This window comes from Dyella nitratireducens (assembly GCF_014642835.1).
GTDB classification, from domain to species: Bacteria; Pseudomonadota; Gammaproteobacteria; order Xanthomonadales; family Rhodanobacteraceae; genus Dyella_B; species Dyella_B nitratireducens.
Genome location: NZ_BMJA01000005.1, coordinates 1 through 112,942, shown reverse-complemented (window position 1 = coordinate 112,942; position 112,942 = coordinate 1). Strand labels below are relative to the sequence as shown.

105 protein-coding genes, 1 pseudogene and 1 riboswitch (1 of these 107 cut by a window edge) are annotated in these 112,942 nt (G+C 61.1%); of the genes and pseudogenes, 50 read left to right on the top strand and 56 right to left on the bottom strand.

Annotated elements, in window-relative coordinates:
- Positions 1–2,011: the 3' portion of an alpha-L-rhamnosidase-related protein gene (locus tag IEX75_RS20870; RefSeq protein ID WP_188797389.1), read on the top strand. The gene continues 170 nt to the left of window position 1, outside the view; the window shows 2,011 of its 2,181 coding nt (coding positions 171–2,181); the start codon falls outside the window, past its left edge; the stop codon is at positions 2,009–2,011.
- Entirely contained in the window at positions 2,008–3,498 is a 1,491-nt protein-coding gene (locus IEX75_RS20865) for an MFS transporter (protein WP_188797387.1), read from the top strand. Before IEX75_RS20870 ends, IEX75_RS20865 begins: the two co-directional genes overlap by 4 nt.
- Positions 3,499–3,669: 171 nt before the next feature.
- On the opposite strand, the gene IEX75_RS20860 is transcribed toward IEX75_RS20865, so the two are convergent.
- The 5 genes from IEX75_RS20860 to polA form a co-directional block, all read right to left on the bottom strand.
- Entirely contained in the window at positions 3,670–4,953 is a 1,284-nt protein-coding gene (locus IEX75_RS20860; RefSeq protein ID WP_188797385.1) for an RNA polymerase sigma factor, read from the bottom strand.
- Positions 4,954–5,005: 52 nt separating this feature from the next.
- Entirely contained in the window at positions 5,006–5,419 is a 414-nt protein-coding gene (locus IEX75_RS20855; RefSeq protein ID WP_188797382.1) for a YciI family protein, read from the bottom strand.
- 12 nt (positions 5,420–5,431) lie between these two features.
- The gene (locus IEX75_RS20850; protein WP_188797380.1) at positions 5,432–5,845 is read right to left on the bottom strand and encodes a VOC family protein; all 414 of its coding nucleotides are present in this window, start codon (positions 5,843–5,845) and stop codon (positions 5,432–5,434) included.
- Positions 5,846–5,963: 118 nt separating this feature from the next.
- The gene (locus tag IEX75_RS20845) at positions 5,964–6,998 is read right to left on the bottom strand and encodes a LacI family DNA-binding transcriptional regulator (protein WP_188797776.1); all 1,035 of its coding nucleotides are present in this window, start codon (positions 6,996–6,998) and stop codon (positions 5,964–5,966) included.
- Positions 6,999–7,430: 432 nt separating this feature from the next.
- Positions 7,431–10,160 (bottom strand): DNA polymerase I, encoded by a 2,730-nt coding sequence (gene polA, locus IEX75_RS20840; RefSeq protein ID WP_188797378.1) that lies wholly within the window; start codon positions 10,158–10,160, stop codon positions 7,431–7,433.
- Between the two features lie 139 nt (positions 10,161–10,299).
- Here polA and IEX75_RS20835 point away from each other — a divergent pair, with 139 nt between their 5' ends.
- Together IEX75_RS20835 and IEX75_RS20830 are read left to right on the top strand one after the other, a co-directional pair.
- Positions 10,300–10,836, top strand: coding sequence for a DUF2782 domain-containing protein (locus tag IEX75_RS20835; protein WP_188797376.1), 537 nt, complete (start codon positions 10,300–10,302; stop codon positions 10,834–10,836).
- A 10-nt stretch (positions 10,837–10,846) separates the two neighbouring features.
- Complete coding sequence (locus IEX75_RS20830; RefSeq protein WP_188797374.1) at positions 10,847–11,278, top strand: EamA family transporter; 432 nt, start codon at positions 10,847–10,849, stop codon at positions 11,276–11,278.
- 92 nt (positions 11,279–11,370) lie between these two features.
- Here IEX75_RS20830 and IEX75_RS20825 read toward each other — a convergent pair whose 3' ends face one another.
- Complete coding sequence (locus tag IEX75_RS20825) at positions 11,371–12,081, bottom strand: glutathione S-transferase (protein WP_188797371.1); 711 nt, start codon at positions 12,079–12,081, stop codon at positions 11,371–11,373.
- 47 nt (positions 12,082–12,128) lie between these two features.
- Positions 12,129–13,025 carry a LysR family transcriptional regulator gene (locus IEX75_RS20820; protein ID WP_188797368.1) on the bottom strand — a complete coding sequence of 299 codons (897 nt, stop codon included), beginning with the start codon at positions 13,023–13,025 and terminating at the stop codon, positions 12,129–12,131.
- 95 nt (positions 13,026–13,120) lie between these two features.
- On the opposite strand from IEX75_RS20820, the gene IEX75_RS20815 reads away from it, so the two are divergent.
- Complete coding sequence (locus IEX75_RS20815; protein ID WP_188797366.1) at positions 13,121–14,128, top strand: bile acid:sodium symporter family protein; 1,008 nt, start codon at positions 13,121–13,123, stop codon at positions 14,126–14,128.
- A gap of 74 nt (positions 14,129–14,202) precedes the next feature.
- On the opposite strand, the gene purH is transcribed toward IEX75_RS20815, so the two are convergent.
- The 11 genes from purH to IEX75_RS20760 all read right to left on the bottom strand — a co-directional run bounded on the left by purH (position 14,203) and on the right by IEX75_RS20760 (position 25,400).
- Positions 14,203–15,807 (bottom strand): bifunctional phosphoribosylaminoimidazolecarboxamide formyltransferase/IMP cyclohydrolase, encoded by a 1,605-nt coding sequence (purH, locus tag IEX75_RS20810; RefSeq protein WP_188797364.1) that lies wholly within the window; start codon positions 15,805–15,807, stop codon positions 14,203–14,205.
- A gap of 111 nt (positions 15,808–15,918) precedes the next feature.
- On the bottom strand, positions 15,919–16,206 hold the full coding sequence (locus tag IEX75_RS20805; protein ID WP_188797362.1) for a helix-turn-helix domain-containing protein: 288 nt from the start codon (positions 16,204–16,206) through the stop codon (positions 15,919–15,921).
- 218 nt (positions 16,207–16,424) lie between these two features.
- Positions 16,425–17,213: a zinc-ribbon and DUF3426 domain-containing protein gene (locus IEX75_RS20800; RefSeq protein WP_188797360.1), complete on the bottom strand. Its 789-nt coding sequence runs from the start codon at positions 17,211–17,213 to the stop codon at positions 16,425–16,427.
- 48 nt (positions 17,214–17,261) lie between these two features.
- On the bottom strand, positions 17,262–18,161 hold the full coding sequence (gene prmA, locus IEX75_RS20795) for a 50S ribosomal protein L11 methyltransferase (RefSeq protein ID WP_188797357.1): 900 nt from the start codon (positions 18,159–18,161) through the stop codon (positions 17,262–17,264).
- Between the two features lie 140 nt (positions 18,162–18,301).
- On the bottom strand, positions 18,302–19,687 hold the full coding sequence (accC, locus tag IEX75_RS20790) for an acetyl-CoA carboxylase biotin carboxylase subunit (protein ID WP_188797355.1): 1,386 nt from the start codon (positions 19,685–19,687) through the stop codon (positions 18,302–18,304).
- Positions 19,688–19,701: 14 nt separating this feature from the next.
- Complete coding sequence (accB, locus tag IEX75_RS20785) at positions 19,702–20,166, bottom strand: acetyl-CoA carboxylase biotin carboxyl carrier protein (RefSeq protein ID WP_188797353.1); 465 nt, start codon at positions 20,164–20,166, stop codon at positions 19,702–19,704.
- Positions 20,167–20,249: 83 nt separating this feature from the next.
- Positions 20,250–20,702 carry a type II 3-dehydroquinate dehydratase gene (gene aroQ, locus IEX75_RS20780; protein ID WP_188797352.1) on the bottom strand — a complete coding sequence of 151 codons (453 nt, stop codon included), beginning with the start codon at positions 20,700–20,702 and terminating at the stop codon, positions 20,250–20,252.
- A gap of 136 nt (positions 20,703–20,838) precedes the next feature.
- A complete protein-coding gene (locus IEX75_RS20775; RefSeq protein ID WP_188797351.1) occupies positions 20,839–21,384 on the bottom strand; it encodes a TlpA disulfide reductase family protein in 546 nt (181 codons plus the stop codon).
- Positions 21,385–21,448: 64 nt separating this feature from the next.
- Positions 21,449–23,620 carry a protein-disulfide reductase DsbD family protein gene (locus IEX75_RS20770; RefSeq protein WP_188797350.1) on the bottom strand — a complete coding sequence of 724 codons (2,172 nt, stop codon included), beginning with the start codon at positions 23,618–23,620 and terminating at the stop codon, positions 21,449–21,451.
- A 74-nt stretch (positions 23,621–23,694) separates the two neighbouring features.
- The gene (locus IEX75_RS20765; RefSeq protein ID WP_188797349.1) at positions 23,695–24,600 is read right to left on the bottom strand and encodes a DMT family transporter; all 906 of its coding nucleotides are present in this window, start codon (positions 24,598–24,600) and stop codon (positions 23,695–23,697) included.
- Positions 24,601–24,701: 101 nt separating this feature from the next.
- Complete coding sequence (locus IEX75_RS20760; protein ID WP_188797348.1) at positions 24,702–25,400, bottom strand: glutathione S-transferase N-terminal domain-containing protein; 699 nt, start codon at positions 25,398–25,400, stop codon at positions 24,702–24,704.
- Between the two features lie 116 nt (positions 25,401–25,516).
- Between IEX75_RS20760 and pdxR (IEX75_RS20755) the strand changes: the two genes are divergently transcribed.
- The 3 genes from pdxR (IEX75_RS20755) to IEX75_RS20745 all read left to right on the top strand — a co-directional run bounded on the left by pdxR (IEX75_RS20755) (position 25,517) and on the right by IEX75_RS20745 (position 28,668).
- Complete coding sequence (gene pdxR, locus IEX75_RS20755; protein ID WP_188797347.1) at positions 25,517–26,968, top strand: MocR-like pyridoxine biosynthesis transcription factor PdxR; 1,452 nt, start codon at positions 25,517–25,519, stop codon at positions 26,966–26,968.
- 219 nt (positions 26,969–27,187) lie between these two features.
- Positions 27,188–28,219 carry a TlpA family protein disulfide reductase gene (locus IEX75_RS20750; RefSeq protein WP_229721002.1) on the top strand — a complete coding sequence of 344 codons (1,032 nt, stop codon included), beginning with the start codon at positions 27,188–27,190 and terminating at the stop codon, positions 28,217–28,219.
- A gap of 17 nt (positions 28,220–28,236) precedes the next feature.
- On the top strand, positions 28,237–28,668 hold the full coding sequence (locus tag IEX75_RS20745; protein ID WP_188797343.1) for a cupin domain-containing protein: 432 nt from the start codon (positions 28,237–28,239) through the stop codon (positions 28,666–28,668).
- Here IEX75_RS20745 and cutA read toward each other — a convergent pair.
- Positions 28,632–28,961, bottom strand: coding sequence for a divalent-cation tolerance protein CutA (cutA, locus tag IEX75_RS20740; RefSeq protein ID WP_188797341.1), 330 nt, complete (start codon positions 28,959–28,961; stop codon positions 28,632–28,634). The genes IEX75_RS20745 and cutA overlap by 37 nt on opposite strands.
- Positions 28,962–28,968: 7 nt before the next feature.
- A complete protein-coding gene (locus IEX75_RS20735) occupies positions 28,969–29,709 on the bottom strand; it encodes a class II aldolase/adducin family protein (RefSeq protein ID WP_188797339.1) in 741 nt (246 codons plus the stop codon).
- A gap of 186 nt (positions 29,710–29,895) precedes the next feature.
- Between IEX75_RS20735 and groES the strand changes: the two genes are divergently transcribed.
- The 10 genes from groES to IEX75_RS20690 all read left to right on the top strand — a co-directional run bounded on the left by groES (position 29,896) and on the right by IEX75_RS20690 (position 35,677).
- On the top strand, positions 29,896–30,189 hold the full coding sequence (groES, locus tag IEX75_RS20730) for a co-chaperone GroES (protein WP_188797337.1): 294 nt from the start codon (positions 29,896–29,898) through the stop codon (positions 30,187–30,189).
- A gap of 55 nt (positions 30,190–30,244) precedes the next feature.
- Positions 30,245–31,885 (top strand): chaperonin GroEL, encoded by a 1,641-nt coding sequence (gene groL / locus IEX75_RS20725; protein WP_188797335.1) that lies wholly within the window; start codon positions 30,245–30,247, stop codon positions 31,883–31,885.
- Between the two features lie 197 nt (positions 31,886–32,082).
- Positions 32,083–32,220 (top strand): hypothetical protein, encoded by a 138-nt coding sequence (locus IEX75_RS20720; protein ID WP_229721001.1) that lies wholly within the window; start codon positions 32,083–32,085, stop codon positions 32,218–32,220.
- Between the two features lies 1 nt (position 32,221).
- The gene (locus IEX75_RS20715; protein ID WP_188797333.1) at positions 32,222–32,467 is read left to right on the top strand and encodes a hypothetical protein; all 246 of its coding nucleotides are present in this window, start codon (positions 32,222–32,224) and stop codon (positions 32,465–32,467) included.
- On the top strand, positions 32,464–32,982 hold the full coding sequence (locus IEX75_RS20710) for an ATPase (protein WP_229721000.1): 519 nt from the start codon (positions 32,464–32,466) through the stop codon (positions 32,980–32,982). The genes IEX75_RS20715 and IEX75_RS20710 overlap by 4 nt, the downstream gene beginning before the upstream one ends.
- Entirely contained in the window at positions 32,979–33,170 is a 192-nt protein-coding gene (locus IEX75_RS20705; RefSeq protein ID WP_188797328.1) for a hypothetical protein, read from the top strand. The genes IEX75_RS20710 and IEX75_RS20705 overlap by 4 nt, the downstream gene beginning before the upstream one ends.
- A 135-nt stretch (positions 33,171–33,305) precedes the next feature.
- Positions 33,306–33,425 carry an N-6 DNA methylase gene (locus IEX75_RS24360; RefSeq protein ID WP_268236500.1) on the top strand — a complete coding sequence of 40 codons (120 nt, stop codon included), beginning with the start codon at positions 33,306–33,308 and terminating at the stop codon, positions 33,423–33,425.
- Positions 33,391–33,717: an N-6 DNA methylase gene (locus tag IEX75_RS20700; protein WP_268236499.1), complete on the top strand. Its 327-nt coding sequence runs from the start codon at positions 33,391–33,393 to the stop codon at positions 33,715–33,717. Before IEX75_RS24360 ends, IEX75_RS20700 begins: the two co-directional genes overlap by 35 nt.
- Before the next feature lie 221 nt (positions 33,718–33,938).
- Positions 33,939–34,712, top strand: coding sequence for a hypothetical protein (locus tag IEX75_RS20695; protein ID WP_188797326.1), 774 nt, complete (start codon positions 33,939–33,941; stop codon positions 34,710–34,712).
- Between the two features lie 221 nt (positions 34,713–34,933).
- The gene (locus IEX75_RS20690) at positions 34,934–35,677 is read left to right on the top strand and encodes an MHYT domain-containing protein (RefSeq protein WP_188797324.1); all 744 of its coding nucleotides are present in this window, start codon (positions 34,934–34,936) and stop codon (positions 35,675–35,677) included.
- Between the two features lie 46 nt (positions 35,678–35,723).
- Here the strand turns inward: IEX75_RS20690 and IEX75_RS20685 are convergent, their stop codons facing one another.
- The 4 genes from IEX75_RS20685 to cysG form a co-directional block, all read right to left on the bottom strand.
- Positions 35,724–36,419: a M23 family metallopeptidase gene (locus IEX75_RS20685; RefSeq protein ID WP_229720999.1), complete on the bottom strand. Its 696-nt coding sequence runs from the start codon at positions 36,417–36,419 to the stop codon at positions 35,724–35,726.
- A 210-nt stretch (positions 36,420–36,629) separates the two neighbouring features.
- Entirely contained in the window at positions 36,630–38,534 is a 1,905-nt protein-coding gene (locus IEX75_RS20680) for an LTA synthase family protein (RefSeq protein ID WP_188797320.1), read from the bottom strand.
- A gap of 202 nt (positions 38,535–38,736) precedes the next feature.
- Positions 38,737–39,381, bottom strand: coding sequence for a peroxiredoxin (locus IEX75_RS20675; protein WP_188797319.1), 645 nt, complete (start codon positions 39,379–39,381; stop codon positions 38,737–38,739).
- A 21-nt stretch (positions 39,382–39,402) separates the two neighbouring features.
- Positions 39,403–40,851 (bottom strand): siroheme synthase CysG, encoded by a 1,449-nt coding sequence (cysG, locus tag IEX75_RS20670; RefSeq protein ID WP_229720998.1) that lies wholly within the window; start codon positions 40,849–40,851, stop codon positions 39,403–39,405.
- 290 nt (positions 40,852–41,141) lie between these two features.
- On the opposite strand from cysG, the gene IEX75_RS20665 reads away from it, so the two are divergent.
- Positions 41,142–42,149: a LysR substrate-binding domain-containing protein gene (locus IEX75_RS20665; protein ID WP_188797314.1), complete on the top strand. Its 1,008-nt coding sequence runs from the start codon at positions 41,142–41,144 to the stop codon at positions 42,147–42,149.
- Between the two features lie 251 nt (positions 42,150–42,400).
- On the top strand, positions 42,401–42,916 hold the full coding sequence (locus IEX75_RS20660) for a DUF4019 domain-containing protein (RefSeq protein ID WP_188797312.1): 516 nt from the start codon (positions 42,401–42,403) through the stop codon (positions 42,914–42,916).
- 64 nt (positions 42,917–42,980) lie between these two features.
- On the opposite strand, the gene IEX75_RS20655 is transcribed toward IEX75_RS20660, so the two are convergent.
- From IEX75_RS20655 to IEX75_RS20640, 4 genes are read right to left on the bottom strand one after another with little or no spacing between them, the layout of a single operon-like run.
- Positions 42,981–44,726, bottom strand: coding sequence for a bifunctional sulfate adenylyltransferase/adenylylsulfate kinase (locus tag IEX75_RS20655; RefSeq protein ID WP_188797310.1), 1,746 nt, complete (start codon positions 44,724–44,726; stop codon positions 42,981–42,983).
- A gap of 51 nt (positions 44,727–44,777) precedes the next feature.
- Positions 44,778–45,500, bottom strand: a complete 723-nt coding sequence (locus tag IEX75_RS20650; protein WP_188797308.1) for a phosphoadenylyl-sulfate reductase — start codon at positions 45,498–45,500, stop codon at positions 44,778–44,780.
- Positions 45,497–47,194, bottom strand: coding sequence for an assimilatory sulfite reductase (NADPH) hemoprotein subunit (gene cysI / locus IEX75_RS20645; RefSeq protein WP_188797306.1), 1,698 nt, complete (start codon positions 47,192–47,194; stop codon positions 45,497–45,499). The genes IEX75_RS20650 and cysI overlap by 4 nt, the downstream gene beginning before the upstream one ends.
- An 8-nt stretch (positions 47,195–47,202) precedes the next feature.
- Positions 47,203–48,999 (bottom strand): assimilatory sulfite reductase (NADPH) flavoprotein subunit, encoded by a 1,797-nt coding sequence (locus IEX75_RS20640; protein ID WP_188797304.1) that lies wholly within the window; start codon positions 48,997–48,999, stop codon positions 47,203–47,205.
- Positions 49,000–49,253: 254 nt separating this feature from the next.
- On the opposite strand from IEX75_RS20640, the gene IEX75_RS20635 reads away from it, so the two are divergent.
- The 6 genes from IEX75_RS20635 (at position 49,254) to glnE (ending at position 57,464) form a co-directional block, all read left to right on the top strand.
- On the top strand, positions 49,254–50,459 hold the full coding sequence (locus tag IEX75_RS20635) for an OprO/OprP family phosphate-selective porin (RefSeq protein ID WP_188797302.1): 1,206 nt from the start codon (positions 49,254–49,256) through the stop codon (positions 50,457–50,459).
- 195 nt (positions 50,460–50,654) lie between these two features.
- A complete protein-coding gene (locus IEX75_RS20630) occupies positions 50,655–51,656 on the top strand; it encodes a sulfate ABC transporter substrate-binding protein (RefSeq protein ID WP_188797301.1) in 1,002 nt (333 codons plus the stop codon).
- Between the two features lie 5 nt (positions 51,657–51,661).
- The gene (gene cysT, locus IEX75_RS20625; protein WP_188797298.1) at positions 51,662–52,486 is read left to right on the top strand and encodes a sulfate ABC transporter permease subunit CysT; all 825 of its coding nucleotides are present in this window, start codon (positions 51,662–51,664) and stop codon (positions 52,484–52,486) included.
- Entirely contained in the window at positions 52,486–53,343 is an 858-nt protein-coding gene (cysW, locus tag IEX75_RS20620) for a sulfate ABC transporter permease subunit CysW (protein WP_229721018.1), read from the top strand. The genes cysT and cysW overlap by 1 nt, the downstream gene beginning before the upstream one ends.
- Positions 53,344–53,357: 14 nt before the next feature.
- Positions 53,358–54,503 carry a sulfate/molybdate ABC transporter ATP-binding protein gene (locus IEX75_RS20615; RefSeq protein ID WP_188797294.1) on the top strand — a complete coding sequence of 382 codons (1,146 nt, stop codon included), beginning with the start codon at positions 53,358–53,360 and terminating at the stop codon, positions 54,501–54,503.
- Between the two features lie 108 nt (positions 54,504–54,611).
- Positions 54,612–57,464, top strand: a complete 2,853-nt coding sequence (gene glnE, locus IEX75_RS20610; RefSeq protein WP_188797293.1) for a bifunctional [glutamate--ammonia ligase]-adenylyl-L-tyrosine phosphorylase/[glutamate--ammonia-ligase] adenylyltransferase — start codon at positions 54,612–54,614, stop codon at positions 57,462–57,464.
- Positions 57,465–57,546: 82 nt separating this feature from the next.
- On the opposite strand, the gene IEX75_RS20605 is transcribed toward glnE, so the two are convergent.
- On the bottom strand, positions 57,547–58,560 hold the full coding sequence (locus IEX75_RS20605; protein WP_229720997.1) for a mitochondrial fission ELM1 family protein: 1,014 nt from the start codon (positions 58,558–58,560) through the stop codon (positions 57,547–57,549).
- 81 nt (positions 58,561–58,641) lie between these two features.
- Between IEX75_RS20605 and IEX75_RS20600 the strand changes: the two genes are divergently transcribed.
- From IEX75_RS20600 to IEX75_RS20585, 4 genes are all read left to right on the top strand, one after another.
- Positions 58,642–59,235: a malonic semialdehyde reductase gene (locus tag IEX75_RS20600; RefSeq protein WP_188797292.1), complete on the top strand. Its 594-nt coding sequence runs from the start codon at positions 58,642–58,644 to the stop codon at positions 59,233–59,235.
- Between the two features lie 111 nt (positions 59,236–59,346).
- Positions 59,347–59,934, top strand: a complete 588-nt coding sequence (locus tag IEX75_RS20595; RefSeq protein WP_188797291.1) for a YceI family protein — start codon at positions 59,347–59,349, stop codon at positions 59,932–59,934.
- Positions 59,935–60,034: 100 nt separating this feature from the next.
- Positions 60,035–60,244 (top strand): zinc-finger domain-containing protein, encoded by a 210-nt coding sequence (locus IEX75_RS20590; protein ID WP_188797290.1) that lies wholly within the window; start codon positions 60,035–60,037, stop codon positions 60,242–60,244.
- Positions 60,245–60,332: 88 nt separating this feature from the next.
- A complete protein-coding gene (locus IEX75_RS20585) occupies positions 60,333–61,457 on the top strand; it encodes a glycosyltransferase (protein WP_188797289.1) in 1,125 nt (374 codons plus the stop codon).
- Between the two features lie 53 nt (positions 61,458–61,510).
- Here the strand turns inward: IEX75_RS20585 and IEX75_RS20580 are convergent, their stop codons facing one another.
- The gene (locus IEX75_RS20580; RefSeq protein ID WP_188797288.1) at positions 61,511–62,650 is read right to left on the bottom strand and encodes a polysaccharide deacetylase family protein; all 1,140 of its coding nucleotides are present in this window, start codon (positions 62,648–62,650) and stop codon (positions 61,511–61,513) included.
- A gap of 50 nt (positions 62,651–62,700) precedes the next feature.
- The gene (locus IEX75_RS20575; protein ID WP_188797287.1) at positions 62,701–63,888 is read right to left on the bottom strand and encodes a tetratricopeptide repeat protein; all 1,188 of its coding nucleotides are present in this window, start codon (positions 63,886–63,888) and stop codon (positions 62,701–62,703) included.
- 237 nt (positions 63,889–64,125) lie between these two features.
- Here IEX75_RS20575 and IEX75_RS20570 point away from each other — a divergent pair, with 237 nt between their 5' ends.
- Both IEX75_RS20570 and IEX75_RS20565 read left to right on the top strand, forming a co-directional pair.
- Complete coding sequence (locus IEX75_RS20570; protein ID WP_188797285.1) at positions 64,126–65,397, top strand: O-antigen ligase family protein; 1,272 nt, start codon at positions 64,126–64,128, stop codon at positions 65,395–65,397.
- Positions 65,387–66,145, top strand: coding sequence for a glycosyltransferase family 2 protein (locus tag IEX75_RS20565; protein ID WP_188797283.1), 759 nt, complete (start codon positions 65,387–65,389; stop codon positions 66,143–66,145). Before IEX75_RS20570 ends, IEX75_RS20565 begins: the two co-directional genes overlap by 11 nt.
- A gap of 57 nt (positions 66,146–66,202) precedes the next feature.
- On the opposite strand, the gene IEX75_RS20560 is transcribed toward IEX75_RS20565, so the two are convergent.
- The 3 genes from IEX75_RS20560 to lpxL form a co-directional block, all read right to left on the bottom strand.
- The gene (locus IEX75_RS20560; protein WP_188797281.1) at positions 66,203–67,279 is read right to left on the bottom strand and encodes a glycosyltransferase family 4 protein; all 1,077 of its coding nucleotides are present in this window, start codon (positions 67,277–67,279) and stop codon (positions 66,203–66,205) included.
- On the bottom strand, positions 67,276–68,037 hold the full coding sequence (locus IEX75_RS20555; protein WP_229720996.1) for a polysaccharide deacetylase family protein: 762 nt from the start codon (positions 68,035–68,037) through the stop codon (positions 67,276–67,278). Before IEX75_RS20555 ends, IEX75_RS20560 begins: the two co-directional genes overlap by 4 nt.
- Before the next feature lie 161 nt (positions 68,038–68,198).
- The gene (gene lpxL, locus IEX75_RS20550) at positions 68,199–69,134 is read right to left on the bottom strand and encodes an LpxL/LpxP family Kdo(2)-lipid IV(A) lauroyl/palmitoleoyl acyltransferase (protein ID WP_188797279.1); all 936 of its coding nucleotides are present in this window, start codon (positions 69,132–69,134) and stop codon (positions 68,199–68,201) included.
- 94 nt (positions 69,135–69,228) lie between these two features.
- Between lpxL and waaA the strand changes: the two genes are divergently transcribed.
- Entirely contained in the window at positions 69,229–70,494 is a 1,266-nt protein-coding gene (waaA, locus tag IEX75_RS20545; RefSeq protein WP_188797277.1) for a lipid IV(A) 3-deoxy-D-manno-octulosonic acid transferase, read from the top strand.
- A 78-nt stretch (positions 70,495–70,572) separates the two neighbouring features.
- On the opposite strand, the gene IEX75_RS20540 is transcribed toward waaA, so the two are convergent.
- From IEX75_RS20540 to IEX75_RS20530, 3 genes are all read right to left on the bottom strand, one after another.
- On the bottom strand, positions 70,573–71,919 hold the full coding sequence (locus IEX75_RS20540) for a TolC family outer membrane protein (RefSeq protein WP_188797275.1): 1,347 nt from the start codon (positions 71,917–71,919) through the stop codon (positions 70,573–70,575).
- 30 nt (positions 71,920–71,949) lie between these two features.
- Entirely contained in the window at positions 71,950–72,609 is a 660-nt protein-coding gene (locus IEX75_RS20535; protein ID WP_188797273.1) for a protein-L-isoaspartate O-methyltransferase family protein, read from the bottom strand.
- 162 nt (positions 72,610–72,771) lie between these two features.
- Positions 72,772–73,080, bottom strand: coding sequence for a hypothetical protein (locus tag IEX75_RS20530; protein ID WP_188797271.1), 309 nt, complete (start codon positions 73,078–73,080; stop codon positions 72,772–72,774).
- 106 nt (positions 73,081–73,186) lie between these two features.
- Between IEX75_RS20530 and IEX75_RS20525 the strand changes: the two genes are divergently transcribed.
- A complete protein-coding gene (locus tag IEX75_RS20525) occupies positions 73,187–73,843 on the top strand; it encodes a TetR/AcrR family transcriptional regulator (RefSeq protein ID WP_188797270.1) in 657 nt (218 codons plus the stop codon).
- Positions 73,844–73,898: 55 nt separating this feature from the next.
- Positions 73,899–73,994: riboswitch (TPP riboswitch) on the top strand.
- Between the two features lie 88 nt (positions 73,995–74,082).
- Positions 74,083–75,960 carry a phosphomethylpyrimidine synthase ThiC gene (thiC, locus tag IEX75_RS20520; RefSeq protein ID WP_188797268.1) on the top strand — a complete coding sequence of 626 codons (1,878 nt, stop codon included), beginning with the start codon at positions 74,083–74,085 and terminating at the stop codon, positions 75,958–75,960.
- A 59-nt stretch (positions 75,961–76,019) separates the two neighbouring features.
- On the opposite strand, the gene IEX75_RS20515 is transcribed toward thiC, so the two are convergent.
- On the bottom strand, positions 76,020–76,838 hold the full coding sequence (locus tag IEX75_RS20515; RefSeq protein ID WP_188797266.1) for a helix-turn-helix domain-containing protein: 819 nt from the start codon (positions 76,836–76,838) through the stop codon (positions 76,020–76,022).
- 75 nt (positions 76,839–76,913) lie between these two features.
- Here IEX75_RS20515 and IEX75_RS20510 point away from each other — a divergent pair, with 75 nt between their 5' ends.
- Together IEX75_RS20510 and IEX75_RS20505 are read left to right on the top strand one after the other, a co-directional pair.
- Positions 76,914–77,303, top strand: coding sequence for a DUF3224 domain-containing protein (locus tag IEX75_RS20510; protein ID WP_188797264.1), 390 nt, complete (start codon positions 76,914–76,916; stop codon positions 77,301–77,303).
- Positions 77,304–77,321: 18 nt separating this feature from the next.
- Positions 77,322–77,474: pseudogene (locus tag IEX75_RS20505) on the top strand (bacterioferritin); the annotation flags it as partial.
- 49 nt (positions 77,475–77,523) lie between these two features.
- Here IEX75_RS20505 and IEX75_RS20500 read toward each other — a convergent pair.
- The 3 genes from IEX75_RS20500 to IEX75_RS20490 are packed head-to-tail and all read right to left on the bottom strand — an operon-like array spanning position 77,524 to position 80,852.
- The gene (locus IEX75_RS20500) at positions 77,524–78,540 is read right to left on the bottom strand and encodes a zinc-binding alcohol dehydrogenase family protein (RefSeq protein WP_188797771.1); all 1,017 of its coding nucleotides are present in this window, start codon (positions 78,538–78,540) and stop codon (positions 77,524–77,526) included.
- A 23-nt stretch (positions 78,541–78,563) separates the two neighbouring features.
- Positions 78,564–79,604: an aldo/keto reductase gene (locus IEX75_RS20495; protein WP_188797262.1), complete on the bottom strand. Its 1,041-nt coding sequence runs from the start codon at positions 79,602–79,604 to the stop codon at positions 78,564–78,566.
- Positions 79,605–79,640: 36 nt separating this feature from the next.
- Entirely contained in the window at positions 79,641–80,852 is a 1,212-nt protein-coding gene (locus tag IEX75_RS20490) for an MFS transporter (protein ID WP_188797260.1), read from the bottom strand.
- 102 nt (positions 80,853–80,954) lie between these two features.
- Here IEX75_RS20490 and IEX75_RS20485 point away from each other — a divergent pair, with 102 nt between their 5' ends.
- Positions 80,955–81,878, top strand: a complete 924-nt coding sequence (locus IEX75_RS20485) for a LysR family transcriptional regulator (protein WP_188797258.1) — start codon at positions 80,955–80,957, stop codon at positions 81,876–81,878.
- Between the two features lie 312 nt (positions 81,879–82,190).
- Here IEX75_RS20485 and IEX75_RS20480 read toward each other — a convergent pair whose 3' ends face one another.
- Complete coding sequence (locus tag IEX75_RS20480) at positions 82,191–82,415, bottom strand: hypothetical protein (protein WP_188797255.1); 225 nt, start codon at positions 82,413–82,415, stop codon at positions 82,191–82,193.
- On the opposite strand from IEX75_RS20480, the gene IEX75_RS20475 reads away from it, so the two are divergent.
- Complete coding sequence (locus tag IEX75_RS20475; RefSeq protein WP_188797252.1) at positions 82,414–84,756, top strand: YadA family autotransporter adhesin; 2,343 nt, start codon at positions 82,414–82,416, stop codon at positions 84,754–84,756. The genes IEX75_RS20480 and IEX75_RS20475 overlap by 2 nt on opposite strands.
- Before the next feature lie 55 nt (positions 84,757–84,811).
- On the opposite strand, the gene ppa is transcribed toward IEX75_RS20475, so the two are convergent.
- Together ppa and pdxR (IEX75_RS20465) are read right to left on the bottom strand one after the other, a co-directional pair.
- The gene (gene ppa, locus IEX75_RS20470) at positions 84,812–85,345 is read right to left on the bottom strand and encodes an inorganic diphosphatase (RefSeq protein WP_188797250.1); all 534 of its coding nucleotides are present in this window, start codon (positions 85,343–85,345) and stop codon (positions 84,812–84,814) included.
- A 193-nt stretch (positions 85,346–85,538) separates the two neighbouring features.
- Positions 85,539–86,972, bottom strand: coding sequence for a MocR-like pyridoxine biosynthesis transcription factor PdxR (pdxR, locus tag IEX75_RS20465; protein ID WP_188797248.1), 1,434 nt, complete (start codon positions 86,970–86,972; stop codon positions 85,539–85,541).
- A 247-nt stretch (positions 86,973–87,219) separates the two neighbouring features.
- On the opposite strand from pdxR (IEX75_RS20465), the gene IEX75_RS20460 reads away from it, so the two are divergent.
- On the top strand, positions 87,220–87,708 hold the full coding sequence (locus IEX75_RS20460) for a hypothetical protein (protein ID WP_188797246.1): 489 nt from the start codon (positions 87,220–87,222) through the stop codon (positions 87,706–87,708).
- 74 nt (positions 87,709–87,782) lie between these two features.
- Here IEX75_RS20460 and IEX75_RS20455 read toward each other — a convergent pair whose 3' ends face one another.
- The 3 genes from IEX75_RS20455 to pdxR (IEX75_RS20445) form a co-directional block, all read right to left on the bottom strand.
- Complete coding sequence (locus IEX75_RS20455; RefSeq protein WP_188797244.1) at positions 87,783–88,640, bottom strand: 2OG-Fe(II) oxygenase; 858 nt, start codon at positions 88,638–88,640, stop codon at positions 87,783–87,785.
- A gap of 51 nt (positions 88,641–88,691) precedes the next feature.
- A complete protein-coding gene (locus IEX75_RS20450) occupies positions 88,692–90,818 on the bottom strand; it encodes a prolyl oligopeptidase family serine peptidase (protein ID WP_188797242.1) in 2,127 nt (708 codons plus the stop codon).
- Positions 90,819–90,907: 89 nt separating this feature from the next.
- The gene (pdxR, locus tag IEX75_RS20445; protein WP_229720995.1) at positions 90,908–92,395 is read right to left on the bottom strand and encodes a MocR-like pyridoxine biosynthesis transcription factor PdxR; all 1,488 of its coding nucleotides are present in this window, start codon (positions 92,393–92,395) and stop codon (positions 90,908–90,910) included.
- A gap of 187 nt (positions 92,396–92,582) precedes the next feature.
- Here pdxR (IEX75_RS20445) and IEX75_RS20440 point away from each other — a divergent pair, with 187 nt between their 5' ends.
- Positions 92,583–93,746: a hypothetical protein gene (locus tag IEX75_RS20440; RefSeq protein ID WP_188797238.1), complete on the top strand. Its 1,164-nt coding sequence runs from the start codon at positions 92,583–92,585 to the stop codon at positions 93,744–93,746.
- Between the two features lie 62 nt (positions 93,747–93,808).
- Here IEX75_RS20440 and IEX75_RS20435 read toward each other — a convergent pair whose 3' ends face one another.
- The 3 genes from IEX75_RS20435 to IEX75_RS20425 form a co-directional block, all read right to left on the bottom strand.
- Complete coding sequence (locus IEX75_RS20435; protein WP_188797236.1) at positions 93,809–95,833, bottom strand: sodium-translocating pyrophosphatase; 2,025 nt, start codon at positions 95,831–95,833, stop codon at positions 93,809–93,811.
- Positions 95,834–96,014: 181 nt separating this feature from the next.
- The gene (locus IEX75_RS20430) at positions 96,015–97,649 is read right to left on the bottom strand and encodes a family 20 glycosylhydrolase (RefSeq protein ID WP_188797234.1); all 1,635 of its coding nucleotides are present in this window, start codon (positions 97,647–97,649) and stop codon (positions 96,015–96,017) included.
- Positions 97,650–97,780: 131 nt separating this feature from the next.
- On the bottom strand, positions 97,781–99,058 hold the full coding sequence (locus IEX75_RS20425) for a 6-phosphofructokinase (RefSeq protein WP_188797232.1): 1,278 nt from the start codon (positions 99,056–99,058) through the stop codon (positions 97,781–97,783).
- A gap of 351 nt (positions 99,059–99,409) precedes the next feature.
- Between IEX75_RS20425 and IEX75_RS20420 the strand changes: the two genes are divergently transcribed.
- Both IEX75_RS20420 and mpl read left to right on the top strand, forming a co-directional pair.
- Positions 99,410–99,994 (top strand): adenylate kinase, encoded by a 585-nt coding sequence (locus IEX75_RS20420; RefSeq protein ID WP_188797230.1) that lies wholly within the window; start codon positions 99,410–99,412, stop codon positions 99,992–99,994.
- A gap of 141 nt (positions 99,995–100,135) precedes the next feature.
- Entirely contained in the window at positions 100,136–101,491 is a 1,356-nt protein-coding gene (gene mpl / locus IEX75_RS20415) for a UDP-N-acetylmuramate:L-alanyl-gamma-D-glutamyl-meso-diaminopimelate ligase (RefSeq protein ID WP_188797228.1), read from the top strand.
- 20 nt (positions 101,492–101,511) lie between these two features.
- Here the strand turns inward: mpl and IEX75_RS20410 are convergent, their stop codons facing one another.
- Both IEX75_RS20410 and IEX75_RS20405 read right to left on the bottom strand, forming a co-directional pair.
- Complete coding sequence (locus tag IEX75_RS20410; RefSeq protein WP_188797226.1) at positions 101,512–102,927, bottom strand: hypothetical protein; 1,416 nt, start codon at positions 102,925–102,927, stop codon at positions 101,512–101,514.
- Positions 102,924–103,859, bottom strand: coding sequence for an ABC transporter ATP-binding protein (locus IEX75_RS20405; RefSeq protein WP_188797224.1), 936 nt, complete (start codon positions 103,857–103,859; stop codon positions 102,924–102,926). Before IEX75_RS20405 ends, IEX75_RS20410 begins: the two co-directional genes overlap by 4 nt.
- Before the next feature lie 98 nt (positions 103,860–103,957).
- Here IEX75_RS20405 and IEX75_RS20400 point away from each other — a divergent pair, with 98 nt between their 5' ends.
- The 3 genes from IEX75_RS20400 (at position 103,958) to IEX75_RS20390 (ending at position 106,965) form a co-directional block, all read left to right on the top strand.
- Positions 103,958–104,539, top strand: coding sequence for an LON peptidase substrate-binding domain-containing protein (locus IEX75_RS20400; protein WP_229720994.1), 582 nt, complete (start codon positions 103,958–103,960; stop codon positions 104,537–104,539).
- 12 nt (positions 104,540–104,551) lie between these two features.
- Positions 104,552–105,370, top strand: coding sequence for an SDR family oxidoreductase (locus IEX75_RS20395; RefSeq protein ID WP_188797219.1), 819 nt, complete (start codon positions 104,552–104,554; stop codon positions 105,368–105,370).
- A gap of 251 nt (positions 105,371–105,621) precedes the next feature.
- On the top strand, positions 105,622–106,965 hold the full coding sequence (locus IEX75_RS20390; RefSeq protein WP_188797217.1) for a sigma-54 dependent transcriptional regulator: 1,344 nt from the start codon (positions 105,622–105,624) through the stop codon (positions 106,963–106,965).
- Between the two features lie 47 nt (positions 106,966–107,012).
- Here IEX75_RS20390 and IEX75_RS20385 read toward each other — a convergent pair whose 3' ends face one another.
- Both IEX75_RS20385 and IEX75_RS20380 read right to left on the bottom strand, forming a co-directional pair.
- The gene (locus IEX75_RS20385) at positions 107,013–107,258 is read right to left on the bottom strand and encodes a hypothetical protein (protein WP_188797215.1); all 246 of its coding nucleotides are present in this window, start codon (positions 107,256–107,258) and stop codon (positions 107,013–107,015) included.
- A gap of 12 nt (positions 107,259–107,270) precedes the next feature.
- The gene (locus IEX75_RS20380) at positions 107,271–107,651 is read right to left on the bottom strand and encodes a hypothetical protein (RefSeq protein WP_188797213.1); all 381 of its coding nucleotides are present in this window, start codon (positions 107,649–107,651) and stop codon (positions 107,271–107,273) included.
- Between the two features lie 339 nt (positions 107,652–107,990).
- Here IEX75_RS20380 and IEX75_RS20375 point away from each other — a divergent pair, with 339 nt between their 5' ends.
- Together IEX75_RS20375 and IEX75_RS20370 are read left to right on the top strand one after the other, a co-directional pair.
- Positions 107,991–109,229 carry an acetylornithine transaminase gene (locus tag IEX75_RS20375; protein ID WP_188797211.1) on the top strand — a complete coding sequence of 413 codons (1,239 nt, stop codon included), beginning with the start codon at positions 107,991–107,993 and terminating at the stop codon, positions 109,227–109,229.
- Between the two features lie 33 nt (positions 109,230–109,262).
- Positions 109,263–109,682 carry a VOC family protein gene (locus tag IEX75_RS20370; protein WP_188797209.1) on the top strand — a complete coding sequence of 140 codons (420 nt, stop codon included), beginning with the start codon at positions 109,263–109,265 and terminating at the stop codon, positions 109,680–109,682.
- A gap of 58 nt (positions 109,683–109,740) precedes the next feature.
- Here IEX75_RS20370 and IEX75_RS20365 read toward each other — a convergent pair whose 3' ends face one another.
- Together IEX75_RS20365 and hemL are read right to left on the bottom strand one after the other, a co-directional pair.
- A complete protein-coding gene (locus IEX75_RS20365; RefSeq protein WP_188797207.1) occupies positions 109,741–110,601 on the bottom strand; it encodes an ion transporter in 861 nt (286 codons plus the stop codon).
- Between the two features lie 5 nt (positions 110,602–110,606).
- The gene (hemL, locus tag IEX75_RS20360; RefSeq protein ID WP_188797205.1) at positions 110,607–111,890 is read right to left on the bottom strand and encodes a glutamate-1-semialdehyde 2,1-aminomutase; all 1,284 of its coding nucleotides are present in this window, start codon (positions 111,888–111,890) and stop codon (positions 110,607–110,609) included.
- 210 nt (positions 111,891–112,100) lie between these two features.
- Here hemL and IEX75_RS20355 point away from each other — a divergent pair, with 210 nt between their 5' ends.
- Together IEX75_RS20355 and IEX75_RS20350 are read left to right on the top strand one after the other, a co-directional pair.
- On the top strand, positions 112,101–112,295 hold the full coding sequence (locus IEX75_RS20355) for a rubredoxin (RefSeq protein WP_188797203.1): 195 nt from the start codon (positions 112,101–112,103) through the stop codon (positions 112,293–112,295).
- A 103-nt stretch (positions 112,296–112,398) separates the two neighbouring features.
- Positions 112,399–112,566 (top strand): hypothetical protein, encoded by a 168-nt coding sequence (locus IEX75_RS20350; protein WP_188797201.1) that lies wholly within the window; start codon positions 112,399–112,401, stop codon positions 112,564–112,566.
- The last annotated feature ends 376 nt before the right edge of the window (positions 112,567–112,942 follow it).

Sequence of the window (112,942 nt, the reverse complement as noted above, 5' to 3'; positions counted from 1 at the left end):
GGTGGAGACGGCCAGCCCGATGTTCGATGGCTTGTTCGCCATGGCACAGGAGGAACTCACGCAGGATTCGGTGACGGCCATCCGTGACGGTGCGTTCGACCATGGTCAGCCGATTCCGTGCACCTGTTTCGAGACCGGCGCGAAATGGCCGTATGTGTGGACGCGCGATCTTTCCTATTCCATCGACCTGGGGTTGTGGCAATTCGATCCGCAGCGTTCGCGCAACGGCTTGAGCTTCAAGCTGTCGGACGTGCGCGATCCGTCTTTGCCGCAAGGTTTGTACGTGATGCAGGACACGGGTTCCGGCGGCAGCTGGCCGATCAGCACGGATCGCGTGGTGTGGTTTCTGGGCGCACAGCATCTGCTCGACGACAAGGTGTTTGCCGATAACGTGTATCGCGCGTTGAACGACACGCTGGCGCAGGATCGGCAGTACGTGTTTGATCCGCGCTTGGGTTTGTATCGCGGCGAAACGTCGTTCCTCGACTGGCGCGAGCAGACGTATCCGGCATGGACGGCAAGCAATGTCGTGTTCATCGGGCAATCGTTTGCGCTGTCTACCAACGTGCTGCATTACCAGGCGCTGCAGCTGGCGGCTCGCCTGGCGAAAGAACATGGCGAAAGCGCTAATGCCAAACGCTATGAGGAGCAGGCTGCGTCGCTCAAGAAGGCCATCAACGCGCGTTTCTGGCGGGCCGATCGTGGCATGTACATGAGCTACATCGATGGCGATGGTACGCCTTATGACACCTACGATTTGCTCGGCACGGCACTGGCCATTACCAGTGGCGTTGCCGAAGGCGAAAGCGCGCGCATCGCACTGGCCAACTATCCCACATGGCCGGCCGGGAGCCCGGTGATCTGGCCGGAGCGCAGCGATCAGCCGATCTATCACAACCGCGCCATCTGGCCGTTCGTCAGTGCGTATGCGTTGCGCGCTGCGCGCGAGGTGAACGACCCGGCGCGTATTGCCCATGAATTGCGATCCATCATGCGCGGTGCGGCCATGGCGGGTTCCAATATGGAGAACTACGAATTGCTTACGCAGGCCACTCACGTCGAGGACGGCAAACTGAGCGGGCCGGTGGTGGATTCGCCGCGGCAGCTATGGTCTGTGGCGGCGTATCTGGACATGGTCAACGAAGGCGTGTTCGGTCTTACCCAGCGTGGCAGCATCGAACCCAAATTGCCGGTTTCGCTGGTGCCGATGTTGTTCGGCGATCGCGACAGCATCACCTTGCACACCCCCGAGCGGAGCATCACGTTGCGTATCCCGCGCAAGTTGCAAGGTAACCTGCTGGTGACTGACAGCATCAGGCAGCACGGTACGGAAACGGTGGTGACGATGAAGGCCATTGACCAGCCTTCGCTCCCCATGCACACCGATGCGCCGTTGTACGCGCCCGCGCCGCCCGACGCGCCCACCATTGAGAAAGATGACAGGGGCTGGCGTGTGGAGGCGGATGGCAAAGTGGTGTTGTATGCGGATGGTCAGCGTGTCGGCACGATCGATGGCAACACCTATGTTGCGGAGGGGGTCAAGCCACCGTGTGTAAGCGTGACGCGCGTTAGTGAACACGGCATGGAATCGTTGCACAGCAAAACGGTTTGCGGCGGTGATCCGATATCGATGGGCGACAGCTGGCCACGTTCGTGGACGGCATCTGCCACAGGTCGCTACCGCGTCTGGCTACGTTACGAAAACAACCATGGTTCGATCGAAACCGGCGTGACGGCGGCGGTAAAAATGCTGGCGATCACGTGTGGCAACGAGGCGCCGCAAAGTTTGCCGATCGTGATGCCGCATAGTGTCGGTGAGCAGTCGTCCAGCTACGGCGTGATCTCGGCGAAAGCCGGTGACGTGTGCCGCTTTGAGCTGGAACAAGGCTTCAATATGAGCGACCTCAGCCATTTCGCGCACTACACCGGCGGCAAGGGTGGCATCGAAGGACCGCTCAACGATGCGCGCATCGGCGATCTCATCATCACCCCGGCGACAGGTACGCCATGAACCGCAAACCGAACCTGTCGTTCTGGCAGATCTGGAACATGTGTTTCGGTTTTCTGGGCATCCAGTTCGCCTTTGCACTGCAGAATGCCAACGTCAGCCGTATCTTCCAGACGCTGGGTGCGGGTGTGGGCGATATTCCGATGCTTTGGATCGCCGCGCCGTTTACGGGGCTGATTGTGCAGCCGTTGATCGGCTATGCCTCCGATCGCACCTGGGGGCGGCTTGGGCGTCGTCGTCCGTATTTTCTGGCCGGTGCAGTACTGACCACGGTGGCTTTGCTGTGGATGCCCAATGCGGGATTGCTGTGGATCGCCGCGACGCTGCTGTGGATGATGGATGCGTCGATCAACGTATCGATGGAACCGTTCCGCGCGTTTGTCGGTGATCAATTGCCGACTGGGCAACGGCCGCTCGGCTACGCGATGCAAAGTTTTTTCATCGGCTTGGGCGCGGTGGTGGCGTCGCTGCTGCCCTATCTGTTGGCGCATCTGGGCGTGAGCAATATCGCGGCCCCCGGCGGCGTTCCGAATACGGTGCGCGACGCGTTCTATATCGGTGGCGTGGTATTGCTGGGTTCGGTGCTGTGGACGGTGCTGTCCAGCAAGGAATACCCACCTGATCAGTTGCATGTATTCGATGACGCGGTGAAGTCGGAGCCGGCGCATGTGGAGCGCTCCGGCGCGCGCAAGCATGGCCTGGTCTGGCTGATTGCCGGGCTGCTGGGTGGATGGTTCGTGCACGCATACAACCTGGAGCGTGAGTTGTATCTGTTGGCTGGCGGCCTGGCTGCGTTCGGGCTTTCGCAGTTGTGGCTGAGCGTGGCGCGCGGCGATGGCATGTTCACGCAGGTGATGACGGACGTGCACACGATGCCGCCCGACATGCGCCGCTTGGCGTTGGTGCAGTTTTTCTCCTGGTTCGCGATGTTCGCCATGTGGATCTACACCACGGCCGGCGTCGCGCAGGTGCATTTCGGCAGCAGCGATCCGCAATCGGAGGCCTATAACAACGGTGCCAACTGGGTGGGCGTGCTGTTCGCGGCCTACAACGGTTTTGCTGCCGTGGCGGCGCTGGTGATTCCACTGATGGTGCGCCGCTGGGGTTTGCGCATCAGCCATCTGGTGAACCTGTGGCTGGGTGGTGTGGGGCTGGTGTCGTTCCTGTTGATCCGCGATCCGCATTGGTTGTTGCTGCCGATGGTGGGCGTCGGGTTCGCGTGGGCGTCGATTCTTTCCTTGCCGTATGCGTTGCTGTCAGACAATCTGCCGGCGGAGAAGATGGGCGTGTACATGGGCATCTTCAATTTCTTCGTTGTGATTCCGCAGTTGCTGGCGGCGAGCGTGCTGGGTGTGCTGCTGCGCGTGTTCTTTCATGGGCAGCCGATTTACGCGCTGGTGCTGGGTGGTGCGAGCTTGCTGGTGGCGGGGGTTAGCGTGCTGCGGGTAAGGGAGCCGGTGCTGGCGGGATCCCTCTCTCAATCCCCATAGCTACTATGCTTATTATGATGCATGGTTTTGCGTTGCCGTCATTCCGGCGAAAGCCGGAATCCAGTACCAATACGTCGTGCGCAGCACTCAACATTATTAATGTTGTGTCCTTCGGACGCCTATTTAGACTGAATTCCGGCTTTCGCCGGAATGACGGCAACGCAAGATTGATCAGTGACTCGCGCGGTTGGCTTCGTCACAAGCAGCTGCCCGTTGCTGCAAGAAATGTCGCTCACGCGTATTACGCGCCAAGGACGCTGCGCGCTCGAACTCCTCACGCGCTTCCGCGTGACGTTCGAGTCGACTCAGGAGATCGCCGCGCACACTGGGCAGCAAGTGGTAATTGCGCAGCAACGGTTCGTTTGCCAGCGTATCGACCAACGCAAGCCCTGCCGCGGGGCCCGAGGCCATCGCCACGGCCACGGCACGATTGAGTTCCACCACCGGCGACGGCAACACCTGTGCCAGTTCGGCATAAAGCGTGGCAATACGCGTCCAATCTGTCGTTTCGATCGTACGCGCACGCGCATGGCAGGCAGCAATGGCTGCTTGCAAGGCATACGGGCCATGTGCACCGCCCAGCTTTTCTGCGCGGTCCAGTTCAGCGAGGCCGCGGCGGATCAGCAGCGGATCCCAACGGCTGCGATCCTGATCCGCCAACAGAATCGGCTCACCGGTCGGCGTGGTGCGTGCATGCAGGCGCGACGCCTGGATTTCCATCAGTGCCAGCAGACCGAATACTTCCGGTTCCTGGGGCGCGAGGCCGGCCAGCACGCGTCCAAGCCGCATGGCTTCGTTGCATAGCTCCGGGCGGATCCAGTCATCGCCGGAGGTTGCGGCATAACCTTCGTTGAAGATGAGATAGATCACTTCGAGCACGGAGGCGAGCCGTTCGTTGCGTTCTTCGCCGCGCGGTACTTCGAAGGGAATTTGTTTTTCCGACAGCGTGCGCTTGGCGCGCACGATGCGCTGTGAAATGGTGGGTTCGGGGACGAGGAAGGCGCGGGCGATTTCGTCCGTGGCCAGACCGCCGAGCAGGCGCAGCGTGAGTGCGGCGCGCGCTTCGGCGGAAAGCACCGGGTGGCAGGCGGTGAAGATCAGCCTGAGCAGGTCGTCGCCGATGTCATCGTCGAGCATGGTTTCCAGCTCCGACTTGCCATCCTCAGCCTCGCCTTCTGCTTCATAGGCGAGGGCCTCGTGCTTGCGTTCGATCAGCTTTTTGCGCCGCAGTTGATCGATGGCGCGGTGCTTGGCGGCGGTCATCAGCCATGCGCCAGGATTGTCCGGCACGCCGCTTTCCGGCCAGCGCTCGAGTGCGGTCACCAGTGCGTCCTGCGCCAGTTCCTCGGCCAGCCCCACATCGCGCACCATGCGCGCCAAGCCGGCGATGAGGCGCGCTGACTCGATGCGCCATACTGCTTCGATGGTGCGATGGATGTGGGTGGCCGTCGTCATGGCCACCGATCACAGCACTTGCTTCGGCGCGGCGCAAGTTCATATCGGCACATCAAGTCGCCGACTGGCGCGGATCGTCGAAACCGTCGGCAGCCTTGCGGACGTCGGGCGGGAAATCGGCCATCTCGAATACTTGGCGGATTTCGATGGTGTCGCCGGGGCCAAGCGGACAGCGCGAGGCCCAGGCGATCGCCTCGTCGCGAGAGCCCACGTCGATCATCCAGTAGCCGCCCACCACTTCCTTGGCTTCCGCGAACGGGCCGTCGACGATCTTCGGCTTGCCGTTGACGGCGCTTACACGTACGCCAGCCGACGGCGGATGCAAGCCATCCAGGGCAAGCAGCACGCCGGCTTCCTGCAGCGACTTGTTGAAGCGCATCATTTTCTCAACGGCTTCCGCGCTTGGCTTTGCATCGGGCGCGGCATCGCATTGGCCTGCCGGCAGCATCAGCATCATGAATCGCATGGTGTTACTCCTTTATTCCTGCGGCGGGATGATAACCATCCAGCTGATGCCGAAGCGGTCGACCACCATGCCGAAGTAGGGCGAGAAGAAGGTCTGACTCAGTGGCATGTGCACTTGGCCGCCGTCAGCCAGTGCCGCAAAGGCGCGCTCGGCTTCGGCGTTGCTGTTCACGGTGAGCGACAGCGAGAAACCCTGGAACTTCGTTTCCTTGTTCACGCAATCGTCGGAGGCCATCAGCACGGTATCGCCGATGGTGACGTTGCTGTACATGATGTGCTCGCCATTGGCGTTTGCACCGGGGCCATCGCTCGGCGGCGCTTCCTTGTAGCGCATCTTGGCGTTGACCTTGGCGCCAAGGTGTTTCTCGTAATAGTGGATGGCTTCTTCGCAGCGGCCGTTGAAGAACAGGTAGGGCTGGACGTACATGGGTGCTTCCTCCATGGCTTGAGTGGGTTTCTCGATAAGGAGACGAAGCAGGGGGAGCGAAATCGACACGACGCCGTCGCTCCGCTCTTAGCCGAGGGTGACGAGGATGCGGGGGTCTTTAGTGCGTGCCGTACTGGCTGGAGCGCCGCACCACCAGTTTCACTGGCAGCAACTGCGTTTCAACGGGCTCGCGGCGGATCAGGCACAGCAGGTTGTCGACCAATGTCTCGCCGGCCAGCTTGGTGTCCTGCAGTACCGTGGTCAGCGGCGGGTTGAGGAAGCGGGCCATCGGGATGTCGTCGAAGCCGGCGACGGCTACTTGTTCGGGCACTTTGATGCCGTGGCTGGCCAGCGCGCGCATGGCGCCGATGGCGATGAGGTCGCTGGCGGCAAAAATGGCGTCGAACGGCAGCTTGCGTTCCAGCAGTGTTACCAGCGCTTCGTAGCCGGCCCGCTCGGTGCTCTCGATGGCGTCCACTTGCAAGGCGCTGTCGGCGTCGATGCCGGCCTGCTGCAGGGCCGTGACGTAGCCGCGGTAGCGATCGAAGAATTCCGGATAGTGGCTGGACGCGTCACCCAGGAAGGCAATGCGCCGGCACCCCTGTTCCAGCAGATGGGTTGCCACGGCTTGGCCGCCTTGCCGATTATCGCAGCCGATGGAGATGTCCGGCTGGTCCGGCAACACGGCGCCCCAGCGCACGGAACGGGTGCCTTGGGCGGCCAGCTTCTGCATTTTGTCGCGGTAGGCCAGGTAGTCGCCGTAACCCAGCAGGATGATGCCGTCTGCCTTCTTGGTGTCGGCGTAATCGGCATGCCAGTCGTCGGACAACTGCTGGAACGAGATCAGCAGGTCGTAGCCGCGCAGCGCGCAGGCGCGCGTGATCGAGCCCAGCATCGAAAGAAAGAACGGGTTGATGTGCGAGTCGTCAGCGGTGGGGTCTTCGAACAGCAGCAGGGCCAAGGTGCCCGAGTGCTGTGAACGCAGGTTCGACGCGTTCTTGTCCACCTTGTAGTTGAGCTGGTCGGCCGCGGCCTTGATACGCTGGCGCGTTTCTTCGCTCACCAGCGGACTGCCACGCAACGCCCGCGAGACCGTGGACTGGGAGACCCCGGTCAAGTGGGCGATGTCGAAGGAAGTAGGTTTCCCTTTGATGTGCACTGCAGACCAGTTCGGTTGACCGGCGGGCGGCTGCCGGTAACACCATCCTAACGGTTGGCTCGCGATCTGTCGTGCCGCAGGGCAAGAAAAATCAACAGATAAGAAAAGGCCCCGCGAACTTTAGGGGGAAGTCCGCGGGGCCGGGGAATCGGCGACCCAGGGGAGAGGGCCGATTCCGGGTGGCGACCCAGGGAGGTGGGTCGCCGGGGATGCCGTTGCGTGCATCCGTAGAGTAAGAACGCGCCAGTGCCCGAAAAGTTGCACTGCGTGGTGCAATAAGTCCGGAATGGTTAGCCAGGATTCATGTGGATGATCAGTTGCCGGTACTTCTCAGGAAATCCTGACGATGCTGTAAAAAATCCGTGTTGTCTTCCTAGGTCGGTCTAAATGGCGCGCATGAATTTGCGGGATAAAGCGCTTTGCCGACTAATGCGCTTCATCCCAGTTCTTGCCCACGCCGACGTCCACCACCAGCGGCACACGCAGCTCTGCCGCACCGGACATATGCTGCCGGATGGCGTCGCGCACAGTGTCCACGGCATCGGCGCGCACTTCGAATACCAGTTCGTCGTGCACCTGCATCAGCATGTGTGCGTCGTCGCGATCTTTCAGCCAGGCGGCTACGGCGATCATGGCGCGCTTGATGATGTCGGCGGCGGTGCCTTGCATGGGCGCGTTGACGGCGGCGCGCTCGGCACCGGCGCGCAGTGCCGGGTTGCGTGCGCTTAGGTTCTCCAGATAGAGACGCCGGCCGAACAGTGTTTCGACATAACCGTCGCGATGCGCGCGTTCACGTGTGGCGTCCATAAAGGCGTGCACGCCGGGATAGCGCGAGAAATAACGCGCCATGTAGTCGCTGGCTTCGCCGCGGTCGATGCCAAGCTGGCGCGCAAGCCCGAACGCACTCATGCCGTACATCAGGCCGAAGTTGATCGCCTTTGCTGCGCGGCGCTGGTTGCTGGTGACGGCATCGGGCTCAAGTCCGAACACTTCGGCGGCAGTGGCGCGATGGATATCGCCACCTTCGTGGAAGGCACGCAAGAGGCCTTCGTCGCCGGAAAGATGCGCCATGATGCGCAGCTCGATCTGCGAGTAGTCTGCCGCCATCACTTGCCAACCTTCGGGCGCGATAAAGGCTTGGCGGATGCGCCGGCCTTCCTCGGTGCGCACGGGAATGTTCTGCAGGTTCGGATCGGTGGACGAAATGCGGCCTGTCGCCACGGCGCCCTGGTGATAGCTGGTGTGCACGCGGCCCGTGCGTGGATTGACGATCTCGGCGAGTTTTTCCGTGTAGGTGGAGCGCAGTTTGGCAAGGCCACGGTAATCGAGGATCAGGCGCGGCAGCGCGTGTTCGTCTGCAATCGCTTCGAGTGCTTCCTCGTTGGTGGAGGGTTGCCCCGTTGGTGTCTTGAGTTTGGCAGGCAAGCCGAGTTCGTCGAACAGAATCGCCTGCAGTTGCTTGGGCGAATCGAGATTGAACTCGTGTCCGGCCGATTTCCACGCTTCCTGCTGCAGTTCGTGCATGCGCTTGCCGAGTTGCTGACTCTGCTTGCGCAGTTCATTCACATCGATCAGTACGCCGCGCTGTTCCATGCCGGCCAGCACCGGTACCAGCGGTATCTCGATGTCTTCGTAGACCTTGCGCAGCTTCGGTTCGCTTTCCAGCTGCGGCCACAACGCGTGGTGCAGGCGCAAGGTGATGTCCGCATCTTCAGCCGCATAGTTGCACGCGGTATCGAGGTCCACTTGCGAGAACGAAATCTGCTTGGCGCCCTTGCCGGCGACCTCTTCGTATTTGATCGTGTCGTAATCGAGGTAACGCTTGGCCAGCGAATCCATGTCATGCCGTGTGGCGGTGGTGTTCCACACGTAGGATTCCAGCATGGTGTCGTGTTTCAGACCCTGCACGACGATGCCGTAGTGCGACAGGATGTTCATGTCGTACTTGGCGTGTTGACCGACCTTCGGTCGCTTGGGATCTTCGAAGATGGGCTTGAGTGCGGCGAGCACCTGATCACGCGGCAGTTGCGCGGGTGTGCCGGGATAATCGTGCGCCAGCGGGATATAGCAAGCCTTGCCAGGTTCCACGGAAAGGCTGACGCCGACGATGTCCGCTTGCATCGCATCGATGCTGGTGGTTTCGGTGTCGAAGGCGATCAGTGGTGCTTCCTTGATGCGCGCCACCCAAGCATCCAGCTGCGCTTGCGTAGTCACCAATTCGTATTCACCCTTGCCTGAGGCTATGGATGGCTTGGCTGTGGGTGCCGGTTCGACGCTGGTGGCGGGCGAGGGCGTAGTAACGACTTCCGTTGTAGCACTATCCAGGTCTTTCAACGCGGCCTTGAACTCATAACGCGTGTACAACTCGCGCAGCGCATCGATGTCGCGGTCGCGCAACAGCAATTGCGGCACGGTGAAATCCAGCGGCACATCGACCTTGATCGTGACCAACTGACGCGACAGCGGCAGTTCGGGCAGCGCTTCGCGCAGGTATTCACCGATTTTGCCGCCGATCTTGTCGGCATTCGCCATGACGCCATCGAGCGAACCGTATTCGGCTAACCATTTCGCAGCCGTCTTGGGGCCGCACTTGTTCACACCGGGCACGTTGTCGACGGTGTCGCCGGTGAGACTGAGAAAGTCGATGATCTGCTCCGGCTTGACGCCGAACTTTTCCATCACCGCGGCACTGTCCATGGTGGTATTGGTCATGGTGTTGACCAAGGTGATGCCGGGGCGCACCAGTTGCGCGAGATCCTTGTCGCCGGTGGAAATCAGCACGTCGATGCCATGCTCGTGCGCCTGGCTTGCCAACGTGCCGATCACGTCGTCTGCCTCCACGCCGCTCACGCGCAGAATCGGAAAGCCCAATGCGCTGACAATCTTCAGCATCGGCTCGACCTGTGCGCGCAGATCGTCCGGCATCGGCGGTCGGTTCGCCTTGTACTTGTCGTACAGCACATTGCGGAACGTGGGGCCGGACGCGTCGCTGACGAAGGCCACGTAATCGGGCCTCGCTTTCAACGTGGCGCGCAGCATATTGACGACGCCGAACAAGGCGCCCGTGGGTTCGCCGTTCGCATTGCTGAGAGGCGGCAATGCGTGGAAGGCGCGGTAGAGGTACGACGAGCCGTCGATGAGCGTAAGGTTTGGCATGCCGGGATTCTAAGGGAACAAAGCGTAGAGAGCAGGAACAAAGATGGGGCCGCCGGGCGTACTTGGCAGCCGGGCCATTCACCGCCGAGCGAACCGCTCACTGCTATGCTTTGATGACACTGACGAGGTTCTCCCCGCCATGAAATACGCAGCCTGCTTGCTCGCCCTTTCTCTCCTGGCCGCCCCGTCGGCCTTCGCGCAGTCGTCGTCCTCTTCTTCGGCTGTGCCGCATTTCGCACCCGCGCCACCGCCGCCGGGCATGAACGATCCGGGTGTGAATCCAGCCAAGGAGCCGCCGGCTGCGGCGAGCACGTCTGCCAAGCCGGTATCGAGCCCGGCAGAGCTGGAACCTAGCCATCTGCCAGGCAAGCCGATCCCGGTGCCCAAGGTGGCGGGTGTACCGGAATCGCACGATGCCAACGGCCAGCCGCCGCCGGATGTATCGGTGCAGCAGGAAGGTGAAAACACCATCCAGGAATACCGTCAGAACGGTCGCGTCTACATGGTGGTGGTCACGCCCAAGCACGGTCCGCAGCAGATCTACAACGTCAATTCGGACGGCCACATGCTCGATCCGAACGGCCAGCCGCCGGTGAAGCCTGTGATGTACAGGATCATGCATTGGGGCGACAGCAAGCCGGCGTCGGCATCGTCGACGGAAGATAACGGTCAGTGACGCCTCACGCATGAACCTGCGCGAAAGCTGGTTGTTGTTCGCGCTGGGTTCGGCGTTCTTTGCCGCGCTTACGGCACTGTTTGGCAAGCTTGGCGTGGCGGGTATCAATTCCAATCTCGCCACCTTCATTCGCACGCTGGTGATTCTCGCGGTGACTGCGGGCATCCTCAGCCTGCGCGCGGAATGGGCCAAGCCTTCCGGTTTGCCCTGGCATAGCTGGGTGTTCCTGGTGCTTTCGGGCATCGCCACAGGGCTATCGTGGCTGTGCTACTACCGTGCCTTGCAATTGGGGCCAATCAGCAAGGTCGCGCCCATCGACAAACTCAGCGTGGCCATTGCGATCGTGTTGGGCCTGCTGTTGCTAGGTGAAAAGCCAAGCTGGCAGGTGCTGGTCGGCGGCGTGCTGATTGTGGCCGGGTCACTGGTGATTGCGTTGTTCTGAAGCACGTAGGCTGGGGTGCCAACCCCAGCATTGCGATGCACAGAAAGCGCGATGTTGGGGTTTGCACCCCAACCTACAGACTGAGCGCGCCTTCAGCGCGCGGGGTCCAGCTCGGCATAGTGGCGGAAGATGCCATCTTCGTTGAATGGAATCCGGCGCGGCGAAGCGAGATACGCGGCAATATTCGGCCGTTCGGCAATGCGCTCCGACAGGGCGCGCAGGCGTGGTATACGTTTTTGCATGCCGCGCATGGCATTGGGAAACGCATAGTCGAGTCCGCTGATGAGCTGGAACAACGACAGATCGACATAGGAGTGGCGCGAAAGTGCCTGCCGCCCATTGCCGCGTTCCAGCACTTGCTCGAAATAACCGAGGAATTTCGGCAGCCGCTCTTCGCGAAATGCTTGGCTGCGTTTGCGTGCGGCGGCGCGCTGTTGCTCGTAGTACAGGTCGACGGCAATCGGATGATGCGTGTCGTGAATTTCTACGACGAAATCAGCGATCGTCAGTTGCAACTGCTGCGCGTAGATTTCTGCCGATTGCCCGCCGGGCACGAGGCCCAGGCGCGGACTGAGATAGGCGAGGATGGTCGCCGTCTGCGCAATCACCAAGCGGCCTGCCTTGAGGAACGGTGGTGCGAAAGGCAGGGCACCATCCTGCCTGCCGCGCAGGAACGGCATGATCGCCTTGTCGCCGTGTTTGCGCGCGATGTCGATGTAGTCAGCGCCTGCATCTTCGAGTGCGAGGCGCACGTATTCGCCGCGGCCTTGGATGCCCGTCCAGTAATAGAGTTCGTAATGCATGGACTTTCCCGTGCCTGGAAAGGGAATGGAGCGTAAGTAGCTGGCGCTCAACGTGGTGTGAGCGCACCTTTTGACGCCAATTCCCGCAAGCGATTCCAAACGAGCGCAGCCAACGGCGAAAGCGAACGCTGGCGACGATGGATCAAGGTGATGGCGCGCCGCTCGGTGGGTGTCAGCGGGCGTACGGCGAGTGTGGCGGGAGGGGATGAAAGTGCTGGAGTTACCGTTACGCCGAGCCCCGCTTCCACCATACGGAACGCAGTGTGAGGGTGGCCGGTCTGCTGAACGACGCGTCCCTCCACGCCGTGTTTTTGCAACAGCTGATCGATCAATCGCCGGCTGCCGGAAGAGTAGTCCAGCAGTATCAACGGCTGTCCCTGCAATTTTTTCCACGCAACGGTCTTGTGCTGCGCGAGGGGATGTTCGGGACGGCAAGCAAGACAGAACGGATCATGCATGATCACTTCGCTGTCGAATTCGCTGGCTTCGGGTGGTTCGATCGCGATGCCGAAATCCACTTCGCCGCCGCGCACGCTGTCCAGCACCAGTGTTTGCGCCTGATCGTGCAACTGAATGGTGAGCTCGGGATATTCGCGTGCGCAGTCGGCAATGCACAGTGGCATCAGGCTGGCCGAAAGTGTGGGGACGGACGCGATGTGGATCTTGCCACGCCGTCGCTCGCCTTCGGAATGCACGTGATCCAGCACGCCTTCCAGTTCGTCCAGCACACGCTCGATCGCGCTTTCCAGGTAGCGGCCGGCCTCGGTGGGGACCACCTCCCGTGTGCTCCGATCGAACAGCCGCACGCCCAGCTCTGTCTCCAGCTCGGCCACGTGCCGGCTTACAGCAGGCTGGCTCAGATACAGATGTTCGGCGGCACGCCGGAAATGACGCTGTCGCGCCACGGCGAGAAAAACCCGCAACTGCCGGAGGTTGATATTCATGCTCATTACGTATCAATGAATACAATAAAGTTATTTGATTTATCAATAGGCGCACGGTGAAATAACGCCATCCCCGCTTCTCTGTGCCTGCAACCATGTCCCTGCGTCGCTTCCTGCCCGACAACTTCACCCTTTGCCTGATTGCCACGGTCATCACCGCCAGCGTGTTGCCGTGCCAGGGTAGTGCGGCCGTGGCATTCGATTGGTTGACCAATCTGGCGATCGCGCTGCTGTTCTTTCTCCATGGCGCCAAGCTCTCGCGCGAGGCGGTAGTTGCGGGCGTCACGAACTGGCGTCTGCATTTGACCGTGCTGGCCAGCACCTTTGTGTTGTTTCCGGTGCTGGGACTGCTGCTCAAGCCTTTGTTGTTGCCGCTGGTCACGCCAGCGCTTTACGTCGGCATCCTGTTTCTGTGCACCTTGCCATCAACGGTTCAGTCGTCGATCGCGTTCACATCGATTGCGCGCGGCAATGTGCCGGCGGCGGTGTGTTCTGCTTCGGCGTCCAGCTTGATCGGTATCGTGGTAACGCCGCTACTAACGGGACTGGTCGTGCAGGCGCATGGACAGAGCGGGATGTCCTGGCATTCGGTAGGCGATATCGTGCTGCAGCTGTTTGTGCCGTTCGTCGCTGGGCAGATTGCGCAGCGCTGGATTGGCGGCTGGGTGCAGCGGCATCGTCCGCTGATCGGCTTTGTTGATCAGGGCTCGATCCTACTAGTGGTGTACACCGCGTTCAGCGCGGCGGTGCTGCAAGGCTTGTGGAAGCAGCTTCCGTTGCCGGTGCTGGGCGGTTTGCTGATCGTTAATGCGGTCCTGCTTGCCACAGCGTTGCTGACCACGCGCTACGGTTCGCGCGCGCTGGGTTTCGATCGCGAGGACGAAATTACCATCGTGTTCTGTGGCTCCAAGAAGAGCCTGGCCAGCGGCGTGCCGATGGCGAACGTGCTGTTTCCTGCGCATATGCTGGGTATGATCGTGTTGCCGATCATGTTGTTCCATCAGATGCAGTTGATGACGTGCGCGGTGTTGGCGCGGCGGTATGCGCAGCGGAAAGAGGCGAACAAGCGTCGCATGTCTACTGAAGTATCTGCAGTCGAATGACGTAGGTTGGGGTGCAAACCCCAACGTTGCCATGCACATAGGCATCGACGTTGGGGTTTGCACCCCAACCTACATCAGTGGCGGAAATGCCGCATGCCGGTGAAGACCATCGCCATATCATGCTCATCTGCTGCTGCGATCACTTCCGCATCGCGCATCGAACCGCCTGGCTGAATCACGGCGCGAATACCTGCTGCTGCCGCAGCGTCGATACCATCACGGAAGGGGAAGAATGCATCGGAAGCCATGACGGAGCCGCGCACTTCCAGGTTTTCATCCGCCGCTTTGATGCCGGCAATGCGCGCGCTGTACACGCGGCTCATCTGGCCGGCGCCGACGCCGATGGTCTGGCGGTTGCGCGCATAGACGATGGCGTTGCTCTTCACGTACTTCGCCACTTTCCAGGCGAAGATCAGATCATCGATTTCTTCTTGCGTGGGTGCGCGGCGCGTGACGGTCTTCAAATCCGCCGCCGTGACCATCCCGCGATCCGCCGTCTGCACCAGCAGGCCAGAGCCCACTCGGCGCAGATCATACGCGGCGGCGACGCTTGCGCTTTCGGCCGGAACAGGGATGCGCAGCACGCGCACGTTGCCTTTCTTGGCGAAGGCCTTCAGCGCTTCATCCGAATAAGCAGGAGCCAGCACTACCTCGATGAACTGACGCTCCACCATCGTCCGCGCGGTCGCGCCATCCAGTTCACGATTGAACGCGATGATGCCGCCGAAGGCGGACGTGGGGTCAGTTTGGAACGCCAAGTCGTACGCGCGGCCAATGCCATCCAGGCTCACCGCCACACCGCAGGGATTGGCGTGCTTCACGATGACGCAGGCCGGTTTGGTGAAGCTGCGCACGCATTCCCACGCGGCATCCGCATCAGCAATGTTGTTGAAGGAGAGTTCCTTGCCTTGCAATGGCTCGAACGTCGCAAGTGTGCCGGGCGCAGGCTGCAGATCGCGATAGAAGGCAGCTTGTTGATGCGGGTTTTCGCCGTAGCGCAAATCCAGTGTCTTTACGAAACGGCTGTTGAGCTGAGCGGGGAATGCATCGTGACCGGCAATGGCATCTTGTGCATCGTTGAGTTGCAGGCCGGACAGGTAATCGCTGATCGCGCCGTCATAGTTGGATACGCGATTGAACGCAGACACCGCGAGCTTGAAGCGCGTGGCGCGGCTCAAGCCGCCATGCTGCTCGATTTCCGCGAGTGCCTCGTCATATTGATCGGGCGCGGTGAGCACGCCGACGTCGTTCCAGTTTTTCGCCGCGGAACGCAGCATGGCGGGGCCGCCAATATCGATGTTCTCGATGGCTTGTTCCAGCGTGCAATCAGGCTTGGCGACCGTCGATTCAAACGGATACAGGTTCAGCACAAGCAGATCGATGGGGGCGATGCCAAGCTCGGCCATCACCGCATCGTCCGTGCCGCGACGGCCGAGCAGGCCACCGTGTACCTTGGGATGCAGCGTCTTGACGCGGCCATCCATGATTTCAGGAAAACCTGTGACGTCACTGACATCCTTGACGGGTATGCCGGCTTCGCGCAGTGCCTTGGCGCTGCCGCCGGTAGAAAGCAGTTCCACGTTTGCCGCCGCGAGGCGTTTGCCCAGTTCAATCAACCCAGTCTTGTCCGAAACGCTGATCAGGGCGCGACGGATGGGCGTGACAGCAGGTGCGGGCATGGCGGCTTCCAGGAGCGTGAAAGCTGCGCATTATAGCGCGATGCACCTGTCCTGCGGCGCAGGTTTGGACGGCTAAACGGGATAAGGTGCGGCCAGACTCGGCCTTGGACTTCAAAGCAGGCCGTGTTGTGCGAGCTTCTTGCGCAATGTGGCGCGATTGATGCCCAGCACCGCTGCCGCACGGCTCTGGTTGCCATCATGGAAAGCCAATACCTCACGCAGCATCGGACCTTCCACTTCGCGAATCACCAGCGCGTGCAAACCTTCATCGCACGGCGTATCGCCAATGTCCGCAAGATAGCGGCGCACTGTACGACTGACGCATTCACTCAGTGCGCTCTGCGACGAGGATTCACGAACAGCCTCGTTGGCAGGCAGTCTTACGGCGTTCAAGGACATGTCCCCTCACGGACTCCACGCAACGGCTGCATAGGCCGTCGCCATGTTTTGGCAGTTACCGCTTTCGCGGCGGGTCGGCAGTTGTGCGGCTGAGGAAAGAACATTCCTCTAGCGCGAGGGACCGAGTGTACTCGCGACCGCCGATAAAATTAAGAGCCTTTCGCTCTGAAAATGCATGTAACCGCATAACGCTATGCCGAACAGGTACTAAGGCGCAGTTATTCAAACGCCATGTCAAAGCCGATGGCTTGATGACCCGGATCCTCTACCTCGAAGACCAAAGCTGTGCTAGCGCCAGGCGCAAGACCGCGACGCAAGGCTTCCGTATCATCAAGGTATTCGTAGGGATTGAGACGACGCATGGCGATCACTTTGCCATTGCCGTCGGTCAAACGAATGGTGACCACTGGCCATGGTTGAGTGAAGGTTGCGTCGTTGCGTAGCGTGGCACTGATCAGCAGCGCGCCTGGCACGGTGGGATGCGTTTGTACGTCGCGTGCAAGCAAATGCAGCTTGCCGACATCGCGTACTTGTGGCAATCGGCATTGCAACGCAGCACATGTTTGTTGTAACAGCGGACCGACGGTGGGATCGGCAATCAAGGTATCGCGCAAAGCCCAGCCAAGCTGCGCGACAAGACCGAACATCAGCAACAGGCATGCCACCACCCATGGCCAGCGGCGTGGTCGGTCGATGCGCCGGTCACGTGCGAAACGCGGCGTGACAATGAGATCGGCAAAGTCGTCGCGCAAAATCGACGTTTCAGCCGGCTCGGGTTCCGCGTTCGGTTTCGGTCGATATACCGCTGATTCCAAGCGCGGTGGCTCCACGCCGGGATCGTGGGCAGGCAGCTCGTGAAAGGGTTCCGGTGGCAGCTGATCCGCCAACGTGGCGATGCTGTCGAAGCCCGTCCCGCAATGTCCGCACATGACGAAGCCGTGCGCCTGCGCGAGCGTGCGCGCATCCACTGAAAACACGGATAGGCATTCAGGGCATTGCGTATACATGGGTGAGCTAAAGCTTGTATACGCAAAGCTTAGCAGAGCATTCCATGATCAAACGCGACGCTGGCCGCTGATGCGAACCCAATCTTCGCGTACGTCCACGTGGAGTCCTTCGAACCATTCGGCATAACGCTCCAGCAGTTCCTCCTGCTGGCCTTGCAGGATGCCGGATAGCGCAAAGGGTGCACCTGGCTTAGTCAAGGCGGCGAACATCGGCGCCAATTCGCCGAGTGGGCCGGCCAGAATGTTCGCGACGAATACATCGGCAGGTTCGCCTGCAAAATCCTCAGGCAGGAACAGAGCCAGGCGGTCGGCGACGTTATTGCGCTCGGCATTGTCTGCAGAAGCCGTCAGTGCCTGCGGATCGTTGTCGACGCCGATGGCGGAGGCTGCGTTCAGCTTCAAAGCAGCGATGGCAAGAATGCCTGAGCCGCAGCCATAGTCGATGACGCGCTTGTCGACGAGATTCAGGCTGTCCAGCCATTCCAGGCATAGCGCCGTGGTGGGATGCGTGCCACTGCCAAAGGCCAGGCCGGGATCGAGTTGCACGATCGCCAGTTCGTCATCGTCCGGTGGTGCGATGTTCCAGGGATAGATCCATAACCGGCGACCGAACGGCATCGGCTTGAACTGGTCCATCCATGCGCGTTCCCAATCTTCATCGGCGACGTCGCGGAAATTGAGTTGATCGGGCTCCAGCCACGGCAGCAATTCACTGAGCGCTTCGCTCAAACCGCGGCGGTCGGCGTCTGCATCGAACAGCGCGTTCAAGGTGATGGTTGGCCACAACGGCAGCTCGCCGACGCCTGGTTCGAAAATCGCCTGCTCGTCAGGCGTTTCGGCGTTGGCGTCGCGCAGTGTGATCGACAGCGAGCCCAGATCTTCCAATGCATCTTCCACGCGAGGCTGCTGTTCGGCGCGGACAGTCAGGGAGAGTTCGAGCCAGGGCATTGGCGTTCCGGAGGATGAGGGCTGCGGCCATTTTCCCTCTCTCCTTAAGGGAGAGGGTAGGGTGAAGAGCGAATCTTGCGATGGAGTTCAATCAAGCCTTGCCCTCATTCCGGCCTTCGCCGGAATGACGAGCGTTCTGATCAGGCCTTCGATTCAAGCCCGCTATGCGGATGCTCTTTGTGCTCCGCCATCCGCTTCTCCAGATAGTGGATGTTCTGTCCACCTTGCTGGAAACCGACGTCGGACATGATGCGCTGTTGCAGCGGAACGTTGCACTTCACGCCTTCTATCACCGTTTCGGCAAGCGCCAGACGCATGCGCGCAATGGCAGTTTCGCGATCCGGTCCGTGCACGATCAGCTTGCCGATCATCGAATCGTAATTCGGCGGAATCCGGTAGCCGTCATACAAGTGCGTGTCCACGCGCACGCCGGGGCCGCCGGGTGCTTCGAAACGCTTCACCGTGCCGGGTGACGGCATGAAGGTTTCCGGATCTTCGGCGTTGATGCGGCATTCGATCGCGTGACCGTTGATCTTGATGTTTTCCTGCTTGAGCGAAAGCTTCTCGCCAGCAGCGATCCGCAGTTGCTCGCGTACCAGATCCACGCCGGTGATCAGCTCCGTGACCGGATGCTCCACCTGGATGCGCGTGTTCATTTCGATGAAATAGAAGTGGCCGTTTTCGAACAGAAATTCGAACGTGCCCGCACCGCGATAACCAATGCGCAAACACGCATCCACGCACACCTGGCCGATCTGTGCACGCTGTTCCGGCGTGATGCCAGGTGCGGGCGCTTCTTCGACCACTTTTTGATGGCGGCGCTGCATCGAGCAATCGCGTTCGCCGAGATGGATCGCATTGCCCTGGCCGTCGGCAAGTACCTGGATTTCCACGTGGCGCGGATTCTCCAGGAACTTCTCCATGTACACCTGATCGTTGCCGAATGCGGCCTTGGCTTCCTGCTTGGTCATGGTGACGGCGTTGCCAAGATGCGCTTCGGTGCGCACTACGCGCATGCCGCGACCGCCGCCGCCGCCGGCCGCCTTGATGATCACCGGATAGCCGATCTCACGCGCAATGCGCATGTTTTCTTCGACGTTGTCACCGAGCGGGCCGCCGGAGCCGGGCACACATGGCACGCCGGCCGACTTCATCGCGCGGATCGCTTCTACCTTGTCGCCCATCATGCGAATCACATCGGCTGTCGGCCCGATGAAGATGAAACCGGATTGCTCCACCTGCTCGGCGAAGTCCGCACGCTCGGCAAGAAAGCCGTAGCCGGGATGGATGGCGTTGGCGTCGGTGATTTCCGCAGCCGCGATGATGCGCGGAATGTTGAGGTAGCTGTCGACCGATGGCGCGGGGCCGATGCAGATGGCTTCATCCGCAAGGCCCACATGCTTGAGGTTGCGATCCGCGGTGGAGTGCACCGCCACGGTCTTGATGCCGAGGCTGTGACACGCACGCAGAATGCGCAACGCGATTTCGCCGCGATTGGCGATAACGACCTTTTCGAGCTTTTGCATAGTCGTCGGGCCGTTTAGGCGATCACGAACATCGGCTGGTCGAATTCCACCGGCTGGCCGTTATCGACCAGGATGGCCTGCACGGTGCCGCTGACCTCGGCTTCGATCTGGTTGAACATCTTCATCGCTTCGATGATGCCCAGCGTCTCGCCGGTCTTGACCTGCTGGCCCACCTTTACAAATGCGGGCGCACCGGGGCTGGCCGAGGCGTAGAAGGTGCCTACCATTGGCGCTTTCACCACGTGGCCGGCCGGCAGGTTGCTGCCTGCCGGGGTGCTTTCGGCCGGGGCGGCTGCGACGGGGGCGGGCGCGGGTGCCGGGGCCGGCATATGGATGGTGGCCGGTGCCGCGCCGACGGTGATGGCGCCCTTGGGTACGCGCGACAGGCGGACGACTTCCTCGCCTTCCTTGATTTCCAGTTCGGCGAGGTTGGATTCCTCGAGCAGGTCGATCAGTTTTTTGATCTTGCGCAGATCCATAGGGCTTGCCTTCTCAGGGTCTGAGGGCCGCAGCTTGGCGGTCCTGATGTGAACGGTTATGTGAAAGGAAACGGTACGGCCGGCTAGGCAGCAGGCTTTGGTTCAAGTTTGGCCAGGGCAGCCTCCAGCGCCAGGTGGTAGCTGGCACTGCCGAAACCGCAGATCACGCCCATCGCCAGGTCGGACAAGTAGGAGTGATGACGGAACGGTTCGCGGGCATGCACGTTGCTCATATGCAGCTCGATGAAGGGAATGCCCACGGCGGCCAGCGCGTCGCGCAGGGCCACGCTCGTGTGGGTGAAGGCACCAGGGTTGATCAGGATGGTCGCCACCTGCTCGTCGCGTGCCTGGTGAATACGGCCGATCAGCTCGTGCTCGGCGTTGGACTGGTACCAGGCCAGCTCATGGCCAGCCGCCTGGGCGCGCTGGGCCAGCTGGTTGTTGATGTCAGCCAGCGTCTCCCGGCCGTAGATGTCCGGTTCGCGTACGCCGAGCAGGTTGAGGTTGGGTCCGTGCAGGACCAGCAGCTTCGCCATGGTGCTCCAAGCTCCCCTGAAACCGGCGAGAGTGTGCGCGGTGCCGTGGATATTGTCCAGTTCGGCGCAATTCGGCGACGTTTGGCGGAGAAAGAAGATGTTAAACGTGCGTGGACGTATGGCGGTGCAAATGGCATCAGGGCGCGGTTGTTGGCGATAGCCAGTGCTCCAGCTGCTCTGCCTTCAGCGGCCCCCGCTGGACGGCCAAGATCTTCCCGTTTTCATCCAGCAACACGCTGTAGGGCAGCACTTCGTCGATGTCGCCGAAGCGCAGGGAGGTGCTGGGTGAGGCCAGCTGGCCGACCAGAATGGGGTAGTCGACGGGATGTGTACTGAGAAAAGCGCGCACGTTATCGGGTTCATCCATGGCAATGCCCAGCACGATCGCGCCCTGATCGGCGAACTTGCGCTGAGCTGCATTCAAGGCCGGCATCTCGGTCACGCAGGGGACGCACCAGCTGGCCCAGAAATTCAGGAGCAGGCGTTTGCCCTGGTAGCCGGAGAGCCGGCGCTCGTGTCCACGGAGGTCGAGCAGCGCCACGTCTGGACGAAGATCGCCGACGTTCGCAACATGAACGCCAGGAGGCACATGTGCCAGCCGGCTTTCATGCTGCAGCCAGCCACCGGCGATGGCGGCCAGCAAGGCCAGGGCCAGAATGAAAAGATTGGTTCGGCTCAGCATGGGCGACGGGTGAGGAGCGGGGCCGCAAGTATGAGGGCTTGCGGCCGCACATGTACCAGTCCGCTTACTTCGCCGCCTCGGTCAGCGCCTGCTCCACCAGCGAGAAGGTCAGCACCGTCGGCAGCTTCCGGCCAGCGGCGCTGCCATCTTTCGGGAATACCACGTAGAGCGGCACGCCGGGGGAGTGGTACTGCTGCAGGAAGCTGGAGATGGCCGGATCTTCGTTGGTCCAGTCGCCCTTCATATAGACAGCGCCGGTGCGCTTGAGCAGGGCCTTGAAATCATCGCCATCGAGCACGGCATGCTCGTTGGCTTTGCAGGTGACGCACCAGTCCGCGGTCATATCGACGAATACAGGCGTGCCCGCCTTGCGCAGCTCGGCGAGCTTGTCCGGCGAGTAGGCGACGACACCGTCTGTGCTTGCAGTTGCTTGGGCCGCCAGGGGCAAGGTGGCGAGGTAATACAGCGGTGCCAGCGTGAACAGCGCAAGCAGGGCGACCAGTGCGCGGCTCAGCGCGTTGCGGTCGCGGCTGCGTTCGAACCACCACAGCGTCATCGCCAGCAGCACCGCCGCGACCAGCAGCAGGCCGACCGCATCCGCACCACGCTGATTCGCCAATACCCACGCCAACCAGGCTGCAGTGAGGTACATCGGAAACGCCAGCACTTCTTTCAGCGTTTCCATCCAGCGGCCAGGGCGCGGCAACCAGCGCGACAACGCCGGTACGAAACCGACGGCGAGAAACGGCAGCGACAATCCCAGACCCAAGGCGAGAAACACGCAGATGGCGCTGGCCATGGGTGCCACCAGCGCATACGCCAGCGCCGTACCCATGAACGGCGCGGTACAGGGGCTGGCCACCACCACGGCGAGCACGCCGGTAAAGAAATCGCCGGCGGGACCGGAGCGATTGGCCAGCGAGCTGCCCGTATTGCCCAGCGATGCACCGAACTGCACCACGCCGGACATCGATAGCGCCACTGCCAGCATTACCAACGCGAGCACGGCTACGACCAGCGGATTCTGCAGATGTGCACCCCACGCGGTCTTTAGCGCGATGATCACAGCGCCAAGTACCGCGAAGCTGATCAGCACACCGGCCGTGTACATCAAGGCATGCGTACGGCGCCGTGCTGGATTCTCGCCACTTTCGATCAGGCTGATCGCCTTGATCGACAGAACCGGCAACACGCAAGGCATCAGATTGAGCACCAGGCCGCCACCCAGTGCGAGCAGCAGCGCATAAAGGAAGCTGACGTTGAGCGAAGTGTTTTTCGTCGCGTTGGCCGGTGGCATTTCCGGCGCGGGATTTGCGGCGGTTTCAATCGTCGTGCCACTGGCGCCCGTCAAATCGATATGTGCCTCGCGTGTCATCAGCGGATAGCACAGGCCGCCGTCCTGGCAACCTTGGAAACTGGCCACCAGTGCAAGCGATTTCATGCCAGCGGTATCTCCATGGATCGCCACCGGCAAGGTCAGTTCATCGAAATACACCGTGGTCTTGCCGAAATGCGCATCTTCATGCGTTGTTCCGGCAGGCCAGGCAGGCGATAGCGAAAGTTTCGGCGCATCTTTTACCGATAGCTGCGTCTGGTCGCGATACAGGTAGTAGCCCTTGGCGATGGTCCAGCGCAGCAGCAGGTGGTTTGCATCCTGGGGGATCGCATCGAAGCGGAAAGCCTGTTCGGCCGGCAGCGGCTCGTTCCTGCCGCCAGCCAAAGACGGGGTGCGCGAGCCGAACAGATCATTGAGTTTGTTCGGTGGTGGTGCGCCAGCCGAGGCGGGAACCGGCAGCGTCAAATGCTCGGTATGCGGCGGATAGCAGATCTTCGGATCGGTTTCGTGGCAGCCCTGGTAGCGCACGTCCAGCTTGATGGCCGTGGTGCCTTGGGCAAGCGTGTAGGGGATGGTGGCGTCCACGCTGTGGTGATACGTCTCCACCGGTCCAAGGTACGGATCGGTGTGCTTCTCGCCATCAGGGAGCTGCGCTTCGCCCAGCGTCACGCCATCGCCGCCTTTGAACGCCATGCGCCCGCGGTACAGGTAGTAATCCTGTGCGATGTCCCAGTGCAGCTTCACGACACCCGGCGTGCTGGCGTCGGCGCTGAGCTTGTAGGCCTCGGTAACCGGCAGCAGATTGTCTTCGGCATCCTGGGCGTAGGCTTGCATGCCGAACGCCAGCGTCAATAAAGTGAGTAGATAAGCGGCGACGCGGCCGTAACGAAGCGAGCGCATTCCAACTCCAAGCTGTGGGGATCGCGCGGGGCGCGATGAAGGATTATGGACCAGCTCGGGTTGGAGGCTGGAGCCTATTCGACCGCATTCAGCGGCGAGGGTGCCGCAGCACGAATCCGCAACACGCCGGTGGTGAGTGCCACGCCGAGCAGGATAACGATGCATCCGCCGGCCATCGCCATCGTCACCGTTTCGTGCAGGAACACCGCGCCCCACACCACGCCGAATACCGGGATCAGATACAGCACCGCCATCGCTCGCGTCGAACCGATGCGCGCCAGCAGACGGTAGAACAGCACGTAGGCGAACGTTGTGCATCCCGCGGCCAGTCCGAACATCGCCACCCATGCTTGCAGCGAGGGTGATGTGGCGGGCCATAGCCATACCGTGGAAGGGAGCAGCATCACCGCGGCGGCCACCTGGCTGCCGATGGCTACCGTCAGGGGCGAAACGCTCTGCACGCGTCGATGGCTGTAGTGCGCGCCGAAGGTGTAGCAGACGTTCGCACCCACGCACGCCGCCATGGCCCAGCCGATGGATGCGCCACCATGCCCGAAGCCCATGCTGCCGCCGATCAGCCACACCACGCCGCTCATGCCGATCACCAGGCCGCTGGCTTGCATCGCATTCAGCCGCTCGCTCAGCCACAGCCAGCCGGACAAGGCCACCAGCAGCGGGGCTATCGCATCGAAGATCGCCGAAAGGCCGGCGGGCAAGCTCTGCGCTGCGTAGGAAAACAGCACGAACGGCAGCGCCGAATTGGCCAGGCCGATCAGCGCCACCGAACGCCAGTTCGCCCGTAATTCGGCAAGCCGCTCGCGCGACAGCAGCAACGGCAGCGAACATACCGCTGCCCCGATCGCCCGCATGCCTGCCAACGCCATGCTCCCGAATTGCGCTGCACCCATGCGCATGAACAGGAACGACGCCCCCCACAGGGCGCCGAGCAAGATCAGTGCGGTGACGTCGGACTTTTTCATGGCGTAGGCACTCGTAGAGGCGGGCAATCAACCCTAAACCCGGGCGATGACAGGACCTGTCAGTAGCCTTTGGGGCGACGGATGGACGTGATGCGGTGCGCTCAGGCGCGGGCTTTTGCGCCCTGCTTGAACAGCACGTCGCGTTCTTCTTCCGATATTGCCTGCTTGGGTGCATAAACATTCTCGACGCCTTCGTACGTGCGCACGGTGGCCGGCCGCGCCGCCATGCTTTCGAACCAACGCTTCAGGTGGGGAAATTCGGCGAGGTTCTGTCCATGTGCTTCGTACGGAACGATCCATGGGTAACAGGCGATATCGGCGATCGAGAATTCGCCGGCAATGAACGGGCGATCCACCAGCCGCTGATTGAGCACCCCATACAGACGGCTGGTTTCGCGGGTGTAGCGGTCGATGGCGTATGGCACCTTCTCAGGTGCATAGACGTTGAAGTGGCCGATCTGCCCGGCCATGGGCCCCAGGCCGGCCATCTGCCAGAACAGCCATTGCAATACCTCGGCACGGCCGTGGGCGTCACGTGGAATCAGGCGTCCGGTTTTCTCCGCCAGATACAGCATGATCGCGCCCGATTCGAACAGCGTGATCGGTGCGCCGCCGCCGGCCGGTTCGTGATCGACGATGGCGGGGATCTTGTTGTTCGGTGAAATGGCGAGAAATTCCGGCTTGAACTGCTCGCCCTTGCTCAGCGCCACCGGCACAAGGCGGTAAGGCAACCCGGCCTCTTCCATGAACAGCTTGGCCTTCAGGCCGTTTGGTGTCGGGGAGAAATACAGGTCGATCATGGCGTGCGGCCTCGAAAGGGGCGGTTCATTGGGCGAAGAGCTTAGGTTGGCATGTGGACTTGCAAAAGAACCACATTGAAACAAATCTATGGGTCCAGTTCTGGGGCTGGCAACCTATGGATCATCCGTTCGAGTTTCCGCTGGAGCTGCCCGAGCGCGGTTCACGACAGCGCCTGGCGGCGCTGCACGGACAATTGCATGCGGCCATCCTCGATGGGCGCCTGAAAGCCGGTCTGCGGCTGCCGGCGACGCGTGCGCTGGCCGATGCCCTTGGGGTGTCCCGAAACACGGTGGTAGCGGCCTACGATTTGTTGCTCAGCGAGGGCTACATCGTGGCCCGGCGCGGTGCCGGCAACTTCGTGGCCGACGTGGCGGCAAGACGGCCTGCCGTTCCGGCTCACGCCACGCCCGATCGCGACGAGCATCGAATGGCACCGTACTGGCGAAGCGTGAACGCGATGCCGGTACCGATGCAATTGGGTGCGTTCCCTTACGACTTTCGTCTCGGCATTCCTGACGGCCGTCCGTTTCCCTACGACGTATGGCGGCGTCTTTCTGCGCGTGCGTTGCGCCATTTATCCAAAGCTGCGCCGTTGTATGGCCACCCGCAGGGCAGTCCCGCGCTACGCGAAGCCATCGCCAGCCATATCTCGTTTGCACGCGCGGTGGCTTGTGAGCCTGACGACATGGTTGTCACCAACGGTGCGCAACAGGCCTTCGATCTCTTGGCACGTGTACTGGTGACGCCGGGGAGCACTGTGTTGGCGGTGGAAGACCCTGGTTATCCGCCGCTGCAGGAAGTGTTCGCAGCCGCTGGTGCGCGCATCGTGGGCGTGCCCGTGGACGAAGAAGGGCTCACCGTAGAAAAACTGCCGGACGACACGAGCATCATTTATGTCACGCCCTCGCACCAGTTTCCGCTCGGCGTGGTGATGTCGCCGCGCCGCCGCGTAGCATTGCTGGATTTTGCGCGATCGCGCGGCGCGGTGATCATCGAAGACGATTACGACAGCGAATTTCGTTACAGCGGCAGACCGCTTGATGCGCTGCAAACGCTGGATCGCGGTGACACCGTCTGCTACATCGGCACGTTTTCCAAATGCCTGTTTCCGGCCTTGCGCTTAGGTTATGCGGTGGTGCCGCCGTGGTTGCGCGCGGCGCTCGCCAGCGCGAAGTATCAGTCGGATTGGCACGGCAACGTGATGGCGCAGGATGCGCTCGCTGCCTTCATCGCCGAAGGCCATTTGGTGCGTCACGTGCGCCACATGCGCAAGATCTACGCGGAGCGGCGCGATGCCTTGCTCGACGCTATCGAGCGGCATGCTCATGGCAAGCTTCGCATGTGGCCTTCCGATGCTGGCCTGCATGTTGCGGCGAGCCTGCCCGCTGCCATCGATGCGGTTGAGTTGGTGGGGCGCGCGCAGAAAATCGGCATCCGCCTGGATGCGCTCAATCTCTGCGCCTTGGATCCCGGCGTCGTGAACGGCATCGGGCTCGGCTTGGGCATGGCCGATGTGCAACGCATTGACGAAGGGATTCGCCGGCTGGTCGAGCTCACGGATGGCTAAGCGCTTTGCTGCCCGGGATTTGGGAAAACCTCAGACCCGTCGCCCCGGCGAAAGCCTAGGTCCAGCGACTTGTTGGTGGTGAAAGTCACGAGGCCCCGGCTTTCGCCGGGGCGACGAGGGTGAGGCGACGAGGTGGCTCCCTGCATTTACCGCAAAGTGGCCCTTAAGGCGACGCCGCCGGATCGCGAACATGTGCGCATGCCATCCAAGGAGGTTGTCGTGCGTATCGTTGTTTTGTTTTTGTTGATCTTGCTTTGCGGATTCCAGACTTCGTTGTGTGCGGAAACCGGTGATCAGCATGCGCAGGCTGCTGCGCGCGGCCTGGTCGGCACAGCAGCGCCGAAGCTGGTGCTGAAGACCGTCGACGGACAGACCATCGATCTGGCCAGCTACTACGGCAAGAAAGCGGTGTATCTGGAATTCTGGGCGACGTGGTGTGTGCCGTGCCGCGAGCAGATGCCGCATCTGAAAGAGGTCTACCAACATGCCGGGCCGGATCTTGCCGTGATCGCGGTCGATGTCGGCTTCGACGATACCGAGGCCGACGTGCTCAAGTATCGCCAGGCGATGGGTCTGAAGATGCCGATCGTCTTTGACGATGGCTCGATAGGTAAGGCATTTCATTTGCGCGTGACGCCGCAGCACGTAGTGATCGGGCGAGATGGCCGTGTCCTTTTCGTCGGTCACGAAGCCAACGCAAAGCTTGCGGCTGCCCTGCTGGCGGCACGTACTTCTACAGCGTCATCCAGTGCCACCATCGCGGCAAGCGACGTTTCGGATCACGATGATCCCGAACATGTGGCGAATCTCACCGTGCCAACGCTCAGCGGCGAGCCCTTTCATCTCGATGCGCACCATGGCAACGGACATCCCACCGTGTTGGTGTTCCTTTCGCCATGGTGCGAAACCTATTTCGCCGAGAGCCGGCCTGCGCTTGCGGCAAGTTGCAAAGCAGTGCGCGAACAGGTGGCGACGCTATCAAGCGATAGTCAGGTGCGTTGGCTTGGTATCGCATCCGGGCTATGGGCGGGCAAGGATGATCTGCTGGCTTATCAGCGCGAACATCATGTGACGATGCCATTGGCGCTGGATGCCTCAGGCACGCTGTTTCGCCGCTTCTGTGTCATGCATGTACCGACCTTGCTGATCATCGATGCGCAAGGACACGTGGTGCGCCGTATCGAAGGTGTCGATCCGCAGTTGCCGGATGAGTTGAAAGCGCTTGCTGCCAATCAATCCGCGGCCAGGTGAAGTTCCAGGAGAGCACGATGAGAGCGATCCATTGGCTTACCGTAGCAGCGCTTGCGGCGATCTATCCTGTTGCAGGTTCTGCCGCGGAAGAACATGCGCTGCTTTCGGCGCCGCTGACACAAGCGCCAGGGCGCCAACTCAATGCAGTGACGGTGACGTATGCGCCCGGACAATCCACGCTGCCACATCGACACGGCGGCGATATCTTTGCTTATGTGTTATCCGGTCACGTCCGCACTCAGCTCGAAGGCGGCTCGCTCCATGTCTATGGACCGGGAGAGAGTTGGTTCGAGCCGGCAGGTGCGCATCATGTCGTGAGCGGCAATGCCAGCAAGACGGAGCCTGCAACGTTCCTGGTGGTTTTTATCGCAACGCCCAAGGCGGCACTGACGACGCTGGATGCATCAATGTCTCAATCTTCACCGGCTGCGCGTACCCAGTCCAGGTAGGCGGTGTGGCCGCGTTCCACCGGAACGGCGATCAGCTCTGGCAGTTCGTAAGGATGCAAAGCGAGCAGCCGCTGTTTCAGCGCTTCGAAGCGCTCCACGGTGGTCTTGATCAGCAACAATTCTTCGACATCCGTGGTGACTTTACCTTTCCAGCGATAGGTGGAGTGAATGCCGGGGATGCGATTGACGCAGGCCGCCAACGATTCGCCGACCAATGCATCCGCCAGGTGCTGTGCGCTGGCTGCATGGGGGCAGGTGCAATAGCAGAGCAGAACAGTGGTCGGATCGGACATGGCTTGGCTATTTCCGGGACATCAATCCGTAGTTTCCGAATTTCTCGATCACTTGCGTGACTTCGTCGTCACGCAGCATCACGGGTTTACCCACTTGCAAGGCGATCGTGTATTGCCGGGCCAAGGTTTCCACCTCGACGGCGCGCCACATCGCTTGTTCCAAGTTGGCGCCGGTGGCGATCATGCCGTGGTTGGCCAGCAGGCAGGCCAGGCGGCCATCCAACGCTTGCACAACGGCATCGGAGAGTTCCTGCGTGCCATAGGTGTAATAACCGGCGCAGCGGATCGAATCACCGCCGCTCACTGCGATCATGTAGTGCGCCGCCGGGATATCCATGCGGCACATCGCCAGCCCGGTGCTATAGGGCGGATGGGCGTGGACCACGGCATGCACGTCCGGACGAGCGGCATAGATATCGCGGTGGAAGCGCCACTCGCTGGACGGGCGCAGCCCGGGCGCGTGGTTGCCATCCATTGCCACCTGCACGACACCCTCGGGCGTGATCTCCTCGTAGGGGGTGCCGCTGGGGGTGATCAGGAAACCATCGCCATGGCGCACGCTCAGGTTGCCGGAGGTGCCCTGGCTTAGGCCCGATGGCGTCAGCTTCAAGCCGTAGGCGACGATTTGCTCGCGTAATGTCTGGTCCCTGCTCACTGCCTGGGTGCCCGTCTGCTGGTGTGGAAACGGGCCATCGTCGGCATTTTTGCGGCTGGTGTCGATCCCAATTTCCAAACCGCGTCGTTTCATTGACGGGCCTTGAAAGGGCTGCCGCTTCCCCCATTAACCGTTCCACGACCCGTCCGGCCCCTATTGCAGGGGTTTTTTTGGTGACTAGAATTGGCACTCGCTCACCCCGAGTGCTAACAAAGGCACCAAGGCCGGCTCGGGGGTCATCCATTTTTCCATCCCAAGCCAATAGCTGGAGTCCATCTCATGAGCAAACTGCGTCCGCTGCACGATCGCGTCATCGTCAAGCGCCTGGAAGAGGAGCGTGTCTCCGCCGGCGGCATCGTCATCCCCGATAGCGCTACCGAAAAGCAGACCCGCGGCAAGGTCATCGCCGCTGGTGAAGGCCGCATCCTGGAAGACGGCAAGGTTCGCCCGATGTCGGTCAAGGCCGGCGAAACCGTGCTGTTCGGCAAGTATGCCGGCCAGGAAATCAAGATCGACGGCGAAGAGCTGGTCTTCTTGAAGGAAGACGACATCGTCGCGGTGATCGAAGGCTGATCGCCTCTCCCGCCCCTCTTTGCAACCTCATTACTGAATTCGAAGGAATATCATCATGGCAGCTAAAGAAGTCCGCTTCGGCGAAGACGCCCGCTCGCGCATCCTCAAAGGCGTAAACACCCTGGCCAACGCGGTCAAGGTCACCCTGGGCCCGAAGGGCCGCAACGTCGTGCTCCAGAAGAGCTTCGGCGCCCCCACCGTCACCAAGGACGGCGTGTCTGTGGCCAAGGAGATCGAACTGGCCGACGCCTACGAGAACATGGGCGCCCAGATCGTCAAGGAAGCCGCTTCCAAGACCTCCGACAACGCCGGTGACGGCACCACCACCGCCACCGTGCTGGCTCAGGCGTTCATCCGCGAAGGCATGAAGGCCGTGGCCGCCGGCATCAACCCGATGGATCTCAAGCGCGGCATCGACAAGGCCGTGGCTGCCTCGGTGGAAGAACTGAAGAAGCTGTCCAAGCCCACCGCTGACGACAAGGCCATCGCCCAGGTCGGCACCATCTCCGCCAACTCCGACGCCGCCATCGGCGACATCATCGCCACCGCGATGAAGAAGGTCGGCAAGGAAGGCGTGATCACGGTTGAGGAAGGCTCGGGCCTGGAGAACGAGTTGGACGTGGTCGAAGGCATGCAGTTCGACCGCGGCTACCTCTCGCCGTACTTCATCAACAACCAGCAGAGCCAGCAGGTCGAGCTGGAAGACCCGTTCATCCTGTTGCACGACAAGAAGATCTCCAACGTGCGCGAGCTGCTGCCGGTGCTGGAAGGCGTCGCCAAGGCCGGTAAGCCGCTGCTGATCGTGGCCGAGGAAGTGGAAGGCGAAGCGCTGGCCACCCTGGTGGTCAACACCATCCGCGGCATCGTCAAGGTTGCTGCTGTGAAGGCGCCGGGCTTCGGTGATCGCCGCAAGGCGATGCTGGAAGACATGGCCATCCTCACCAACGGCCAGGTCATCTCCGAAGAAGTCGGCCTGCAGCTCGAAAAGGCCACCGTGCATGACCTGGGCCGCGCCAAGAAGATCGTGGTGACCAAGGAAAACAGCACCATCATCGATGGCGCCGGCGAAGCCGAGAAGATCCAGGCTCGCATCAAGCAGATCAAGGCGCAGATCGAGGAGACCACCTCCGACTACGACCGCGAGAAGCTGCAGGAACGCGTGGCCAAGCTGGCCGGCGGTGTTGCGGTGATCAAGGTCGGCGCTGCGACCGAAGTCGAAATGAAGGAAAAGAAGGCCCGCGTCGAAGACGCCCTGCACGCGACGCGCGCTGCGGTGGAAGAAGGCGTGGTCCCCGGCGGTGGCGTGGCGCTGATCCGTGCGCTGGCGGCCACCGACAACCTGAAGGGCGACAACGAAGACCAGAACCTCGGCATCGCCATCACCCGCCGTGCGCTGGAAGCTCCGCTGCGCGAGATCGTGGCCAACGCTGGCGCCGAGCCGTCCGTGATCGTCAACCAGGTCAAGGAAGGCAAGGGCAACTACGGCTACAACGCCGCCACCGGTGAGTTCGGCGACATGGTCGAGTTCGGCATCCTGGATCCGACCAAGGTCACCCGTTCGGCCCTGCAGTACGCGTCGTCGGTGGCTGGCCTGGCCATCACCACCGAAGCGATGGTGGCTGAGCTGCCGAAGAAGGAAGAGCACAACCATGCGCCGGCTGGTGGCATGGGCGGCATGGGTGGTATGGACTTCTAATGCCGCAGAGTTTATCCCGAACGTAGCCGCGCAACGGCAAAAACGAGGGATAGGTAAGACGAAAAACCCCGCCTGGCGGGGTTTTTCTTTGGTTGGCTGTATGGAAAACCGGGACACGAGTCTGGCGACAATCGGTAGACTGAGGCCCGATCAATTGTCGCCGACATGCCCCCTTGTACGGACGCGTGGTGAACATCATGAGCCACGGTAATTACTCCTTCTACGATCCCGTGGAAATGCTGAAGGAAAACCGCGAGCACTTTGAGAAAGCACTTGATGATTTCCTCGCCTTCTACCCCCTCAACAGGGTGGAGCTTCCCGGTGCGGATGCTTGACATGCTGATTCCCTGCATTGCCGAAGATAACCAGAGCCGGATTCGCCCGTGTGCTGAACATCAAACGGGCTGGCCCAATCAGCCTGAAATAGCCCTGTTGCTCGATAGTGGCCAGGACAGCATCGGGCTTCGCCTGAAGAACTTCTACGAGGACGACGAGCTGAGTCTGGAGGCAACTACCGAGAAATCGTCGGTAGTTCAATCCGAAGGAACGAAGCGCGTCTTGTGTTGGGGTGCATGCCGTTGAACAGGCGCATCATCATCATTGCTGGCCCCAATGGCGCGGGAAAAACCACGTTTGCTCGCTCGTTTCTGCCAGAGGAGGCCCATTGCCCGCGATTCATTAACGCGGACCTGATTGCGGCGGGGCTATCGCCCTTCGAGCCTGAGGCCGCAGCAGTCAAAGCGGGCCGCCTGATGCTGGAGGAAATCGCTGAATGTGTGCGACGAGGCGAGAGCTTTGCGTTCGAGACGACGCTGTCCGGATTCGGCTACCGGCGGCATATCGACCAGTGGCGATCCCTGGGTTACCACGTTAGCCTGTACTTTTTGGCGCTACCGGATGCGCAAATTGCGCTGAGCCGTGTGGCTGAGCGCGTGAAGCAAGGTGGCCACGACATTCCTGAACCCGTGATCAGGCGCCGCTTCGCCGCCGGGCGGCGCAATTTCGATGAGCACTACAAGGACCGTGTAGATGCTTGGGCGTTGTATGACAATGCAGGCCCGGAACCGGTATTGCTAGATTGGGGAGAAAACACATGAAAGCTCAAGACCTGTCCAAGGCAAAAAGTCCCGAGCTGCGTGCATCCATGGCCGCGCTGCAGCGTGCGGCCGCGCTAGCGCGTAAAACTGCCATCCAGACCGATACCGATCTGGTGATCGTCAAGGATGGAGAATTGCACCGGCTTTCGGCAGGCCAACTTCGTGCACGGAAAGATAAAAAGGCATGACCCAAGACGAAAAGAACAAGCTCGGCAAACTCCTCTGGGCCATCGCCGACGCCTGCGCGGCAGCATGAGTGCGGACGACTTTCGCGACTACATGTTGGCCTTCCTGTTTCTGCGATACCTGGTCACATCGACACCGTGATCGGCCTGCCGGCCAATCTGTTCTACTCAACCGGCATTCCCGTCTGCATTCTGGTGCTGAAGAAGTGCAAACAGCCTGACGATGATGCTTTTCATCAACGCGGCGGAGCACTTTGAGAAAGGCAAGCGGCAGAACCGTCTTTTGCCCGAGCATATCGACAAGATCATCGACACTTATCGTGAGCGCTTGCCGCAGTCGCGTTATTCCCGTCGTGTTGACATGGCGGAAATCGAACAGAACGACTTCAATCTCAATATTTCCCGCTATGTCAGTACGGTGCAGGTGGAGGAAGAGATCGACCTTCAGGCTGTGCACGGCGATTTGGAGAAGATCGAGCAGGCAGTCGTTAAGGCGAAGCAGCGCCACAACGCTTTCCTTGCGGAACTGGGGCTTCCACTCTTGCCCTGAGCTGAATTTCCACGGCTGTCCGATTGCTGTGCTTGCTGGCCCGTAGATTGATCAAACCGCCACCACTGATGATTTACAGCATGTCGCCATGCCAAAAACGGGTAGCGACTGCATCGTACCTATTAGGTTTTGGGAGTTTGATCACACTTGGTGCCGTAGGGGCTCGTCGTACATTCCACTTTTCGTTTGCCAGCATCGATGGAACAGGGGAGCTGCATTCGATGATCGAGCTGGAAATCCACATTCTGTCGGATCGCCGGGAAGGATTGCTGGTTGGATTGGGCCGCGTGGTGATCGCCAGCGGGTTCACGTTGTTGCGCCAAAGGGTCTATCAGGACAACCAGGGTGCGTGGTTGGTCATGATCGTGCGCGGCGAGCCGGAGCAGCAGCTCGGCTTGGAAGAAATGCTGGCAACGCATGCTCGTGTGCAGAGTTTCGAAGCCACGCTGCTGGCTCCAGGTGCCGCCGCGCAAGCGGCGGCAACGCCAGCACCACGTGCAAGCGACGGCGCAACCCATGGTTCGGCGTCATCGTCGATTACGCACATCGGGCCGGATGTGGGCAAGGTCGAAAGCATGTTGCCGCAGCTGGCGCGCGATTACCCAAAGATTTTTCCGTGGCTGCTTGCGCTGGAACATGACGTGGCCGCCGAAGCCCGCGAGGCATCGTTGCTGCTGGCTGGCCGCCGCACGGGCACCTGGGTGTACAAGCGCGATTATGAAATGGGCGGCAAGCTGGGTTTGGCCGATGCGATCAAGCGCATCGCGACACCGGCCATGCGCTCGTTGATATCCGTCGACGTGCATGATCGCCACTTCCATATCCAGAACTGCCCGCTCTGTCCGCCCGGCGGTCATTCCGGCTGCAGGTTCTTCAGTGGTTATCTCGAAGGCATGCTGAGTGCATCATCGGCGCCGCAGAGTGTCTTGGTGCGTCATTTGCATTGCCGCGGCCAGCATGGCGCAGGCGATTGCGTGTTGGAGGTTTCGCATTGAGGCGAGCGCGGAGGGCGAGCGCATCGATGTGGGCCATGGAAGGTTTTGAACAGTGGAATGCCGTGTGCGCCGATTTCTGATCAAGTAGTCGGGCAAGACAGCAAGCAAAACGCAGCAAGTTCGGCGTGATGAGGGTCGTGGCGACGTGCTGCATGACAGTGATGCGCAAGGCCGGATTGCGTGCGCATCACATTGACGCCCTGTCATCGGAGGTGGGGGACATGCCTGCGCATCAGCATTACAACCTTTGGCTGGTTCTGCTCTCGTACGTGATATCCGTGCTCGGGTCGTTCACTGCCCTGCAGTTGGCCGTTGCCATTCCGCTGGCGCAAACTGCGCGCCAGCGCATGATGGCGGTGCTTGCAGCAGGGGCGGCGATGGGTGTGGGTGCGATCTGGGCCATGCACTTCATCGCCATGCTCGCTTGCAATATGGGCCTGCCGGTGAGTTATGACCCGGTATTGACCGCGCTGTCCGCGATCATCGCTTTTGGCGCCTGTTCGCTGGGTCTGTTCATCGCCAGCAGCGGCGCTTTCAGTTGGGCGAAACTCGCCGCGGCGGGTGTTTGCATGGGCCTGGGCGTCACCGGCATGCATTATCTCGGCATGGCGGCGGTGATGATGGCGGCGTACACCACCTACGACATGAGCCTGGTGGCGGCATCGCTGTTGATTGCCATCGTCGCCTCAATCGTTGCACTGTGGTTGGCCTTCAATCTGCGCGGCCGCGTGCAGATGGTCGGCAGCGCACTGGTGATGGGACTGGCCGTGTGCGGCATGCACTACACCGGCATGGCTGCGTTCAATATCGACGAAGAAGGCGGGCAAGTACCCGCTGGTTTTGCCAATGGCATGCGCGGCGGCAATCTTGGCACGAGCATTTTCATTGTCACTGTCATGCTGCTGGTGGCTGCACTGGTGATCCATTACAAGCGGCAGCAGCGACGGGCGGCGATCAGTATTTGATGGCGGCGAGGCGTGGAAACGGGAACGTCATTTTCCGTTTCCATCGCTACAGCACGGCGAGATAGGGAGAAGGATCCACCCGTTTGCCATCGCGGTGAATTTCGAAATGCAGATGAGGGCCGGTGGATTGACCGGTGGATCCCACCTTGGCGATTTGCTGTCCCACGGTGACGCGATCGCCGGCTTTCACCAGCAGTTTCGAGTTGTGTGCGTACAAGGTGCGATAGCCGTTGTGGTGATCGATCACGACGAATTCGCCATAGCTGCGATCGCGCCTCGCGGTGATAACCGTGCCTGCAGCGACGGCTTGCACCGGTGTGCCTACGGGTGCCGCCATGTCGATGCCGCGATGGAAGACGTGCCCTTTGCCGAGAGGATTTGGCCGATGACCAAAATCCGAGGTGATTCGCGCCAGTGCGAGCGGCATGCCCACCTCCAGCTCATGAAATTTCGCTACCTCATCAGACAGCATGGGATTGGACGGTGTCGAAACAGACGTGTCGTCGTAAAGCTGTGTCAGCGTATGCAGATAAGAGGAAGTGCTGATTGCAGTGGTGTCGAGCTTATCGGGCAGCGCCATGTGCGCGGGTGTTGCGACAACGGGTCTACTTTGCTGCAAGCGCCCCTGCCATGTGTGCAGGGCGTGCAATGCTAGCCACGTGCCGAGTATGCCGGCCAGTACCGCATCCCAGCGAAGCTGGATGACATCGAGGGCGGCGTGGTAGCGAGCAACAGCGAACATGAGGTTTCCGGCGTGCAAGGGATAAGCGGTGCTTTCCCTCGGGGCCGCACAGATAGAGAGTGGAAAAATGGCGGGGCGTGCTGCGTCCCGCATGGCACGCTGCTTATTGGACCAAGGGCGTGCACGGGCAGATATAGGATTAAAACGAAAGCGCCCGGACGGACCTGATAGGTGCTTTGAAGCGCCTTAAAGGCGCGTTTCGAAGACTTCTCAGTGATGGATGCCCATCGCGCCAGTGGCCGGCATGTTTTGTTGTTCGTTGTCCTGTTTTGCCACGGAAGTGTTGGCCGGTAGCAGGCTGGCCGGCAACATTTTGTCCAGTTTGCCCTTCATGCGCAGCACGGCGACGCTGGCCATGTCCTTGTCGAAGAGCTGCTGTTGCGCATCGATGGATGGCGGCGTGGCGCCCGGTGCGCGAGTGAGCTTGGCAAGCGATGGTGCGAGCACTTGCGTCAAGGCGAAATAAGCATCGTCATGAATACCGGCACGCTCCAGCAACAAGCCGGGCAGCATCCACGATGCCATGTCGAGGTGTTGCGGTTGCTCTGGATTGCGCGGATCGACCAGCAGCCAGGTGCCGGCCTGCGAAAGCATGTCCTGGCCGTCGACGAAACCGGTTGAGCGATATGCCTCAGTGAGGCCAGGCAAATGGTCACCGTAAAACAGCAGCAAAGTGGGGCGGCTGCGCTTGGCGAGCAGTTCGGCCAGGCGGCCCAGCTCGGCGTCGGCATGTTCCATGTGATACAGGTAGGTTTGCACTTCTACCTTGTCCTTCGCGCTAACCGCAGCGGGCACGGGAATCGCATCGCGTGCAGCGGGATTCTTCGGTGGCACGTCATACGGTCCATGCGCTTCCAAACTGATTGCGAACAGGAATTGCGGCGGGCCATCGTCTTTCAATTGCGCCATGATCTCGTCGGTCATCGCGCTATCGGCCATGTACTTGCCATCCATCGCCGCGTTGGCGGGGAAGCTCGACTGCGAGACGAAGCGATCGAAACCCAATGCCTTGAATGCGGTATTGCGGTTCCAGAACGTGGGATCGTTGCCGTGGATGGCTACGGTTTCATAGCCATGCGCGCGCAAGGTGCGCACCATGCTCGGCACCACTTTGTCGTGCAATTGCAAGTACGGGAACTGCATGTTGCTGAAGTAGCGCAGCGATAGTCCGGTGAGCACTTCGAATTCAGTGCGGATGGTGCCGCCGCCGTAAGTGGGGACGTGCAGCGGCCCGCTCATGCCTGCCGCGGCAAGACGATCGAGATGGGGCGTGAGCCCGGCGTTTTCGTAACCGCGCACGATGCGCGGATCGAAGAACGATTCACTCTGGATGACCACGATATCGGGCAGGGCCGTGTTCTGACCCACCGGTGCATGCATGCGGGCGCGCACCGCATCGCCCGTGGTCTGCAACAAGTTGCTCACTGCGTTGGGATCGGCTTTTTGCTTCGTGTGCCGATCCTGCAGATGAAACATCACCAGCGAACTGACCAGGCCGGAATGGCTGGTGGTGGCTGCCGCAGACCAGGGCTCCATCCACAGCTTGTGACCGTTGTAGAGATTGCGCCAGCCCGGCATGCCAAGCACCAAGGTCGCGAGGGTTGCGCCAAGCACGGTGCCAATCACGGCACGTCGGCCGCCCGTTCGGGATGCGAACAACGGCGGTTCGTAGCGCCACATCGCTACGACCACCGCTACACCGCCGAGCAGGGCCAGATACGGCCAAGGGCTGTGCGGCAGATAACTGCCCAGGACGTGCAGGCCGCCCTTGTGCAGCTGATCCACCATGCGGAAATCAGCCGGCAACAGTGGCGTACCGAGATTGGCCACTTTCAAGGCGTTCACCCCGTACATCACGCCCAGCGCCAGGTAGGCGAGGCCGAACGAGAGCACCGTGCGCCGGGTCATCACCAGCAATAGCAGTGCCAGCAGCAGCCCGGGCATGGCATTGGCGAGCGGGAAGGTGGGCTGTGCGACCAACTGCGACACCGCTACGCCGTCGTTGCCATCCAGCAGGCCGGTCAGCAGGACGAACCCGGCCATCATCGCCAGCACCACAAGAGCGCGCACGGCAACGGATCGACTTGACAGCAGCGTGGGGGAAACGAGGGTCATGCAGTCCGCGACCAGTCATCTCGGGGGATGTGGACTGTAACGTGACTGACATGAATCGGTTGTCACCCGCCCGGCCGACGTCACTAGGGGTTCATACCGCCCGCGGGTTGACCTTCAGCAACGCGAAAGAAAAAAAGTGGTCCGCCATCGTGCCATGGCGGACCGCTTTGTGTGCGTCAACAAGGGCTTACACGAATCGGGCTCAATGTTGAGCCGTGCTGCTATAGCGCAGCAGGCGCAGATACGGCTTGACGGTCCGCCACCCCTCCGGAAACAGCTGCTTGGCATCCGCGTCGGAGACGGAAGGCGCGATGATCACCTCGTCCCCCGGGCGCCAGTCCACCGGTGTGGTCAGCTTGCGGCCGTCCGTCAGCTGCAGGGAGTCGAGCACGCGCAGCACTTCGTCGATGTTGCGGCCGGCACTGGGCGGATAAGTCAGCGTAAGGCGCACTTTTTTCTGCGGATCGATGATGAATACCGAGCGTACCGTCAGCTTGGGATCGGCTTTGGGATGAAACATGCCGTACAGCTTGGCGACCTCGAGATCCGGGTCGGCCAGGATCGGGTAGTTCACCGCCGCGCCGCTGACGTCTTCCACGTCCTTGATCCAGGCTTTGTGGTCGTTCACCGGATCCACCGACAGGCCAAGCAGTTTGGTGTTGCGTTTGTCGAACTCCGCCTTTCGACGTGCAAAAGCGCCGAGTTCGGTGGTGCATACCAGCGTGAAATCTTTCGGATGAGAGAAAAACACCAGCCAATGGTTTCCGATGTATTCGTGTAGCTGGATCGGACCTTCGGTGGAATCGAGAGTGAAATCAGGGGCAGTTTCGCCCAGTTGCAAGCTCATGGTGATCTCTCCGTTAACAGGTCATGCGGCATCGGCCAACGTGCGAGGAACGGCAAAACGGCGCGGCGGCTCGCCGAGCAGTTCGCCATACCAGTGCGAGGCATCGGCTTGCTCTGCCACCTCGCCAAGAATGAGCAAAGCGGGTGCGCTGATCGCATGACGTGCAGCGAGCGTCGGCAGTGCGCGCAAAGTACCGGTCAAGGTGCGCTGTTGAGGTAGCGAACCGTTTTCGATCAGTGCGAACTGTGTGTCGGCTGCGCGTCCATGGGCGATCAACTGCAGCGTGAGTTCATCGAGCTGGCTCACGCCCATGTAGATCGCCAGCGTTTGACGCTCGCGTGCAAGATCCGACCAATCCAGTGTGTTGAAGGACTGCTGGCAGTGCGCAGTTACCAACCGCACCGATTGCGCATGATCGCGATGCGTCAGCGGCACGCCGCTGTAAGCAGCGCAAGCAAGTGCAGCGGTGATGCCCGGCACGACTTCATAAGCAACGCCATGCTCGCGCAGGAACTCCAACTCCTCGCCGCCGCGGCCGAATACGAAGGGATCCCCGCCTTTCAAGCGCACTACACGCTTTCCTGCGCGTGCATGTTCGAGCAGCAGCGCATGAATCGTTGCTTGCGGCGTGTGCATCGCGCCGCCGCGTTTTCCCACGGCAATGCGTTTGGCGTCGCGGCGTGCGAGATCAAGAATCGGTTCGCTGATCAGCGCGTCGTGCAGAATCACGTCCGCTTCGTTCAGTGCACGCAAAGCACGCAGGGTTAGCAAGCCAGGATCACCTGGTCCTGCACCGACGAGTGCGACGGAGCCGGGTATCTGCGCTTCTTTTCGATTGGCCAGTGCATTAACAAGCTGCTGCTCCGCTTGCACGGGTTGCGCGGCACGCAACGATGCGTGCACGGGTCCGTCGTGCAGCCAATCATAGAAACGACGGCGCGCTGCAAGATCGTCATAACGCGCACGAATCCGCGCGCGATAACGTTGCGCGATCTGCAGCAACGATCCCAGTGCGGGATCGAGCAAGCTTTCGATCCGCTCGCGCAGACGGCGTGCCAGCATCGGTGCCGCACCGCCGCTGGAAATCGCCACCAGCAGCGGAGAACGGTCGATCACCGCCGGGATCTGGAAACTGGAAAGCGCCGGATCGTCCACTACGTTCACCAGCCGCTGCCTGGCCTGGCCGTCGGCGGCGATGCGCGCGTTGAGGGGGCGTGAACGCGTGGCAGCAATCACTAGCCATGCTCCGTCCAGCCACTCGGATTGATAAGTCCCTGCTCGCCAGGCAATCCGTTCCAACTGCAACCATTCACGCAATTCCGGCGCAAGCACTTGGGCGCCCACGGTGACACGAGCGCCCGCTTTCAACAGCATGGCCGTTTTCCGAACCGCGACATCGCCACCGCCCACCACCAGCACATGGCGGTCTCGAAGATCGGCGAATAGAGGATAAAGCGGCATGGAGAGCATCCGGCGTGCATGATCGAACTGCCACGCTAGCGCCGCTATTAAGTCATTGGGAAATGGCCGCTGGGACGGAAGATATAGCTGTATGGCATAGGCGCCGCCATCACGCGGAAGGACTTATAGATGTATAGACGTCCAAATAACGCTGTGTTAAGGTCCGATGACGACCGGTAAAGAGACCGGTAGCGTGTGGAGATCGTGATGAAACGCCGTTCAGGGTGGTTCGTGAGCTGTATGTGCTTCGGCATGCGTCGAGCATTCCCCTGCACGCGATTCCCCCTGGAGCCGATCTCATGACACTTACGCAACTTCGCTACATCGTCGCCATCGCCGACGCCGGTCTCAACATCACCCTCGCTGCCGACAACGTGCACGCCACCCAGTCCGGCATCAGCAAGCAACTCAAGCAGTTGGAGGGCGAGCTGGGCTTCCAGGTGTTCACCCGCCGCGGCAAGAGCCTGGATGCGGTGACTCCCGCCGGCGCACAGGTGCTGGAGCGGGCCCGCACCATCCTGCACGAGGCGCGCAACATCCGCGCATTGGCCGCCAACCTGCGTGAAGAAGCACAGGGCGAGCTGTCGGTGGCCACCACCCATACCCAGGCGCGCTTCGTGCTGCCGGAAGCGATTGCCCGCCTGAAGCAGCATTACCCCGAGCTCAGCGTGCACATTCGCCCGCAGGGCGAGGGCCGCATCATCGGCCTGTTTGAGAGCGGGGAAGTGGACCTGGCCATCGTCAGCACCAGCGGCCAGGCGCCGGAGGGTGGCATCGCCGTGCCGCTGTTCCGCTGGTATCGCCGGGCGGTGGTGCCACACGGCCATCCGCTGGCGAAGCTGGGCCGTCCCCTGCGGATCGAGGACCTGGCCGAGTACCCGCTGGTCAGCTACGAGTCTTCCCTGCAGCCCGAATCCTCGCTGCGGCGCATCTTCACCGCAGCGGGCCTGACTCCGCGCATCGCCTGCACCTCGGTCGACGCGGATCTCATCAAGACCTACGTGCTCGCCGGCCTGGGCGTGGGCATCCTCGCCGAAATGGCGATCACCCCCGCCGATGCGCGCGAGTTGGTCACGCTCGACATCGACAAGCTGCTGCCCATCTGCACCAGCTGGATGGTGCTTCGTCGAGACCATGTGTTGCGCAGCTACGTGGCGCAATTCGCGCGGCTGGTGGCGCCCCAGATCGACGAGGCGGAACTGCGCCGCGTCGTGGCCGGGCACGCAGAGCCGAACTGGCCTGCGCCGCCGCTGTGGAACGAATCGCAGCAGCGAACGGTCCGGCGTCCGGTGAACCGCGCTGCCTGAGAGCAGATCGTAAACGGGCTCTAAGCGCGGATAAGTCCTTTTGCCAATCACTGCTGACTGCTGTCTTCCGCGCTTGCCGGAAAGGCAGCGTCGTCGTTGTCTGCAAGCAGAGACGGACAGGTTTTTAATTCCAGGCCGATGGCGCTGGTTTTCATCACCATGACACCATGGAGCGTGCTTCGCTGCACGCATGGCCGCAGATCCTTGTGCTTCAGCGGATCATTTCACGGCTTTCAATCAGGAGAATTTTCATGGCACGTAAAGTTTCGTCTGCGACCAGGCGCATGGCGTCCGGCGCCCTTGCTTCGGCACTGCTGCTGGGCGCGGGCACGGCGATGGCGCAAAACCTCGATCTGGACAGGGCAGTATCCACGGCCGGTAAATGGGCGGCCCAGGCTGATGCCGGCAAGGCCGATGCAATGTGGAAGGCCAGCAGCTCGACCATGCAGAAGAGTGTCACGCAGGACAACTGGACCAAGTACATCACCAACCTGCGCGGTGCCGTGGGCAATGAGACCGACCGCAACTGGGTGGGCGTAAGCAAGATCGATAATCCGAAAGACCTGCCGCCCGGCCAATATCTCAATGTGGTCTACGCGACCAAGTTCGCCAAGGCGATGACGGTGGAAACCGTGTCGTTGGCGAAGGGCTCTTCCGGCTGGCAACCGATCGGCTACATCGTGCGCGAGGCGAACCCGAACGCAGCCGCCAACAAAGCCAATGCCGCAGCGCCCGCTCCTGCGGCGCAGCCGGCATCCGGCAAGTAACCAGCTTGCGCTAAACGCCACGGCTTCCGCGCGGTCGCGCGGAGGCCGTGGCGTTTTTCATGGCTCATGCCAGGGCTTGCGCTTGCAGCCACTCGAAGACTTTGTTGGCCGCGTCGGCTACCGACACCTGGCTGGTGTCGATCCGCAGCTCCGGCGTGACGGGTGTTTCGTAGGGATCGTCGATGCCGGTGAAGCCCTTGATCTTTCCTGCGCGTGCCGCCGCATACAGGCCTTTGCGATCGCGTGCTTCGCAGATTTCCAGCGGTGTGGAAACGTGGATTTCCACGAAGCGCCCATGTGCCTCCACCAACTGCCGCGCCTCGGTGCGTGCATTGGCATAAGGTGCGATCGGTGCGCAGATCACAACACCGCCATGGCGCACTACTTCGCTGGCCACGAAACCGATGCGCGTGATGTTGGCGTCGCGATCTTCGCGTGAGAATCCCAGTCCTTTTGAAAGATGTCGGCGCACTTCGTCGCCATCCAGCACGGTCACGGGGCGGCTGCTGGTCTCCAGCAAACGCGCCACCACCGCTTGAGCCAGCGTGGACTTGCCCGAGCCGGAAAGACCGGTAAAGAACAACGCCAATCCCTGGCGCGCGTTAGCCGGGTGACGTTCGCGCAGAATCTTCACCACATCCGGGAAGGTGAACCACTCCGGGATCGCCTCACCGTTGTGCAGGCGGCGGCGCAGCTCGGTACCGGAAATGTCGCGTACTTCGTCATCGGGCTGCACCTCGGTCTGCGGTACGTAGGTGTCGCGATTGGCGGCATAGACCATGGCCGGAAATGGCACGACCTCGATGCCGAGTTCTTCCTGGTGTTTGGCCAATAGTTGCTGCGCGGCATAAGGATCGTAGAACGGCTTGCCTTGCGAGTCCTTGCCAGGGCCAGCGTGGTCGCGGCCGACGATGAAGTGGCTGGCGCCGTAATTCTTGCGGATGATCGCGTGCCATAGCGCTTCGCGCGGACCGCCCATGCGCATCGCCAGCGGCAGCAGCGAAAGCGTGGCCAGGTCACGCGGATAATGTTCCAGCAATGCGCGGTAGCAACGCACACGCGTGTAGTGATCGACGTCGCCGGGTTTGGTGCGGCCCACCGACGGCTGGATCAGCAGCTTCGCGCCGACCTTTTCTGCAGCGCGCAGTGTCAGCTCGCGATGCGCGCGATGCATCGGATTACGCGTCTGGAAGGCGACGATGCGATGCCAGCCGTGTTGGTGGAACCAGTCACGCAATTCTCGCGGACTAAGGCGCAGCGAGGCGAAATCGTAATGCGCCGGCGGCTGGATACCTTGCACGCGTCCGCCCAGATAGACCGAACCGGTGCGGTCCAGCAATTCGGACACGCCGGGATGCGTGCGATCCGTCGTACCGAACACCTGCTGTGCTTCCGCGATGCGATCAGGGAAGTACACGTCCTCCACCGTCAGCACGGCAAGCGGTGTGCCTTGCGTGTCGTTGAGGCTGATTTGTGCGTTCTCGGATAGCTTCGCGGCGAAAGCCTCGTCCACATCCAGCACGATCGGGATCGGCCACAGCGTGCCATCCGCCAGGCGCATCTCGTTCACCACGCCATCGTAGTCCGCGCGTCCAAGGAAACCCTGCAGAGGCGAAAAGCCGCCATTGAGCAGCAGTTCCAGATCGCAGAGCTGGCGCTGGTTGAGCGTCCATTGCGGCAGCGATGCGCTGCGTCGCTTCAGCGCCTCGGCTTCGGCAGCCGGAAGATACAGCTCGCGCAGCACGCCGCCGTGGGGCGCAACCAACGCTTCGAGTTCAGCCGATGCAAGCTCGGCGGCAATGGCTTTCATAATGGTTCCTTGGATCGGGGCTGCTTTTGTTTTTGAGTGTTGCGATGTTGCTCAGACGTCCAGATGCAATCCGCATTCGCGCTTGATGCCGAAAAAGCGGGTGTCCTCTTCGCGCATGCCGGGTTCCCAGCGGCGCGTGGTGTGCGTATCGCCGATCGAGACATAGCCTTTGTCCCACAAGGGGTGATAGGGCAAGTCGTGGCGGCGCAGATACAAACCAATGTCGCGATCGGTCCAGTCGACGATGGGATGCACCTTCCAACGTCCGTGCCGGTGGTCCAGGACCGATGCCGCAGCGCGGCTCAGCGACTGCTGGCGCCGCAAACCTGCGAACCACGTGCCGGCACCAAGATCGGTCAAGGCATGCTGCATGGGTTCCACCTTGGCGAGCCGGTTGTAGTGATCGAGTCCCTCACGCCCCTGGTTCCACAACTCGCCATGGCGAGCCTGCAGCCAGGCGGGCGAAAGGCTAGGGCGGATCACGTGGAGATTGAGCGAAAGACGTTCGGTCAGCTCGTCGATGAAACGGTAGGTTTCCGGGAACAGATAACCAGTGTCGATCACGATCACCGGGATATCCGGCACGCGTCGCGACAGCAGGTGCAGCGACACCGCCGACTGGGCGCCGAAACTCGACGAAAGCACATGCCGGCCAGGCAGATGTTCCAGCGCCCAATCCACACGCTCTTCCGCGCTGAGCGCAAGCAACCTGGCGGCGAGCTTGTCGCGCGCGCGCGCGTCGAGCGCGGCTTGCTCGGGCGAGGGCAGGGTCATGCGAAAACCTCCGCATCGATGGCATGGCGCACGGTGGGTAGCACGCCGCTGCGCACGAGGAAGTCGCCGAAACGTTCGTGTTCGTTCCGCTCGGCGGCATAGCGGGCGAACAACTTGTCCAGTTCGGCGAGGATCTCGCCTTCGTCGATGTTTTCGCGTACGACGCGATTGAGCCGCCGGCCGGTGAAGTCAGCGCCCAGGCGCAGGTCGTAACGGCCAATGGCGCGGCCGACCAAGGCGATTTCACCCAGGTATGGGCGCGAGCAACCGTTCGGGCAGCCGGAAAGGCGCAGCAGGATGGGCTCGTCACGCAGTCCATGGCGCTCGAGCAGCGCTTCCAGTTTCGGCAGCAACTGCGGCAGATAGCGTTCGCTTTCGGCCATCGCCAGGCCGCAGGTCGGCAAGGCGACACAGGCCACGGCATGGCGGCGAATGCCGCTGAGCCGGCGATAACCATCCAGCTTGTATTCGGCTACCAATGCGTCGATGCGTTCGCGCTGCGCGGCCGGCACATTGGCGATGATCAGGTTCTGGTTGCAGGTGAGGCGGAAATCGCCCTGATGTTCCTCGGCGATCGCACGTAATCCGCTCAAATGGGGTGCTTCGGGACTATCGGCGAGGCGACCGGATTCAATCTGCAGGGTGAGATGCCAGCGGCCGTCATTGCCTTCGGTCCAACCGTAGCGGTCGCCGTTGTGATCAAAGTGATACGCGCGCGAAGGCTGCAAGGCGAACCCGATGCGCTTTTCCAATGTTGCCTTGAACGCGGACACACCCATCCGGTCGATGGTGTACTTCAGGCGCGCATGCTTGCGTTCCTGGCGATCGCCGTGATCGCGCTGTACTTCGATCACACCTTCGGCGGTACGCAGCAGTTGTTCGGGTTCGACAAAACCAATCACGCTGCCTAGACGCGGATACGTGCTGGGATCGCCGTGGCTTGCACCCATGCCGCCACCGACGGCAACGTTGAAACCGAGCAGTTCGCCATGTTCGATGATCGCGATAAGACCGAGATCCTGCGCAAATACGTCAATGTCGTTGGTGGGCGGTACGGCAACACCGATCTTGAATTTGCGCGGCAGGTAGGTGGGGCCGTACAGCGGCTCGCTTTCTTCTTCGCCGCCGGCAACGAGCTTTTCATCCAGCCAGATCTCGTGATACGCGCGCGTCTTCGGCTTGAGATGATCCGAAAGGCGCTCCGCCCAGCGATACCCCAGGCGATGCGCAGGCGTTTCCACCGGATTGGCGCTGGCGACCACGTTGCGGTTCACGTCGCCGCAGGCAGCAATCGTGCTGACCAGCACGTGATTCATCGCGGCGATCGACGGCTTCAGATCGCGCTTGAGAATGCCGTGCAGCTGGAACGTTTGTCGTGTGGTGATGCGCAGCGTGTGGTTGGCCCAGGTGCGTGCGATGTGATCGAACGACAGCCATTGCGCCGGGCTCAGCACGCCGCCGGCGAGGCGCGCGCGCACCATGAATTGATAGGCGGGTTCCAGCTTCTGCTTGCGGCGTTCCTCGCGCAGGTCGCGATCGTCTTGCTGGTAGCTGCCGTGAAACTTCAGCAGTTTGTTGTCGTCTTCGCTGATCGCGCCGGTCACCGGGTCGGCCAGGCTTTCTACCAGGGTGCCGCGCAGGAAGCGGCTATTCGCCTTGATACGTTCAAATTCGGAAAGGGCTGCGCCGCTCATCGCGTACCTCAATAAACATCGCGGGCGTAACGGCCCCGCTGGATCAACTGGCTCAACCAGGCTTCAGCGTCTTCGGCCGAACGTGCGCCATGCTCGGCGACGATCGCGACCAGTGCCTTGTGCACGTCTTTTGCCATCCGGTTGGCATCACCGCACACGTAGAGATGCGCGCCGCCATCAAGCCACTCGTACACGCGACGGCCTTGCTCGATCAGCCGATGCTGTACATAGCGCTTCTCGGCCTGGTCGCGTGAGAACGCCAGATCGATGCGATGCAGCTGTCCGCTCTTCAGTGCTGCCTGCCATTCGACCTGATACAGGAAGTCGGAATGGAAATGCGGATTGCCGAATACCAGCCAGTTGCGTCCGCCCGCGCCGCGCTCGGCGCGTTCTTGTACGAATGCGCGATAGGGCGCAACGCCGGTGCCCGCGCCGATCATGAGGATGTCGCGATCATCGGCGGGAAGGTGGAAACGTTCGTTGGCTTCGATGAAGACCGGTACGTTTTCACCTTCGGCATGCTGAGCGAGAAAGCGGCTGGCGGCGCCCCAGCGTGCTTCGCCATCCAAGGCGTAATCGACGTGGCTGACGGTGAGATGCACCTCGTCGCCTACCACGGACTGGGCGGATGCGATCGAATACAGGCGTGGTGCGAGTGGACGCAGCGCAGCGACCAAGGTTTCCGCCGTCCATTCGGCGGGATGGCGGCGCAACAGATCCAGCACTTGCCAGCGCGAGAACAGATCGGCCAGTGTGTCGCGCGCGGCGGGTGCCAGGAGTTCGCGCAACGGGGCATCGCCACTGCGCTCGGCATGTGCGGCGAAGAAGGGGCGCGTCAGTTGCGTCAGTTCACGATGTTTGCTCAGCCAAGTGCGTAGCGCATGTTCTTCGCTGCCCACGCGAACGGTGGTGTCGCCATCCAGCTTCAGAGTATTCAGGACAGCATCGACCAGGGCCGGGGATTGCGTCGGCCACACACCGAGCGCATCGCCGGGTGCGTAGTGCAGGCCGGAACCGTCCAGCGAAAATTCGAGGTGGCGCACGTCGCGATCGCTGTCGCGGCCGGTGATGCGCTGGTTGAGCAGCAACGGCGCCTGGAAGGGTTGTTCGCGATGCCATACGGGTGCGATACGTGCCGTGCGCAAGGTAGTGACCTTGGCGAGTGGCGCGGAGGTTTTCAGCTGCTCGCGCGCTTGTTGCAGTGCCTGCTCCAGCCACGGGTGCGCCACCGTTTCCAGATCCACATCCGCTTCGCCCGCCGGCAACAGGCGTTGTGCGCCCAGCGCTGCCAGGCGTTCATCCAGCTGGCGGCCGATGGCGCAGAAATTGGGGTAGCTGGAATCACCCAGGCCGAGCACGGCATAACGCAACGACTCGAGCTTGGGCGCGCGAGCGCTGCTCAGGAACTCAACCAGGGCGCGCGAGTCATCCGGCGGCTCGGCATCGCCTTGCGTGCTGATCACCAGGTAGAGCAGACGTTCCTGCTTCCATTCACGTGCCGCATACGCGTCCGCGCGAACCACGCGTACGGCAAGGCCAGCGGCGGATGCGCGGCGCCCCAGATCCTCGGCCAGCCGCTTGGCGTTGCCGGTCTGGCTGCCATACAGCACGGTGAGCCGGGGTTGTGCTTCGGGGACAGCTGCAGGTTCGGCGGCTGACGGCTTGCCGGATGGCTGGCGCTGACCCGCCACGCCGGCAAGATAGCCGGAGAGCCACAGCAACGTCGGCGCTTCGAGCCCGTCGATCAGACGCGCAACCAGAGGCTGCTTGTCTTCGGGCAACGGCGATAGTGTGGCGGCGGTCATCGAATCATATCCTTGGACGTATAGACGTCCATCTGGTCTGGAGATGTTAGGACTTCGTTTTTTGGCGAAGAAATGATGGCCCGGCATATCCGCATGCCATTCCCTCCTTTCCATCGCGGGAAATGCGGCAGGCAGCATGGAATCCAGGACGCCATCCCCAGCTCGTCAGGCCCGGCCTAACGAGGCGTTCCATCCAGGGACTCAACTTCACTCACCCGTCACAGGCGCCGCCAAGGGCGCCGGAGCCATCATCCATGCCACGACGATCTAAGCTCGCCTTTGCCGTGTTGACGCTGGCCGCATCGGTTTCCCTTGCCACGCTGGCCCCTTCCACTGCCAAGGCGGGCGACGACGACTGGCTCTACCACTGGCCCACGCATTACACCGCCAGTGACGGCACCGACATCGGGCTGGTATTGCGCTATCAGTACGACGTCAACGATTTCGCGCACGACGACAATAAATTCACAGATGCGCAGACCAATCGCCGCAAATACCTGGGCTTCTATGTGAAGAAACCGGGCGTCTACGACGCCACGGTGTATTACGACTTTCAGTCGAAACAGTGGCAGGACGTGTTTGCGCGACTACAATCGCAGGCCGTGTTCGGTAACGACTACGGCGCGCTGCGCTTCGGCCAGAGCAAGACGCCGGTCAGCTTCGAAGGCGTGACCACGTCCACGCAGACCACTTTCATCGAACTGGCGCTGCCTTCCCAGGCGGTTTACGAGAACCGTCGCGTTGGTGCCGATTGGGCTATTCAGCGTACGCATTGGCTGGCCAGCCTGGGCTACTACGGCCAGAACCTCACGGGCAAAAATCGTGGCCATACATGGGCGGCACGTGCGGCCTGGGTGCCGATTCATGAGGCGACCGACGTGTTGCACCTGGGCGTCGCCGCATCGCAGGAGCGGCCCTATGGCCTGGTGAACGCACTTGGCGTGCAACAACCGGCAACGGCCAGCTTCAAGACGCCGCCAGAGGCGGGATTGACTACCGTCACGCTGATCAGCTCCGGCACGCTCACCAACGTCAACCACATCAATCGCCTGGGCCTGGAAGAACTCTGGATCGACGGCCCCTGGTCGGTGCAAGGCGAGTATCTGCACGCGCAAACTACTTTCGACGTGCCCAAGCCCAATTACGACCTCGATGGTTATTACGTCTTCGGCAGTTGGGTGCTCACCGGTGAATCACGCCAATACCACGACGGCAACGTCAGCAACGTGATTCCTTCGCGTCCGTGGGGCGCGGTGGAGTTTGCCCTGCGCTACAGCGAATTGAATCTCAACGATGGACGCGTGCTGGGTGGCAGGGAGCATGACTGGACCGCTGGGGCCAATTGGTACCTCGGCTCGCACTTGCGCTTGCAGGCCAATGTCATCCGCGCTTTCAGCAACCGCAAGGGCCTGGTGATCGATCCGCATGTTTTCGAGCTGCGGGCGGAAGTTTTTATCTAGTGAATACGATGCCATCTCAGGCCGCGTAGGTTGGGGTGCAAACCCCAACAACGTGATACATCGGCATGACAATGTTGGGGTTTGCACCCCAACCTACGAAGAGCCATATGGATAGGACGATCCGCGCTTTCGGACGTCCAGCCTTCCAAACCTATAGTTGATGATGGGCGTACTTGCCCCAGGGAGACAACACGCATGAAACGCCAATGGACCGTTCTGGCAGCGCTGCTTTCGCTGAGTGCGGCTTATGTGCATGCACAAGACGTGAAGCTGCTGAACGTTTCTTTCGACCCGACCCGTGAGTACTTCCAGGACGTAGATGCGGCGTTCAAGGCGGATTGGGCCAAGCAGACAGGCCAGAACGTCACCGTCACCACGTCAAACGGTGGTTCCGGCAAGCAGGCACGCGCCGTACTCGATGGTCTGCAGGCGGACGTGGTCACCCTGGCCCTCGCCTACGATATTGATGTGCTGGCCGATAAAGGCTTGCTGGCGAAGGACTGGCAAACGCAGCTGCCGGATAGCAGCTCGCCATACACTTCAACGGTGGTGTTCCTGGTACGCAAGGGGAATCCGAAGAAGATCCACGACTGGCCGGATCTCATCCGTTCCGACGTGCAGGTGATCACGCCCAATCCGAAGACCTCCGGTGGCGCACGCTGGAATTTTCTTGCCGCATGGGGCTGGGCGGTACGCCAACCGGGTGGCAATGCCGACAAGGCGCGTGCGTATGTCACAGCGCTCTACAAGAATGTGCCGGTGTTGGACACCGGCTCGCGCGGTGCGACCAACACCTTCGTCCAGCGTGGCATCGGTGACGTATTGATCGCGTGGGAAAGCGAAGCGCTGATGACGCAGAAGGAATTCGGCAAGGACAACTACCAGATCGTCGTACCGTCAGCCACCATCGTGGCGGAGCCGCCGGTGGCGGAGGTGGACACGGTTGCCGCCAAGCACGGTACGAAAAAAGTGGCGCAGGCATACCTGCAGTTCCTGTATGGCCCCGAGGGGCAAGAGCTTGCTGCCAAGCATTTCTTCCGTCCGCGTTTGGCCTCTATTGCCGCCAAGTACGCCGCGCAATTTCCAGCGGTGAAAACCTTCACCATTGGCGAGCAATTCGGCGATTGGCGCAAGGTGCAGGCCACTTATTTCGCCGACGGCGGTGTCTTCGATGGCATCACCGAAGGATCACAGTGACGGCGATGGCACGGCACGTACTGCCAGGGTTCCGACTCAGCACCGGCTACACCATGCTGGTGCTGAGCAGTTGCGTGCTGCTGCCGCTGGCTGCGCTGTTATGGACGGCGTGCGAACTGGGGCCGGCGGGTTGGTGGGCACAGATCGGTACACGGCGGGTGCTGGCGTCGTTGAAGTTGAGTTTCGGCGCGGCACTGCTGGCAGCGACGATCGATGCGGTGCTGGGCCTGCTGGTGGCATGGGTGCTGGTGCGCTATCGCTTCGCATTCCGGCGGCTGTGCGATGCGCTGGTCGATTTGCCGTTTGCGTTGCCGACAGCCGTAGCCGGCATTTCCCTGACCGCGCTGTATGCGCCGAACGGCTGGTTGGGCAGTCGCCTGGCGCCGCTTGGCATCGAGGTGGCTTATACGCGTTTGGGCGTGCTGCTGGCGATGATATTCGTCGGCTTGCCGTTCGTGGTGCGCACCTTGCAGCCGGTGCTAGAGAGCATGGAAAGCGATCTGGAAGAAGCTGCCTATACGCTGGGCGCTTCGCCCGGCCAACGCTTCTTCCGTGTGCTGCTGCCATTGTTGCTGCCGACGCTGCTGACCGGTTATGCGCTGGCGTTGGCGCGTGCGATCGGTGAATACGGCTCGGTGATTTTCATCTCGGGCAACCGTCTCTTTCGCACGGAAATCACGCCGTATCTCATCGTGCAGAAAATCGATTCGCAATACGACTATCGTGGCGCGGCTGCGCTGGGTGCGGTGATGCTGGCCGCATCGCTGCTGCTGTTGGTCGCGATGGCATGGCTACAGCGCTGGACCCGGCGCTGGGCGGTGGTGCGCTGATGGCCGCCGTCGCTTCCGTGGTGTCGATTGGCCAGCCTGCGTGGTCGGTGCGCATCGCACGTGTCGTACTGTTGCTGGCAGCGCTCGCCGTGCTGGCATGGCTGCTGGTACTGCCCTTACTGGCGATTTTCGCGGAAGCTTTTCGCCAAGGCTATGCGTTCTATCTGGATGCCATCAAACAGCCAGATACGATCGCTGCCGTGCGACTGACTTTTACGGTCGCCGCCATCGCCGTTCCTTTGAACCTGGTGTTTGGCCTCGCTGCAGCGTGGTCGATGACGCATTTCGAGTTTCGCGGCAAAGCACTGCTCGGTGCGTTGATCGACCTGCCGTTCTCAATCTCGCCGGTGGTGGCCGGCATGATGCTGATCCTGGTTTATGGCAAGGATGGCTGGCTGGGTTCCTGGCTGGAGGCGCATGGACTGCAGGTGATCTTCGCCTTGCCGGGCCTGGTGCTGGCCACGGTATTGGTCACCTTGCCGTTCGTTGCACGCGAATTGATTCCGTTGATGCAGGCGCAAGGCTCGGAGCAGGAAGAAGCGGCGTTGACGCTGGGGGCCAGTGGATGGCAGATCTTTTTCCGTGTCACCTTGCCGCGTGTGCGCTGGGCACTGCTGTATGGCGTTCTGCTGTGCAATGCGCGCGCCATGGGTGAATTCGGCGCTGTCTACGTCGTTTCGGGCCATCTGCGCGGCATCACCAATACGCTGCCGCTACAGGTGGATCAGCTTTACCAAGAGAATTTTTCCGCCGCCTTTGCAGCGGCTTCACTGCTGGCCCTGCTTACTCTCGTCACGCTTGGCATCAAGCGCGTGGTCGAGTGGCGGCATGGCGATGCATTGAACACCCACCTTTGAGGATTCACCGCAGCATGGGCATCGAGATTTACCGCTTGCGTCGCCAGTACGGTGCTTTCGTGGCACTGGACGATGTCAGCCTGACCATTGGCGACGGCGAATTCGTGGCGGTGCTTGGTCCTTCGGGTTCGGGAAAAACCAGCCTGCTGCGTATCCTGGCCGGGCTGGATCAGCCGGATGCCGGCAGCGTGTATCGCGACGGACAGGATTTGCTCGCGCTGGATGCACGACGCCGCGGCGTGGGACTGGTATTTCAGCACTATGCGCTGTTTCCGCATATGACGGTGGCGCAGAACGTGGCGTTCGGCCTGCGCGTGCGTCCGTGGCGTCTGCGTCCCAAGGCTGCGGTGATCAAGGCGGGTGTCGAGCATCTGCTGCGCCAGGTGGAGCTGGAGGGTTTTGCAGATCGTTATCCGTCGCAGCTTTCGGGTGGACAGCGCCAGCGTGTTGCATTGGCGCGCGCGCTGGCGATCGAGCCGCGCCTGCTGTTGCTGGACGAACCATTCGGTGCGCTCGATGCGCAGGTGCGCGTCAATCTGCGCCGCTGGTTGCGCGAGTTCCATCGTTCGCTGGGCATCACCACCTTGTTCGTCACGCACGATCAGGATGAGGCGCTGGAAATGGCCGATCGCGTGGTGGTGATGAACCGCGGCCGCATCGAGCAGATCGGTACGCCGGAGCAAATCTACCGGCAGCCGGCCACGCCCTTCGCGTCACGTTTCATCGCGCGCGGTCAATCGTTGCCGGGCGAAGTGCGTGGGCAGCATCTGCATGTGTTCGGCCATGCCTGGCGCATGGAGAATTTTGTGGCAGATGATGCACATGAGATCACCGTGCACGTGCGTCCTGAGGATATTGCCTTGGCACCGGTGCAAAGCGATGGCGTGAAGGCGCAGTTGCTCAATCTTCGCCACGTGGCCGGCACCGTGCGCGCCAGCTTGCGCGTTGAAAACCGGGAGGAGCCGCTGGAAGCCGAGTGGAACGAGCGCGACTGGGCTCGCCATGCGGCGACGGCGGGAGATACGGTCGATATCCATCTGCTAGCGCTGACGGTATTCGCGACCGACGAGGAAGGTCGTATACAAGCGCGGTCCACCGTGCATCCGCCGCATGCGAGCTTTCCCGTGGCAGTGGGTCCTTGGCGCCGGGTTGAAGCCTGATCTTGGTTCGTCATGGAGCATGGCCGCCGTGCGCGACAAGCCGTAGGAGGAGCCTTGCGTTGTGCGCAACGGTTCTGCTGAGCAAGGACTAGGCCTCATAATGGCCGCATGGCTGTCATCCCTGCACCTACCGAATCACCCGCACTGCGGGCATTGATCGATGATCGCTACGCACAGCTCGTAGCGCGCTGTCGCGCAGCAGGCGTACCCCTGCACGACGATGCCGGCGTCGCCGAGCGCATCCGGCGCACGTTGCTGGCCAGCGATTTCGCCTTCGAAACCTGGCGCAGCCAGCCGCAGCTCCTGTCGCCGCAAGGCCTGGAGCGGCTGCGTGCCAGTGCCGACGCATCGGCACGCATCGATGCCTTGAAGCTCGATACCGATGAAGCGGCTTGCATGTCTACGCTGCGGCGGTTTCGGCATGCCGAGGCCTTGCGACTGGTGTTTCGCGACGTCAACGGCCTGGACGATCTGCCGGAAACGCTGTCCGCCACCAGCGTGCTCTACGAAGCCTTGCTCGGCGCCGCGCTCGGCTGGTCCGAGCGAGCGCTCGCTGCGCGCTACGGTCATGCGCGTGGCGAAGATGGCAGCGTGCAACATTTGGTGGTGGTCGGTTTCGGCAAACTCGGTGGTAGCGAGCTGAATTTTTCTTCCGATATCGACCTGGTCCTGGCCTATCCGGAGGGCGGCGAAAGCGATGGCGCGCGCGTGCTGGACAACAGCGAATACTTCGTGCGCCTCGGCCGTCAGCTGGTGCGCCTGCTACACGAGCCCACCACGGATGGCATCTGCGCACGTGTGGATTTGCGCCTGCGCCCCTTCGGTAACGCAGGTCGACTCGCCTTGCCATTCAGCGCGATGGAGCAGTACTACCAGCGCGAGGGTCGCGATTGGGAGCGCTATGCATGGATCAAGGCGCGTGCGGTCGCCGGCGATCGCAGTGCCGGCAAGGAGCTGCAGGAAATACTGCGGCCGTTCGTGTATCGCAAATACCTGGACTACACCGCTTTCGCCGGCTTGCGCGAAATGAAAGCGCTGATCGATGCCGAAGTAGCTCGCAAGGATCTGGCGGACAATCTCAAGCTCGGGCCGGGCGGCATTCGCGAAATCGAATTCATCGTGCAACTGGTGCAGCTGATCCGCGGTGGCCGTGAGCCCAGCTTGCGTGTGCGTGGGTTGCTGCCGGCGCTTACGGCTTGCGAGGCGCGCGGCCATATTCCGGCCGTGCGCGCCAAAGCCTTGCGCCAGGCTTATGTGTTTTTGCGGCGATTGGAGAATCGTGTGCAGATGATGCGCGATGCCCAGACGCATGATCTGCCCGAAGACGATCTGACCCGCGAGCGGCTTGCACTGGCGCTGGATTACCCAGCGTGGGAACCCTTGGCCGAAGAACTGGCGAAACACCGCGACATCGTTGCCAATGAATTCGAAGCCGTCTTGATGCCGGAAGGTGGCGCGAAAGCCAGCGTGCCCGCTGCCGATGCGATTCTGTGGCAACGCGCTTGCGGTGAGTCGTTGGATGCGGGCGTGATGGAAGCGTCCGGCTTTGTGCCGGGCGGTGAAGCGGCAGAGGCTTTGCTGAAATTGCCGCAAGCATCGCAGTTGCGCGCGATGTCCGCGCGTGCACGCGAGCAATTGGATCATCTGATGCCGCAACTGCTGTCTGCGGCTCGCGACACGGCGGCGCCCGTACCCTGCTTGCTGCTCTTGTGCCGCCTCGTACAGACCGTTGCGCGCCGGCCCTCCTATCTCGCTTTGCTGGAAGAGCAACCTTCGGCGCGCAAGCGCCTTGCCCAGTTATTTGCAGGCAGCGCTTTTCTGGCCGAGCGTGTGATTGCACAACCTTTGCTGTTGGACGATGTACTCGACCCGCGCATCGACCAGTTGCCGCTCAAGCGTGCTGATATCAGCGCGGAAATTGCACATGTGCTCACCACGCTGGACGAGCGCGAAGCGGAAGCGGAGCTGGAGCGCATCAACGAATTCAAGTCGAGCATCGCGTTTCGACTGGGCTTGGCTTTCAACGACGGGCGTGCCGATGCGGTGGCGACGGCACGAAGGCTTGCAGCGCTGGCGGAAGCCGTGGTCAATGCCGTCGCCGCACTCGCCGAGCGCGAAGTGATTGCCGCACATGGACGTCTGCCGGGTGAAGGTTCGGGTTTTTCGATTCTCGGCTACGGCAGCCTGGGTGGCGAGGAACTGGGCTTTGCGTCCGACCTCGATCTGGTCTTCGTGTTCGATGGACAGCGCGCGCAGGAAATGAGTGACGGCCCGCGTCCGCTGGAAGGTTCGCGCTGGTATCAGCGCCTGACACAGCGGGTGATGAACTGGCTGACCGTGCTCACGCGTGCAGGGCGCTTGTACGAGGTTGATACGCGCCTGCGGCCGGATGGCTCCAAGGGTTTGCTGGTCGGCAGCCTGGAGGCGTTTGTCGCTTATCAGGAAAGTCGCGCATGGACGTGGGAGCATCAAGCGTTGTTGCGCGCGCGCCCGGTTGCCGGCGATGCGGCTTTGAATGGAGAACTTGCCGACGTGCGGCGCCGCACGCTGGCCGTGGCGCGTGATCGCGTGGCCGTGCTGGCGGAGGTGAGCAGCATGCGCCAGCGTTGGCGCGCTGAGCGCGATCGCTCCGATGCAGGGCAGATCGATTTGAAGCAAGGCCCGGGTGGCCTGCTCGATATCGAATTTGCCTTGCAGGGGCTGGTGCTTGCACACGCATCGACATCACCGAACTTGCTGTCGACCACCGGCAACGCTGGCTTGATTGAGGTTTGCCGCGACGCAGGCTTGCTGGATACCGCGCAGGCGAACTGCTTTACCCGTGCACACGCCGAGTTGTTGCGGCGTGCGTTGTTCTGCACGCTGGACTTGCGCTCGCGCATTGCGCCGCGGGATGCGGAGTTGGAAGAGTTGTGCAGCGAGGTAAGGGTTGTCACGCACGCGCTTGGGTTTGATTTCTGATTGCGATACCCAGATTCCGTAGGTTGGGGTGTAAACCCCAACATGGTGATTCAGGGCGATATGTTGGGGTTTACACCCCAACCTACGGAATCTGGGCAAGAATGCGTCTTCGCAACGCTTCGGCAATCGCCGCGGTTTCACGCAATGGCGGCTGTTGAGCAGGCGGTTCGCCATCCACGTCATGCAACAAGCCAGCCTCACGCAAGCTGCCATGAAAGCGCGCCAGCTTCGGCGGCAGATTTCCCACAACCAATGTGTGCACGGCGCACCCCACAGCACATGCTTCGCTCAGCATGTTCACCGAATCCGGCGTCACCACTAGGCGATCTGCCCAACCGAGCACGCCAGGGTAGGGATTGTTGCCATCATCCGGTCCGGTCCAAAGCAGACCAGGTACGCCGCGCAGTGCGTTGCGCATGACCTCGGCCACGGCGGCAGGTGTGCGGCGCGAGGTCAGCACCAGCAAGCTGCCGTTTTCTTGTTGTCGGCGCCGAAGCAGGCGTTCGATGAGTTGCTGGGCATAATCGGTATCCATGCGAATGCCGGTGCGCGGTCCGCCAAACAGCACGCCGACGCGTGGGCGCGGCAGAAATTCAAGCGCTGGACTGGCATCACGGCCATCAGCGAGCCACACATCGTCGACGGGGTTCAACGAACCCAGCGGGTTCAGCACATTGGGACCGGTCAAGCCGTCATGTTTGGGAGCAATCACGGTGTCCCAATGCGTGGGTGCCATGCGTGGATCGAGGATCTGTACGGTATGGCAGTGGCCTTCCGTCAGGGTGCGCAATAGGCGTGTCAGCAATGCGGCGCTGCGTCCGCAGCCGATGGCGAGAGTCGGCCAAGGCGGTGCGAAAGCTTCACGGTGCAAGGCAGGTAGGGCAAGCCGTCCGCCCAGGATCAGCTGCGGCGAGAGCCATGACCATGGCGCACGCAGCGAAAGAACGAGGTGCCGCACCGGCATGTCCATCTGTTCGGCCAGTGCCAAGGCCTGACGCTGGTTGCCGGCGGCCTGGTCGGTGATGACCCAGCATTCCCCCGGCAAGCGGCGAAGCAGTGCGCGGTCTGGGGGGTCGATTGTCGCCGGATCGTGCACAGTACGTTTCGCCTCGTTCGCCGCTGATACATCCGGCTTGCGCTTACACTCTGGTCTTTGTTCTTCACGCAGAGGATACCCATGAGCGAGAAGCTTGCCGAGACAGCGCTGGATCAGTTGTTCCGTACGGCCCGTACCTACAACGCCTTCCTGCCCAGGGAAGTGACCGAGGAGCAATTGCACGCGCTGTACGAACTGGCGAAGTTCGGCCCGACCAGCGCCAACTCCTCACCCATGCGGCTGGTGTTCGTGAAATCCGCCGCCGCCAAGGAAAAGCTCAAGCCGTTCCTCTCCGAAGGCAATCGCGCCAAGACTCTGGCGGCGCCGGTCACCGCGATCGTGGCGACCGACCATGCCTTCTACGAAAAGCTGCCGCAGCTGTTTCCGCACGCCGATGCGCGCAGCTGGTTCGTCGGCAATCAGCCGTTGAGCGATACCACGGCATTCCGCAATGCGACGCTGCAGGGTGCCTACGTGATCATGGCTGCGCGCTCGATCGGCCTGGACTGCGGCCCAATGTCCGGTTTCGACAATGCCGGTGTGGATCAGGCGTTCTTCGCGGGCACGACGATCAAGTCGAACTTCCTGATCAATATCGGTTACGGCGACAGCAGCCGCGATTTGTTCCCGCGCAGTCCGCGGCTCTCGTTCGATGAGGCATGCCGCGTCGAGTAAGGCTTTTTTCCAGGGATTGCCGTTCGGCCATGCGCCGCGGCAATCGAAGTTGTTGAACGCAAAAGCGGTTTTTCCCCTATCCACTTCGATTTAAAGGCAGGAGACTTTTTCATGCGTACCCTTCGCTACGTATTGCTGGCCGGATTGCTCGGCACCGCACTTTCGGCCCAGGCCGCCCCCGTGACCTACAAGATGGATCCGAGCCACACCATGGTGCTGTTCAGCTGGAGCCATTTTGGTTTCTCCCATCCGGTTGCCGATATCGGTATTTCCGATGGCACGCTGGTGTTCGACCAGCAGGATCCAAGCAAGTCCACGGTGGACGTGACGATGCCGCTGAGCAATCTGGATACGCACGTGCCGGCGCTGGACAAGCACCTGAAGGAGCCGGATTTCTTCGACGCCGACAAGTACCCCACCATCACCTTCAAGAGCACCAGCGTGCAGTCGGTGGGCAACAAGCACTACAAGGTGACCGGTGATCTCACCGTGCACGGCGTGACCAAGCCGGTGGTGCTCAATGCCACCCTCAACAACGTGGGCCCGCACCCGATGACCGGCCAGCAGGCGATCGGCTTCAACGCCACCGCTACGCTGAAGCGTTCGGATTTCGGCCTGGGCGCGTATGTGCCGAAGGTGAGCGACGAGATCCAGATCAACATCACCACCGAAGGTTCGGTGCCGAAAACCGGCCAGTAATCGCAAAGGGTGATCGGAGAAGGGGTGAGTCGCTCGCTACTCACCCCTTCTCCCTTGCTAAGATAGGCGGTCCCATAGCCTCGCCCCGGAGCAACATCCCATGTCGGGTCACCCTGCCGCAGCCCCAAAGCTCATTCCGGCAAATGCCGAAAATCGTTACGAAGTGACGCGTTCGGACCTGCCGCTGTCCTGCCCGATGCCCGGCATGGCGCTGTGGAACTCCCATCCGAAGGTGTATTTGCCCATCGTTGAGGACGGCGGTGAATCCGTATGTCCTTACTGTGGCGCGCATTACGTCCTGCGCGACTGAACCCAAGCCCTCATTCCGAGCATAAAGCGCGCCAACCGGCACGATTGCTGCTTGGGTTTTACGGATGAGAGTCGCAAATGAGGGAACCATGTCCGTTGCCGCCACACCGGCCAGAACGCTGACCGTTGTGCAGCTCATCCCCGCGCTGCACTCGGGCGGGGCGGAGCGCTCGGTGCTGGAGATGGGGCAGGCGCTGGTGCAGGCCGGACATCGCTCGGTGGTCATTTCCGCGGGCGGCCGTCTGACCGCGCAGCTCGAGGCCGAAGGCAGCGAGCACATCACCCTGGATATCGGCCGCAAGTCGCTGTCGACGCTTGGCCGGCTGGGGCGCTTGCGACGTATCTTGCGTGAGCTGAAGCCTGACGTCGTCCACGTCCGTTCGCGGCTGCCGGCATGGATGGGCTGGTGGGCGCTCAAAGGCATGTCCCCCAAGCCGCATTTCATCACCACCGTGCACGGGCTTAACTCACCCGGCCGCTACAGCGCCATCATGTTGAGGGGCGAGCGCATCGTGGTGGTCTCGCAGACAGTGCGTGACTACCTCATCAGCCATTACCACAAGCTGGATACCGCCCGTATCCGCATCATTCCGCGCGGCATCGATCCGGAAGCCTTTCCGTATGGGCATCGTCCGGACGAGAGCTGGCAGAAGGCCTTCTTCAACGAATTTCCCAAGCTTGCCGGCGCGCCGCTGCTTACCTTGCCCGGCCGGGGCACCCGACTGAAAGGTCATCATGACGCCATCGAATTGGTGGCCGAACTCAAGCAGCGTGGCATTGATACACGCCTGCTGCTGCTGGGCGTGGTCGAGCCTGGCCGTGAAGCCTACGTGCAAGAGTTGAAGGACCTGATCAAGGGCCGGGGTGTGGAGAACCACGTGGTGATGGCGCCGGCGCGCCAGGACGTGCGCGATATCTACGCCATGTCCGCGTTGGTGCTGCAGCTTTCCAATAAGCCCGAAGCCTTCGGCCGCACCGTGGTGGAAGCCTTGGCGCTATGTCGCCCCGTACTCGGCTATGCCCACGGCGGCGTGGGTGAATTGCTGGCCGAGCTGTATCCCGCCGGGCGTGTACCCCCCGGCGACCGTGAGCGCCTGGTCGAACGCGCAGCGGAATTGCTGCGCGTCGCGCCGCCTATCGCACCACTGCAACGCTATCGCCTGATCGATATGCAGCACGCCGCATTGGCGTTGTACGAGGAAGTGGCTGGCTGAGCGCCGGTGGCCACAGCGCGATATTCATGCGCTGTGGCGTATGGCCTGCCAGCTTATGCGCCTGCCGAAAACCGGTGGCAGTCGAGCCATTGCACATCGGTGTCATGCAATTGACTCTGCAGCCACGGCACGGCTACTTGCGCCTTGGTGTGGATGTCATGGAAAAGAATGATGCCGTGGCGCCACAACAGCATGAGTGACAACACGCGCTGTTTGACCTGATCGGCGTCGACCTTGGCGTTCCAGTCCTGCGAGTCGATATTCCACAAGGCGACGTGCAAGCCATGCTGCGCAAAGAAAGCGCCACTGTCGGGCCGGCGTTGGCCGTAAGGCGGACGGAATAGCGGTACGTAGCTATCCGGCAGATTATCGTGCACCAGCGCAATGCTGCGAGTCACCGAATCCTGCCATGCTGGCCACGTGCTGTGCGAACGGTGTTCCCAGCCATGCGCACCGACACACATGCCTTGATACGTCGCAGCCACGGCAGCCGGCGAGGTCTGCTGCAGACGAGCCTGCAACGATCCGCCCAGCGTGAAAAACGTGGCGTTCAGATGCAGCGAGCGCAGTATCTGCAACATGGCGTCGGTCGAGCCGCCGGCGCGCGTCGGGCCATCGTCGAAACTCAACAGAAATTCGCGGTCGCCCAATCCATTGCCGTCGATCTCCTGCGCTGAAAAGGTTTCCACCTCGCTATTCACCTTCGGAAACAAGGCGGCCAGCCGCAGCAGCTCATCCAGGTATATGCGATGGAACGCACTGGCTTGATCGAACCATGCGCGGTAATCCGCCTGCGGAGGCGCGGTGAAGGCGATCGCTGCGCGCTTGAAATCGCTCTGGTTATGCACCGGTGCGCAGAACAGCTGCTGGTTGTCGCAGTGAGCGGCGGCCAGCATGTAGTTGGTGGTGAGCCGTTGCCAGTAGATGGCGCGGATGTGTTCCACCGACGCATGATCGAAGGATTTGATTTGCAGGCGCTGCTGCAGGGCCTGGTCATCGAGTTGCTCGCTGTCGGCCAGCGCCTTGCCGAAAGCAAGCAATTCGGCGCGCGAAGCGAGATCGAATGATTCGGTGGAATGAATCGGTGTAGGCCAGAAGGTGCGGTCGCCACCGGCGACTTCGCTGGGGCCAGCTGCATGGAGCGATCCCGCCGCAAACACCAGCAGAATCGCCGAAACAAAGATTCGGCGCATAAGAAGGCTCGGGCAAGGACGCCCCGCATGACTGCGGGGCGTCGTGGGCATCAATGATGATTGCTGACGCGCTGAATGGCGTTGTCGTAGACCGGGTTGGCCTTTTCGCGCTTGGCTGCCTGATAGTTGTTCAAGGCATCGGCGTATTGGCCTGCATCTTCGTAAAGCCGGCCGATGTTGTAATACGAGCTGGCGCGCACGGTGGCAGCAGTCGGGCCGCTGGCCAACGCAATGGCCTTGCGATCCGCCCAGATGGCTTCCGCAGCCCGGCCTGCCTTTTGATAGGCGAGTCCCAGGTTGCTATAGGCCTGGCCATAGTTAGGATCCAGATCGATGGCTTGGCGATACAGGCTGATCGCACCATCGAGATTGCCGGCGTGATAGGTCTTTTCGCCGTTCTGGTTCAGCGCCTTGGCGCGAGCCGGATCGATGTCCGCCTGGTTGGCGGCGGTTACCTGCATCTGTTCGTTGTTATAGCTGTCGATCTGGCCGAGCACGTCGCCCGCATCGACCGTGACGCCGCGCATCGTGTTGATGTCCTGGAAATCGCCTTCACCGGTAATGCGGAACACCGTCCACAAATTGCCGGCCTGGTTGTGCGGTACGTAATAGCTGCGAACCAGCGACTGCCCGACATAGACGAAGACCTTGGCCTGGCTGTTGGCGAGCGCCATGGTGTCGGCGTGATCCCGATCGGTGTAGTCGTGCACCGCAAAGACGTACGTATCGCCTTGATGTTTGCGTTCCAGAGTAATGGTCTCCGGACCGTAGCTGTCGACGTGGTCGATATCCAGGTTGGCGTCGGTGCCTCGCTTGCTGCGCCAGTACACATGGTTGTTCGGGAACGCGACATGCAAGTCGAGATCCGGCGGCTGGGCGCCCCAGCTCAGTACCACGCGCAGGCCATCCAGATTTTTCATGACGGGACTAAGTGCATAGCTCAAGCCCGCGCACGGGCATTTGGCGATCAAATCCGAATAGCCTTCTTTTTTGATGATGATCAGAGAATTGCTGTCATCAGTCAGGTCGGCAGGTAGCGGGGCATTACCTTGGGCGTCGGTGGTGGCGCGTTCGGATGGCGTGCCGTTCCGCTGCACAATTACCGTGGCATCAGGAATTTTTTGATCCCTGATCGTGGCGCTGAGTACTTGGATTTGCGAGTTGCCAGCGTGCGCGCTGGCGAAGGAAAGCAAGAATAAGAGAGGGACAAACTTCCGTGCGTGCAAAAGCGCTTTCATGCAGAAATCCTTGCTGGTTTGAGAAGTATTAAGTAAGGTTTTTTACTGCGTACTCATTCTATTGATGGCCTCGCGCTCAAAGCATGGTCGAGGTCGGCCAAATTGCGGGCAAGCAAGGGCTAAACGCGGTAGCCTCAGTGGCGTCGAATCAACGCTTGTATTGCATCGTTGATTCGGCAACGGATATCCGCGTCGCACCCATGACCTATCCGCCTGAGGCAAACTCCAGGCTCACGCATGCGCATTCATTCCCCCATCAACTTCAAGAGCTTGCTGCGTCAGCCATGGCTGCCTTACTGGGCCCTGGTGGCGCTGCTACCGTTCGGACGTGCTGCCGAGGCCGGTGCCATAGTATGCATCGTGTGTATGGCATTGGCATGGCGGCGCCTGCCGAGGATGCTGCGTGAGCATCCAGGTTCCCGGCTGGTGTGCGTACTGCTGGGTTGCTACATCGCTGCCGCGCTGTTGTCGGTACCGGCGGCCATCATGCCGGGCAAGAGCGCGCTGACCGCCTTGGCGTTTCTGCGTTACATCCCCTTGGGTCTGTATGCCTGCTACGCATTGAGCAGCACGTCGCGCCTGCGCGATTTCTATGGCGCCGTGGCGGTGGTCATCGCTTTCTGGGTGCTGGACGCGTGGATGCAAATGTTGACCGGCTGGAGCCTGCGTGGTCATGCCGAACCTGAGCGTATTTCGGGTATTTTCGGCGCGGACGATCCCAAGCTCGGGCCGACCTTGGCCGTGCTTTCGCCCATGGCGATTTGGGTTGCGCGGGAACGATGGGGACGTCGTGGTCTGGGCATCGCGTTCCTGCTGTTGTTAGGGCCGGTGATGCTGAGTGGTTCGCGTGCGGCGTGGATCTGCTTTGGACTGGTGACTTTGGTATTCCTGTGGCGGGAAGCCGGCTCGCCGTTGCGGTTCATCACGGCTTGCGCCCTGGTCGCGGCGATCTCGCTGGTAGCTGGCGGTATTGCCTGGAAAACCTCGACGCGTTTCGATACACGCATGCAACGCACACTGCAGGTTCTGGGTGGCAATGAGCAGGATCTCAACGAGGCGATGACAGGACGGCTGGACATCTGGCGCCATAGCATGGCAATGATCGCGGCGCATCCTGTCACCGGCGTCGGCGTGCGGGACTTCCGCTACGCGTATCCGCAATTTGCGCCGGCGAATGATCACTTCCTGACGGCAGAAAGCTGTGGCGAGGGTGCCGGCGCATGCCACCCCCATCAGGTCGTGCTGGAAATCCTTACCGAAACCGGCGGCGTGGGTTTGCTGTTGTGGCTGACTGGAATGGTGATCGCTTGGCGGGCCATCAGGCATGCCGGTAAGGCAGGCAAGGCGGCTGCGTTTCCGGTGACGGTATCACTGGCCGTGATGCTTTTTCCGATCAATACGCATTTGGCCTTCTATTCGGCCTGGTGGGGACTGCTGTTCGCCTGGCTGCTGGGCCTGTGGTGTGCGGCGCTTTATGCCGACAGGGAGGAAATACAGCATGGCACGTGAACCGCTTTCGGTGGTGTTGATCACCTACAACAACGCCGATACGCTCGACGCCTGCCTGCGCGAAGTGGATTGGGCGGATGAAATCGTCGTGCTGGATTCTGGCTCTACCGACAGTACGGTGGCGATTGCGCGCATGCATGGTGCGCGGGTGGACGTGCATCCGTTCGACGATTACGGTCCGCAGAAGCAGCGTGCTTACGATCTGGCGTGCAACGATTGGATTCTCAATCTGGATGCAGATGAAGTTCTTTCGCCGGGCACGCGTACCATCATCGAGCGCGCGCTGGAAGATCCGCGGCATGCCGGCTTTCGCATTCCCCGCCGCGAGCGCATGTTCTGGACCGTGCAGCATCGCTGGAGCCACCGCAATGGGCATCTGCGCTTGTTCAATCGCAGGCGTGGCGGCATGAACGATGTGGAGGTGCATGCTGCCGTGGAAGTGCGTGGACCCGTGAAAACGCTTTGGGGTGCGGACTTCGTCAACAATGGCGATGGCGATATCGCCACGCGCGTGGAGAAGATCAATCGCTACAGCAGTGGCATGGTGGCGCATAAGCTGCGTCGTGGGCAGCGTTTTACCGGCATGCGCATGGTGGTTTATCCACCGCTGTTTTTTTTGCGGCAGTTTGTGTTGAAGCGGTATTTCTTGAGCGGCTGGGCAGGGTTTATTGCAAGCGTGTTGGGCGCCTGCTATGTATTTTTGAAGTACGCCAAGTTGCATGAGGCACGGCGCGCGCAGAATAAGTGATCCACGGCCGTCATTTCCGCTTGCCGGGAACGGCGGCTATCGAGCATGTGTCGCGTCTTAATTGTCGCCAAGGATGCGCACAAACTCGTCCGCAATCACCCGCGTACTGAAATGCCGATCCACAAAATCACGTGCCGCCACACTCATCGGCTCGCGCACGTCCACTTCGCACATCTTGAGGATGGCATTGCGCCACGCGGCAGCATTGCCCGGCGGCAGCAATAGTCCCGTCACGTTGGGCGAAAGCGTTTCAGGCACACCGCCGATGTTGCTGCCGAGCACCGGCGCGCCCGCTGCTTGCGCTTCCACCGACACGCGACCGAAGGTTTCCGTGGCGATGGAAGGAAACGCCAGCATCGAAATCGCGCTGTAGTACGGATGCACGTCGTCGATCCAGCCGAGCATGTGATGGCGATGCGCGAAGGAGCCCGCCTCGATGCGTTCGCCCAATTGCTGCACGTCCGGGCCATGGCCTAGCCATAGGCAGTGCAAGCGTGATTCTTGCGCCATCGCGCCATCGAGCGCCTCAAGCAGCGTAAAGATGCCCTTGCTGTGATGGATGCGGCCAAAGTAGCCGAGCACGATGGCGTCTTGCGGAATGCCGAGCTGATGCAGGATTTCGCTGCGGCGTTGCGGATCAGGCTTGCACGCCTCCATGTTCACCGGGTTGTACAGCACGCGCACCAATGGCGATGGCACACCGCGCTCAAGGTAAGCCTGCCGTGCATGCGCGGAGACGGCAAAAAAGCGTTGTGCCAGGCGTGGCACCAGATAACCCGAGACACGCCCCATCGGCGGCGTGCGGTGCCGGAACAAGGCTAGCGGGATACCCAGCAAGCGGCTTACCAGGATCAACGGCCAGTATTCCTTGCCGAAGTTGCCCACTAGCCAATCCGGTTGCAGATCGCGCGCCGCCTTGAAGGTGGCGCGATAGCCGCGCAGGTCGAACACGTTACGGAACTTCGCCGGGTAAAGCTTGGCGCCTGCCTTGGCGAGCGCGTTGGCGATCAGCCCATTGGGATAGACCACGGCGCTGACCTGGTGGCCCGCTTCCACCATGCCCTGGGCCAGTGCCACGAAATGCGTGGCGGCACCGGTGTTTTCGGGATTGGTGCCGACGAAAAGAAATTTCATGCGCGCCTGCTCTCGTAGCGTTTGTTCTCGTAGTTGGTGAAGGCACGCATCGCGAACTGCGGCAGCACATGATGGCGAGCGACCTGCACACGCGGCAGGCGCCACAGATCCGTACCGATGATGGCGCGGCCACGCTGGGTGGTGGTGGCGGCGGCGTACCCTGATGCGCGCGTGATCTCGGCGACACGATCATCCATATCGCCGTAGGGATAGCAGAACTGCGTGACCGGTGCGCCCAGCACGTCTTCGAGGTCGGCCTTGCTGCCGGCGATCTCGTCGTGGAGTTGCGCGTCGCTGCATTGGCGCAAGTGTGGATGGGAACGCGTGTGCGCGCCGATCTCCATGCCGCCCTCGTGCCAGGCGCGCAATTGGCCAGGCGTCATCAAGGGTTTCTGGATGCCAAGCTTTTCCGCATCCCAGTTGTTGTAGCGGCCGATGCTGCCGCTCACTGCGTAGCAGGTGGCGGTGAAGCCGTAGCGCTTGAGCACCGGCAGCGCGAATTGGAGATTGTCGACGTAGCCATCGTCCAGCGTGATCACCGCGATGCGGCCTTGCCGTTCCCCGCGCAGGTAGGGCATCGCATCGGCCATGGACAGGCCTGTGTAGCCCAGACGCTTGAGCAGCCACATTTGGCGTGCAAATGCGCCGGGGCTCACGTATAGGCTGCGCCAGCGCTTGAGGCCCCGGGGAGCCTGCGCAATGTTGTGGTACATGAAGATCGGGCAGGCTTGGGCCTGCTGTCCTTGCTGCGCAGTCATGCAGTGTTCCTTGTCTGCCGTGCGCAAAATTTTACGGCAAACGGCGGTGCCGGGCGGTGTTTCGACCGGCGAAGTGGGCGGTTGAGGGGCATGACGACGGGCGTGTAGCGAAAGCCAATACGCCTATGTACCGAGGGAGGCTGACGTCAGCCTGTCGACGCTCAATAAATAGGGGGGGCGCCTTCTGGCCGCGTCTTGAAGCGCTTATGTACCCACAGATACTGCTCTGGCGCCTCGCGCACCATGTCCTCGATGCAGTGGTTGACGCGGGCGGTATCGGCTTCGGCATCGGTGCTCGGCAGGTTTTCCAGCGGTGCACCCAGGCGCAGGACGTAACCTTGGCTACCCGGCAGGCGGCGGTGGAAGAACGGGACCACCACCGAACGGGACAGGCGCGCGAGATGATGCGTGCCGGTGATGGTGGCGGCGATCACGCCGAAGAACGGTACGAAGGCGTTGTCCTTGCTGCGCATGTCCTGATCGGGTGCGTACCAGAGCGTGCCGCCAGCGCGCAGGTATTTCACGGTGCCCCGGATGTCGTCCTTGTCGAACATGGCGCGTGCGTAACCCAGGCGGGCGCGCAGCACCGTCCATTCGAAGACGGGATTGTCCATGCGCCGATACATGCCGGCGATGCGGATGCGCTGCGACACCAGCCGCGCGCAGAGTTCCAGATGCGAAAAATGCCCGCCGACCAGCAGTACGCCACGCCCCTCTGCATGGGCGGCTTCCAGATGTTCCAGTCCTTCGATGGTCACCGGGATCTTGCCGATGGCGCGGTCCGAGCCCATCCAGCCCAGTGCGAACTCGATCAGCATCATGCCGATGTCCCGCAGATGCGCGTCTACCAGTGCCGCTTGCGCCTTGGCGTCCAGTTCCGGAAAACACAGCGCGACGTTGGTGGCGGCTACTTGGCGGCGTGGCGAGGGAACGCGCTCGATCATCCAGCCCAGTGCGCGGCCTATCCCCATCAATACCGGGAACGGCAGCATCGCGATCAGCTTCATGATGCCCACACCGATCCACGCCGGCCAAAGACGTGGTGCGAGCAGGGAGCGGGTAAAAGAGGGATAAGGTGTTCCGGGCATTCGGACCATTGTAGCGGCAGGTCTGCATTCCCTCTCCTCCGATGGGAGAGCCGAGCGTGCGGACCCGTATACTTTCGCGTCCCGGACCGGAACCAACGCGACGTTGCGCTACCTCTATACGCTCCTGATGTACCTGGCCACCCCGCTGATCGTGATGCGGTTGCTGACGCGCGGGATGCGCTATGGCAATTACCACCAGCGCTGGCCGGAGCGCTTCGGCATTTTCAAGGCGCCGGATCTACGCGGCAGCATCTGGGTGCACGCCGTGTCGGTGGGCGAGGTGAACGCGGCGGAGCCGCTGATCAAGGCATTGCGCCAGGACTATCCCAACGCGCCGCTGGTGGTCACCACCGTCACACCGACCGGATCGGCGCGTGTGCAGCAGTTGTTCGGCGACAGCGTGTTTCATGTGTACCTGCCGTATGACTTGCCGTTCTCCGTGCATCGTTTCCTCAAGCAGGTGCGGCCACGGCTGGCGCTGATCGTGGAAACGGAGATCTGGCCGAATCTGTATTTCGGCTGCTACCGGCGCGGGATTCCGCTGATGATCGTCAATGCCCGCCTGTCCGGCCGTTCGCTGCGCGGCTACGCGCCGATGCGTGCGCTGCTGCGTTCGGCCTTGCGATGCGTGCGGCAGATCGCGGCGCAATCGCGCACCGATGCAGCGCGCTACCGTCTGCTGGGCGCCGACCCGGCACTGGTCACCGTCAGCGGCAACCTCAAATTCGACATGCCGGTACCGGATGGTGCGCTGGAAGCCGGTGAAGCGTTCCGCCAGCAATGGGGTCATCTGCGCCCGGTATGGATTGCCGCCAGTACCCACGAAGGTGAGGAACTGGCGGTGCTGGAGGCGCACCTGGAAGTGCTCAAGCGTCTGCCCGATGCCTTGCTGCTGATCGCACCGCGCCACCCCGAACGCTTCCGGCTGGTGGAGCATTCGGTGCGCAGCCTGGGCTTCACCATGGCGATGCGCAGCGCTGACCGCGTGCCAGGGGAGTCGCACCAGGTGTTCCTGATCGACACGATGGGCGAGTTGATGCCGTTCTTTGCAGCATCCGATGTCGCTTTCGTCGGTGGCAGCCTGGTGCCGATCGGCGGACACAATGTGCTCGAACCCGCTTCATTGGCTCGGCCGGTGCTGGTCGGGCCGCATACTTTCAATTTCGAAGAAATTACCCTGACGCTGATCCGCGGTGGTGGTGCGAAGCGTGTGCCGCAAAACGAGTCGCTGGGTGGCGAGGTGCTGGAGCTGCTGCAGGATGAAGCGCGCTGCAAACAGATGGGGCGCCAGGCACGTGTGGTGTTCGACAGCGAGCGCGGCGCCGTGAGGCGTGTGATGCATCTGATCGATCGGATGCTGCAGGAGTAGCTGTCTCTTCCGCCTTCCTCTCAAGCACGAAAAAGGCCGGGATGTAGTACCCGGCCTTTTTCCATCGCGTCCATGGAATTACTGCAGTAGTGAATTGACGTACTGGAGATCGTCGTAATCGATGGTGCCAGCCGACTGCTTCAACAACAGACGGTTGAGCACCAACTGGTGGCGTGCGGTCGAGTAGGTGCTTTGTGCCTGGGTGAGCTGCTGGATCGAGTTCAGCACGTCCAGCATGATCTGCGTACCTACCTGGAAGCCCGCCTTGGTGGCGTCCACGGCCTTTTGCGCAGAGTCCACTGCGGCTTTGCCCGACTCCACTTCGCTGATGCCGGCCAGCACCGAGTTGTAGTAGTTCAGCGTGTTCTGGATGGTCTGGCGGCGGGTCAGTTCCAGCGAATCCTGTGCTTCGTCGCGCTGATCGATGGATTGGCGTACTTTCGATTGCGTGGCGCCGCCCTCGAAGATCGGCACCGACAGCGTGATGCCGATGGTGTTGCCGTAGCGACCGTTGCCAGCGACGTTGTAGCTGCCGTTCTCAAGCCATGAGGTGCTCTTGGCGCGGGACAAGCTGGCGGTGATCGTCGGCAAATGGCCGGCGCGGGCAGCGTTGACACTGTGGTCGGCAGCATCCACGGAGAGCTGCGACGACAGCAGGGTCGGATTGTTCTTTAGCGAACTATCCACCCAGGCCTGCGGATCGGCCGGTGCAGGCGGAGTCATGGGCAGATCCTCGCGCAGCTTCTTCAGATCGCCTACCGGCTTGCCGGTGATGACCGTCAGCGCCTGGCGATCATTGGCCAGCGTGTTCTCGTAAGTAACCGTGGTTGCCTTGGCAGCTTCGTAATACGACTTGGCCTGATACACGTTGGTGATGGCAGCGATGCCCACCTTGTACTGCTGCTCGGCCTGGTCGTAGGTAACGCGATAGGCTTCCTCGTTGGCCTTGGCGTAGGCGACCTGCTCCTCGTCGTTCAGCACCGTGAAGTAGGCGCTGGCGACACGCACGAATAATTCCTGCGCGGCAGCCTCATAGGTTTTTTCCTGCGCATCAGAGGTGGAGTGTGCGGCTTGCAGGTTTGCAACGTCGGACAGGTTGAGGATGGTCTGGTCAATGCTGGCCGAAACCGAGCGCGTGCGCTCGTGTCCGCTGGTAATCCCACTATTGCCGTTGTTGATGCCGTTCAAGCTGTTGTTGCCGGAGATGCTCTGCTGCTGCAGGCTCATGCCCGCGCTGATCTGCGGCAGCAATAGCGCGCGTGCTTGCGGAACGCCTTCGTGAACGGCAAGACGGGTGGCGTCGGCCTGTGCCAGGACAGGGTCGTTCGCACGCGCCTGACGGTATGCATCCAGCAAATCCTCGCCGTGGCTGGGCAGGGAAACTGCGGCCAGGGACAGGGCAAGGGTCAGAAGCTTCAAGCGCATGGTTCGCCTCGTAGGTTCGGAAAATCAGGGTCAAAAAACGAATCGGCGAGGAGGCTCGGCGTGCGCGAGATAGGGGAGATCCGTCTCGAACAGGCTTTCCTCGCGATAACGGCCGTTACCCTCGTGGGTCAGCACCAGCACCTGCTGCACGGGCGACTCGCCGCGAACGACGAGCAACCGGCCGCCAGGCTTGAGCCAGGTGAGGAAACGGTCGGGAATACGGTAAACAGCGCCGGTGACAACCACGGCATCGAACGTGCCTTGCGGCTGCCAGCCGTTGACGGCTTCACCGGTAAGCAGTTGTGCATTGGTGATGCCGGCGGCCTTCAGGCGTTCGCCAGCGGAGGCAGTGAAATCGGCATGGACGTCTACGCTGGTGACGTGTGCGGCCAGGCTGGCCAGGCAGGCGGTGAGGAAGCCCGAGCCGGTGCCGATTTCCAGCACGCCATCTTCGGGTTTCAGTTCCAATGCCTGCAGCACGCGGCCTTCAATCACCGGCTTCATCATCACTTCGCCGTGGCCAAGCGGCAGATTCAGGTCGGCGAATGCGAGCTGGCGATGCGCGGGCGGCACGAAGTCTTCGCGGCGGACGTGACGCAGCACGTCAAGCACGCGCCCATCCAGCACCTCCCAGGGGCGCACCTGGTTCTCAACCATGTTTTGACGCGCCTGATCGAAGTTCATCGCCATGGAAAACAAGCCTATGTGGATCGAAAAAAGGTCAAAAAGGATAAGCGTTTAGACCCTGTTTCGACAATGGTAAGGTTGCGGTGCGACATGCCTTGCACGAAGTGCCGGAAGTCATCGCAACGACCTGACGTAAGTCATGCAATGTCCTGTGTCCGCGGACATTTACGCACTTTTCCGATGCTGGCGAACGGCACTTAGACCCACCCCGAGCGGCAGCTGAGAAAGCGCCGCTTCGGTGCTTGCGCCGAGCGCGGAATCCAGCCGTTCGATGCGTCCAAGCAACCATTCCCCGCGATGTCCGGCCGCGACGCACCACCAGGCCAACCATCGGCACAAACGATGCTTGTCTGTGGCATCCAGGGTTGGCACCAGGGCCCGGATCGCGAATACCTGTCTGCGCGCTGTCCGGCTACCTTCCAGCCACTGCGAAAGCAGGCGCTGGATCTTGCGGTAGGGGGCGCTGAGCGCCATTTCTGGAGTCGTTACGCACATTGGCCGAAATATTCGGTATCATTCGGAAAATAAGTAAACCGACCCGTATATTAAATTGGGTTTTTTGATTTGTGAAGGTGCATCCATGAACTCGATCCCGCTGACCAAGCCGCATGGGCCAGGCCGCCCTAAGGACATGGAAAAGCGCGCGGCCATCCTCGACGCCGCCAAGGCTCTGTTCATACGCAATGCCTTCGCCGGCACGAGCATGGATGCCATCGCCGCGGAAGCAGGCGTATCCAAGCTGACCGTCTATAGTCACTTCGGCGATAAGGACAACCTGTTCCGCGAGGTCATCCGCGCGCGCATCCAGGATCTCCTGCCCGAAGAGACCTACCAGTTCGACCCTGGCGCCGATATTGGCGACATCCTCCATCGCATCGCCCAGACCCATGCGCATCTGGATTGCAATCCGGAAACCGTGGGTACGTTCCGCGCCATCCTCAGCGACTGCCGTCAGGGCAACCCCCGCTACGGCAAGCTGATGTGGGAAGAGGGCCCGATGCGTTCAAAGGCCTTGCTGGAGCGCCTGCTGCAGCAGGCGACCGATGCAGGCAAGCTCAATATTGCTGATGTGCCGCGCGCGGCCATCCAGTTCATCTCGCTGATCAAGGGCGACATGATGATGCGGCACATGTTCGGCTGCGTGGATTGCGCCCAGGCCTACGCCAAGGAAATCGAAGAAAACGCTCGTGCCAGCGTCACGATGTTCCTGCGCGCTTACGCGCCGTCGCAGCACTGAACCGGCATCTGCACTCGTTTATCACCCCGCTTCATGGTCAAATAGTGGGGTTGTTGTTAGGAAGCGGGGGTGCCGACCACCTGTCGGCTGAGAGAGTCCCTTCGAACCTGATCCGGTTAGCACCGGTGTAGGGAGCTTCGCCGCACGGTTACCACCGTGCGTTGGCGCCATCGCTTCGATCCCGTGCGGAGGTCCGCACACCCCGCACTCCAGTGCGGATACCAGAAGGACGAATGCCGATGAATGCCTTGCCCTCCGATCTCGTGCGCGCCGCGCAGGAACTCTCCGAAGCCGTCACTCGCCCGATCCCGGGTTCGCACAAGATCCACGTGCAGGGCAGCCGTCCCGACCTGAAAGTGCCGATGCGCGAAATCGCACAGGCACAGACGCCAACTTTGTTCGGCGGAGAAGGCAATCCAGCCATTACCGTCTACGACACATCCGGCCCCTATACCGATCCTGATTACATCGTCGACCTGGCGGCCGGCCTGCCTGCGTTGCGTTCACCTTGGATCAAGGAACGCGGCGACGTCGAGCAGTTGCCCGGACTCACCTCTGCCTTCGGCCGCGAGCGTGCGGCGGATGCCAAGCTCGATACCGTGCGCTTTGGTTACACGCGTACCCCGTTGCGCGCCAAAGCCGGCGCCAACGTTACGCAGATGCACTACGCACGCCGCGGCATCGTCACGCCGGAGATGGAATACATCGCCATCCGTGAAAACCAGCGCATCGAGGCACTCAAAGCGAGTGCGCTGTGCAAGCAGCATCCGGGCGAATCCTTCGGTGCCTCGTTGCCGAAGCTGATCACTCCGGAATTCGTGCGCGACGAGGTGGCGCGCGGCCGCGCCATCATCCCCGCCAACATCAACCATCCGGAAAGCGAGCCGATGATTATCGGCCGCAACTTCCTCACCAAGATCAATGCGAACATCGGCAATAGCGCAGTCAGCTCAGGCATTGCCGAAGAGGTCGAAAAATTGGTGTGGTCCATCCGCTGGGGTGGCGACACCGTGATGGATCTTTCCACCGGCAAGAACATTCACGAAACGCGCGAATGGATCATCCGTAATTCGCCGGTGCCGATCGGCACCGTGCCGATCTACCAGGCGCTGGAAAAAGTCGGCGGCATCGCCGAAGAGCTCACGTGGGAGTTGTTTCGCGACACGCTGGTCGAGCAGGCCGAGCAGGGTGTGGACTACTTCACCATCCATGCCGGCGTGCTGCTGCGCTTTGTGCCGCTCACGGCAAGGCGCGTTACCGGCATCGTCTCGCGTGGCGGCTCGATCATGGCCAAGTGGTGCCTGGCCCATCACAAGGAGAATTTCCTCTACACCCACTTCGAGGACATCTGCGAGATCATGAAGGCCTACGACGTGTCCTTCAGCCTCGGCGATGGTCTGCGTCCGGGCTGCGTGGCGGACGCCAACGACGCCGCGCAATTCGGTGAACTGGATACGCTGGGCGAACTCACCCAGATCGCCTGGAAGCACGACGTGCAGGTGATGATCGAAGGCCCCGGCCACGTGCCGATGCAATTGATCAAGGAAAACATGGAGCGCCAGCTGGAGAAGTGCCACGAAGCACCGTTCTACACGCTGGGGCCGCTCACTACCGACATCGCCCCCGGCTACGACCACATCACCAGCGCCATCGGTGCCGCGATGATCGGCTGGTTCGGCACCGCCATGCTCTGCTACGTCACGCCGAAGGAACACCTTGGCCTGCCGAACAAGCAGGACGTACGCGACGGCATCATCGCCTACAAGATCGCCGCGCATGCTGCCGATCTAGCCAAGGGTCATCCTGGCGCGCAGGTGCGCGACAACGCGCTCAGCAAGGCACGCTTCGAATTCCGCTGGGATGACCAGTTCAACCTTGGCCTCGATCCGGACAAGGCGCGCGAATTCCACGACGAAACCTTGCCGAAGGATGCGCACAAATCGGCCCACTTCTGCTCCATGTGCGGTCCAAAGTTCTGCTCGATGAAGATCACGCAGGACGTGCGCGATTACGCGGCGGAGCATGGCGTGGATGAAACCGCTGCGCTGGAAGAAGGTATGGCCGAGAAGGCAGCGGAATTTCGCTCGCAAGGTGCAGAGGTTTACCACAAGGCGTGATGTGGCCTTATATCCCTCTCCCACAGGGGGGGAGGGTAGACAGGCGCCCGTTGACACAGTCAGTCCGGGCGCCCTCGTTCGGCCTCGGTACGCGCATAGGCTGCCGGAGAGCACCCCACCAGCTTGCGAAAGTCGCGGATGAAGTGTGCCTGATCGAAATAGCCAAGCTGCTGCGCCAGTTCAGCCCATGCGACCGGTGCACCCGCTTGCAGTTGCGCGATGGCTTCGTGCAAGCGATATCGGTTGATCACCCACTTGGGACTGACGCCAACGTACTGGTTGAACAGCCGCTGCAGTGCGCGCTTGCCAAGACCCGTTTGCTGCGCAAGCGCTTCCACCGAGGTCAGGCTTCGATCCTTTGCGATATCGGCCACTATCATGCTCACGCGCGCGACATTCGGGTCTGGTGGCGGCCAGTGAGCAAGCAATAGCCGCTCGGCGGCTGCGGACATGGCATCCACGTCTTCGCTGGCAAAAACTTCTGCTTCAAAGCGTGCCGCGTCGTTCCCGAAAAGGTGACCAGGATCGAGTGAACGATCCATCAACTCGGAGACTGGTGCGCCATAAAAAGGAAAGAAGCCGGCCGCCTTGAATTTGATACCGAATACACGGCCTTGTCCTTCCAGGAGACGAACGAAGCGACCCGTGTGCACGCCATAAATAGCCGTCAATCCCGGCTCCACCACGAGGTGCACATTGGGATGAGGCAGGGTTTCCTGTTGTTGCGCAGGAAGACCGCGCAGGTCCCATGACACGAACCAGTAGTGTTCGATCAGGCACGCCAGTGCGGGTGATGGCATGCGACGGGCGTGCTGGAACTCGCCGTGCTCAAGCCGCTGATGCAATACGCCACGAGGCTTGCCCGGGTCGGCACTCATGATTGTCGCGTTTTTCCAATCCCCATCGGCGCAGTTGTACTAATGTCTTGAGAGAAAAGCGACTCGGAGCATGTTATGCAGGCCAATGGAACCTTTGAAGTGAAACTTGCGCCGCAACCGGCGGCTCCCGGCATCGCGCAGGCTAACCTGGGGCGGATGACCATCGACAAACAGTTCCAAGGTGACCTGCAAGCAACCAGCCTTGGCGAAATGCTTTCAGCCATGGGGCAAGTGCAAGGTTCGGCTGGCTATGTAGCGATCGAACGGGTGACCGGTTCGTTACACGGTAAACAGGGCAGCTTCGTGTTGCAGCATCACGGGATCATGAATCGTGGCGTGCCGCAGCTATCGGTGACGGTGGTGCCGGATTCGGGCACGGAGGCGTTGACGGGTCTCACCGGATCCATGCAAATCCAGATCGAACAGGGCAAGCATTTCTACATCTTCGATTACGTGTTGCCATAAGAACGCGCTCGCGACTTCATCGCGCAATATCTTGGGAACGATGATCCGACCTCGCGTCGCGTCATGGAGGACATTCTGGCGAAGGAGGAAGAGCACGCCGAGGATCTGTCGACGTTGCTCGAAGAACTTGGCAAGAAAGGCGAACCGGCCAAGCCCCGGGTACATCATTAACCGTAGGGCCGCCATTCCCGCGTTCGTGGGAATGGCGGGTCCATGGCCATTACCAGCCCGTAAGCACCACCTTGCCGATCGTGCTGCCCGACTCCAATCGCCGATGCGCCTCGCGCAGGTTTTCAGCGCTGATCGGGCTCAAGGTTTCGTGCTGAATGCCACGCAGTTCGCCTTCGTCAATCAATGCCGCCACGCGAGCCAGGATGCGTCCTTGCTCACCCATGTCGGCGGTTTTGAAGCGCGGCCGCGCAAACATCATTTCCCAATGGATGCCAATGCACTTGGCCTTGTACGGATCACCCATGTTGACGGGCGACTTCGGCTCCACGATCAAGCCGACGTGACCTTGCGGAGCTAGCAATTCACCCAGTTCGTTCCAGTAGTGTGCGGTGTCGGCAAGATTGACCACGGCGTCGATCTCGCTGAAACCCAGCGCCTTCAGCTGCGCTGTCAACGGTTGGCGATGATCGATCACGTGCTGCGCACCCATCGCTCGGCACCATGCCTGCGTTTCCGGTCGTGATGCGGTGGCGATCACCGTGAAGCCGGCTCGACGCGCGAGCTGGATGGCCATCGAACCTACGCCGCCGGCACCCGCAATCACCAGCAGCGATTTGCCATGGCCGCTTTGCTCGGGTTGATATGGCATGCGCTGAAACAACAGCTCCCACGCGGTAATGGTGACGAGCGGCAAGGCTGCAGCTGCAGCGGCATCGAGACGGCGCGGCCGATGCGCAACCAGACGCGCATCCACGGCTTGGTATTGCGCATTACTGCCTGCACGGGTCACGTCGCCGGCGTAATACACCTCATCACCCGGCTTGAAACCGGTGACGTCGGCGCCGACCGCTTCCACCGTTCCAGCGGCATCGAAGCCGAGCACGCGCGGTTGCGCTTCGACCTGTGGCTTGGGTGCACGCAGCTTGGTATCCACCGGATTGACGGATACGGCTTCCACGCGCACCAGCAGGTCTTGCGGGCCGATCTCCGGTTTGGGCAACTCCACGTCGACCAGCGACTGCGGATCGTCGATGGGCAGATAACGGGTGAGGGCAACGGCTTTCATCATCGGGTCTCCGAGGTTTTGCGTCATGCAGTCTGGACAGCCGGCGGCGTGCGTTCGGCAAATTGTCCGTTCCAATACGGGTAATAGGGATAAGGCGGGGTGACGGCGCTGGCTGCGTCCAATCGTGCGATGTGTTCGCGCGTCAGATTCCAGCCGATCGCGCCGAGGTTCTGGCGCAGCTGTGCTTCGTTGCGGGCGCCGATCAGGATGGTCGACACGCTGGGGCGTTGCAGCAGCCAGTTCAACGCAACCTGCGGCACTGTTTTGCCGGTTTCCACGGCGATGTTATCGAGTGCATCCACGACACGGTAAAGCCGCTCCTCATCCACTGGCGGCGCAAAACTTGCTGTCTCGTGCAGGCGGCTGCCTGCGGGCAGCGGCTGACCACGGCGAATCTTGCCGGTCAGGCGACCCCAGCCCAGCGGGCTCCAAACTACCGCGCCAACGCCTTGGTCCAGTCCCAGCGGCATCAGTTCCCACTCGTAATCGCGGCCGATCAGCGAATAGTACGTCTGGTTGGCCACAAAGCGCGTGTAGCCATAGCGATCGGCCACGGCTTGCGATTTCATCAACTGCCAGCCGGAGAAATTCGAAGCGCCGAGGTAACGCACTTTGCCATCACGCACCAGGTCGTCGAGCGTGCGCATGACGCTTTCCACCGGTGTCATTGCATCGAAGTGATGCAATTGCAGCAGGTCGATGTAATCCGTATGCAAGCGCTTGAGTGCGCGTTCGACGCCACTCACCAAGTGGTGCCGTGATGCACCTACGTCATTGGGGCCATCACCTGCACGCAATGTGAGTTTGGTAGAAAGGATGGCCTTGTCGCGGCGGCCTTTCAGCGCTTCACCGAGAATGGTTTCCGAAGCGCCATCGGAATAGACGTCTGCCGTATCAAACAGATTCACGCCAGCATCGAGACAGATGTCGAGCAAGCGGCGTGCTTCCTCGGTATCCGCGTTACCCCATGCACTGAACAGTGGCCCCTTGCCGCCAAACGTGCCTGCGCCAAAACCGAGGACAGGTACTTTCAACCCGGATGCGCCAAGCAATCGATAATCCATGCTCATTCCTTGCGGTGAATAGTAGAAGGCGATTGATCAGGTGCCATTGCTGGCGCAGGCATCCGCCGGCAGGCGTTGCAGATTCGCTTCGCGTTGCTGCGCCCACATGGCAACCAACAGACCCGAGAAGGTGACGAGTGCTGCCACCCAGGTGAGTGCACCTAGACCGGGACCACGCGCTACGACGATGCCGCCCAGCCAGGCGCCGAGCGCATTGCCGAGATTGAACGCACCAATGTTCAAGCTGGATGCAAGGCTCTTTGCGTCATCGGCCTTGTGCAGCACCCATAATTGCAGCGGCGGCACGGTAGCGAAGGCGGCAATGCCGAGCAGTCCCACGAACAGCACCGCCAGCACTTTGCTATGCAGCGCGAAGGTCATCACGCCCAATACCACGATCAGTGCGATCAATGTGAGCAGCAGCGCGCGTGTCAAATGGCGATCGGCAAGTTTGCCGCCGAGTAGATTGCCGGCGATCAAGCCGACGCCAAACATCAACAGGATGGGCGAGACGGCTGCTTCGCCAAAGCCAGTCACCGATGTGAGGATCGGTTGGATATAGGTAAACACGGTGAACACGCCGGCAAAACCAAGCACCGTCATCAGCAAACCGAGCAGCACGGATGGATTGCCGATGGCACGCAATTCTTCGCGCACCGCGATGCGCTTGCCGTGCCCATGGCCGGCAGGCACCAGCGCCACGATCACCAGCATGGCAACGATGCCGATCGCAGCAACGGCCCAGAACGTGGAGCGCCAGCCGAAGTGCAAACCAAGCCAGGCGCCGGCCGGCACACCGAGCAAGGTGGCGATGGTGAGTCCGGTAAACATGATCGAGATGGCTGAAGCACGGCGGTCGGCTGCCACCAGACTGGTTGCTACCACCGAGCCGACGCCGAAGAACGTGCCATGCGCCAGCGAGGTGATCACGCGCGCCAGCAGCAGCACCGCGTAATTCGGCGCGATGGCGCAGCAGATATTGCCGAGGGTGAAGATCGCCATCAGTCCGATCAGCACCGCCTTGCGCGGCAGGCGGCTGGTGGCGATGGTCAGCACTGGGGCGCCTACGAATACGCCAAACGCATAACCAGAAATCAGCAGGCCCGCCGTGGCGATGCTCACGTGCAGATCGGCCGCGACCTGGATCAGCAGGCCCATGATGACGAACTCGGTGGTGCCAATGCCGAAGGCGCCAGCAGCCAGTGCGTAAAGCGCCAGTGGCGTGGAACGGGAGGGGGAGGTGGTCATGCGACGGACTCCATCGAAAAGCGATGGACCGCAGCGTAGGTGCTTGCATCTTCTATAAAAACAGCCAATATGATGAATCACTTTCAATGAAATATTGAAAATATGGATCGCGTCGGCGACCTCATCCTGTTCATGCGCGTGCTGGATCAAGGCTCGATCAGCGCCGCCGCGCGTAGCCTGGATCTGTCCGTTGCCGTCGCCAGCCAGCGTTTGAAGCGGCTGGAGCAGCACCTGGGGGTGCGGCTGCTGCATCGGACGACGCGACGGTTGAGCCCCACCCCGGAAGGTTTGGCAATGGCCGAACAAGGGCGGACCCTGGTGGAGGATCTGGAAGCGCTCACCTCGGGCCTGCGTCAGGGCGCGTCGGATGTTGGCGGTACTCTGCGGCTTACCGCATCGGCGTCGTTCGGGCGCCAATATGTTTCGCCCTTGCTGCCAGCTTTCATGGCGCGCTATCCGCGCGTGCGCCTGAGCGTGCACTTCAGTGACGAATTGCAGGACCTCATTAGCGCCGGCTTTGATCTCGCCATCCGCATCGGCGCGTTGCACGACTCGCGCCTGGTGGCACGCAAGCTGGCAGTGAACCGCCGCGTGCTATGCGCCTCGCCGGATTATCTGCGGCGCTTCAGCATGCCGAAAACTCCGGAAGAACTCAGTCAACACGAATGCCTGATGCTGGTGGGCAGCCATGGCCGCCAGGACATTTGGCGCCTGCATGATGCGCAAGGCCAACTGCATACGGTGCGGGTCAACGGCCGGCTGGAATCGACGCTGGGCGAAATGCTGCGGGATGCGGCACTGGCGGGGCTGGGCATTGCGCAGCACTCCACCTGGCATGTATGCGACGACCTGCGTACCGGTCGATTGAAAGTCGTGTTGCCACAGTATGCGATTGCCGAGACCGGCATTTATGCGGTGATGCCGCAGCGTCGGCTGGTGCCGTTGCGCGTGCGTGCGTTCGTGGATTTCCTGGCGGAGCAGTTTGGGGACGTGCCGCCGTGGGAAAGCGGATTGAACGTGTCCTAATCTTGCCCGTCGACACTCTAGTTTCGGGAATTCAGAGTGTCTGCCGATGAAAAATAGGATCACCGATCATTCAGTCGTTTCGTGTACATGCAAATAACGATCGATTGATTGATATATGTCTGTAATTCAATGGCATTAGTCATGTGCGCAAGACATTACAGCTGCAATTTTTTTCCGACACCTTATCGAGTTTCTGTGTCGAGCTTGTTTGAGCGAAGCCTGATATTAGAAGTCCAATGCCGATGTATAACATCCTGGTTCACCATCATTGCCAGGGATGGTGACCTGCCTTTGCGGGTTCATTGAGCTGGCTTAATCACTCATTTCGTTGTTTCGGCGCGCCAGGGCAATGTTCTCCTGGTGCATGGAGTTTTTTGCTTTGGCCACGGCCGAGACATGAATATCAAGGAATCGTATGAATAAGACTGGCAAGCCGACCTCGAGCATGTTGCCCAGGAGCCTGATCGATGCTTCAAGGACCACCATAGACTCAGGCAAGAAGAAGACTTCATTGTCCATGGCGATATTGAGTTTCATGGCCCTGCTGGGCGTACCGACGGATTCGGCATGGGCGGCCGAATTCATGGTCAATGATATGACCGATGGCGGTTGTACCCGAGTGATCGACGATTTCACCGGTGGTAGCCATATTAATAACGGTCAATATTCGGGTTGCAACGTGAACAGCGTTGCCGCTATGAATGTTGCTGGTCTCGACGCCAATTCCATGGTGCTGAATGGCAATGGTGCTTTTATCAACGGCAAGCTTTCCATTGGTGGTGCTTTTGACGTTGGTGGCAATCAGATCAATCATCTCGCAGCTGGTACGGCTTTGACCGATGCTGTAAATGTCGGTCAAGCTCAGTCGATCGTCGGCGGCTATGGTGGTGGCGCTGCCATAAATGCAGATGGGACGATCACTTCGCCAACTTATAGTATGCAGGGTGGAACTCAGAATAACGTCGGTGACGCGCTCGGTGTGCTCGATATCGGCGTCAATCGTCGCGTTGCATACGATACGAATGCCGACGGTACAACTAATTACAGCAGCGTCACGCTGGGCAATGGTCAGTCCAGTGGAATGGTGGCGTTACATAACGTAGCGCCAGGAAACGTATCCGTAGCCAGCGGCGATGCCGTCAACGGTTCGCAACTCTATGCTACGAATCAGGACGTCACAGCGAATGCACAGAATATTGCCAAGTTGGATAGCCGAGTAACGGTGAACGAGGGCAGCATCAACGACCTGATGATCGGTCATGCAGGCCTAGTGCAGCAAGCTGACACCAACGCTCAGATTACGGTGGCGGCTGCTAGCGGTGGCACGGTAGTGGATATCACCGGTACCGCAGGCGCCCGTCAGATCACTGGTGTTGCTGCTGGCACCAAGGACAACGATGCCGTCAACTTGAGCCAGCTGAATGATGTGGCCGGAGATGTTAATGATCTCGACGCCTTGGCGGTGAAATATGACGATGCAAGCAAGACATCGATAACCCTTGGTGGCGCCGGTGCTGTCTCGCCTGTGGCATTGCATAACATTGCGGATGGTGAGCTATCCGGTGCCAGCCACGACGCCGTCAACGGTTCGCAGCTGTATGCAACCCATCAGCAGGTGGAAAGCAATACCGATAATATCAACAATCTGCTCATCGGCCATGCTGGCCTGGTGCAGCAGGTCGATGCCAGCGCAACGGTGACGATGGCAGCGAGTAGTGGCGGTACATTGGTTACGGTGAATGGTATCGACGGAGATCGTCAGATCCGTGGCGTGGCGGCCGGTACGCAGGACAATGATGCGGTAAATGTCGGTCAGCTGATGGATCTTGCTGGCCAAGTTGGCGATATCGATTCCTCCGCGGTGAAATACGATGATGCGAGTCGTACCTCGATCACGCTTGGCGGTATAGATATGTCAGCACCGGTAGCGATCCATAACGTGGCTAACGGTATAAGCACGTACGACGCGGTGAATTTCGGGCAGCTCGCGGATTTGCAAAGTGATTTGCAACTCAAGATTGGCGGTCTGGATAGCCGAGTTACCGTTTTGGAGAATGAAGACCGTACGCCCCCTTATTTGGACGGCACCGGCGGCAGTGGTGCCAATGACAAGGCTAACGCGGGCGATACACCTGGGGTGGCTCTGGGCTACAACTCGGTGGCGACGGGTGATAACGCCTCGGCCGTTGGCCACAATGCCCAAGCTCTCGGTGCCTATGGCTTGGCGGCTGGCAATGATTCGTATGCTGCTGGTGACCATGACACCGCGATCGGGGGCAACGCCAAAGTCAACGCTGACAACAGCGTGGCAGTGGGGGCGAACAGTACGGTAGCGGCCGGTGCTAGCAATGCTGCAGCTATCGGTGCCAACAGTAGCGCGAATGCAGTTTCCGGCACCGCGATAGGTCAGGGAGCAACGGTGGTTTCGTCGGGTACCAATGCGGTGGCTTTGGGCGCGGGCTCAGTGGCCGAGCGTGCTAATACAGTTTCAGTGGGCGCGGAAGGTGCCGAACGTCAGATCACCAATGTCGCCGCCGGTACGCAGGCTACCGATGCTGTCAACGTCGGGCAACTGCAAAACCTGCAGGGCTGGACTGGCCAGAAGATCGACGATCTGAAGCAGCTGATCAATCACAACCAGCGACAGGCCAATCGTGGTATTGCGTCATCGGCGGCGCTGGTGAACAACATGCCCTATGCGCCAGGCAAGGTGGCACTGAGCGCAGGGGCTGCGTCCTACCGTGGCGAAAGCGCGTTAGGCGTGGCCGTGTCGCGCTGGAGCATGAACGGCCGAGTCAACATCAATGCGGGCGTCTCAGTGGCCCGAGGCGATTCGCCGATCTTCCGCGTTGGCGCGGGTGTTGTGCTAGGGGACTAATCAAAAAGCTCAACAAAGCACGCCGCCATTTGGCGGCGTGCTTTGTTCTGCGTGGCTAAGCCTTGCCTTTGCAACGCTCCACGCCAGCGAGGATTTCGGCTTTGGCTTCTTCTGCGCCAACCCAGCCTTCCACCTTCACCCATTTGCCCTTCTCGAGATCCTTGTAGTGCTCGAAGAAGTGGCCGATGCGCTCCAGCCAGTGGCCCGAGACACCCTTGATGTCTTCGATGTGCGCGTAGCCAGGGAAGATTTTCTTCGACGGAATCACCACCAGCTTTTCATCGCTGCCGGCCTCGTCGGTCATCTTCAGCATGCCGACCGGATGGCAGCGGATCACCGAGCCCGGGACCAGCGGCAGCGGCAGGATCACCAGCGCGTCGAGCGGGTCGCCGTCGCCGCCCAGGGTGCCCGGCACGTAGCCGTAATTGCAGGGGTAGCGCATGGGCGTGGAGAGGATGCGGTCCACGAAAATCGCGCCGCTTTCCTTGTCCACCTCGTATTTGACCGGTTCCGCGTCCTTGGGAATCTCGATGACGACGTTGATTTCGTTCGGCACGTCGCGGCCGGCGCTAACCATATCCAGGCCCATGGGGCACTCCTCACATCTTTGCCAAAGCAGGGAAAGCCGCTCAGCATAAGGCAAAGCTTGCCGCGGCGCACCAAGCGTTGCTTACGCCTTTCCTTCCGACCTTATGAAAAAACCTCAGGCCCATCTTCCCGGAGTGCACGAGGGGGCGACGATCAACGTTTTTACAGCCCGGGAGGAGACGTATAAGCGGCTTTCACATGCGATCCATGTGATCCAGGCATTGCCCGAAAAGCTGCATGGCCTCGCGCAATTCATTCACCGACAACCCGCAATAGCCCAGCAGCAGCCCCTGGCGCTGCGGTTCGTGCAAATACAGTGGGTTGATCGGATAAAGTCCCAGCCCATGTTCATGCGCATAGGCAATCAGCGCCTCGCTGCGCGCCGTGTCGTAACCACGCAGCCACACCACCAGATGCATGCCGGCAGGCGTATCGGTGATTGTCACGCGATCACCTGCGTACTCGTTTAGCCCGGCGACCAACGCTTCGCGACGCGCCTTCAACTCCTTGCGCCCCAGGCGCAGGTGGCGCTCGAAACCGCCGTCTTCCATGAAATGCGCCAGCGCTGCCTGTTCGATGACCGGACAGGCCATGTCACTGAGGTATTTCGCGCTGAGAAAATCCAGGCGCAGCGCAGATGGCAGCACCATGTAGGCCAGGCGTAATCCGCCAAATAGCACCTTGGAGAAGGTGCCGACATAGATCACGCGATCCCGTTCGTCGAGCGAACGCAGTGCCGCCAACGGATGCGCGTCGTAGCGGAATTCGCCGTCGTAGTCGTCTTCCAGAATCCAGCACTGATGTCGTTCGGCGTAATTGAGCAGATCGAGCCGGCGTTGCATGGAAAGCACCGCGCCGGAAGGAAAGTGATGGGAGGGTGTGACGTAAATCAGGCGTGGTGGCTGGGTGGGCAGCTCGTCACATACCAACCCATGCTGGTCGGTGCGCACCGCGACGAGTTCCGCACCATGTGCCACCAGCGCCTGATGGGCGAGGAAATAATGCGGTTCCTCCAGTACGACGTGATCGCCTTCGTTGATCAGCACGCGCGCCGTGAGATCGATGGCTTGTTGTGTGCCGCTGACAATCACTACGTCTTCCGGCTCTGCCTGCACGCCACGTCGGCGCGCCAGATAGTCGCAGGTCTGCTGGCGTAGCGTGCTGAGTCCGGCTACTTCGACGGCGTTGAGGCGGGTGTACGCCGCCGCGCGTGCCAGCTCGCGTCCCCACGCGTTGTTGAGCGCGGGGTTGATCTGCGGATAACCGTATAGCAGGTCGTACCGCAACCCGCGGTGGAGGCGCGGAATATCCCAATTACGCACCGCTCGTGCGCGTTGCGCATAACGCGAAGGTGGCGGAATGTTGGTTTGAACGTGGTGCTGCAGCGGCCTGGCTTGCAGGTGGCTGACGAAGCTGCCTGAGCCGACCCGGCCGTCGATAAAGCCTTCCGCGCGCAGCTGTTCGTAGGCTGCGAGCACGGTGGTGCGTGAAATCTCCAACTCTTGCGCCAGTTCACGCGTGGGCGGCAGCTGCGTACCCGCGGGAATGCGGCCATCGAGAATCGAAGCTTTCAGTGCACGCGTCAGCTGATCGTAGAGTGGCCCCCGACCGTCGAGTTCTAGAAACACGCAACGCCCTCCCAATGGCTCTAAGAAAATACGGGCAATTGGCTATGGAGGGAATGTGCCGACCTGCCTAGTCTGAAGTCGTCGCAGGGCTCGCTAACAGAACCTTATCGTCAGCACCTCCCCAGGCAGACGAACCCAGCGGCGACGACGTCTCCCTCGCTTCCCCACCCCGCGAAGCAGTTGTCCCACGCAACGGCTTCGCGGGGTCTTTCTGGGCTGGCGCCTTTATTCTGATCGAGTGAAAGCCATGTCAGTACCTTTTGATTCTGGTGCGCCCAGCCATCTGCGCGCGCAACGCATCGTGTTGTTTGCAGTACTCGTGGCCCTGGCCCTGGCCACGGCGGACTTATTGTTTGCGTGCACATTTTGGCAGGCGCTGTATCACGTGCCACCCCTGCGCATCATGCAAAACATTGCTGCGGGCTTGCTGGGCAAGCGTGCTTTTCTCGGTGGCAGCAGCACGGTGGTGCTGGGCGCATTACTGCATTACGCCATCATGGGCGTGATGGTAGGTGTGTATTACCTGGCAAGCAGGCGCAGAAGAGTGTTGATCGAGCGGCCTTGGTTGTACGGCAGCTTGTATGGCCTGGTGCTTTTCGTCGTGATGAATCTGATTGTTGTGCCACTGTCAGCCGCGCCGAAGGCGCCGGTGGTGCTGAGCTGGATCGTCAGCAGCATCGTGGTGCACGTGTTCATCGGTTTGGTTATCGCGTTGAGCGCGCGAAGGGCAACGTAGGTTGGGGTGCAAACCCCAACATAGCCATGCTGCGTGGTGTTCGGATGTTGGGGTTTGCACCCCAACCTACGGATTTAGCGCGAGGCTTTCTGGAACGGGTGTTCGCGCAACCACTTGGTGGCAATCCACTTCTCGCCCTTCTGCACTGGCAAGCCGGCATGCAGCGATGCCTCGTCGCCGGTGTCGTAAGCGAAATAGACGGCCGAACCGCGCAGCGCCGTCACGGTCAGTCCCACTTCCGGAAAGGCGGTTCCGCCGCCTTCCTCAGGCGTGTTCAAGTACATCACCAGGCTGGCAATGCGTTGGCCGCCCTTGGCGGTGATGGCTGCAAACCCGGGCTGTTCGGGGTTGAACCAGTCATAGTGCGCGTCGTATTGCTGCCCAGGCAGATAATGCAACACCTGCAGACCTTCGCCGTGATCAACCGGGATGCTCAGCATGGTGGCGATGCGCTGTTCAATGCGCTGCACCAGCGGCGTTTCGCCGATGGTGAAAAACATGCCTTCGCTGGTACGGCGCGCATCAATCTGCTGCTTGCCCGCGCTGTCGACCGTCTTGGCACGCTGCAGGCGCGGCTTGGCCTGTTCGATCAGTGCCCTGCATTCCTCAGCCAAAAGAAAATCGTTGAGCACGCGCAATGCGGGTGATTCCATGCTCAGCCCCACGTGGACCGTGTGGCCGTTGGCTACCATCTGCGGTGCTTCCGGATGCCGCGTGCGGCGGCCCTGGTTCTTGGGTGCCGGTGCCTGCGTGTGTGCATCCAGTGCAGAGATCGGCATGTTCAGCACGGAGGCGACGATGCTGCGGCTTTGCCGCGGGTCGTAGCCGGTTTCCTGCATCATTTTCAACACGGTGTCGACGCCGTGGCCGGCACGCGTGGTGCTGAGGATCCATTCGCGGAGTTCGGGGCGTATCGGGAGGTGCGATGTCATGCAGAAGATTCTAGCGCCCTCTCCCGACGGGGAGAGGGCGCTGCATCGCGATTACTTCAACCGATCCCACAAGAATTCATAAGCCAGCGCATGCATGTAAGCCGCTTGCTTGTTGTCCGCGCCGGCGCCGTGACCGCCTTCGGTGTTCTCGTAGAACCACACGTTCTTGTAGCCCATGCCTTCCATCTTCGCAGCCATCTTGCGCGCCTGCACTGGGCCTACGCGGTCGTCGCTGGTGGTGGTGTAGAACAGCACGGAAGGATAGGCCGCATCGGCTTTGACGTTCTGATACGGCGAGAACGTCTTGATGAATGCCCATTGCTTGGGGTCATCCGGATTGCCGTATTCGGCGATCCACGAAGCGCCAGCAGAAAGATGCACATAGCGCTTCATGTCCAGCAGCGGCACTTCGCAGGAGATCGCGCCAAACAGCTGTGGATACAGCGTAAGCATGTTGCCCATCAGCAGGCCGCCGTTGCTGCCACCTTCTGCACCAAGATGCGCTGGCGATGTAACACCACGTTTGATCAGGTCGCTCGCCACCGCCGCAAAATCTTCATAGGCACGCGGGCGGTTGGCTTGCAATGCCGCCTGGTGCCAACGCGGACCATACTCGCCACCACCACGGATATTGGCGATGACGTACACGCCGCCGCGATCCAGCCACGCACGGCCGATGCTGCCGCTGTAGAACGGTTGCAGCGATACCTCGAAACCGCCGTAGCCGTAGAGCAGGGTGCGGTTGTTGCCGTCGAGCTTCACATTCTTCGGCGCGATCTCGAAATAGGGTACCTCCGTACCGTCCTTGGACTTCACGAAATGCTGGCTCACCTCGTATTTCGATGCATCGAAGAACGTTGGGCTGTGCTTGATCGTTTGCGCCTGCCCCTCGCCGAGCACGCCACGCTCCAGCGATGAAGGCGTGAGGAAACCGGTCACGCTGAGCCAGTATTCGTCGCTGTTATCCGGATCAGTGTCGACCACCGATACCGTGCTGTAGGTGGGCGCACCGGGCATATCTTCGCGTGCCCAGGTACCGTCAGCTTTCGGTGTGAGCACGTCGATCCGGCTCTTCACGTCATCCATGACGTCGAGAATCAGGTGATGCTTCGTCCAGGCGTAGTTCGACAGGGCCGTGTGCTGGTCCGGCACGAACAGCGTGGTGAATTGGCGCTTGCCGGCGATGAAGTCGTCGAACTTCGTGGCGATCAGCGCGCCCGAAGGATAGGTGGTGCCGCCCACGGTCCAGGCCGTGCGTAGTTGTACCAGCAGCCATTCGCGATGCGGGTCCACCATGGCTGCATCGGTCGGCACATCCAGATGGATCAGCTTGCCGTCTTTGAGCTGATACGTGTCGCTGTGGAAAAAGTCGTGCGCCACGCTGATGAAATCACGCTCGAAGCCTGGCGTGCGGTCATGGCTGGCACTTATCGCAAGATCTTCCATCTTGCCTTCGTACACCGTCGTGGCAGCGCTGAGCGGCGTGCCGCGCTTCCACGCTTTTGCAATGCGCGGATAGCTTGAGGTGGTCATCGAGCCTGGCCCGAAATCAGTGCCCACGTAAACGTGATCCTGATCGATCCAGCCTACCTGGGTCTTGGCGACCGGCAGCAGGAAGCCGTCTTTCACGAACGATTTGCTGGGAATGTCGAATTCGCGCACTTCCACCGCGTCACCGCCGTCCGGCGACAGGCTGAGCAGGCAGCGCTTGTAATCGGGCTTCAGGCAATCGCTGCCCTTGAACACCCAGCGCTTGCCTTCGGCCTTGTTGAGGGCATCGATATCCAGCAGCACATCCCACTTCGGCTCGGTCTTGCGGTATTCCTCCAGCGTGGTACGGCGCCAGAGACCGCGCGGATGCGCCTTGTCCTGCCAGAAGTTGTAGAGATAGTCGCCACGGCGTTCCACGTACGGAATGCGCGCATCGGAATCGAGCACTTCCAGAATGCGATCACGCGTATGGGTGAAGGCGGGATTGTCGGCGAACTGCTTCTGGGTGACGGCGTTCTGGGCTTTCACCCAGTCCATCGCACGCGCGCCGTGGATGTCTTCCAGCCAGAGGTAAGGATCGTCAGTGTTTGCGGCGGCGCCGGGCGCCGGGGTGTCTTGGGCTTGGGTCATGCCACCCATTATGACGGCGAGCGCCAGCGCCAATCGCATCGATGCCTTCAAACTCATGCTTCCGCTCCGTGGTGAGGCACGAGGAGAGTCCTCGCGCGGAATGCTGAGCATGCATGTCCAGCGATGCAAAACGCCAGTGGGAAAAGTCAGATCTGCACGGGCGGCGGATCATGTCCGATAGCGCCGGGAGATGCCGCCCGGGACAGCTTGGGCGAGCGGGTACCGAGTTCCGCCAAAGCGCGGGCCATGCGCCGTACGGCTTCATCGAGTTCGGCCTCGTCGAGGTAGCTGAAGCCAAGCCGTAAATACGGCTGCTCACGTTGATGGAAGTCGTAACGTCTGGCGCCGAAGAATTGCACGCCGATGCGTTTACCTTGCTCGCTCCAGCGTTCGATCGCGATGGCATCGTCGACGCGTGCCCACAGTCCCATGCCGCCTTCCGGAACTCGAAATTGCAGGGCGCTCCCGAGATGACGCCGCAAGGCCTCTGCCAGCACGTCACGGCGCGCTGCGTAGGTGCGACACATGCGGCGCATATGGCGCAATAGCTCGCCATCTTCAAACAATTCGGCGATGGCGCATTCCATGGCGACATCACTGCGCGGATCGCAGGCTGCACGCAGGCCGGCAAGATGGCCGAACGTCGCCGCCGGCGCGTGGATGAAACCGGTGCTGATGCCTGGTGCCAGCAGGTTGGAAAGCGAGCCGATATAGATCACGTTGGCGCGATCTTGTCCCGAGGCAATCGGAAGAACAGGTTTGCCGGCGTAATGGAATTCATGATCGTAGTCGTCTTCGATCACGGCGAATTGATGCGATAAGGCTAGTGCGGCGAGCCGCTCGCGGCGCTTGGGCGACATCACGCAAGTGGTAGGAAACTGATGATGCGGCGTGACGAAAACGGCACGAATGCGCTGATGTTTTAGTGCATCTTCCAGCGCATCCACGTTCAGTCCTTCATCGTCCACTGGCAATGGCATCAATTGCGCACCCGCCAGGCGTAGCACGCTCCACGCAGGCGGATAGCCGAAGGCTTCCACCGCCACCACGTCGCCGGGCTTGAGCAGCATGCGCGCCACCAGATCGATGCCCTGTTCGAGGCTGCGCGTCACCATCAGGTTGTCGGGCGTGGCAGGCAGGGCACGCGTGCTACGCAGCATCTTTGCCAGCTCATCACGCAGACGGTGGTGGCCGCAAGGATCTGCATATCCGATCAGCGAACGGCCGCGTTGCACGATCGCGCGCCGCAGCGCGCGAGTGAAGGCTTCGGCAGGGAACAGCCGCGCATCCGGCAAGCTATGCGCAATCATCAAGCTGCCAGGTGGCGGCAGTTTGACGGCAGGCGCAGTGTGAGCGGGCTCTGCGAGAGCGTAGGTCGGGTTGTTTGCTGGAATGTCTTTCGTAGCTGGCGCAGCACGGACATCCGGCGGCAGGGAGGCGGCAACGAAAGTGCCGCCGCCGATGCGCGTTTGCACCAGGCCTTCTGCGGCAAGTTCTTCATAGCCCGCCACGATGGTGTTGCGATTCACGCCAAGCTGTTCGGCCAGTTCACGCGTACCGGGCAGCGGTTCGCCGGCTCTCAGCCGTCCGCGGCGGATATCGCCAGCAATCGCCCGCGCGAGCTGCAGAAACATCGGCAGTTCGTGTTGGGGATCGAGCGCTATGGTCAATGCCCAGCGGCGCATGCCGGAACTATAGCGCCGACTGGACTAGCCGGCGTCGTAAAAGTGGCCCTTTTGGCCATACCCCTGGAGCGCCAGGCTTGGCTCGTTCGTCCTCACGGCTGATTCCAGCCTCGCAACGTGAATGAAGGAGCATCCCATGCGTCGTATAACGAGCGTGTTAGTGGTGGCTTTGTGCGTGATGGGTACGTCAATGCCGGCAGCTGCGGCAGGCCGATACCAGGTCCGCAATCTCGGTTCGTTGGGTGGCACGTCGAGTGCCGGCATCAGCATCAATAACGGTGGATTGGTCAGCGGCTTTTCCAATCTGCCAGGTAACCAGAACATGCATGCCGCGCTTTGGCTGGGCGGTTCGGCGTTTGACCTCGGCACCTTGGGCGGCGCCAACAGTGGAATTACCTGGCCGGTGAAAAACGATACTGGCGTGCTGGTCGGCATTGCCGAAACGGCGCAGGTAGATCCCCTGGGTGAGAACTGGAGTTGTTCGGCATTCTTCCCCACGGTGACAGGACACACCTGCCTGGGTTTCGTTTGGCGGTGGGGCCATATGCAGGCTTTGCCCACGCTCGGCGGCAACAATGGTTTCGCTGCTGGTGCGAACAATCTGGGTTTGATCGTCGGATGGGCTGAAAACGCAGTGCACGATCCCACCTGCGATCCCGCGGCCAAGCAAGTACTGCAGTTCAAGCCGGTGGTGTGGGGCCCCGCTGATGATGATATTCGCGCGCTGCCGGTCATCCAGGGCGACACCTCCGGCGCGGCGACCGCCATCAACGATCAGGGTCAGATCGTCGGTATTTCGGGGCTATGCGATCAAGCGGTGGGCCGCTATTCGGCTATTCATGCGGTGATGTGGCAACACCACCACGTGATCGATCTGGGCAATCTCGGCGTATTGGCGTGGAACACGCCTATGGCGATCAACGAGCATGGTGTTGTGGTTGGTTTTGCCAACGTACCTGGTGGTGGAAGTGCAGGGAATTTCAATGCGCACGCGTTTATCTGGACGGCGGCTGCCGGCATGCGCGATCTGGGTACACTGCCGGGCGATGCCATCAGCGAAGCGCTGGGTATCAATGATCAAGGTGTGATCGTCGGTGAATCATGCGGTGCCAATGGATGTCGCGCGGTGAGGTGGCGCAACGGCAGCATCGTCGATCTCAATACATTGGTTGCGCCCGGATATACCGATCAACTCGTGTACGCGAACGACATCAATGATGCGGGTGAAATCACCGGGCAATCGACGAACGCAACGACAGGTGTCAGTTCGACGTTTCTGGCGATTCCTGACGGCTTTTAGAGGTAGCTTGCGCGGCAGCCTCGAACCCGGCGTGTCATCACCGGGTTCGAGGCGTGTTGTGCTTACAGCAATGGAATCAGCAATAGCGCCACGATATTGATGATCTTGATCAACGGATTCACAGCCGGACCGGCCGTGTCCTTGTAAGGATCGCCGACCGTATCACCGGTGACTGCAGCCTTGTGCGCATCCGAGCCTTTACCGCCGAAATTGCCGTCTTCGATGTATTTCTTGGCGTTGTCCCAGGCGCCGCCGCCGGTGGTCATCGAGATGGCCACGAACAAGCCGGTGACGATGGTGCCGATCAGCATGCCGCCGAGTGCGACGGGGCCGAGCGCGAAGCCGACGATGATCGGCACCAGCACCGGCAGCAGCGAGGGAATCAGCATTTCGTTGATCGCCGACTTGGTCAGCAGGTCTACCGCACGAGAGTAGTCCGGCTTGGTGGTGCCCTCCATGATGCCGGTGATCTCGCGGAATTGGCGGCGTACTTCTTCCACCACCGCGCCCGCGGCACGACCCACCGCTTCCATCGCCATCGCACCGAACAGGTACGGGATCAGGCCACCAATCAACAAGCCTACGATCACGCGGTGATCGGAAAGATCGAAGGCAAAGGTGGTGCCCGCATGCTCCAGCGACAAGCGGTGCGTGTAATCGGCAAACAGCACCAGTGCGGCCAGGCCGGCCGAACCGATCGCGTAGCCCTTGGTGACAGCCTTGGTGGTGTTGCCCACCGCGTCCAACGGATCGGTCACGCCGCGGACGTCTGGCGGCAGTTCGGCCATTTCGGCGATGCCTCCGGCGTTGTCGGTGATAGGACCGTAAGCGTCGAGTGCCACGACCATGCCCGTCATCGACAGCATTGCGGTGGCGGCCACGGCAATGCCGTACAAACCTGCCAGCGCATAGGCGCCCCAGATGGCCGCACAGACGGCGAGTACCGGCAGCGCGGTCGATTTCATCGACACACCAAGTCCGGCGATGATGTTGGTCGCGTGACCGGTGGTCGAAGACTTCGCCACGTGGCGCACGGGGGCATATTCGGTGGCGGTGTAGTACTCGGTAATCACCACGATGACGCCGGTCAACACCAACCCGATCAGCGCGCTGCCGTACAGGCGCGTGACGCCCAGTGTGGCATCGGCCATCAGCGTCTTGGTGATCGGCCAGAATGCAATGGCCGCCAGTACTGCGGAGATCACCACACCCATGTACAACGCGTTCATGATCTTCGTACCGCGTGCGCGTACGAAGAAGGTGCCGATCACCGAGGCGATGATCGAAGCGCCGCCGAGTAGCAGCGGATACAGCACCGCATTCGCACCGGCCTGCTCGCCGACCACGCCGCCGAGCAGCATGCTGGCAATCAGCGTCACCGCATAGGTTTCGAAAAGGTCGGCGGCCATGCCGGCGCAGTCACCGACGTTGTCGCCTACGTTGTCGGCGATGACCGCGGGATTGCGCGGGTCGTCTTCCGGGATGCCGGCTTCCACCTTGCCGACCAGGTCCGCGCCCACGTCGGCACCCTTGGTGAAGATGCCACCACCTAGACGCGCGAAGATCGAGATCAGCGAGGAGCCGAAGGCCAGGCCGATCATCGCATGCAAGGCACGGTCGTTGTCGTAGCCCATGTGCGTAAGCACTGCGAAATAACCGGCCACACCAAGCAGGGCCAGGCCGACCACCAGCATGCCGGTGATCGCACCGCCGCGAAATGCCACGTTCAAGGCGGAAGCCAGCCCGCTGCGTGCGGCTTCGGCGGTACGCACATTGGCGCGTACCGAGACGTTCATGCCGATATAACCGGTAGCGCCGGATAGCACTGCACCGATCAGAAAGCCGATGCCCGTCCCCCAGTCCAGGGCGAACCCGATAATGACCAGCAGCACCACGCCCACTAGCGCGATCGTGCGGTACTGGCGGTTGAGGTAGGCGCGCGCGCCTTCCTGGATAGCCGAGGCAATTTCCTGCATGCGAGGGTTGCCTGGTGATTTCGCCAGTACCCATCGCACGGAAAACGCCCCGTACAAAATCGCCACGACCGCGCAAGCTAACGCGATCCACAAGCCATACTGCTGCAGCATCGGTGCCTCCCCATCGTTGGTTGAACCAAGTGATTTGAAGCGGACTGATGGGGCAGTATAGACAGAGGTTCGCGATTTATTCGTTGTGCGTCGCAGCGGTCAAGCAGGTGCGACAATGTGTGCATCACATGGATCGCTGCATCCTGCCGCTGTCATCGACGCGCAACGAATCAGCGTCTTCTTAGTTCACGCCTGCCGGAGCAGGACCCACCCTTGACATGATGTCGACGAAGCCACTGCTCAACAGGCCGCGGTTGTACGAAGAAACGATCTTGGACGAGCCCCACACCTGCTGTGCAAACGTGCTGCGCCAGGGCGTGAACCGCTGGCTCACCTGGGTTTCCGTCAAAGCATTTGGACTGTCACACCAGATCGACAATTGCGCGCCGAGCATCGGCAGATAGGTAGGCAGCACGTAATCGCCACCGTTACCGGCGCTGCCCATGAAGGTGCGCGGCGCCCACGTTTCGTAAATGCCCTGCGGGTTTTTGGTCGGGCCGGTGCCTACCCCAGTATGGCTGGTGCCATCGAGAATGAAGTACAGATAATCGCCATTGACATTGATGATCGGATACCCCGCCTTGGCATAGTTACCGGCATTGGGTTTGGTGTCGTTCCAGCGGATCCAGTCGACGATTTGTGTAGAGGTGTTCAACGCCATAGCGCTGACGCCGTCGCCGGGGTAGATGTCGTCACTCCATACGGCAGGGGTCTTGCCGAGCGACGTCAACACACCGCCAAGTTCATTGAAATAGACATTGAAGCCATTGAAGAGCGTGGCATGGGGTCCGCCGATGGATTGTGCATAGGCGACCAACTGCGGTGCGCTCGTGGCGGTGACAAGATCGTTACCGGTTTGCCACGGGGCCGGAAAATATTCGTCGCCTCCGATATGGAAGCGTCGCCCGGGAAAGAGTTGAGCCACTTCGGTGAGGAGGGACGCCACATAGTGCCTGGCCGCGGGAATCGAATAGTCGATGTGATCGCTCAACCTGTCGCCGTTGGCAAGCTTGAGTTGCCACGGTGGGTGATTGGCCAGCAGTTTGGTGGCATGCGAAGGCGTATCAACATCCGGGATGATTTCGACGTGATAGCGGATGGCCACCGCGAGGATCGCTTGCACGTCGGCTCGGCTCAGCGAAGGCGACGTCGTGATGTCGGGATGGCCGGCCAATTGAATGCCGAAACCCGTGTTGTCGGAAATATGGAGCTGCAACACATTCAACTTCATCCACGCCATATCCCGAATGAGCTGCTCGATCCAGCCTGGCGTGAAATACTTGCGCGCAATATCCACCATGACGCCGCGATGCGCGTAGGCCGGCCAATCGACGACGGTGCCGGCATACTGTTTCCGGGTGCGCAGCGTTTGCAGGAGGGTGCGCGTTGCATAGAAAGCGCCAGCGACGCCTACGCCCTTGATCTGCAGGCCGTTTGCCACGGTGATCTGGTAACCCTCAGGGCTGCTGACGTCACTCACCGGACCCAAAAAAAGATGAATGTCTGCAGCTTGGGAAGTGACGCCCTGTACGACGGCGGGCGGCGTGCTTTCCCATCCTTCGGAAACCATTTCCTGTGCCAGCACGTTGGCAGCATCCTGAAGCTGCGCGGAAGCCGTTGCATCCAGCACGATGCGTGTGTTCGCGGCAGGTTTCCACACTGAGATGCCGGATGTGTATTGCTGGACGTTAGGGATCAGCGGCGTGGATGGCGGGCCGAAAAGGCTGGCTCTCGCCACGCCGGCGGGTATGGTCACACCGATCAAAAACGCGATGACAAATACCGCACTCATCCCGCGCTTTGCGCAGATACGCATGACGATATCCTCCGTGATGGAAAACAAAGACGGCCGGAACTCGAAATGACGCAGCAATGGGCTGCTTTTCAAATGTGAAAAGCAGCCCATTGCAGGTCTTTCTTGTGTAAGGCCCGTGTGAAGCGCAGGGCTCAGGTATGGAAGGCGGGCAATTTCGGCACGATGAGGTGATTTTTCAGCGCCGCGTACTTGGGCAAGCCCTCACGTCGATAGGGCGGCGGTGCCTCGCCGTGAATCAGCGGTGATAGATAGCGCCGCGCAGCGGCCGTGATGCCGAAGCCATCGCGGGCGATGAATTTGTCGGGCATTTTCTTTTCGTGATTGGCGATCTTTGTCAGTGGCGCTGGCTCAAGTTTCCAGCGATACGGCGCGTCGGACGTGCGCACGATCACCGGCATCACTGCATTCATGCCTGCCAGCGCGTAATCCACCGCCGCCTTGCCGACGGCATAGGCTTGATCGGCATCGGTCTTGGACGCCAGGTGACGCGCCGAGCGTTGCAGGTAATCGGGCAGCGCCCAGTGGTACTTGTAGCCGAGCTTCTCCTTCACCAGCGCGGCCAGCACCGGCGCGACACCGCCGAGCTGCGTATGACCGAACGCGTCACGCGTACCGGCTTCAGCCAGGAACTGGCCTTCGTGATTCTTGATGCCTTCGGAGGCGACCACCGTGCACCAGCCCACCCGTTCCACCGTGGCTTTCACCTTGGCGAGGAAGGCGGCTTCATCGAACACGCGCTCGGGGAACAGGATGATGTGCGGCGGTGCATCCGCGCCTTCGCCGGCCAGGCCCGACGCGGCAGCGATCCAGCCAGCGTGGCGGCCCATCACTTCCAGGATGAACACCTTGGTGGAGGTATCGGCCATGGAGGCCACGTCCAGGCTTGCCTCCAGGGTGGACACGGCGGTGTATTTCGCCACGGAGCCGAAGCCCGGGCAGCAGTCGGTCACGGCGAGATCGTTGTCCACCGTCTTGGGCACGCCGATGCAGCGGATGTCGTAATCCATGGATTGACCCAGCTGCGAAATCTTCAGCGCCGTGTCGGCCGAATCATTGCCGCCGTTGTAGAGGAACCAGCGGATGTCGTGCGCGCGGAACACCTCGATCAGCCGCTCGTACTCGGCGCGATTGGCATCGAGCGATTTCAGCTTGTAGCGGCAGGAGCCGAACGCGCCACCCGGCGTGTGCTTGAGCGCGGCGATGGCGGACGCCGTTTCCTTGGTGGTGTCGATCAGCTCTTCGCGCAACGCGCCGAGGATGCCGTTGTGTGCCGCGTACACGGGAATGCGATGCGCGCGCGCCGTTTGAATCACGCCGGCGGCAGTGGCATTGATCACGGCAGTCACCCCGCCTGACTGGGCGTACAACAGGCGACCGGTAACGGAACGGGCTTGAGAACCTCCTTTCATATTCCAAGCCCTCCGCACTGCGCCTGCGCGGCCGCCATGCGGCAGCGCGTGACTTGACCAGACAACCAGTCTGGCGCTGCGCCCCGTGCTACCACCTGACGACCGCGCAGGCGCAGTGCGAAGCACTTGGAATATGAAAGCAGGTTCTTGGACTTCATAAAATGCTCTCCGAAGGCCTATGACAATTCGACTTCAATCACGGATCGCATATATATCAGCGACTTGGCGTGAATTTGGGGCGTACTTCGTTTGACGGCACCCCCTGCAGACGCTACCTTGACCGGCATTAAACTAAGGAATCCTTAGTAACTGCCGCAGTGTGCGACAGAACTCGGGGTCTTGTGGAGACATATGCGACTTGTCCTTCTTGGCGCGCCCGGCTCGGGCAAGGGTACCCAGGCGGCTCGGCTGAAGGCCGATCTCGGCGTGCCGCACATCTCGACCGGCGACATGCTGCGTGCAGCGGTGAAAGCAGGCACGCCACTCGGCATGAAGGCCAAGGCGGTGATGGACGCCGGCCAACTGGTCTCTGATGACATTCTGCTAGGTATGCTGGAAGAGCGCCTGGCGGAACCCGACACCCGACCCGGTTTCATCCTCGACGGCTACCCGCGCAACCTTGCGCAGGCCGATGCGCTGGATCACCTGCTCACCAAGATCGGCCAGCCATTGGATGCGGTGGTGAAGCTGGAAGTGCAGAACGAAGTGATCATCAAGCGCTGCGAAATCCGCTTTGCCGCAGAACACCGCAAGGACGACGATCCGGTGGTGGTGCGCGATCGCCTGAAGGTCTACGCCGAGCAGACGGCGCCGGTGGCCGATTTCTTCGCGCGCCGCGGGAAGCTGCAGGTGGTGGACGGCGTGGGCGACCTGGATGAAGTCACGGCGCGCGTGAAGCGTGCGCTAGCGAATGAGACGGCGGCGGCTAACAGCTAAGTCGGCTTTTTTGCTCAAAGGCGCTAGCCTGTAGTTCTTGCCACAATGCTCGCATCCTCCTTGCCGTCATTCCTGCTTTTGCCGGAATGACGTCTTGCAAGCCAGGACCTTACGACAGCTTCGGAAACCACAGTAAACCGCATGCGTCTGCACATCCTCGGTATCTGCGGCACCTTCATGGGTGGCGTCGCCGCGTTGGCGCGCGAACTCGGCGAAACAGTGGAAGGTTCCGACGCCAACGTCTACCCGCCGATGAGCACCCAGCTCGAAGCGCTCGGCATCGAGTTGATGCAAGGCTACAAGGCCGAATACCTGCAGCCTTCGCCGGACCTGGTCATCGTCGGCAATGCGATGGTGCGCGGTAATCCCGCTGTCGAATACATGCTCAACCAGCAGTTGCGCTACGTGTCCGGCCCGCAATGGCTGGGCGAGCGTTTGCTGGTCGAGCGCGAAGTGCTGGCCGTGGCCGGCACGCATGGCAAGACCACCACCACCAGCCTGCTGGCCCATCTGCTCGACAGCGCAGGATTGGCTCCCGGTTTCCTGATTGGCGGCGTGCCCGGCAACTTCGGCATCTCCGCGCGGCTGGGGCAGGGCAGGCATTTCGTGATCGAGGCCGACGAATACGACAGCGCGTTTTTCGACAAGCGCTCGAAGTTCGTGCATTACAGACCGCGCATCGCCATCCTCAATAACCTCGAATACGACCACGCGGACATCTTTCCGGATGTCGCATCGATCCAGCGCCAGTTCCACCATCTTGTGCGCACGGTACCCGGTAACGGCAAGCTGGTCGTCAACGCGCACGATGCCTATCTCGCCGATGTGCTGGCGATGGGCTGCTGGACGCCGGTGGAAACCTTCGGCATAGGCAAAGGTGACTGGCAGGCACGCCTGGTCGAAGCGGATGGCTCGCACTTCGCCGTGCAGTACAAGGGTGAGTCGATCGGTGAAGTGAGTTGGCCGCTGCTCGGTGATCACAGCGTGATGAATGCGCTGGCTGCGTTGGCGGCGGCTACAGCGGCAGGTGCCGACCCGCGGGTGTTACTGGCGGCTTTTGGTACGTTCCAGAGTGTGAAGCGTCGCATGGAAGTGGTTGGCGACGTCGGCGGCGTGCGCATCTACGACGACTTCGCGCATCACCCCACGGCCATCGCCACCACGCTGGCTGGCTTGCGCGCGAAAGTGGGTAAGGCACGCATTCTCGTCGCACTGGAGCCGCGCTCCAACTCCATGCGTCTTGGCGCGCACGCTGAAGCATTGGCACCCTCATTGGCCGATGCCGACGCGGTGGTTTTCTTGCATCGCCCCGAATTGCCATGGGATGCCAGGCGCGTTACCGATGCGTTGCACGGACGCGCCAGCACAGCATCTACCGTCGACGAACTCCTTGCTGCGCTGAAAGCACAGGCGCATGCCGGTGACCACGTGGTGTTCATGTCCAACGGCGGCTTCGAGAACGCACCGCGTCGCTTCGTCGAAACGCTCGCTTCGTAGATTGGGCTTTCCAGCCTGCATCACCCGATAGGCGCATCGAAGCGTGGCGCACGTGATACATATTCGCGTTGCGCGGCAAACCACACGCCAAAGCCAAAACCCAGTGCAACCAGCACCAGCAAGCCACCGCCGATGACATAACCGACCGTGCTTACCAACCAATAGCCACCCCAATACACCGCCATGGTGCCGAACACCACCACAAGATTGACGATGGTGCGGCCCGTGGTGCCTTCCGGGCCGATCAGATGCACCGCAAGCGCCGCCAAGCTCGTGGCCAGCGAAACGATCGTCGCCACGAACAGCATCTGCCATGGATTCGGCGCATGCACGAGCACGATGCCGAACACGGTATACACCAGCGCGGTGAGCAGGCTGATCGGCACCAGGATAAGCAGCGCATCCGACATGGTTTGCTGATATTCGGCACGGGTTTCCGGTGCCAATGTCAGATAAAGATCGGCCATGTTCGGCCGCATGCGTACCATGCCGACGTTCAATTGCGGGAAGCGAGAAATGCTGAGCACGATCGCATACGCCCCCATGATCACCGGATTGAAATGCCGGCGATGCATGATCGCGATGAAATAAAAGCAGACGATGCCACCGACCAGCACGATGCGTAGTGCGATGGCCTCCGGGTTGTCGTTTGGCAGCAGTAATCGCCGTACCAGGATCATGCGCCGCTGAAAGTTTGGATGGCGCTGGTATGCCACCAGCGCGCGCTGCAGTGCGCGCTCCGCCAGCTGTTCGTAAAGCCTGGTGATGCGCTTGCCAAACATGCCCAGACGCCGTGGTTCGCCGGGCAGGGTGCGCGTCTGCGTACGGCCCAGGCTGGTGCTTTCCAGCGGCGATGCCTCGGTTTCGCGATCCTCGATTCGCAACAGCGGCGCAATGCTGAATCTCAACAACAAAGCAACGATGGCCAGCAGCAGCCATGGGGTGAGCGGCGAGTGCAGGGCTTCCTTGAAGAACGTGCTCAGGAATGATGGCATCCAGCCAAGCACCACAAAGAAGGGCCAGATATAGGCACCGGTGCGTGGGTTGCTACCCATCAGCAGGCCCGCGCCGGCGATGACCAGTAAACAGCAGGCCATCAGAAAAAGGTAGGAAGCGCCACCTATGGCAGCTACGGCCAGTGGCAGCAACACCCACATCGCGGCATCAATGACACCGTATTCCAGCAGTCGTCTGCGGAAATTGGGTAGCAGAAAGCTTTCCGGCACGCATACGCCGCGCAGGTTATAGCCTTGGCCGGTGTGCCACATCCAGGTGGCCACGGCGAACAGCGTGGCCGCTATAAAAACGAGTTCTTGGTCACCACGCAACCATCGCACCGCGAAGTACGCGGCGCCCAGGCGCAGCAGGTTTGCCAGCACTACCAACAAAGGCGTGCGGCGGAACAATTGCAACCAGAGCTGCCAAGCGATGGTCATGCCAGCTCCACGAACAGATCTTCCAGCGTGGGTGTTTCCACGTTCATGGTCGCGTTTTCGCGATCGGCGAGTGCATGCAGGCTATCCATGAGTGGATCTTCGACCAGCAGCACCGCCTGCTCGCCTTGCACGTGTGATTTCAAGCTGCCCGCAACCGTTGGCGCCTGCGTCCAGCCTTCCGTGCGCGTGAACACTACGCGCTTCAGCCGCTCACGCAGTTCGGCCAGCGGCCGCATGAATTGGATCCGGCCATCGCGCAGCAGCGCGATATCCGCGTCGGCGCGTTCGAGATCGGCGGTGATGTGAGTGGAAAAAATCACCGTCTTGCCCGGTGCGCGCATCAGTGTCAGCAACTCGCCCATGAAGGCGCGGCGTGCTTGCGGATCGAGGCTGGCCACCGGCTCGTCCAGCACGAGCAGATCCGGATCGGGCGCGATCGCACGCACGATCGCCAGCTTCTGGCGCTGGCCCTGCGAGAGCTCACCGATCTTCTGCTTGACGTCCAGTTCCCAGTTCGCCAGCAACCGTTCTACCAAGTCGTGGTTCCAGCGCACGTAAAACGCGGCGGTGAAATCAAGATAGGCCCGCACCTTCATCCATGGAAACAGATCGAAGGTCTGTGGCACGAAGCCGATGCGATGCATGCGTTCGCCGCCCGGTTCCAGCATCGGCTCGCCAAATAGCATGATGTCGCCGCCATCGATCGGTGACAGGCCGAGCAGACAGCGCAGCAGTGTGGTTTTGCCTGCGCCGTTGCGGCCAAGCAGGCCGATCACGCGTCCGCTTGGCACGCTCCAGTCCAGCGCGTTGAGCACGTGGCGCTTCTTGAAGGATTTGTCCAGGCCGCGAACCTCCAGCACGGGCGAAGCAGGCGCTTGCTGCACGAGTGTCGAGGCGGGGGGCGTGACGGTGGCCAGCGGTGTGACGGACATCCGGTAGAGCTTCCTGCGTGGACTCGGCGCACTCTGCCGTGTGCGATCTGACACGTCCAGTGGCTAATATGTTTGGCATGGCCGCCCAGGTACATTCCATGGAAGTCCCTTTGTTTCCGCTCGGTACCGTGCTGTATCCGGGCGGGCAATTGCAGTTGCGTATCTTCGAGCCGCGCTATCTGGATCTGGTGCGCGAATGCACCCGTCATGGCACGGCCTTCGGCGTCTGCCTCATCCTGGAGGGTACCGAGGTGGGGGCGCCGGCGCGTCCGGCGGCTATTGGCACGTTGGCACACATCGTGGATTTCAACCATCGCGACGATGGTCTGCTCGGTGTCGCCGCTGAAGGTGGTAGCCGTTTTCGCGTGTTGCGCACGCGCGCCCGCTCCGATGGCTTGCTACGCGGCGACGTGCAACTATGGCCCGACGAGCTGCCACAAGAGGTGCCTGTGGAATTCGCCTTGCTGCAGACCATCCTTGAGCGTTTGATTGAAACGATGGGGCAGCACTGGCGACATGCGCCGCGTACCTCTTATGACGATGCCGGCTGGTTGGGCTTTCGTCTTGCGGAACTGTTGCCCTTGGCGCGAGAAGAGCAACAACAGTTGCTGGAAATGACCGATCCGTTGCACCGATTGACGACACTGCGCGATATCTTGCCGCGCTTCCAAAAAGCCTGATTGAGCGTCCCTATGAGTACCTTGGCGGGAAAAACCTTGTTCATCACCGGTGCGTCGCGTGGCATTGGTCTTGCCATCGCACTGCGTGCCGCGCGTGATGGTGCCAATGTCGTGATCGCCGCCAAGAGCGGTGTGCCCAATCCTAAGCTGCCCGGCACCATTCATACCGCAGCGGCCGAAGTAGAAGCGGCCGGCGGCAAGGCGCTGGCGCTGAAAGTTGATATTCGCGAAGAGGAAGAGGTGCATGCTGCCGTTGCGCAAGCAGTGGAACGTTTCGGCGGCATCGATATCGTGATCAACAATGCCAGCGCCATCTGGCTTGCCGGTACCGAAGGCACGCCGATGAAGCGCTTTGATCTCATGCATCAGGTCAATACACGCGGCACATTCATGGTGACGCAGGCATGCTTGCCGCATTTGAAGAAGGCAAGCAACCCGCACGTGTTGATGTTGTCACCGCCGCCGAACCTCGATCCGAAATGGTTCGCACCGCATACCGCCTACACCATTGCCAAATACGGAATGAGTCTGTGCGTGCTCGGCATGAGCGCGGAATTCGTCCCGCTCGGCATTGCCGTGAATGCGCTGTGGCCCAGGACAGTCATTGCTACGGCAGCTATTGCCATGATTGACGGCGTGAAGCCCGAGCAATGCCGTCGTCCCGAGATCGTCGCGGATGCTGCCCATGTGCTGCTCACTCAGCCTGCCCGTCAATGCACTGGGCGTTTTGCGATTGACGAGGATGTCCTGCGCGAAGCAGGAATACGCGATTTCGACCATTACGCCTATAAGCTTGATGCGGCGTTGCTGCCCGATCTGTTTTTGAACTGACGCGTTTAAGAACTTGGCTGTCATCAGGTCGCCGCCATTGGGCGCTTAAGATGGGCATCCCTGCCATCCGGAATTGATGTAATGGGAAGGGGATTTAGTTTGCTTAAAGAGTGATCACCCGCGATATTCGGGTGTATATTCTGTGAACGGCGTCGAAGTTTTCGGCGCGTGCTGGCCAGGGCGCGGGGGCGATGGCCTGCTGCGGGACGTAGCAGGTGCTGTGGGCCAGCCACCTGGAGGGAGGCGTTGCGATGATCAGCGATACATCGATCCGCTGTTTGGTGTGGTTCGGGGAGCCAACGAGCGTCGAAAGAGCACGTTTGGCGCAGGCGGGTTGGCATACGCGCGTTGCGGATGCGAGTGCGCAGGGAGGCGGCATCGGCATCCGGCGAGGCGATACGGTCGTTGCGATGGCGGACGTGCGCATGTCGAATACCGACAGCTTGCGCAGCATGGCCAAATTGATGGCCGATCATCCGCGTATTCCATGGCTGGCATTGCTTTCCACCGAAACCTCGGTGCAGACACCGGAAATGGAGCGCGTGTTGCGCGCCAGCATCGATTTCTTTACCGCACCGATCGATATGCAGCGGTTGATCGAAACGCTCGGCAAGCTGGCCGGCGATGCGCCGCCACCAGTGATTGCCCATGCGGACGTACCCGGCATTACCGGCAACAGTGCGGCGATGATGGCGGTGGTGGCGAGCCTGCGCAAATACGCGCCGGTAGATCTGCCGGTGCTGATCACCGGTGAAACTGGCACGGGCAAGGAAGTGGCTGCGCGCGCACTGCATAAATTATCGCCGCGTCGTGATCGTCCCTTTGCGGCCATCAATTGCGGTGCGCTGCCCGCCAATCTCGTGCAGTCGGAATTATTCGGGCACGAGCGTGGTTCGTTCACGGGTGCGAATGCGCGGCGCATCGGTCATTTCGAGGCGGCAGCGGGCGGCACGGTATTTCTGGATGAAGTCGGCGATCTGCCGCCGGATGCGCAGATCAGCCTGTTGCGTTTGTTGCAGGAAGGCACGTTGGAGCGCGTGGGTTCCACGCAATCGATCAAGCTGGATGTGCGCGTGCTCGCCGCCACGCACGTGGATCTTGAAAAAGCAGTGGCGCAAGGCCGTTTCCGCGAAGATTTATATTACCGTCTCAATGTGTTGCGACTGCGTATGCCGGCGTTGCGCGAGCGTGCGGACGATGTGTTGCAGCTGGCGCAGATATTCCTCGACAGCTTCCGCAAGCAGCACGACTGCCATGCGCGCACTTTCAGCGCGCTGGCACGCAAGGCGCTGCGTGACTTCTCCTGGCCGGGCAACGTGCGCGAACTGCTTAATCGCGTGCAACGGGCGGCAGTGGTGGCGGAGGGTGCGCAGATCAGCGTGGCAGATCTGGATCTGGAAGAGGTGGTCGCGCCGCGACCGGGGCACTCCAGCCTTGGCCTGATGCGCACGTCGGCTGAGCGCGATGCGGTGATGGCGTGTTTGCGCGAAACACGCTTCAACATCAGCGAGTGCGCACGGCGTTTGAAGGTGTCGCGCGTGACGATCTACCGGTTGTGCAAGAAGCATCAGCTGGTGCTGGAAGACTTGCACTGAGTCAGCCAAAAAGAGCCCCTCTTCCGCAGTGAGAGGGGCGTGGCTTGTCACCACTGGAACATATATCGCACCTTGAAGGTTGAGGTGAAAGCCGGTGTGTCCGGTGTCATGCTCATGCCCGGCACCGTCACGAAGGTGGTGTGTGAATTCAACGCCAGTAATCCATCGAGCGTCAGTTCGACGCGATCAAGGGAAGACCCCCGGCTCGCAGGGGACGAGCCGGGGGCTTCCACATGGTGCCCGGCGGCATGTCGCCGGGTTACCGCCCTCATTGCCGTCTTGCGACGGCGCATTCTTTTACGCCATTACGGGTTAGAAACACCCATGGCGAGGCTATCGCTCTGCATATTTCCCGTACCCGCTGTCTGGTTCAGGCCGACGTTGCTGCTTGCATTGGCGAGCACATGACCCGACAAGCTGCTGTTGTTACTGGCGTTGACCGGGTCGCTGCACCAACCCAACTTGCCAGGATCGTTGTCACGGTTGCCGGACCATTTCTGGTCGAGGGCTGACGTTGCTACGGTGCAATTTATATTGCTCGCGGTGGCTGCCGAGAGCTGACTCAACTGTTTGATGCGGGCGCCGTCGGCGAAGCACAGTGAGGAAAGCAGCATGCCCAGCAATCCCGCATAGGCGAGTGCCGCGCGGATTTCCACGTGGCGATGTGAATGCTGGCATGTGTCCATGAGTGAGCCTCTCCTTTCTAAGTCCCCCTTTGATGGACTAAGGGCAAGTCTCGTGCCAGCAACAAAAAGCCCTGAGAAATGAAGGTTTGGCGAGCGAATTCGCAGAATCGGACAGTGGCCCGCGTGTGCAGGGCTGTTACAGTCGGTCTGACGCTTGCATCGTGATGGATGGTGCTGCGAAGCGATTTTCAGCAGATGTAACGGTTCTGATACAGGTCGCGTCGCGTTGGACAACGCCGGCGTATGTTGGCCAGGGATGCTTGCTGCTAGGATGGCTTTTCCCTATTTCGCAACGTTTCCGTCCGATTGGCGTGGCTATGGCCAGGCCAAGGACCATGTATGTATTTAACACAGGAGTCTTCGGTGTCGTCCCTCGTCGATCTTGGCAAGCGTTACTGGTTACCCATCTATAAGCCGCGCGAGCTGGTGCTCGACCGAGGACAGGGCGCACGCGTGTGGGATACCGAGCAGCGCGACTACATCGATTTCGGCGCCGGCATAGCGGTGAATGCATTGGGACATCAGGATCCCGATCTGCTGGCTGCCTTGACGGCGCAGGCGCACAAGCTCTGGCATAGCAGCAACGTGTTCTACACCGAACCGCCGTTGCACCTGGCGCAGGAGTTGGTGGAAGCATCGGGTTTTGCCGAGCGCGTGTTTCTCTGCAACTCCGGGGCTGAAGCGAACGAAGCGGCGATCAAGCTGGTGCGCAAGTGGGCCGCGGCGCAGGGCCGGGCGCCGGAGCAGCGGGTGATCATCACGTTCCGCGGTTCATTCCATGGCCGTACCTTGGCCACGGTCACGGCCACCGCGCAGCCGAAATACCAGGAAGGTTATGAGCCGCTTCCGGGTGGTTTCCGCTATCTGGAGTTCAACGATATCGCTGCGCTCGAAGCAGCCTTTGCGCTTGGCGATGTTGCTGCCGTCATGCTCGAACCGGTGCAGGGCGAGGGCGGCGTGCTGCCTGCAGCGCCTGGTTTCATCAAGCGCGTCCGTGAACTGTGCGATGCACACGATGCGCTGCTGGTGCTGGACGAAATCCAATGCGGCATGGGGCGTACCGGTACGCTGTTTGCACACGTGCAGGATGGTGTGACGCCGGATATCGTGACGCTCGCCAAGGCTTTGGGCTGCGGCTTCCCGATTGGCGCCATGCTTGCCGGATCGAAGGTGGCGCAAGTGATGCAGTTTGGTGCCCACGGGACCACATTCGGTGGCAATCCCATGGCTGCCGCTGTCGCGCGCGCAGCGCTGCGCAAGCTGTCGTCGCCGGAATTGCTGGCGAATGTGCGGCGTCAATCCGCCAAGCTGCAGGAGGCGTTGAGTGCGATTGGCTCGGAGCTAGGCGTGTTTTCCGAAGTGCGTGGACGTGGTCTGATGCTGGGGGCCGTGTTGACCGAGGCCTATCGCGGTAAAGCGGGCGAGGTGCTCGATGTGGCCGCGTCGCACGGTCTGTTGGTGCTGCAGGCGGGCCCGGACGTGCTGCGTTTCGTGCCACCGCTGAACATCAGCGATGAAGAGTTGTCCGAGGGCCTGTCACGTCTGCACAACGCCCTGCGTGCTGTCGTGGCGAAATAGTTTGGGCAATCCGATGACTCAGGAAGCATCACGATGAAATATCTGCACAGCATGGTTCGCGTACGCAATCTGGATGCTTCGCTCCGTTTCTACTGCGAAGGGCTGGGGCTGAAAGAAGTGCGTCGCGTGGATGTGCCGCAAGGCAAATTCACGCTGGTTTACCTCGCTGCGCCAGAAAGTCCTGAATCGGAAGTCGAGCTGACCCATAACTGGAGTTCCGAAGAGGATTACGGTTCGGCTCGCAACTTCGGCCACCTTGCGTTCCAGGTCCAAGACATCTATGCGGCATGCGAGCATCTACAGTCGATGGGCTACACTATCAGTCGTCCGCCGCGAGACGGACATATGGCGTTTGTGCGTTCGCCGGATCTGATTTCGATCGAGCTACTGCAGGACGGACATTTGCCGCCGCGAGAGCCATGGGCATCGATGCCTAATGTGGGAAGCTGGTGAATCAAGGTGGGGAGACCTGGCGTCGCAATGTAGCGTGCGTTTTCCCATTCCCCGTTCTTCAATCCTCATTCTCAACCAGCGGTGTGCCGCATAGCCGGCAATAGGACGCATCGCCTTCATGATCGATCTGCCCGCAGTGCGGGCACGGCACATGTTTGCGGCGTGCGCGCATGCTGGCAGCCAGCTCCGCGGTAAAGATGCCCGTGGGCACGGCGATGATGCTGTAGCCGATCAGGATAATTAGCGACGTCAGCAATTTACCCAGGGCCGTTTTTGGCGTGATGTCGCCAAAACCGACGGTGGTCATGGTGACGATCGCCCAATACATGGAGGTGGGGATCGAGGTGAAGCCGTCTTCCGGCCCTTCGATCAGATACATCAGCGCGCCGAAGATCAGCACCAGGGTAAGAATGGCGCTGAAGAACACCAGTACCTTCCGGCGTGCACGCAACAGCGTGTACCACAGCATGTCTGCCTCGCCCACGTAGCGCGTGAGCTTGAGGATCCGGAAGATACGTAGGATACGCAGTGCGCGCACCACTAGCAGATATTGGCTGCCTGCCGCGATCAAGCTGATCCACGTCGGCAGCACGGCCAGTAGGTCGACCATGCCGAAGAAGCTGCGCATGTAGCGCCACGGGCGGGCGACCACCATGATGCGCATCGCGTATTCGAGCGTGAAAAGCAGGGTGAAGGCCCACTCCAACGCATAGAAGATCGTGCCGTAACGTACATGGGCCTGCGCGACGGTATCGAATATCGCCACCGCGATGCTACCCAGGATGGCGATGATCAGTAGTACATCAAAGCGCCGCCCTGCCGCATCGTCATGGCCAAAGATGATGTGGAACCAGCGGGCTCGCCATCCCCCTTGCAGGGCGGGGCCAAATTGATCGGCAAACGGCGAGCGTCCATGCATGATGATCAGCCTGCGCGTGCCAGCCGCATGGCGATGCGCGCCGCATCCAAGGTGGCGGCAATGTCTTCATCGCTGTGCGCGGAAGAAAGGAAGCCGGCTTCAAAGGCGCTGGGGGCGAGGAACACGCCATGCTCGAGCATGCCTTGGAAGAAGCGATTGAACATCGCCGCGTCGGCCGCGGTGGCATGTGCGTAGCTGCTCACTTTTTCGTGCGTGAAGAACAGTCCGAACATGCCGCCCACCCGGTTGGTACTGAATGGAACGCCTTCACCATCGGCTACCGCTTGCAAGCCGTCGGTCAGCAGGCGCGTACGTGCAGCCAGCGTGTCGTAGAAACCCGGTTCTTGCACCAGCTCCAGCATGGCCAGGCCGGCGGCCATCGCAACCGGGTTTCCACTTAGGGTGCCAGCTTGGTAGATCGGGCCAGCTGGTGCAATCTGTTCCATCAGATCTCGGCGTCCGCCGTAGGCGCCCACTGGCATGCCGCCGCCGATAATCTTGCCGAACGTAGAGAGGTCGGGCTCGATCCCATAGAGTGCCTGTGCTCCGCCAAGCGCGACGCGGAAGCCGGTCATCACTTCGTCGAAGATTAGCAGCGCGCCATGGTGCGTGCAGAGTTCGCGCAAACCTTCCAGATAGCCTTGCTGCGGCGGAATGCAATTCATATTGCCGGCGACTGGCTCAATGATCAGGCCGGCGATATCGCGGCCGTGTTCCGCAAATAACGCTTGCGCCGCCTGCAGGTCGTTGTAAGGCAGGGTCAGGGTGAGATCGGCATTCGCCGCTGGCACGCCGGGCGAGGTGGGTACGCCGAACGTCAACGCACCGGAGCCGGCTTTCACCAGGAAGCTGTCGCTATGCCCGTGATAGCAGCCTTCGAACTTCACGATCTTGTTGCGCCCCGTAGCCCCACGTGCCAGGCGGATGGCCGACATCGTCGCCTCGGTGCCGGAGTTGACCATGCGCACCATGTCCATCGATGGCACTAGGCGCGTAAGGGTCTCCGCCATCACGACTTCGGCTGGGCAAGGCGTGCCGAATGACAAGCCGTCCCGCACGGCGCGTTCGACTGCTTCGCGCACCTTCGGATGGTTATGACCCACGATCATCGGTCCCCACGAACCGACGTAGTCGATGTAACGCTTACCTTCCACGTCCCATAAATAAGCACCGTCTGCGCGCGCGGTGAAAAAGGGTTCACCGCCAACGGACTTGAAGGCGCGTACCGGGGAGTTCACGCCGCCGGGCAAGAGCTTCAGGGCGCGCTGGAATAGGTCATGGTTGGTCATGGCAACGACTCGATTCAGATGAGGGTCGGTCCGCGACATCAGGATCGCGGTCGGGGTGCGTTATTTTCCGGGCGATGTCCGTCGACTGCCAGCCGCGAGGACAAGGTGTGACGCTATGTCCGAAACACCCCGTAAAGACCTGTGCGACCGCTTTCGCATCGCCGGAGGAGTTGCGAGAATGTGCTATTCACTCTGATCTTGCGAGTCTCCATGAACCAAATTTCCACCGAAACCACCTTGCGCAAATGGATGTGCGTAGTCTGCGGCTTCATCTACGACGAGGCTGCAGGGCTGCCGGAAGAGGGTATCGAACCCGGCACGCGTTGGGAGGACGTGCCCGATACCTGGACGTGCCCCGATTGCGGCGCGACCAAGAGCGACTTCGAGATGGTCGAAATCGATTGATTTTGCCGCGCGCTGCCTGCAAATCGCCCGATTTCGCCAGCGCGCTTGCTTTTTTCCCTGCTGCAATGGTCCTCGTGCGGAACCCCACCCCCGAGGCACGGCCATGCAGCAATTCATTCCTTTCGAAGATGATTGGGACGCGCTGGAAAAGATGCGTCCCGAGGCGTTGATTCCTTATCGCGTCGGCTATGTGCCTGCGCATGAGGCCGGCCAATCGCAAGCGGATGTATCTGGAAAGGCGCCTGTGTGTCTGTTGGACGCTTTGAAATAATCCCTGCCTTTGGCGGCTTTGGCGGCTTTGGGGCCGCTTGAATCCGCGATAGCGGGGTTGGCCAGGTGGGCTCAATCACCTGGGTTCGCCACGTCCGCGGCGACATGAGGTTTCGGTTTTGCGGGTGCTGCGCCTGCCGCGCGAATTTTTCGCGCAGATTGCGCTCTTGCCCCTTCACAGAACTGTAAACCGGCGCTATGATTCCACCCCCTTCGACGAGACAAGCCCTTCGCGAAGGTTCCCCGAAAAACTCCGACAACAACTTCGAATTTGGGTGTTGACGGAAGCGTTAAGGGATGTAGAATGGGCGGCTCACCCGGGACGAAATGCTTCGGGGCGATCTTCAAGAGAAGGTTGCAAGTGATTGATCTTTGAC

Bases quoted from the DNA above. Each gene is read 5' to 3' on its own strand.
- IEX75_RS20865 (WP_188797387.1), top strand. From the start codon at position 2,008: ATGAACCGCAAACCGAACCTGTCGTTCTGGCAGATCTGGAACATGTGT.
- IEX75_RS20860 (WP_188797385.1), bottom strand. From the start codon at position 4,953: ATGACGACGGCCACCCACATCCATCGCACCATCGAAGCAGTATGGCGC.
- IEX75_RS20855 (WP_188797382.1), bottom strand. From the start codon at position 5,419: ATGCGATTCATGATGCTGATGCTGCCGGCAGGCCAATGCGATGCCGCG.
- IEX75_RS20850 (WP_188797380.1), bottom strand. From the start codon at position 5,845: ATGTACGTCCAGCCCTACCTGTTCTTCAACGGCCGCTGCGAAGAAGCC.
- polA (WP_188797378.1), bottom strand. From the start codon at position 10,160: ATGCCAAACCTTACGCTCATCGACGGCTCGTCGTACCTCTACCGCGCC.
- IEX75_RS20835 (WP_188797376.1), top strand. From the start codon at position 10,300: ATGAAATACGCAGCCTGCTTGCTCGCCCTTTCTCTCCTGGCCGCCCCG.
- IEX75_RS20830 (WP_188797374.1), top strand. From the start codon at position 10,847: ATGAACCTGCGCGAAAGCTGGTTGTTGTTCGCGCTGGGTTCGGCGTTC.
- IEX75_RS20825 (WP_188797371.1), bottom strand. From the start codon at position 12,081: ATGCATTACGAACTCTATTACTGGACGGGCATCCAAGGCCGCGGCGAA.
- IEX75_RS20820 (WP_188797368.1), bottom strand. From the start codon at position 13,025: ATGAATATCAACCTCCGGCAGTTGCGGGTTTTTCTCGCCGTGGCGCGA.
- IEX75_RS20815 (WP_188797366.1), top strand. From the start codon at position 13,121: ATGTCCCTGCGTCGCTTCCTGCCCGACAACTTCACCCTTTGCCTGATT.
- purH (WP_188797364.1), bottom strand. From the start codon at position 15,807: ATGCCCGCACCTGCTGTCACGCCCATCCGTCGCGCCCTGATCAGCGTT.
- IEX75_RS20805 (WP_188797362.1), bottom strand. From the start codon at position 16,206: ATGTCCTTGAACGCCGTAAGACTGCCTGCCAACGAGGCTGTTCGTGAA.
- IEX75_RS20800 (WP_188797360.1), bottom strand. From the start codon at position 17,213: ATGTATACGCAATGCCCTGAATGCCTATCCGTGTTTTCAGTGGATGCG.
- prmA (WP_188797357.1), bottom strand. From the start codon at position 18,161: ATGCCCTGGCTCGAACTCTCCCTGACTGTCCGCGCCGAACAGCAGCCT.
- accC (WP_188797355.1), bottom strand. From the start codon at position 19,687: ATGCAAAAGCTCGAAAAGGTCGTTATCGCCAATCGCGGCGAAATCGCG.
- accB (WP_188797353.1), bottom strand. From the start codon at position 20,166: ATGGATCTGCGCAAGATCAAAAAACTGATCGACCTGCTCGAGGAATCC.
- aroQ (WP_188797352.1), bottom strand. From the start codon at position 20,702: ATGGCGAAGCTGCTGGTCCTGCACGGACCCAACCTCAACCTGCTCGGC.
- IEX75_RS20775 (WP_188797351.1), bottom strand. From the start codon at position 21,384: ATGCTGAGCCGAACCAATCTTTTCATTCTGGCCCTGGCCTTGCTGGCC.
- IEX75_RS20770 (WP_188797350.1), bottom strand. From the start codon at position 23,620: ATGCGCTCGCTTCGTTACGGCCGCGTCGCCGCTTATCTACTCACTTTA.
- IEX75_RS20765 (WP_188797349.1), bottom strand. From the start codon at position 24,600: ATGAAAAAGTCCGACGTCACCGCACTGATCTTGCTCGGCGCCCTGTGG.
- IEX75_RS20760 (WP_188797348.1), bottom strand. From the start codon at position 25,400: ATGATCGACCTGTATTTCTCCCCGACACCAAACGGCCTGAAGGCCAAG.
- pdxR (WP_188797347.1), top strand. From the start codon at position 25,517: ATGGATCATCCGTTCGAGTTTCCGCTGGAGCTGCCCGAGCGCGGTTCA.
- IEX75_RS20745 (WP_188797343.1), top strand. From the start codon at position 28,237: ATGAGAGCGATCCATTGGCTTACCGTAGCAGCGCTTGCGGCGATCTAT.
- cutA (WP_188797341.1), bottom strand. From the start codon at position 28,961: ATGTCCGATCCGACCACTGTTCTGCTCTGCTATTGCACCTGCCCCCAT.
- IEX75_RS20735 (WP_188797339.1), bottom strand. From the start codon at position 29,709: ATGAAACGACGCGGTTTGGAAATTGGGATCGACACCAGCCGCAAAAAT.
- groES (WP_188797337.1), top strand. From the start codon at position 29,896: ATGAGCAAACTGCGTCCGCTGCACGATCGCGTCATCGTCAAGCGCCTG.
- groL (WP_188797335.1), top strand. From the start codon at position 30,245: ATGGCAGCTAAAGAAGTCCGCTTCGGCGAAGACGCCCGCTCGCGCATC.
- IEX75_RS20720 (WP_229721001.1), top strand. From the start codon at position 32,083: ATGAGCCACGGTAATTACTCCTTCTACGATCCCGTGGAAATGCTGAAG.
- IEX75_RS20715 (WP_188797333.1), top strand. From the start codon at position 32,222: ATGCTGATTCCCTGCATTGCCGAAGATAACCAGAGCCGGATTCGCCCG.
- IEX75_RS20705 (WP_188797328.1), top strand. From the start codon at position 32,979: ATGAAAGCTCAAGACCTGTCCAAGGCAAAAAGTCCCGAGCTGCGTGCA.
- IEX75_RS20700 (WP_268236499.1), top strand. From the start codon at position 33,391: ATGATGCTTTTCATCAACGCGGCGGAGCACTTTGAGAAAGGCAAGCGG.
- IEX75_RS20695 (WP_188797326.1), top strand. From the start codon at position 33,939: ATGATCGAGCTGGAAATCCACATTCTGTCGGATCGCCGGGAAGGATTG.
- IEX75_RS20690 (WP_188797324.1), top strand. From the start codon at position 34,934: ATGCCTGCGCATCAGCATTACAACCTTTGGCTGGTTCTGCTCTCGTAC.
- IEX75_RS20685 (WP_229720999.1), bottom strand. From the start codon at position 36,419: ATGTTCGCTGTTGCTCGCTACCACGCCGCCCTCGATGTCATCCAGCTT.
- IEX75_RS20680 (WP_188797320.1), bottom strand. From the start codon at position 38,534: ATGACCCTCGTTTCCCCCACGCTGCTGTCAAGTCGATCCGTTGCCGTG.
- IEX75_RS20675 (WP_188797319.1), bottom strand. From the start codon at position 39,381: ATGAGCTTGCAACTGGGCGAAACTGCCCCTGATTTCACTCTCGATTCC.
- cysG (WP_229720998.1), bottom strand. From the start codon at position 40,851: ATGCTCTCCATGCCGCTTTATCCTCTATTCGCCGATCTTCGAGACCGC.
- IEX75_RS20665 (WP_188797314.1), top strand. From the start codon at position 41,142: ATGACACTTACGCAACTTCGCTACATCGTCGCCATCGCCGACGCCGGT.
- IEX75_RS20660 (WP_188797312.1), top strand. From the start codon at position 42,401: ATGGCACGTAAAGTTTCGTCTGCGACCAGGCGCATGGCGTCCGGCGCC.
- IEX75_RS20655 (WP_188797310.1), bottom strand. From the start codon at position 44,726: ATGAAAGCCATTGCCGCCGAGCTTGCATCGGCTGAACTCGAAGCGTTG.
- IEX75_RS20650 (WP_188797308.1), bottom strand. From the start codon at position 45,500: ATGACCCTGCCCTCGCCCGAGCAAGCCGCGCTCGACGCGCGCGCGCGC.
- cysI (WP_188797306.1), bottom strand. From the start codon at position 47,194: ATGAGCGGCGCAGCCCTTTCCGAATTTGAACGTATCAAGGCGAATAGC.
- IEX75_RS20640 (WP_188797304.1), bottom strand. From the start codon at position 48,999: ATGACCGCCGCCACACTATCGCCGTTGCCCGAAGACAAGCAGCCTCTG.
- IEX75_RS20635 (WP_188797302.1), top strand. From the start codon at position 49,254: ATGCCACGACGATCTAAGCTCGCCTTTGCCGTGTTGACGCTGGCCGCA.
- IEX75_RS20630 (WP_188797301.1), top strand. From the start codon at position 50,655: ATGAAACGCCAATGGACCGTTCTGGCAGCGCTGCTTTCGCTGAGTGCG.
- cysT (WP_188797298.1), top strand. From the start codon at position 51,662: ATGGCACGGCACGTACTGCCAGGGTTCCGACTCAGCACCGGCTACACC.
- cysW (WP_229721018.1), top strand. From the start codon at position 52,486: ATGGCCGCCGTCGCTTCCGTGGTGTCGATTGGCCAGCCTGCGTGGTCG.
- IEX75_RS20615 (WP_188797294.1), top strand. From the start codon at position 53,358: ATGGGCATCGAGATTTACCGCTTGCGTCGCCAGTACGGTGCTTTCGTG.
- glnE (WP_188797293.1), top strand. From the start codon at position 54,612: ATGGCTGTCATCCCTGCACCTACCGAATCACCCGCACTGCGGGCATTG.
- IEX75_RS20600 (WP_188797292.1), top strand. From the start codon at position 58,642: ATGAGCGAGAAGCTTGCCGAGACAGCGCTGGATCAGTTGTTCCGTACG.
- IEX75_RS20595 (WP_188797291.1), top strand. From the start codon at position 59,347: ATGCGTACCCTTCGCTACGTATTGCTGGCCGGATTGCTCGGCACCGCA.
- IEX75_RS20590 (WP_188797290.1), top strand. From the start codon at position 60,035: ATGTCGGGTCACCCTGCCGCAGCCCCAAAGCTCATTCCGGCAAATGCC.
- IEX75_RS20585 (WP_188797289.1), top strand. From the start codon at position 60,333: ATGTCCGTTGCCGCCACACCGGCCAGAACGCTGACCGTTGTGCAGCTC.
- IEX75_RS20580 (WP_188797288.1), bottom strand. From the start codon at position 62,650: ATGCGCCGAATCTTTGTTTCGGCGATTCTGCTGGTGTTTGCGGCGGGA.
- IEX75_RS20575 (WP_188797287.1), bottom strand. From the start codon at position 63,888: ATGAAAGCGCTTTTGCACGCACGGAAGTTTGTCCCTCTCTTATTCTTG.
- IEX75_RS20570 (WP_188797285.1), top strand. From the start codon at position 64,126: ATGCGCATTCATTCCCCCATCAACTTCAAGAGCTTGCTGCGTCAGCCA.
- IEX75_RS20565 (WP_188797283.1), top strand. From the start codon at position 65,387: ATGGCACGTGAACCGCTTTCGGTGGTGTTGATCACCTACAACAACGCC.
- IEX75_RS20560 (WP_188797281.1), bottom strand. From the start codon at position 67,279: ATGAAATTTCTTTTCGTCGGCACCAATCCCGAAAACACCGGTGCCGCC.
- IEX75_RS20555 (WP_229720996.1), bottom strand. From the start codon at position 68,037: ATGACTGCGCAGCAAGGACAGCAGGCCCAAGCCTGCCCGATCTTCATG.
- lpxL (WP_188797279.1), bottom strand. From the start codon at position 69,134: ATGGTCCGAATGCCCGGAACACCTTATCCCTCTTTTACCCGCTCCCTG.
- IEX75_RS20540 (WP_188797275.1), bottom strand. From the start codon at position 71,919: ATGCGCTTGAAGCTTCTGACCCTTGCCCTGTCCCTGGCCGCAGTTTCC.
- IEX75_RS20535 (WP_188797273.1), bottom strand. From the start codon at position 72,609: ATGGCGATGAACTTCGATCAGGCGCGTCAAAACATGGTTGAGAACCAG.
- IEX75_RS20530 (WP_188797271.1), bottom strand. From the start codon at position 73,080: ATGGCGCTCAGCGCCCCCTACCGCAAGATCCAGCGCCTGCTTTCGCAG.
- IEX75_RS20525 (WP_188797270.1), top strand. From the start codon at position 73,187: ATGAACTCGATCCCGCTGACCAAGCCGCATGGGCCAGGCCGCCCTAAG.
- thiC (WP_188797268.1), top strand. From the start codon at position 74,083: ATGAATGCCTTGCCCTCCGATCTCGTGCGCGCCGCGCAGGAACTCTCC.
- IEX75_RS20515 (WP_188797266.1), bottom strand. From the start codon at position 76,838: ATGAGTGCCGACCCGGGCAAGCCTCGTGGCGTATTGCATCAGCGGCTT.
- IEX75_RS20510 (WP_188797264.1), top strand. From the start codon at position 76,914: ATGCAGGCCAATGGAACCTTTGAAGTGAAACTTGCGCCGCAACCGGCG.
- IEX75_RS20500 (WP_188797771.1), bottom strand. From the start codon at position 78,540: ATGAAAGCCGTTGCCCTCACCCGTTATCTGCCCATCGACGATCCGCAG.
- IEX75_RS20495 (WP_188797262.1), bottom strand. From the start codon at position 79,604: ATGGATTATCGATTGCTTGGCGCATCCGGGTTGAAAGTACCTGTCCTC.
- IEX75_RS20490 (WP_188797260.1), bottom strand. From the start codon at position 80,852: ATGACCACCTCCCCCTCCCGTTCCACGCCACTGGCGCTTTACGCACTG.
- IEX75_RS20485 (WP_188797258.1), top strand. From the start codon at position 80,955: ATGGATCGCGTCGGCGACCTCATCCTGTTCATGCGCGTGCTGGATCAA.
- IEX75_RS20475 (WP_188797252.1), top strand. From the start codon at position 82,414: ATGGCCCTGCTGGGCGTACCGACGGATTCGGCATGGGCGGCCGAATTC.
- IEX75_RS20480 (WP_188797255.1), bottom strand. From the start codon at position 82,415: ATGAAACTCAATATCGCCATGGACAATGAAGTCTTCTTCTTGCCTGAG.
- ppa (WP_188797250.1), bottom strand. From the start codon at position 85,345: ATGGGCCTGGATATGGTTAGCGCCGGCCGCGACGTGCCGAACGAAATC.
- IEX75_RS20460 (WP_188797246.1), top strand. From the start codon at position 87,220: ATGTCAGTACCTTTTGATTCTGGTGCGCCCAGCCATCTGCGCGCGCAA.
- IEX75_RS20455 (WP_188797244.1), bottom strand. From the start codon at position 88,640: ATGACATCGCACCTCCCGATACGCCCCGAACTCCGCGAATGGATCCTC.
- IEX75_RS20450 (WP_188797242.1), bottom strand. From the start codon at position 90,818: ATGAGTTTGAAGGCATCGATGCGATTGGCGCTGGCGCTCGCCGTCATA.
- pdxR (WP_229720995.1), bottom strand. From the start codon at position 92,395: ATGTTTCTGCAGCTCGCGCGGGCGATTGCTGGCGATATCCGCCGCGGA.
- IEX75_RS20440 (WP_188797238.1), top strand. From the start codon at position 92,583: ATGCGTCGTATAACGAGCGTGTTAGTGGTGGCTTTGTGCGTGATGGGT.
- IEX75_RS20435 (WP_188797236.1), bottom strand. From the start codon at position 95,833: ATGCTGCAGCAGTATGGCTTGTGGATCGCGTTAGCTTGCGCGGTCGTG.
- IEX75_RS20430 (WP_188797234.1), bottom strand. From the start codon at position 97,649: ATGCGTATCTGCGCAAAGCGCGGGATGAGTGCGGTATTTGTCATCGCG.
- IEX75_RS20425 (WP_188797232.1), bottom strand. From the start codon at position 99,058: ATGAAAGGAGGTTCTCAAGCCCGTTCCGTTACCGGTCGCCTGTTGTAC.
- IEX75_RS20420 (WP_188797230.1), top strand. From the start codon at position 99,410: ATGCGACTTGTCCTTCTTGGCGCGCCCGGCTCGGGCAAGGGTACCCAG.
- mpl (WP_188797228.1), top strand. From the start codon at position 100,136: ATGCGTCTGCACATCCTCGGTATCTGCGGCACCTTCATGGGTGGCGTC.
- IEX75_RS20410 (WP_188797226.1), bottom strand. From the start codon at position 102,927: ATGACCATCGCTTGGCAGCTCTGGTTGCAATTGTTCCGCCGCACGCCT.
- IEX75_RS20405 (WP_188797224.1), bottom strand. From the start codon at position 103,859: ATGTCCGTCACACCGCTGGCCACCGTCACGCCCCCCGCCTCGACACTC.
- IEX75_RS20400 (WP_229720994.1), top strand. From the start codon at position 103,958: ATGGAAGTCCCTTTGTTTCCGCTCGGTACCGTGCTGTATCCGGGCGGG.
- IEX75_RS20395 (WP_188797219.1), top strand. From the start codon at position 104,552: ATGAGTACCTTGGCGGGAAAAACCTTGTTCATCACCGGTGCGTCGCGT.
- IEX75_RS20390 (WP_188797217.1), top strand. From the start codon at position 105,622: ATGATCAGCGATACATCGATCCGCTGTTTGGTGTGGTTCGGGGAGCCA.
- IEX75_RS20385 (WP_188797215.1), bottom strand. From the start codon at position 107,258: ATGCGCCGTCGCAAGACGGCAATGAGGGCGGTAACCCGGCGACATGCC.
- IEX75_RS20380 (WP_188797213.1), bottom strand. From the start codon at position 107,651: ATGGACACATGCCAGCATTCACATCGCCACGTGGAAATCCGCGCGGCA.
- IEX75_RS20375 (WP_188797211.1), top strand. From the start codon at position 107,991: ATGTATTTAACACAGGAGTCTTCGGTGTCGTCCCTCGTCGATCTTGGC.
- IEX75_RS20370 (WP_188797209.1), top strand. From the start codon at position 109,263: ATGAAATATCTGCACAGCATGGTTCGCGTACGCAATCTGGATGCTTCG.
- IEX75_RS20365 (WP_188797207.1), bottom strand. From the start codon at position 110,601: ATGCATGGACGCTCGCCGTTTGCCGATCAATTTGGCCCCGCCCTGCAA.
- hemL (WP_188797205.1), bottom strand. From the start codon at position 111,890: ATGACCAACCATGACCTATTCCAGCGCGCCCTGAAGCTCTTGCCCGGC.
- IEX75_RS20355 (WP_188797203.1), top strand. From the start codon at position 112,101: ATGAACCAAATTTCCACCGAAACCACCTTGCGCAAATGGATGTGCGTA.
- IEX75_RS20350 (WP_188797201.1), top strand. From the start codon at position 112,399: ATGCAGCAATTCATTCCTTTCGAAGATGATTGGGACGCGCTGGAAAAG.